The 112,584-nt window shown below is 56.7% G+C and carries 112 protein-coding genes, 4 tRNA genes and 1 other RNA gene (1 of these 117 only partly in view); 47 read left to right on the forward strand and 70 right to left on the reverse strand.

Features of this window, described 5'->3' with window-relative positions; all coding sequences use genetic code 11:
* Positions 1-88: 88 nt before the first annotated feature.
* From PEL8287_RS16405 to PEL8287_RS16460, 12 genes are all read right to left on the reverse strand, one after another.
* Positions 89-301 carry a MerR family transcriptional regulator gene (locus PEL8287_RS16405; protein WP_085893528.1) on the reverse strand — a complete coding sequence of 71 codons (213 nt, stop codon included), beginning with the start codon at positions 299-301 and terminating at the stop codon, positions 89-91.
* An 87-nt stretch (positions 302-388) separates the two neighbouring features.
* The gene (locus tag PEL8287_RS16410) at positions 389-1,147 is read right to left on the reverse strand and encodes a hypothetical protein (RefSeq protein ID WP_085893529.1); all 759 of its coding nucleotides are present in this window, start codon (positions 1,145-1,147) and stop codon (positions 389-391) included.
* Positions 1,148-1,182: 35 nt separating this feature from the next.
* On the reverse strand, positions 1,183-2,394 hold the full coding sequence (locus PEL8287_RS16415; RefSeq protein WP_085893530.1) for a tyrosine-type recombinase/integrase: 1,212 nt from the start codon (positions 2,392-2,394) through the stop codon (positions 1,183-1,185).
* Between the two features lie 149 nt (positions 2,395-2,543).
* Positions 2,544-2,633: transfer RNA gene (locus PEL8287_RS16420), tRNA-Ser, on the reverse strand.
* 68 nt (positions 2,634-2,701) lie between these two features.
* Positions 2,702-3,421, reverse strand: coding sequence for an alanyl-tRNA editing protein (locus tag PEL8287_RS16425; protein ID WP_085893531.1), 720 nt, complete (start codon positions 3,419-3,421; stop codon positions 2,702-2,704).
* Positions 3,418-5,859, reverse strand: a complete 2,442-nt coding sequence (locus PEL8287_RS16430; protein WP_235862324.1) for a DUF3772 domain-containing protein — start codon at positions 5,857-5,859, stop codon at positions 3,418-3,420. The genes PEL8287_RS16425 and PEL8287_RS16430 overlap by 4 nt, the downstream gene beginning before the upstream one ends.
* A complete protein-coding gene (locus PEL8287_RS16435) occupies positions 5,856-6,887 on the reverse strand; it encodes a cysteine synthase A (RefSeq protein WP_085893532.1) in 1,032 nt (343 codons plus the stop codon). Before PEL8287_RS16435 ends, PEL8287_RS16430 begins: the two co-directional genes overlap by 4 nt.
* Before the next feature lie 57 nt (positions 6,888-6,944).
* The gene (locus PEL8287_RS16440; RefSeq protein ID WP_085893533.1) at positions 6,945-8,072 is read right to left on the reverse strand and encodes an NUDIX domain-containing protein; all 1,128 of its coding nucleotides are present in this window, start codon (positions 8,070-8,072) and stop codon (positions 6,945-6,947) included.
* A gap of 4 nt (positions 8,073-8,076) precedes the next feature.
* Positions 8,077-8,535 (reverse strand): TrgA family protein, encoded by a 459-nt coding sequence (locus PEL8287_RS16445; RefSeq protein WP_085893534.1) that lies wholly within the window; start codon positions 8,533-8,535, stop codon positions 8,077-8,079.
* Positions 8,536-9,744: an SAM-dependent methyltransferase gene (locus PEL8287_RS16450; RefSeq protein WP_085893535.1), complete on the reverse strand. Its 1,209-nt coding sequence runs from the start codon at positions 9,742-9,744 to the stop codon at positions 8,536-8,538. It abuts the gene before it with no gap.
* Between the two features lie 74 nt (positions 9,745-9,818).
* Positions 9,819-11,240 (reverse strand): cryptochrome/photolyase family protein, encoded by a 1,422-nt coding sequence (locus PEL8287_RS16455; protein ID WP_085893536.1) that lies wholly within the window; start codon positions 11,238-11,240, stop codon positions 9,819-9,821.
* A gap of 48 nt (positions 11,241-11,288) precedes the next feature.
* Positions 11,289-12,515: an aminotransferase class V-fold PLP-dependent enzyme gene (locus PEL8287_RS16460; protein WP_085893537.1), complete on the reverse strand. Its 1,227-nt coding sequence runs from the start codon at positions 12,513-12,515 to the stop codon at positions 11,289-11,291.
* 337 nt (positions 12,516-12,852) lie between these two features.
* Between PEL8287_RS16460 and PEL8287_RS16465 the strand changes: the two genes are divergently transcribed.
* Positions 12,853-14,697, forward strand: coding sequence for a BCCT family transporter (locus PEL8287_RS16465; protein WP_085893538.1), 1,845 nt, complete (start codon positions 12,853-12,855; stop codon positions 14,695-14,697).
* Between the two features lie 90 nt (positions 14,698-14,787).
* On the opposite strand, the gene PEL8287_RS16470 is transcribed toward PEL8287_RS16465, so the two are convergent.
* Both PEL8287_RS16470 and PEL8287_RS16475 read right to left on the reverse strand, forming a co-directional pair.
* Positions 14,788-15,360, reverse strand: a complete 573-nt coding sequence (locus tag PEL8287_RS16470; RefSeq protein WP_085893539.1) for a histidine phosphatase family protein — start codon at positions 15,358-15,360, stop codon at positions 14,788-14,790.
* 81 nt (positions 15,361-15,441) lie between these two features.
* Positions 15,442-15,888, reverse strand: a complete 447-nt coding sequence (locus PEL8287_RS16475) for an HU family DNA-binding protein (protein ID WP_085893540.1) — start codon at positions 15,886-15,888, stop codon at positions 15,442-15,444.
* Between the two features lie 312 nt (positions 15,889-16,200).
* Between PEL8287_RS16475 and PEL8287_RS16480 the strand changes: the two genes are divergently transcribed.
* A complete protein-coding gene (locus PEL8287_RS16480) occupies positions 16,201-16,416 on the forward strand; it encodes a hypothetical protein (RefSeq protein WP_085893541.1) in 216 nt (71 codons plus the stop codon).
* 86 nt (positions 16,417-16,502) lie between these two features.
* On the opposite strand, the gene lon is transcribed toward PEL8287_RS16480, so the two are convergent.
* A complete protein-coding gene (gene lon / locus PEL8287_RS16485; protein ID WP_085893542.1) occupies positions 16,503-18,914 on the reverse strand; it encodes an endopeptidase La in 2,412 nt (803 codons plus the stop codon).
* Positions 18,915-19,726: 812 nt separating this feature from the next.
* Here lon and PEL8287_RS16490 point away from each other — a divergent pair.
* Positions 19,727-20,569: a Hint domain-containing protein gene (locus tag PEL8287_RS16490; protein WP_176228676.1), complete on the forward strand. Its 843-nt coding sequence runs from the start codon at positions 19,727-19,729 to the stop codon at positions 20,567-20,569.
* Here PEL8287_RS16490 and tgt read toward each other — a convergent pair whose 3' ends face one another.
* Positions 20,570-21,700, reverse strand: a complete 1,131-nt coding sequence (gene tgt, locus PEL8287_RS16495) for a tRNA guanosine(34) transglycosylase Tgt (protein ID WP_085893544.1) — start codon at positions 21,698-21,700, stop codon at positions 20,570-20,572. It lies immediately after the preceding gene.
* A gap of 109 nt (positions 21,701-21,809) precedes the next feature.
* Between tgt and PEL8287_RS16500 the strand changes: the two genes are divergently transcribed.
* The 6 genes from PEL8287_RS16500 (at position 21,810) to tpiA (ending at position 26,232) form a co-directional block, all read left to right on the forward strand.
* Positions 21,810-22,700, forward strand: coding sequence for an SPFH domain-containing protein (locus PEL8287_RS16500; protein WP_085893545.1), 891 nt, complete (start codon positions 21,810-21,812; stop codon positions 22,698-22,700).
* Positions 22,700-22,978: an NfeD family protein gene (locus tag PEL8287_RS16505; RefSeq protein WP_139837844.1), complete on the forward strand. Its 279-nt coding sequence runs from the start codon at positions 22,700-22,702 to the stop codon at positions 22,976-22,978. Before PEL8287_RS16500 ends, PEL8287_RS16505 begins: the two co-directional genes overlap by 1 nt.
* Positions 22,979-23,126: 148 nt before the next feature.
* A complete protein-coding gene (gene rimK / locus PEL8287_RS16510) occupies positions 23,127-24,524 on the forward strand; it encodes a 30S ribosomal protein S6--L-glutamate ligase (protein WP_085893546.1) in 1,398 nt (465 codons plus the stop codon).
* A 165-nt stretch (positions 24,525-24,689) separates the two neighbouring features.
* Positions 24,690-25,052 (forward strand): SUF system Fe-S cluster assembly protein, encoded by a 363-nt coding sequence (locus PEL8287_RS16515; protein ID WP_085893653.1) that lies wholly within the window; start codon positions 24,690-24,692, stop codon positions 25,050-25,052.
* Positions 25,053-25,080: 28 nt separating this feature from the next.
* Positions 25,081-25,431, forward strand: a complete 351-nt coding sequence (locus tag PEL8287_RS16520) for a HesB/IscA family protein (protein WP_085893547.1) — start codon at positions 25,081-25,083, stop codon at positions 25,429-25,431.
* A gap of 54 nt (positions 25,432-25,485) precedes the next feature.
* Positions 25,486-26,232 carry a triose-phosphate isomerase gene (gene tpiA / locus PEL8287_RS16525; RefSeq protein WP_085893548.1) on the forward strand — a complete coding sequence of 249 codons (747 nt, stop codon included), beginning with the start codon at positions 25,486-25,488 and terminating at the stop codon, positions 26,230-26,232.
* A gap of 10 nt (positions 26,233-26,242) precedes the next feature.
* Here the strand turns inward: tpiA and PEL8287_RS16530 are convergent, their stop codons facing one another.
* Positions 26,243-26,704: an Lrp/AsnC family transcriptional regulator gene (locus tag PEL8287_RS16530; RefSeq protein ID WP_085893549.1), complete on the reverse strand. Its 462-nt coding sequence runs from the start codon at positions 26,702-26,704 to the stop codon at positions 26,243-26,245.
* A gap of 146 nt (positions 26,705-26,850) precedes the next feature.
* On the opposite strand from PEL8287_RS16530, the gene cysG reads away from it, so the two are divergent.
* The 6 genes from cysG (at position 26,851) to PEL8287_RS16560 (ending at position 32,264) form a co-directional block, all read left to right on the forward strand.
* Entirely contained in the window at positions 26,851-28,248 is a 1,398-nt protein-coding gene (gene cysG / locus PEL8287_RS16535) for a siroheme synthase CysG (protein WP_085893654.1), read from the forward strand.
* Between the two features lies 1 nt (position 28,249).
* Positions 28,250-28,558: a DUF2849 domain-containing protein gene (locus PEL8287_RS16540; protein ID WP_085893550.1), complete on the forward strand. Its 309-nt coding sequence runs from the start codon at positions 28,250-28,252 to the stop codon at positions 28,556-28,558.
* On the forward strand, positions 28,551-30,218 hold the full coding sequence (locus PEL8287_RS16545; RefSeq protein ID WP_085893551.1) for a nitrite/sulfite reductase: 1,668 nt from the start codon (positions 28,551-28,553) through the stop codon (positions 30,216-30,218). Before PEL8287_RS16540 ends, PEL8287_RS16545 begins: the two co-directional genes overlap by 8 nt.
* On the forward strand, positions 30,205-30,939 hold the full coding sequence (locus PEL8287_RS16550) for a phosphoadenylyl-sulfate reductase (RefSeq protein ID WP_085893552.1): 735 nt from the start codon (positions 30,205-30,207) through the stop codon (positions 30,937-30,939). The genes PEL8287_RS16545 and PEL8287_RS16550 overlap by 14 nt, the downstream gene beginning before the upstream one ends.
* Positions 30,936-31,343 (forward strand): DUF934 domain-containing protein, encoded by a 408-nt coding sequence (locus PEL8287_RS16555; RefSeq protein ID WP_085893553.1) that lies wholly within the window; start codon positions 30,936-30,938, stop codon positions 31,341-31,343. Before PEL8287_RS16550 ends, PEL8287_RS16555 begins: the two co-directional genes overlap by 4 nt.
* A gap of 72 nt (positions 31,344-31,415) precedes the next feature.
* On the forward strand, positions 31,416-32,264 hold the full coding sequence (locus PEL8287_RS16560) for a ferredoxin--NADP reductase (protein ID WP_085893655.1): 849 nt from the start codon (positions 31,416-31,418) through the stop codon (positions 32,262-32,264).
* A gap of 117 nt (positions 32,265-32,381) precedes the next feature.
* Here PEL8287_RS16560 and PEL8287_RS16565 read toward each other — a convergent pair whose 3' ends face one another.
* Positions 32,382-33,224: a hypothetical protein gene (locus PEL8287_RS16565; RefSeq protein WP_085893554.1), complete on the reverse strand. Its 843-nt coding sequence runs from the start codon at positions 33,222-33,224 to the stop codon at positions 32,382-32,384.
* Between the two features lie 255 nt (positions 33,225-33,479).
* Here PEL8287_RS16565 and infC point away from each other — a divergent pair, with 255 nt between their 5' ends.
* A complete protein-coding gene (gene infC / locus PEL8287_RS16570) occupies positions 33,480-33,974 on the forward strand; it encodes a translation initiation factor IF-3 (protein ID WP_268877839.1) in 495 nt (164 codons plus the stop codon).
* A gap of 150 nt (positions 33,975-34,124) precedes the next feature.
* Here the strand turns inward: infC and PEL8287_RS16575 are convergent, their stop codons facing one another.
* Positions 34,125-36,599: a penicillin acylase family protein gene (locus PEL8287_RS16575; RefSeq protein WP_085893556.1), complete on the reverse strand. Its 2,475-nt coding sequence runs from the start codon at positions 36,597-36,599 to the stop codon at positions 34,125-34,127.
* An 82-nt stretch (positions 36,600-36,681) separates the two neighbouring features.
* Here PEL8287_RS16575 and PEL8287_RS16580 point away from each other — a divergent pair, with 82 nt between their 5' ends.
* On the forward strand, positions 36,682-37,554 hold the full coding sequence (locus PEL8287_RS16580) for an NAD(P)-dependent oxidoreductase (RefSeq protein ID WP_085893557.1): 873 nt from the start codon (positions 36,682-36,684) through the stop codon (positions 37,552-37,554).
* 16 nt (positions 37,555-37,570) lie between these two features.
* Here the strand turns inward: PEL8287_RS16580 and PEL8287_RS16585 are convergent, their stop codons facing one another.
* The 4 genes from PEL8287_RS16585 to PEL8287_RS16600 form a co-directional block, all read right to left on the reverse strand.
* Positions 37,571-37,960 (reverse strand): hypothetical protein, encoded by a 390-nt coding sequence (locus tag PEL8287_RS16585; protein WP_085893558.1) that lies wholly within the window; start codon positions 37,958-37,960, stop codon positions 37,571-37,573.
* A 72-nt stretch (positions 37,961-38,032) separates the two neighbouring features.
* Positions 38,033-40,387, reverse strand: coding sequence for a TRAP transporter large permease (locus PEL8287_RS16590; RefSeq protein WP_085893559.1), 2,355 nt, complete (start codon positions 40,385-40,387; stop codon positions 38,033-38,035).
* Between the two features lie 14 nt (positions 40,388-40,401).
* Positions 40,402-41,292 (reverse strand): TRAP transporter small permease subunit, encoded by an 891-nt coding sequence (locus tag PEL8287_RS16595; protein WP_085893560.1) that lies wholly within the window; start codon positions 41,290-41,292, stop codon positions 40,402-40,404.
* A 100-nt stretch (positions 41,293-41,392) separates the two neighbouring features.
* Positions 41,393-42,475, reverse strand: coding sequence for a TRAP transporter substrate-binding protein (locus PEL8287_RS16600; RefSeq protein ID WP_085893561.1), 1,083 nt, complete (start codon positions 42,473-42,475; stop codon positions 41,393-41,395).
* A 226-nt stretch (positions 42,476-42,701) separates the two neighbouring features.
* On the opposite strand from PEL8287_RS16600, the gene PEL8287_RS16605 reads away from it, so the two are divergent.
* The 3 genes from PEL8287_RS16605 to PEL8287_RS16615 all read left to right on the forward strand — a co-directional run bounded on the left by PEL8287_RS16605 (position 42,702) and on the right by PEL8287_RS16615 (position 46,099).
* Positions 42,702-43,964 (forward strand): SulP family inorganic anion transporter, encoded by a 1,263-nt coding sequence (locus PEL8287_RS16605; protein WP_085893562.1) that lies wholly within the window; start codon positions 42,702-42,704, stop codon positions 43,962-43,964.
* A gap of 63 nt (positions 43,965-44,027) precedes the next feature.
* Entirely contained in the window at positions 44,028-45,455 is a 1,428-nt protein-coding gene (locus tag PEL8287_RS16610) for a cache domain-containing protein (protein ID WP_085893656.1), read from the forward strand.
* Entirely contained in the window at positions 45,452-46,099 is a 648-nt protein-coding gene (locus PEL8287_RS16615) for a response regulator (RefSeq protein ID WP_085893563.1), read from the forward strand. The genes PEL8287_RS16610 and PEL8287_RS16615 overlap by 4 nt, the downstream gene beginning before the upstream one ends.
* Here PEL8287_RS16615 and PEL8287_RS16620 read toward each other — a convergent pair.
* Positions 46,096-46,305, reverse strand: a complete 210-nt coding sequence (locus tag PEL8287_RS16620) for a hypothetical protein (RefSeq protein ID WP_235862325.1) — start codon at positions 46,303-46,305, stop codon at positions 46,096-46,098. The two genes, PEL8287_RS16615 and PEL8287_RS16620, sit on opposite strands and share 4 nt — an antisense overlap.
* 466 nt (positions 46,306-46,771) lie before the next feature.
* Here PEL8287_RS16620 and PEL8287_RS16625 point away from each other — a divergent pair, with 466 nt between their 5' ends.
* Together PEL8287_RS16625 and ilvN are read left to right on the forward strand one after the other, a co-directional pair.
* On the forward strand, positions 46,772-48,526 hold the full coding sequence (locus PEL8287_RS16625; protein ID WP_085893564.1) for an acetolactate synthase 3 large subunit: 1,755 nt from the start codon (positions 46,772-46,774) through the stop codon (positions 48,524-48,526).
* 81 nt (positions 48,527-48,607) lie between these two features.
* Complete coding sequence (gene ilvN / locus PEL8287_RS16630) at positions 48,608-49,168, forward strand: acetolactate synthase small subunit (protein WP_085893565.1); 561 nt, start codon at positions 48,608-48,610, stop codon at positions 49,166-49,168.
* An 8-nt stretch (positions 49,169-49,176) separates the two neighbouring features.
* On the opposite strand, the gene PEL8287_RS16635 is transcribed toward ilvN, so the two are convergent.
* Complete coding sequence (locus PEL8287_RS16635) at positions 49,177-49,557, reverse strand: hypothetical protein (protein WP_085893566.1); 381 nt, start codon at positions 49,555-49,557, stop codon at positions 49,177-49,179.
* 209 nt (positions 49,558-49,766) lie between these two features.
* Here PEL8287_RS16635 and PEL8287_RS16640 point away from each other — a divergent pair, with 209 nt between their 5' ends.
* The 3 genes from PEL8287_RS16640 (at position 49,767) to PEL8287_RS16650 (ending at position 52,060) form a co-directional block, all read left to right on the forward strand.
* On the forward strand, positions 49,767-50,591 hold the full coding sequence (locus PEL8287_RS16640; protein WP_085893567.1) for a helix-turn-helix domain-containing protein: 825 nt from the start codon (positions 49,767-49,769) through the stop codon (positions 50,589-50,591).
* Positions 50,592-50,690: 99 nt separating this feature from the next.
* Positions 50,691-51,851 carry an aromatic ring-hydroxylating oxygenase subunit alpha gene (locus PEL8287_RS16645; RefSeq protein ID WP_085893568.1) on the forward strand — a complete coding sequence of 387 codons (1,161 nt, stop codon included), beginning with the start codon at positions 50,691-50,693 and terminating at the stop codon, positions 51,849-51,851.
* The gene (locus PEL8287_RS16650; RefSeq protein WP_085893569.1) at positions 51,848-52,060 is read left to right on the forward strand and encodes a hypothetical protein; all 213 of its coding nucleotides are present in this window, start codon (positions 51,848-51,850) and stop codon (positions 52,058-52,060) included. Before PEL8287_RS16645 ends, PEL8287_RS16650 begins: the two co-directional genes overlap by 4 nt.
* Positions 52,061-52,076: 16 nt before the next feature.
* On the opposite strand, the gene PEL8287_RS16655 is transcribed toward PEL8287_RS16650, so the two are convergent.
* The gene (locus tag PEL8287_RS16655; RefSeq protein WP_085893570.1) at positions 52,077-52,697 is read right to left on the reverse strand and encodes a class I SAM-dependent methyltransferase; all 621 of its coding nucleotides are present in this window, start codon (positions 52,695-52,697) and stop codon (positions 52,077-52,079) included.
* Positions 52,698-52,785: 88 nt separating this feature from the next.
* On the opposite strand from PEL8287_RS16655, the gene PEL8287_RS16660 reads away from it, so the two are divergent.
* The gene (locus PEL8287_RS16660) at positions 52,786-53,700 is read left to right on the forward strand and encodes a LysR family transcriptional regulator (RefSeq protein ID WP_176228677.1); all 915 of its coding nucleotides are present in this window, start codon (positions 52,786-52,788) and stop codon (positions 53,698-53,700) included.
* On the opposite strand, the gene PEL8287_RS16665 is transcribed toward PEL8287_RS16660, so the two are convergent.
* From PEL8287_RS16665 to PEL8287_RS16690, 6 genes are all read right to left on the reverse strand, one after another.
* A complete protein-coding gene (locus tag PEL8287_RS16665; protein WP_085893572.1) occupies positions 53,640-54,452 on the reverse strand; it encodes a DUF2189 domain-containing protein in 813 nt (270 codons plus the stop codon). The two genes, PEL8287_RS16660 and PEL8287_RS16665, sit on opposite strands and share 61 nt — an antisense overlap.
* A 76-nt stretch (positions 54,453-54,528) precedes the next feature.
* Positions 54,529-55,923: an amidase gene (locus tag PEL8287_RS16670; RefSeq protein ID WP_085893573.1), complete on the reverse strand. Its 1,395-nt coding sequence runs from the start codon at positions 55,921-55,923 to the stop codon at positions 54,529-54,531.
* Positions 55,924-56,038: 115 nt separating this feature from the next.
* Complete coding sequence (gene prfB, locus PEL8287_RS16675) at positions 56,039-57,166, reverse strand: peptide chain release factor 2 (protein WP_085893574.1); 1,128 nt, start codon at positions 57,164-57,166, stop codon at positions 56,039-56,041.
* A gap of 105 nt (positions 57,167-57,271) precedes the next feature.
* Positions 57,272-59,791, reverse strand: a complete 2,520-nt coding sequence (locus PEL8287_RS16680; protein ID WP_085893657.1) for a penicillin-binding protein 1A — start codon at positions 59,789-59,791, stop codon at positions 57,272-57,274.
* 98 nt (positions 59,792-59,889) lie between these two features.
* The gene (locus tag PEL8287_RS16685; RefSeq protein ID WP_176228680.1) at positions 59,890-61,107 is read right to left on the reverse strand and encodes an N-acetylmuramoyl-L-alanine amidase; all 1,218 of its coding nucleotides are present in this window, start codon (positions 61,105-61,107) and stop codon (positions 59,890-59,892) included.
* Between the two features lie 111 nt (positions 61,108-61,218).
* Positions 61,219-62,370 (reverse strand): pyridoxal phosphate-dependent aminotransferase, encoded by a 1,152-nt coding sequence (locus PEL8287_RS16690; protein WP_085893576.1) that lies wholly within the window; start codon positions 62,368-62,370, stop codon positions 61,219-61,221.
* Between the two features lie 177 nt (positions 62,371-62,547).
* Here PEL8287_RS16690 and PEL8287_RS16695 point away from each other — a divergent pair, with 177 nt between their 5' ends.
* Genes PEL8287_RS16695 through PEL8287_RS16705 form a run of 3 tightly spaced genes read left to right on the forward strand, consistent with a single transcriptional unit; the run spans position 62,548 to position 65,179 of the window.
* Entirely contained in the window at positions 62,548-63,873 is a 1,326-nt protein-coding gene (locus tag PEL8287_RS16695) for a M48 family metalloprotease (RefSeq protein WP_085893577.1), read from the forward strand.
* Positions 63,874-63,878: 5 nt separating this feature from the next.
* Positions 63,879-64,637, forward strand: coding sequence for a DsbA family protein (locus PEL8287_RS16700; protein WP_370737928.1), 759 nt, complete (start codon positions 63,879-63,881; stop codon positions 64,635-64,637).
* Between the two features lie 2 nt (positions 64,638-64,639).
* Entirely contained in the window at positions 64,640-65,179 is a 540-nt protein-coding gene (locus PEL8287_RS16705; RefSeq protein ID WP_085893578.1) for a thioredoxin domain-containing protein, read from the forward strand.
* 77 nt (positions 65,180-65,256) lie between these two features.
* Here the strand turns inward: PEL8287_RS16705 and ispG are convergent, their stop codons facing one another.
* The 3 genes from ispG to hemA all read right to left on the reverse strand — a co-directional run bounded on the left by ispG (position 65,257) and on the right by hemA (position 69,019).
* A complete protein-coding gene (gene ispG / locus PEL8287_RS16710; protein ID WP_085893579.1) occupies positions 65,257-66,387 on the reverse strand; it encodes a flavodoxin-dependent (E)-4-hydroxy-3-methylbut-2-enyl-diphosphate synthase in 1,131 nt (376 codons plus the stop codon).
* Between the two features lie 78 nt (positions 66,388-66,465).
* Positions 66,466-67,683: a helix-turn-helix domain-containing protein gene (locus tag PEL8287_RS16715; protein ID WP_085893580.1), complete on the reverse strand. Its 1,218-nt coding sequence runs from the start codon at positions 67,681-67,683 to the stop codon at positions 66,466-66,468.
* Positions 67,684-67,795: 112 nt separating this feature from the next.
* Positions 67,796-69,019, reverse strand: a complete 1,224-nt coding sequence (gene hemA / locus PEL8287_RS16720) for a 5-aminolevulinate synthase (protein ID WP_085893659.1) — start codon at positions 69,017-69,019, stop codon at positions 67,796-67,798.
* Positions 69,020-69,239: 220 nt separating this feature from the next.
* Between hemA and PEL8287_RS16725 the strand changes: the two genes are divergently transcribed.
* The gene (locus PEL8287_RS16725) at positions 69,240-70,619 is read left to right on the forward strand and encodes a M20/M25/M40 family metallo-hydrolase (protein WP_085893581.1); all 1,380 of its coding nucleotides are present in this window, start codon (positions 69,240-69,242) and stop codon (positions 70,617-70,619) included.
* Positions 70,620-70,685: 66 nt separating this feature from the next.
* Positions 70,686-71,567 carry an alpha/beta fold hydrolase gene (locus tag PEL8287_RS16730; protein ID WP_085893582.1) on the forward strand — a complete coding sequence of 294 codons (882 nt, stop codon included), beginning with the start codon at positions 70,686-70,688 and terminating at the stop codon, positions 71,565-71,567.
* Positions 71,568-71,575: 8 nt separating this feature from the next.
* Here the strand turns inward: PEL8287_RS16730 and PEL8287_RS16735 are convergent.
* The 3 genes from PEL8287_RS16735 to PEL8287_RS16745 form a co-directional block, all read right to left on the reverse strand.
* A tRNA-Asp gene (locus PEL8287_RS16735) sits at positions 71,576-71,652 on the reverse strand.
* A gap of 34 nt (positions 71,653-71,686) precedes the next feature.
* A tRNA-Asp gene (locus PEL8287_RS16740) sits at positions 71,687-71,763 on the reverse strand.
* 128 nt (positions 71,764-71,891) lie between these two features.
* On the reverse strand, positions 71,892-72,122 hold the full coding sequence (locus PEL8287_RS16745) for a hypothetical protein (protein ID WP_085893583.1): 231 nt from the start codon (positions 72,120-72,122) through the stop codon (positions 71,892-71,894).
* Between the two features lie 101 nt (positions 72,123-72,223).
* On the opposite strand from PEL8287_RS16745, the gene PEL8287_RS16750 reads away from it, so the two are divergent.
* Entirely contained in the window at positions 72,224-72,952 is a 729-nt protein-coding gene (locus tag PEL8287_RS16750) for a helix-turn-helix domain-containing protein (protein ID WP_176228678.1), read from the forward strand.
* On the opposite strand, the gene PEL8287_RS16755 is transcribed toward PEL8287_RS16750, so the two are convergent.
* Positions 72,935-73,501, reverse strand: coding sequence for a hypothetical protein (locus tag PEL8287_RS16755; RefSeq protein ID WP_085893585.1), 567 nt, complete (start codon positions 73,499-73,501; stop codon positions 72,935-72,937). The genes PEL8287_RS16750 and PEL8287_RS16755 overlap by 18 nt on opposite strands.
* A gap of 505 nt (positions 73,502-74,006) precedes the next feature.
* Here PEL8287_RS16755 and PEL8287_RS20480 point away from each other — a divergent pair.
* Entirely contained in the window at positions 74,007-74,138 is a 132-nt protein-coding gene (locus PEL8287_RS20480) for a hypothetical protein (protein ID WP_268877836.1), read from the forward strand.
* A 273-nt stretch (positions 74,139-74,411) separates the two neighbouring features.
* Positions 74,412-74,810: a hypothetical protein gene (locus tag PEL8287_RS16760; RefSeq protein WP_085893586.1), complete on the forward strand. Its 399-nt coding sequence runs from the start codon at positions 74,412-74,414 to the stop codon at positions 74,808-74,810.
* A gap of 170 nt (positions 74,811-74,980) precedes the next feature.
* Here the strand turns inward: PEL8287_RS16760 and PEL8287_RS16765 are convergent, their stop codons facing one another.
* The 18 genes from PEL8287_RS16765 to PEL8287_RS16850 form a co-directional block, all read right to left on the reverse strand.
* Complete coding sequence (locus PEL8287_RS16765; RefSeq protein WP_085893587.1) at positions 74,981-75,496, reverse strand: hypothetical protein; 516 nt, start codon at positions 75,494-75,496, stop codon at positions 74,981-74,983.
* Positions 75,497-75,631: 135 nt separating this feature from the next.
* Positions 75,632-76,030 (reverse strand): helix-turn-helix domain-containing protein, encoded by a 399-nt coding sequence (locus tag PEL8287_RS20565; protein WP_085893588.1) that lies wholly within the window; start codon positions 76,028-76,030, stop codon positions 75,632-75,634.
* Positions 76,031-76,317: 287 nt separating this feature from the next.
* Positions 76,318-76,503: a hypothetical protein gene (locus PEL8287_RS16775; protein WP_085893589.1), complete on the reverse strand. Its 186-nt coding sequence runs from the start codon at positions 76,501-76,503 to the stop codon at positions 76,318-76,320.
* Between the two features lie 227 nt (positions 76,504-76,730).
* Positions 76,731-77,432, reverse strand: a complete 702-nt coding sequence (locus PEL8287_RS16780; RefSeq protein ID WP_085893590.1) for a hypothetical protein — start codon at positions 77,430-77,432, stop codon at positions 76,731-76,733.
* A 62-nt stretch (positions 77,433-77,494) separates the two neighbouring features.
* The gene (locus PEL8287_RS16785) at positions 77,495-77,953 is read right to left on the reverse strand and encodes a hypothetical protein (RefSeq protein ID WP_085893591.1); all 459 of its coding nucleotides are present in this window, start codon (positions 77,951-77,953) and stop codon (positions 77,495-77,497) included.
* A 319-nt stretch (positions 77,954-78,272) separates the two neighbouring features.
* Positions 78,273-80,528, reverse strand: a complete 2,256-nt coding sequence (locus PEL8287_RS16790) for a phage tail tape measure protein (protein ID WP_139837838.1) — start codon at positions 80,526-80,528, stop codon at positions 78,273-78,275.
* Between the two features lie 117 nt (positions 80,529-80,645).
* The gene (locus tag PEL8287_RS16795; RefSeq protein ID WP_085893593.1) at positions 80,646-82,259 is read right to left on the reverse strand and encodes a terminase large subunit; all 1,614 of its coding nucleotides are present in this window, start codon (positions 82,257-82,259) and stop codon (positions 80,646-80,648) included.
* Complete coding sequence (locus PEL8287_RS16800; RefSeq protein WP_085893594.1) at positions 82,256-82,642, reverse strand: phage terminase small subunit P27 family; 387 nt, start codon at positions 82,640-82,642, stop codon at positions 82,256-82,258. The genes PEL8287_RS16795 and PEL8287_RS16800 overlap by 4 nt, the downstream gene beginning before the upstream one ends.
* The gene (locus tag PEL8287_RS16805; RefSeq protein ID WP_085893595.1) at positions 82,639-82,953 is read right to left on the reverse strand and encodes a phage head closure protein; all 315 of its coding nucleotides are present in this window, start codon (positions 82,951-82,953) and stop codon (positions 82,639-82,641) included. The genes PEL8287_RS16800 and PEL8287_RS16805 overlap by 4 nt, the downstream gene beginning before the upstream one ends.
* A gap of 2 nt (positions 82,954-82,955) precedes the next feature.
* Positions 82,956-83,375, reverse strand: a complete 420-nt coding sequence (gene gp17 / locus PEL8287_RS16810) for a tail completion protein gp17 (RefSeq protein WP_085893596.1) — start codon at positions 83,373-83,375, stop codon at positions 82,956-82,958.
* A complete protein-coding gene (locus PEL8287_RS16815; protein ID WP_085893597.1) occupies positions 83,368-83,790 on the reverse strand; it encodes an HK97-gp10 family putative phage morphogenesis protein in 423 nt (140 codons plus the stop codon). Before PEL8287_RS16815 ends, gp17 begins: the two co-directional genes overlap by 8 nt.
* Positions 83,777-84,076: a head-tail connector protein gene (locus tag PEL8287_RS16820; RefSeq protein WP_085893598.1), complete on the reverse strand. Its 300-nt coding sequence runs from the start codon at positions 84,074-84,076 to the stop codon at positions 83,777-83,779. Before PEL8287_RS16820 ends, PEL8287_RS16815 begins: the two co-directional genes overlap by 14 nt.
* A complete protein-coding gene (locus PEL8287_RS16825) occupies positions 84,076-84,513 on the reverse strand; it encodes a hypothetical protein (protein WP_085893599.1) in 438 nt (145 codons plus the stop codon). Before PEL8287_RS16825 ends, PEL8287_RS16820 begins: the two co-directional genes overlap by 1 nt.
* The gene (locus PEL8287_RS16830; RefSeq protein ID WP_085893600.1) at positions 84,510-84,854 is read right to left on the reverse strand and encodes an HNH endonuclease; all 345 of its coding nucleotides are present in this window, start codon (positions 84,852-84,854) and stop codon (positions 84,510-84,512) included. The genes PEL8287_RS16825 and PEL8287_RS16830 overlap by 4 nt, the downstream gene beginning before the upstream one ends.
* On the reverse strand, positions 84,854-85,369 hold the full coding sequence (locus tag PEL8287_RS16835) for a hypothetical protein (protein ID WP_139837839.1): 516 nt from the start codon (positions 85,367-85,369) through the stop codon (positions 84,854-84,856). The genes PEL8287_RS16830 and PEL8287_RS16835 overlap by 1 nt, the downstream gene beginning before the upstream one ends.
* Positions 85,370-85,467: 98 nt before the next feature.
* Positions 85,468-87,033, reverse strand: coding sequence for a phage major capsid protein (locus PEL8287_RS16840; RefSeq protein WP_085893602.1), 1,566 nt, complete (start codon positions 87,031-87,033; stop codon positions 85,468-85,470).
* Positions 87,030-87,347, reverse strand: a complete 318-nt coding sequence (locus tag PEL8287_RS16845) for a gene transfer agent family protein (RefSeq protein ID WP_085893603.1) — start codon at positions 87,345-87,347, stop codon at positions 87,030-87,032. Before PEL8287_RS16845 ends, PEL8287_RS16840 begins: the two co-directional genes overlap by 4 nt.
* Positions 87,344-88,522 carry a phage portal protein gene (locus PEL8287_RS16850; RefSeq protein ID WP_085893604.1) on the reverse strand — a complete coding sequence of 393 codons (1,179 nt, stop codon included), beginning with the start codon at positions 88,520-88,522 and terminating at the stop codon, positions 87,344-87,346. Before PEL8287_RS16850 ends, PEL8287_RS16845 begins: the two co-directional genes overlap by 4 nt.
* Before the next feature lie 484 nt (positions 88,523-89,006).
* Between PEL8287_RS16850 and PEL8287_RS16860 the strand changes: the two genes are divergently transcribed.
* Both PEL8287_RS16860 and PEL8287_RS19835 read left to right on the forward strand, forming a co-directional pair.
* Positions 89,007-89,555 carry a hypothetical protein gene (locus PEL8287_RS16860; protein WP_085893606.1) on the forward strand — a complete coding sequence of 183 codons (549 nt, stop codon included), beginning with the start codon at positions 89,007-89,009 and terminating at the stop codon, positions 89,553-89,555.
* 116 nt (positions 89,556-89,671) lie between these two features.
* Positions 89,672-90,151, forward strand: coding sequence for a hypothetical protein (locus tag PEL8287_RS19835; RefSeq protein ID WP_139837840.1), 480 nt, complete (start codon positions 89,672-89,674; stop codon positions 90,149-90,151).
* Positions 90,152-90,248: 97 nt separating this feature from the next.
* Here the strand turns inward: PEL8287_RS19835 and PEL8287_RS16865 are convergent, their stop codons facing one another.
* Together PEL8287_RS16865 and PEL8287_RS16870 are read right to left on the reverse strand one after the other, a co-directional pair.
* Positions 90,249-91,814, reverse strand: a complete 1,566-nt coding sequence (locus PEL8287_RS16865; protein WP_085893607.1) for a DUF6538 domain-containing protein — start codon at positions 91,812-91,814, stop codon at positions 90,249-90,251.
* Between the two features lie 89 nt (positions 91,815-91,903).
* Positions 91,904-91,979 (reverse strand) — tRNA-Val (locus tag PEL8287_RS16870).
* A gap of 150 nt (positions 91,980-92,129) precedes the next feature.
* Between PEL8287_RS16870 and ssrA the strand changes: the two genes are divergently transcribed.
* The 7 genes from ssrA to PEL8287_RS16905 all read left to right on the forward strand — a co-directional run bounded on the left by ssrA (position 92,130) and on the right by PEL8287_RS16905 (position 97,416).
* Positions 92,130-92,485, forward strand: a transfer-messenger RNA (tmRNA) gene (gene ssrA / locus PEL8287_RS16875).
* A 204-nt stretch (positions 92,486-92,689) separates the two neighbouring features.
* Entirely contained in the window at positions 92,690-93,514 is an 825-nt protein-coding gene (locus PEL8287_RS16880; protein ID WP_085893608.1) for a chromate resistance protein ChrB domain-containing protein, read from the forward strand.
* On the forward strand, positions 93,507-94,760 hold the full coding sequence (gene chrA, locus PEL8287_RS16885) for a chromate efflux transporter (protein ID WP_085893609.1): 1,254 nt from the start codon (positions 93,507-93,509) through the stop codon (positions 94,758-94,760). Before PEL8287_RS16880 ends, chrA begins: the two co-directional genes overlap by 8 nt.
* Before the next feature lie 73 nt (positions 94,761-94,833).
* Complete coding sequence (locus PEL8287_RS16890) at positions 94,834-95,295, forward strand: SspB family protein (RefSeq protein WP_085893610.1); 462 nt, start codon at positions 94,834-94,836, stop codon at positions 95,293-95,295.
* 305 nt (positions 95,296-95,600) lie between these two features.
* Positions 95,601-96,992, forward strand: a complete 1,392-nt coding sequence (fumC, locus tag PEL8287_RS16895; protein WP_085893611.1) for a class II fumarate hydratase — start codon at positions 95,601-95,603, stop codon at positions 96,990-96,992.
* On the forward strand, positions 96,992-97,171 hold the full coding sequence (locus PEL8287_RS16900) for a DUF4169 family protein (RefSeq protein WP_085893612.1): 180 nt from the start codon (positions 96,992-96,994) through the stop codon (positions 97,169-97,171). Before fumC ends, PEL8287_RS16900 begins: the two co-directional genes overlap by 1 nt.
* Entirely contained in the window at positions 97,168-97,416 is a 249-nt protein-coding gene (locus PEL8287_RS16905; protein WP_085893613.1) for a ribbon-helix-helix domain-containing protein, read from the forward strand. The genes PEL8287_RS16900 and PEL8287_RS16905 overlap by 4 nt, the downstream gene beginning before the upstream one ends.
* Here the strand turns inward: PEL8287_RS16905 and PEL8287_RS16910 are convergent.
* From PEL8287_RS16910 to PEL8287_RS16925, 4 genes are all read right to left on the reverse strand, one after another.
* The gene (locus tag PEL8287_RS16910; RefSeq protein WP_085893614.1) at positions 97,407-97,652 is read right to left on the reverse strand and encodes a hypothetical protein; all 246 of its coding nucleotides are present in this window, start codon (positions 97,650-97,652) and stop codon (positions 97,407-97,409) included. The genes PEL8287_RS16905 and PEL8287_RS16910 overlap by 10 nt on opposite strands.
* Before the next feature lie 210 nt (positions 97,653-97,862).
* Positions 97,863-99,233 (reverse strand): cytochrome P450, encoded by a 1,371-nt coding sequence (locus PEL8287_RS16915; protein ID WP_085893615.1) that lies wholly within the window; start codon positions 99,231-99,233, stop codon positions 97,863-97,865.
* Positions 99,230-100,492 (reverse strand): hypothetical protein, encoded by a 1,263-nt coding sequence (locus PEL8287_RS16920; protein ID WP_085893616.1) that lies wholly within the window; start codon positions 100,490-100,492, stop codon positions 99,230-99,232. Before PEL8287_RS16920 ends, PEL8287_RS16915 begins: the two co-directional genes overlap by 4 nt.
* Before the next feature lie 52 nt (positions 100,493-100,544).
* Complete coding sequence (locus PEL8287_RS16925) at positions 100,545-101,297, reverse strand: cytochrome c biogenesis CcdA family protein (RefSeq protein WP_085893617.1); 753 nt, start codon at positions 101,295-101,297, stop codon at positions 100,545-100,547.
* A gap of 92 nt (positions 101,298-101,389) precedes the next feature.
* Between PEL8287_RS16925 and PEL8287_RS16930 the strand changes: the two genes are divergently transcribed.
* Entirely contained in the window at positions 101,390-101,638 is a 249-nt protein-coding gene (locus PEL8287_RS16930) for a sulfurtransferase TusA family protein (RefSeq protein ID WP_085893618.1), read from the forward strand.
* Positions 101,639-101,689: 51 nt separating this feature from the next.
* Here the strand turns inward: PEL8287_RS16930 and PEL8287_RS16935 are convergent, their stop codons facing one another.
* The 7 genes from PEL8287_RS16935 to purC all read right to left on the reverse strand — a co-directional run bounded on the left by PEL8287_RS16935 (position 101,690) and on the right by purC (position 110,763).
* The gene (locus PEL8287_RS16935) at positions 101,690-104,431 is read right to left on the reverse strand and encodes an Rne/Rng family ribonuclease (RefSeq protein WP_085893619.1); all 2,742 of its coding nucleotides are present in this window, start codon (positions 104,429-104,431) and stop codon (positions 101,690-101,692) included.
* Between the two features lie 410 nt (positions 104,432-104,841).
* Positions 104,842-106,176 (reverse strand): sigma-54-dependent transcriptional regulator, encoded by a 1,335-nt coding sequence (locus PEL8287_RS16940; RefSeq protein WP_085893620.1) that lies wholly within the window; start codon positions 106,174-106,176, stop codon positions 104,842-104,844.
* Between the two features lie 6 nt (positions 106,177-106,182).
* On the reverse strand, positions 106,183-107,943 hold the full coding sequence (locus tag PEL8287_RS16945) for a sensor histidine kinase (RefSeq protein ID WP_085893621.1): 1,761 nt from the start codon (positions 107,941-107,943) through the stop codon (positions 106,183-106,185).
* Between the two features lie 39 nt (positions 107,944-107,982).
* On the reverse strand, positions 107,983-108,651 hold the full coding sequence (gene purQ, locus PEL8287_RS16950) for a phosphoribosylformylglycinamidine synthase subunit PurQ (RefSeq protein WP_085893622.1): 669 nt from the start codon (positions 108,649-108,651) through the stop codon (positions 107,983-107,985).
* A 10-nt stretch (positions 108,652-108,661) separates the two neighbouring features.
* The gene (locus tag PEL8287_RS16955; RefSeq protein ID WP_085893623.1) at positions 108,662-109,705 is read right to left on the reverse strand and encodes a zinc-dependent alcohol dehydrogenase family protein; all 1,044 of its coding nucleotides are present in this window, start codon (positions 109,703-109,705) and stop codon (positions 108,662-108,664) included.
* Positions 109,705-109,944 (reverse strand): phosphoribosylformylglycinamidine synthase subunit PurS, encoded by a 240-nt coding sequence (gene purS / locus PEL8287_RS16960; RefSeq protein WP_085893624.1) that lies wholly within the window; start codon positions 109,942-109,944, stop codon positions 109,705-109,707. Before purS ends, PEL8287_RS16955 begins: the two co-directional genes overlap by 1 nt.
* A gap of 57 nt (positions 109,945-110,001) precedes the next feature.
* The gene (gene purC / locus PEL8287_RS16965) at positions 110,002-110,763 is read right to left on the reverse strand and encodes a phosphoribosylaminoimidazolesuccinocarboxamide synthase (RefSeq protein ID WP_085893660.1); all 762 of its coding nucleotides are present in this window, start codon (positions 110,761-110,763) and stop codon (positions 110,002-110,004) included.
* A gap of 156 nt (positions 110,764-110,919) precedes the next feature.
* On the opposite strand from purC, the gene PEL8287_RS16970 reads away from it, so the two are divergent.
* From PEL8287_RS16970 to PEL8287_RS16980, 3 genes are all read left to right on the forward strand, one after another.
* Positions 110,920-111,234: a DUF1476 domain-containing protein gene (locus PEL8287_RS16970; RefSeq protein ID WP_085893625.1), complete on the forward strand. Its 315-nt coding sequence runs from the start codon at positions 110,920-110,922 to the stop codon at positions 111,232-111,234.
* 165 nt (positions 111,235-111,399) lie between these two features.
* Positions 111,400-112,410: a betaine--homocysteine S-methyltransferase gene (gene bmt / locus PEL8287_RS16975; RefSeq protein ID WP_085893626.1), complete on the forward strand. Its 1,011-nt coding sequence runs from the start codon at positions 111,400-111,402 to the stop codon at positions 112,408-112,410.
* Positions 112,367-112,584: the 5' portion of a methionine synthase gene (locus tag PEL8287_RS16980; RefSeq protein ID WP_139837841.1), read on the forward strand. 106 nt of this gene lie beyond the right edge of the window; the window shows 218 of its 324 coding nt (coding positions 1-218); its start codon is at positions 112,367-112,369; the stop codon falls past the right edge of the window. Before bmt ends, PEL8287_RS16980 begins: the two co-directional genes overlap by 44 nt.

The following is a 112,584-nucleotide window of genomic DNA, read 5'->3' on the forward strand; positions in this document are numbered from 1 at the left end:
AACGAAAGACCATCGACGCGCGACGCTTGCATCACAGACAACGTGCCGCATAATGCAATCAACCAGATGAGCCGAAAACTCTCTTAGTTTAAGCCGCCTTTGGTGCCAAAAACCCTGACGACGGACATTCGGCCCATGCGTTGAGGTCTTCACCGCGATAGATGATCTTGCGGCCCAGCTTGTAGAATGCCGGACCCATGTTCTTGTGACGCCATTGCGCCAGCTTGTCCCGGTCGCCGATCAGATCAAGTTCGCTGTCGCCAAGGACGTAGTTTCGGTTTTGCTCGAATAGGTTTGCCATGGTTGATTTCCATAAGGTTTCGTTGGACTTCAATCATGGCCGGATTGCGGACGTCGGGAAACGGACTTGGAAATGCAGAAAGTTGGCCTATTCTTGGGATTTATTGCGTTGCCAATTCAGCAAGTTTGGCATCAAGCCGGGTTTCGACAGACTGAAAGCAAAGGGTTTTTGAACATCACCATATTTGATCTGGGCCACTGCCCATTCGCCCGGAAGTCTGAAGCCGGTATCTATTTCCAGGATTTCAAACAGTTCTTGAAGGCCGCGTCCGTACTCTGTCGATGGATGATCCCCGTCGCTTGAAGTGCCCACGGTCGGGGCGCGCTTTAACTGCTTCGCAAATAGTTTCGCAAACCGAAGTGCCATGGTCCTTGCATAGTGGTCTGGAGGACGCCCTTGAGAGGACCAAAACAAGGTTTTTTGCTCTTCAAGTTCAATCAGGCGCGCAGAAAAGCTCAGATAAAGATCAAAGACAAACAGCATCGAAAATCGCCAGTAATCGACGCCGCGCGCGTTCTGCATGGCAAGATTTAGCGCGTCTTTCGGAGTTCCGGCTGCCTTATTTCTCTCCACCGCTTTAAGCATAAATTCCAGCGGCATGCGGCGCGCGTTCGCGACAGATACGTCGCCTTGAGCCAACATACTCTTATACAGGTTGAAAAGATCGTTGCCTGACTTCGCAACGAGCTTTAGCTCGTCTTGAAATTCGCCTTTGGAATCGTGCAGATTCAGCCGCCGAAGATCAAGATAGGCACGGCCTAAGATCATCTGGTTTGAATTCGGGAACATGCGTTCGAGAAAGGCCCGAACGGCTTCGTCTACTTTTTGTGCCGTGACGTCAGGCATAAAGTCGGGACCACCCTGCTACTTTCTACGTTTCTTTAGTAACTCACATTTTTGCCTCGAAGCGCAACAACATCACCCAACGCTCCTGAAACGTAATTCGACCATCGCTCCATCAAAGCCCGCCGCTTTTCCAGCAAATCCGACCGCGCATAGGCCCGTTCTACATTGGAGCCGACGGTATGGGCCAAACTCATTTCTGCCACCTCACGCGGCGCATTGGCGACCTCAGAGGCCCAATCACGGAACGTCGAGCGGAAGCCATGCACGGTGACACCTTCAACCTGCATACGGCGCAGCAGCATCAGCATAGACATATTCGAAAGCGGCTTGTGGCGCTTCTGACCTTCAAACACATAGTCCGATTGCATGGCACGCAGCGGCTCGATGATTGACAGCATTTCATCCGTCAGCGGCACCCGGTGATCCTCCCCGGTTTTCATGCGAACGGCGGGACAGGTCCACAATCTTGTCTCAACGTCGATCTCGTCCCATCGCGCGCCCAGAACCTCGCCCGTGCGTGATCCGGTCAGGCAGGTAAACATCAGCGCCTTGGCGGCCATTGCATTGCGGGATTTCAGATCGGCATAGAAGGCTGGCACATCCTGCCAGGCCATCGCCTTGTGGTGCTTTGGCTTGGCCTTCACCTTTGGCAAGACCTGAGCTTCCTTGATGGCCGTCACCGGATTTTCGCCAGAGCGAAACCCTTTCGACTTGGCCATGTCCAGCACGATCTTGATCCGTTGCGCCAACCGTCGCGCGGTTTCGTGCTTGTCTGTCCAGATCGGCGACAGGCACATCAGCACCTCAGGCTGACCAATGCTATCGACGGGCATCCGCCCGATTTTGGGAAACGCGTAGTCGCGCAAGGTGTTGATCCATTGCGCCCCGTGCTTGGCGTTTTTCCACGTCGGCAGGCGTTCAATATGAACCTGTTGCGCGACTTCTTCAAAAGTTGGAATTTCTTGGCGGGCATTAAAACGCGGGTTCAACCCCTGTTTGGCCATGCGCCGGTATTCCAGCGCCCGTTCGCGCGCCTGATTGAGCGTAACAATATCAGCCCCGCCCAAACCAAAATCCGTGCGGAGCGGCGCGCCCTTCTTGTTCTTCTGACCCTTGACCACCACCCGCACGATCCAGCGCCGCGCGCCCGACGGGTCCACAACAAGATAAAGCCCGTTGCCGTCGCCATGCCGACCGGGACCGAGATTCTCGACCAGTTTCTTTGTCAGCTTTCCAGTCAGGGCCATGTAAAATACCACATTCCATACCACTCAAGGTAAGGATACAGGCAATATCGAAAGAAAGCCAATGCAAAGATGAAAGGCCACTATGGCCAATAAAACAAAGAAAAAAAGCCGCCCAAAGCGACCCATTGATATCAGTAAAAAAAGTATCATGGCGGAGCGACAGGGATTCGAACCCTGGAGACGGTCTCCCGCCTACACACTTTCCAGGCGTGCGCCTTCGACCACTCGGCCACCGCTCCGTGCGGGCGCTTGTGCCGGATCAGACCAGTCAATGCAAGCCTGAATTCACCCAATCTGCGCGATGCGGTCACACATCCAGATGCAGATGCACGCGGCGGTTCTGGCGGCCCTTGTTCTCCACCTTACCCAGACGCACCCGGCCAATCTCTCCCGTGCGGGCGACATGGGTACCGCCACAGGGCTGCAGATCCACCTGGTCCGCCCCCTGCCCGATGCGCACCAGCCGGATCCGGCCCGACCCCATCGGCGGCATGACCGACATGGTTTTGACCAGGCCCGTATTGGCGCGCAAAGCTTCATCGGTGATCCACTCTTCAGTAACCTGCAGATCACGGTCGATCAACGCGTTCAGCTGAGTGTCCAGCGCATCCTTATTCTCGGGAGCTTCGGGCATGGCGAAATCCAGCCGCCCCTTGTCCACCCCGATTGCGCCACCGGTAACCGGCAACGGGATCACAACTGACAACAGATGCAGCGCCGTATGCACCCGCATATGACGATAGCGCCTGTCCCAGTCCAAACGCTGCAAGACAATCGCACCCAGAGGGGGCAATGGCAGCGGCTCGGCCGGGACGAGGGCAACCTGGTCATCCTGGGTTTTCACAGTTGTGGCCACTGCCAGGGTGCGCCCATCCCATGAAATGCTGCCGTTGTCGCCGGGTTGTCCGCCGCCTGTTGGATAAAAAACCGACCGGTCCAGCAGCACGCCGCCTTCGGGCGTATGCCCGATCACCCTGCCCTCGGCCTCGGCCTGATAGGCATCTTCGCGAAACAGCAGGTCGGTCATCGGTCAGGATCTGCGTCGCTGTCGCCATCGTCAGAATCCTGGAATGGTTTCTGCTCTGACGTAGATTGCGAAGCCGGCGCAGCCGCTGGCGCTGGCTGCGCCGGTTTGCTGCCGGTCAGGGCCTCGGGGTTACGGATCCAGATATCGCTTTGGGCAAACGGAATTTCGATACCTTCCTCGGCAAAGCGGCGGACAATTTCGTGGTTCATGTCCGAATGTACGTTCAATACCCAATTCACATCGCGCAGAATTGCGCGTATTTCAAAATCCAGTGAGCTGGCACCCAGGGCAACAAACACCACATTGGGGGCCGGATGGGCCAATACCATTGGATGCGCTTCGGCGACCTCTCGCAAAATACTTTCAACTTTGCGTGTGTCCGTGCCATAGGCGACGCCAACCGGCACAATTACCCGGCCGACCGTGTTGCCGCGGGTATAGTTGGTGACAGTGCCGCTGATAAGGTCCGCGTTAGGGACAATCACATCGGTACGATCAAAGGTTTCAATCCGGGTTGAACGTACCGAGATATCACGCACATAGCCGTGCTGCCCACCGACCTCAATCCAGTCGCCTTCAGATATCGGGCGCTCGATCAGAAGGATAATACCGCTGACAAAGTTCGACACGATATTCTGCAGGCCAAAGCCGATCCCGACCGACAATGCCCCTGCAACAATCGCCAGTGAGCTCAGATCAATCCCTGCGCTGGTGATAGCAATGAGTGCAGACAGGAAAATACCAAGGTAGCCTACACCGGATACAACCGCATTGCGCCCTCCGGCGTCCATTTTTGTCTTGGGCAGCACCGAGTTTTTCAACGCGCCTTGCACAAGCCGCGTGACCAGATAACCGATGATAAATACGATTGCGAGAGTGATGAATATGGCCGGGGATATCCGGGTGCCCCCAATGTAGACACCTTCGGTAAAACGGGTCCACAGCTCGGTCAGCTGCGCCACACGCGCGCCCCATAGCAGGGCAAAGACCGGCAGCGACAACAGCACCAGCATGAAACCGGCCAAAACCGGGATCAGCGACTCGGCGGCGGCCTCTTTGTTTCCGGTCAGCAGTACATAAACCTCGGTAACCAGACGGTGCAGAACCAACAGCGCGGCGATCAGCAAAAGCGACAGAAGCGAGGGCAACATCAGCGATTTTGCCGCCTCGAAATACCCAATTGCCGCCAGCGAGGGCGCCACTACGGCCAGCACCATCAGCGCACGTGACAAAAGCCGTGCAATGCGGTCCCGAAAGGTTTCCTCGGTTTGATCTTCGGTGATGCGGGCCCGGCTGTGCAAAAGCAGAAGATTGGCAAGCCGAAGCAGCAACAGTCCCGCAACCACCATGACAGGGAACAGTACCACATTGGTCGCGGCCTCGGACCAACCCGACACCTCTGAAACCCGCTTGAGCAGGAAAAACGTTGCTACGACCAACCCCAGAAGCGCGCCGTACACGCGGCCGGAATAGCGGTTCTCTGCATTCAGATTCAGCGGCGGTGTCCGCAATTCGTAAACCGGGAAGATCCGTTGCGCCAGCCAACGCGCCAGCAGGAAAATAAATGCCGCAGGCAGCAGCGCCGATAACAGAATATCGGTACGCAACCCCACCATCCCGGAGGCATAAACCGCCTCAATCATAGCGTAGGTTCCGGCGTACGGCAGAAACAACTGCCCCAGCGACACGATAAACGCGACAATCCAGCGGCCACAGCTGGTCTCGTCCTTCAGAATCCGCTTCACCAGGCGTGAACTCCAGCGGCGCCCGCGCGCCACCAGAACAAGCCCCACCAGCAGCCAGATCAACACCTTCGGAGCGTTGCCGGTTGCCTCTTTACGGAGGACAGGATTCTTCCAGGCACCAACAAACTCGTCCTGCAAAACCGTTAAAGTGTCGAAAAGGGCTTTGACTCCGGCTGGCCAGTGCACTGGATTCAGGGGCGAAGGTCCGAATTCCAGCAATTGTTGGGTTTGGCGATCCCGAATGATCTGATCGATTCCACGGATCAGCCCCTCAGCCCGGCTATGGGCCAGCTCAGCGGTTTTGACCGGTGCCAGCAACTGCGACAGCCGCCGGTTCAGCTCTTCCCGCTGGGCAGCGATGTCAGCGGCTTCATTACCGTCTTCCGGCACGGGCCCCAGTGACTTCAGCTGGTCCTGAACTGTTGCGATGGCATTGCTGTTTGCACTTTGCGCATCAAGAAACTGCTGTCGCCAGTTGCTTATCTCGTTGCGTAGTTCGTCCAGAGCCATGCTTGACGCACGCCCGGCGCTGATGGCTTCGTCGGCGCGGGCCGCTGTCTTTTCCCACGCCTTATAGTCGACAGCGACGGCATTGGGTTGCGCCAAAGCTGGTGCAGGGGCGTAGGTGATCCCGACGCCAGCAACAAAGGTCAGTGAAAAGACCAGACATACAAGACGCAGAAAATATATCACTCTGCGAACACCCCAGGGATCGAGCGTGGCGCCTGGTCCAGCCAACCGGGTGTCGGCAGACCTTTTTCACGCAGGAATTCAGGATTGAACAGCTTCGACTGATAGCGCGTACCATAGTCGCACAGAACCGTTACAATCGTGTGTCCGGGACCCATTTCGCGGGCCATGCGTATCGCCCCTGCGATATTCACACCGCTCGAGGCTCCCATGCACAGCCCTTCATGCTCGAGCAAATCAAAAACGATTGGCAATGCTTCTTCATCGGGCACCTGGCACGCGAAATCGGGTGTGAACCCCTCCAGGTTGGCGGTGATCCTGACCTGCCCGATACCTTCTGCAATCGACCCACCTTCAGAGTCGAGCTGACCGGTTGTGTAATAGGAATACAGTTTGGCGCCCATCGGGTCAGCAATGCCGATTTTCACGCCCCTTGGCTGCAGTGCCATGCCCACACCGGCCAACGTCCCGCCCGACCCGACCGCGCAAATGAAACCATCTACCTTGCCGCCGGTCTGCTCCCAGATTTCGGGGCCCGTGGTTTCAATATGTGCCTGGCGGTTGGCGACGTTGTCGAACTGATTGGCCCAGATTGCACCGTTTGGTTCGGATTTGGAAAGTTTTTCAGCCAATCTTTCGGAATAACGCACAAAATTATTCGGATTCGAATAAGGTGCTGCAGGCACCTGCACCAGATCAGCCCCTGCCAGCCGGAGCATATCCTTCTTTTCCTGACTCTGGGTTTCCGGGATAACGATCACTGTCTTGAATCCCAAGGAAGCTCCGACCAGGGCCAGGCCAATGCCTGTGTTGCCCGCTGTCCCTTCGACAATTGTGCCTCCCGGCTGCAACTCGCCGCGGGCGATCGCATCACGAATGATGTAAAGTGCCGCCCGGTCCTTGACCGATTGCCCGGGGTTCAGAAATTCGCATTTCCCAAGAATCTCGCAGCCGGTCTGCTCACTGGCCCGGCGCAGCCGGATCAGGGGGGTATTGCCAACGGCCTCGGCCAGATCCTTTGCAAACTGCATTTCGCGCGCTCCTGTGATCAGATTTCCAATCAGACTTAGTGCGAAGACAGGGGGAACTCAAGCAACTGCACGCAGCCTTTCGCGTTCAGCTTTCAACCAGATCAAACTAAGGATAAGCGGCCCGTTGTCAGCTTCACCGCTGGAACATAGCCGTAATGCGTCGTCAAAGTTTAGAACATGTGTTCTGATATCTTCGTCTTCGCTGTCCAGACCGCCTTTTCCGCGGCTCTTGTCGGGCAGATCGCACAGACCCAGATAGGTGTGGAAATACTCGGTTGAGCACCCCGGCGAGCAGTAATAGCTGGCGATATGCTCTAATCCGTGCAGGATCAGCCCCGCCTCTTCTACACATTCGCGCCGTGCGGTTTGCTCGGGTGTTTCACCCGGATCGACGCGCCCGGCCACCGGCTCCAGCATCCAGGGATACTGATCACCTCGCCCATAGGGGCCCATGCGAAACTGCTCGACCAGCAAAACCCGGTCGCGCCGGGCATCATAAGGCAGAACAATCGCGGCATCGGTGGCGACAAATACCTCACGCGTCACAGGCGTGCTCATCGTTCCATCAAACCGCGGATGGCGCAGCCGGTGCTCCCGCGTTAGAAAAAACCCAGCATGGCATGTGGTCTCAGAGATATCTTCCACCATGGCATGGGACATATCGCTGCGAACCGCCCTTGGCGCACCCATGGCCGCAGCCTGCCGCGCGGCGGCCCGCGACAGGATCATTGGCAATCGCTGAGGCAGCTCTGCTGCAGAAAACCGTCCTTGATGCCCCATCATTTCCCGAACCGCATCACGGGCCAGGGGCTCCCATCGTGCCTGCCAGGCCTGCGCATCCCACGCCGCGTCAAAACCGGTGTCCGTTCTGCCTGCCAAAAACACCTGTGCCTTTATGATGCGACCCTCAACAACGACGTCTGTCGCAGTTGGAAAGTGCTGCAAGCCGGCAGCAAAATAAGTCAGTCGTTCCATCACATCCGGGGGGACTTGCGACAGCAAAATGCCTGCCACCCTGCCCCCCTGTGCTGCCAAAAGCATCGGAAACCAGCAATCTTCCCGGGAACTCAACCGATAGCCCTGCACTTCTGCCGGCACGGGCGCAAGCGCCTGTGCCATGGGGCCGCAAATATCCCGTATCAAACCGGGCAAGCCCATCGGTCCGCACAGAAATACTGGTGTCATCAGATCATGACCAGCGGTGCGAGACCCATTCGGCAACAAGTCCGGTGACAATCCCGCCAGCCACCAAAAAACCAATAAAAGGGCCATTCAGCATATAGGCGCCATATTCAACGCCCAGTTCGAAAACCGACACAAGCGCTTCGACCGGCCCTTCGTAGCGACGATCCAGCGCACGGCCCAGCATTTCGTTGAAGCTATGTACGAACAACGCCCAGAAAATCAAAGCGGCCACCCCCGTCAGCCCGGCCCCAATTGCCTCGGAAATACCGTTCCCCACGCGCGAGCCAGTGACAACCCAACCGCACAGCAGGCCCAGCACCACGTTTACTTCGTTAAACCAGCCAAAAGCCGTATCAGGCGGCATCAGCGGGCGAAACATTTCTGACCCGACCCATGCGACGGCGGCCAGACAAGCGGCGGCGAACATCTTGGCCATGGTTGGCATGCGGTCTGTCTGGGGCATCTATCTTGGCCTTGCGATTGTGATCTGGGTTACATCGCAGTTACCCCCATGAAAGGCGCCCGCACAAGAGGTCAGGTAGAAATTCCACATCCGTCGAAACCGTTCGTCAAAGCCCAGTTGCGCAATGCTGTCCCATTTTGAATTGAAGTTATTATGCCAGCGGCGCAGTGTCTGACTGTAACTTTCACCAAATTCGATCGACCGGGCGACCTGCAGCCCCGCTTTTTCTATTTCGGCCCGCAACACCGTCGGGCTGGGCAGCATACCGCCGGGAAAAATGTATTTCTGGATGAAATCCACGCCTCGTTTGTAAACCTCCCAGCGGCGATCCTGCACTGTAATGATCTGTAACGTGGCCCGTGCCCCCGGCCGCAAACGTTCCCGGACGGTTTCAAAGTAGGATGGCCAGTATTTTTCACCCACTGCCTCGAACATCTCGATGCTGGCAATCCCGTCATAGACCCCGCGCTCGTCCCGGTAATCCTGCAGCTTCAGCTCAACCATGTCCGACAGCCCGGCCCGCGCAATCCTGTCGCGGGCATAGGCCAGTTGTTCACGGCTGATCGTCAACCCCGTCACCCGCAAACCGCGCTCTTTCGCGGCATATTCGGCAAACCCGCCCCAACCACAGCCAATCTCCAGCACATGTTCTCCGGGCTTTACCCCCATCTGATCCACCATGCTTGCATATTTGGCGGTCTGGGCCCCTTCCAGACTTTCCTGCCCGGTCTCGAACAGCGCACTGGAATAGGTCATCGTATCGTCCAACCAAAGACGATAGAATTCATTGCCCAGATCATAGTGATAGCTGATGTTCTTCTTCGCCTGTCGTTTCGAATTGCCGCGCAACCAATGACGCATCCGCTCATAGATCCGCACCAACCCCATGCCCGGAAAGCCGTCATAAACGGCTTCGTTGTCGGTGTGGACAAAATCCATCAGCGCCTGCAAATCAGGTGTGCTCCACCACCCCTCCAGATAGGCATCGCAAAACCCCAGATCGCCTTCGCGCATCAGCCGGGCAAAACTGTCGGGGTTGTGAACGACCAGTTCCGCCACCGGCCCCGGATTGCGGCCTTGAGCACGAAATACGCGGCCGTCCGGCATGACAAAATCAAGACGCCCGTTGTTGATCTTTTTGGTGGTCTCAAAAACTTGCGCAAAATAACGCGGCAGCCTGGTCTGGCCGGTCGTATCGGTCAGGATCATGTCTGCACCCCCCAAGCTATTTATCCAAAGCTAGGACTATCCCCCCCGTTTCGGCAAGATTTTTTTGTTTGTTTTCAGAATCCACGGGCCTGATAGGCCGCCAAGGCCCGCTTGCGGCCCTCGTCCAGCGCCACCACCGGGGCGGGGTAAGTATCCTCCGCGGTCATGCGCCAGCGGCGCGGGATCGCCTCAAAATAAGAAATTGCAGTGCGTGCCGGGCTGATCTGCCCCTCGGCAATCCAGCGACGGGAATAGACGCCATCGGGGTCGAACTTTTTCAACTGCGTTTCTGGATTGAACACCCTGAAATACGGCGCGGCATCCGGACCCGATCCGGCGGCCCATTGCCAGCCCATGGCGTTGCTGGCCGGGTCCCAGTCGGTCAGGCAATCCTCGAACCAGCGCTGTCCGATTTTCCAATGCGTCATCAGGTGCTTGGTCAGGTAACTGGCCACGATCATCCGCGCCCGGTTGTGCATACGCCCGGTTACATACATTTCGCGCATGGCCGCATCTACAAACGGCACCCCCGTGCGCCCCTGTTGCCAGGCAACCACATGCGGGTGCGATGCATCCTCGTTCCAGGCGAAGCTATCCCATTCCCGGCGCCAGTTGTCGGTCAGGATATGCGGTGTGTGATACATGAGATGATAGGCAAACTCGCGCCACACCAGTTCTTTCAGCCAGGTTTCGGCCCCCTTTGCCCCCTCGTGCCGCGCACGTTGCCCGGCATGCCAGCATTGGCGCGGTGAAATTTCGCCAAGCGTCAGATTCTCCGACAGGCCCGAGGTGCCCTCGACACCGGGTAGATTACGCGCCTCGCTGTAGCCGCCAATGGCGTCGTCAACGAAGTCTGCCAGCCGCGCCTGCGCACGTACTTCACCGATCTGCTGGTGGGGCAGACACACTTCGGCCCCGCGTTGCATTGCAGCCCCCATTTGCCAATCTGAAAGTTCTTCACTCTCGGGCCAGTTTTCCGGTACGGGAATGTGTTTTGGCGCGGCTTCAGGCGTGGCCACATCGCGCCCCCTCACGGCATTCCACATCGGAGTATAGACCTTGTAATAGCCGCCGGTCTTGGTCTCGACGGTCCAGGGCTCAAACAGCAGATGGCCTGCGAAACTACGCGCGTCGACACCTGTTGCGGTCAAATCAGCCTTGATCGCCTTGTCGCGCTCAATCGACGCCGGGTCGTATAACCTTGACCAGTACACCGCCCCCGCCCCGGTCTTGGCCACAAGCGATTTCAGAACCTCATGCGCGTCGCCCCGCCGCAGGACCAAGCGACTGCCCGCGCGGGCCAACGCCTTGCCAAGGGTCTCCAGCGACAGCCCCAACCGCCATTTTGGTGCAGCCCCCAAGGCCTCGACCCCGTCATCAAGAATGAAAACCGGTATCACCGGCCCGCCGCGCGCGCAGGCCGCGCGCAGGGCTGGATGATCGCCAAGCCGCAGATCGCGGCGTAACCACAGAATCGTGGGGGTCTGTTCGTTCATGATCTGCCTCTCTTTTCCAATCAATTACGACCGGAGGCGTGAATCAGATCAAAGAATGTCATCCAGAGCGTTCAATAACTGATCAACTTCGCCCTGATTGGTATAATGAACAAAACTCAGGCGCAGCACGCCTTTTTCAAGGTCCACCCCCAGGGCCTTCAGCGGGCGCACCGCATAGAAATCACCGCCTCCTGCCATGATACCGTGCTGTGCCAGATCAGCCGCCGCCTCATCGCCCGGTCGGTCCAGCGCTACTGCCACTGTCGGCGCACGTGCCCCGGCCTCGCTCGGCCCGATCAGACGCACCGAATTGCGGACGCTCAGATAATCCAGCACGGGTTGCAAAAGTGCCTCTTCATGCGCGCGCATCAGGTCATGCACACCCTGAGCACATGCAGTCGCCGTACCGCTGATCCCGTGATGGTTGGCCAGCGTGTCAATGTAATCGGCCATTCCCGCGCTGGCGGCTACCTGTGCGTGATCCGGCCCTGCCGGGGCGAAGCGTTTATATAGGGTGCCTTCGTTGAAATAATGTGCCTGATTGGGAAGCAGATCGCCCAGCTCGCGCCGGATAACCATGATACCCTGATGGGGCCCATAGGTTTTATAGGCTGAAAACAGGTAAATATCCGGCCCCATGTTACCCACATCAGGCAGACCATGCGGGGCATAGCTTACGCCGTCAACGCATACAAACGCACCCGCCGCGTGGGCGGCTGCGGTGATCTCGACCACCGGGTTGACCGCCCCCACCACGTTTGAACAATGCGGGAAACACACCAGCCGCACGCTTTCGTCCAGCAGAGCTTCAAGATCGTCCAGATCCAGCAATCCGGTCTCGGGGTTGATTTGCCATTCGCGAATTTCAATCCCTTCGGCCGCCAGTCGCCGCCACGGGCCGGAATTGGCCTCGTGGTCCTGATCCGTCACGATGATGGCATCGCCCTGATTCAGCCACTGCCGGAAGGCCTGCGCCAGAACATAGGTATTCTGTGTTGTAGATGGCCCAAAGCTCAGTTCGTCAGTGGCCACCCCAAGCAGCGCCGCCAACCGGCTGCGGGCCTCGTCCATTTCTTCACCCGCCAGACGCGATGCCTCATAAGGCCCGTAAGGCTGAACCTTGCGCTGGCGGTAGTACCGCTCCAGCCGGGCGATCACCGGCGCACAGGTATAAGAGCCACCCGCATTCTCAAAAAAAGCCTGCCCCTGCAGTGACGGTTCCTGAAAGGCCGGGAACTGCGCCCGAACAAAATTGATATCCAGCGCTTCAGCCATGTGCCCCTCATACGCTCAAAAATGCTGGGCTCACCAAACAGCAAAGCGCAAAAGCTTGCAACTACCGCCTTCATCCAATTTCCGGAGCACACCAAACTTCAGCCCAGCTAAATCACTATGAATTTTTGCTAAAATTTCTTAAGGAGCAGCACAAAACTATCAATCAATCGGTCGCAAACACGTCTTTGAGTGCCGCAATTAATCAGGTGACGAATTGTGCTGTTGTGACACACTCTCGCGGATGGGGGCTGCGAGGTGAAAAATCAACCGTGCAGCGCTAAAATTTGCTGGAAACGCGCCCGTTTCCGCATTTCCGCAACGAAAACAGGGAAAAAACATGTCAATCAAACCTCCGTTTACGGACCTTCAGATCAAGACGCAGGTGGGTGGCTTTTATCACGATAACAGCCTTCCTATCGCTCTTATCAGCAAAGGTATCATGGTCGCCCTTGTGCTTTGGGCGCTGGTCTTTCCGGCGAATGCCAACGGCACTCTGGGCAGTCTCAACAGCCAGATCCTTGCCGTCTTCAACCAATTTTATATCCTCATCGTTGGCTTCTTCGCCTTCTTCCTCGTTGTTGTCGCGGTGATCCCGTCAACGGGCCGTCGTGTCATGGGCACGCCGGGCGAATCGCCGGAATTTTCCAACTTTTCCTGGTTCTCGATGATGTTCGGCGCCGGTCTTGGTGTGGGCCTGATGGTCTTTGCCACCGCCGAGCCGCTTAGTCTCTGGGGTTCAAACCCTGTTGTTGTCGCCGGTGACGTTGTTGGCAACACCACCGAGGCAGTGCAATCGGCCTATCGCTATACCTTTGCGCATTACGGCTTTCATGCCTGGTCGATCTATGTGGTGACCGGTCTCAGCCTGGCCTATTACGCCTACACACGCGATATGCCGCTGACCATCCGTTCGGCGCTGACCCCGCTTTTCGGCCCCTTGATGAATGGTTTTCTGGGCCATGTCGTTGACGTTCTGGGCGTGGTTGCCACGATCCTGGGTGTCTCGGTGACCATCGGTTTCGGTGTCAGTCAGTTCATTGACGGCCTTTATGCCATCACCGGCATGGAATGGATCATGAACATGGGCGGCGAGGTTCCGACCCCCAGCAAGGTTGGCCTGGTGTCCGGTCTGGTCGTGATCATGGGCATGTCGATTCTCTCGGCGGTTTCAGGTGTGGGCCGCGGGGTTAAATACCTGTCGAACCTCAACCTGGTTTTGTCCTTCATCCTGCTTGCGACCTTTGTGATCTTCGGCTCTTTCGCCTTCGCCATGAGCACCTATGGCTCGGCGTTCGTTGACTACATCATCCACTTCGTGGCGATCAGCTTTGGATCCTACGGACCGCAATCGGCAGAAACCTTTGCCGCCGCCCTGCCCGAAGCCGCCAAACCACTGGCCGGTGACCTGATGGCAGGAGCCACCAACGCATGGGGCGCCTGGGGTGGCTCGGATGGCTTTGAGACCTTCAAATCAGGTCTTGAAGGCGCCGCCGCCGAGTTGGACGAGGCCACACTTGCCGCTGTCTACGCCGCTGGTAACGACGGTCGTCAGTTCGGCTGGCAGTCTGGCTGGACAACCTTCTACTGGGCCTGGTGGATCGCGTTCTCTCCCTTTGTCGGTCTCTTCCTGGCCCGCATCTCCAAGGGTCGTACCGTGCGTGAATTCATCATCGGCTGCGTCTTTGCCCCGGCGATGGTTTGTTTTGCCTGGATGACCATTCTGGGTGGCACGGCGATTGATCTTGAACTCACCGGCTCGGCTGCTGGCGCTATCACAGGTGCAAGCCAGACCAACCAGCTGTTTGCAACTCTCGCTCAGATGATTGATGGCGGACTGCTGTCGGCACTGACCGTAATGTGTGTGGTCCTGATCATGACCTTCCTGGTCACCTCGGCTGACTCGGGCATTCTGGTAATGAACACCATCATGTCAGGCGGCAGCCAGGAAACCGGTATCAAGCACCGCATCGTCTGGGGTCTGATCCTGACCGCCGTGATCGGCACGCTGATCCTTGCGGCAGGTGAGAACAATCCGATGAATGCGCTGAAAAACGCGATGATCATCGGCGCCCTGCCCTTTACCATGGTGATGGGGCTGATGTGCGTGTCGCTGGCCAAAGCGCTTTATCGCGATGGTATTCGCGACAAGCACAGCGCAAGCGAAACCCAGCCAGCCGAATAGGCAATTACAGGTTTTTGCAAAAATTAACGGCGCCGCAATCGTGGCGCCGTTTTCTTTTGTGTTAATTGATTCAGCCGAAGCGTTCCCTTGTCATTGCATAATAATCTCGGTCCCATCCTCCAGCACATAGACACAGCCCTGCCGATTGGCCAACTGGCCCATCTCTTGCCGGTCCAGCCCAAGAATGATCCCGCGCATCACCTGCCCCAGCAACCCATGTGCCACAATCACGCTTGGCCCGGTGAGTTCCCCCAGAAAATCAAGAATACGTGCCTCAAACGCGGCATATCCCTCGCCGCCAGGCGCGGCCAGAAACAGCTCAAGCGCTCTCATTCCAGGGCGCGTCAGATCCGGAAAGTCGCGTATCACGTCGGCGCGCAGCAGGCCCTGCCAGTCGCCGGCATGCGCTTCGGCCAGTCGGTTGTCGGTCAGATAGGGCGTATCACCCAGGGCAATCTTTGCTGTCTGCTGCGCGCGACCCAAGGGCGATACGAAACAATCAGGACGGGACGCCAGAACAGGTGCCAGCAGGCGCGCCTGCGCGCGCGCATGTGACAGGCCAGTCTCGGTCAGATCGGATTCCAATTGCCCCTGTATCCGACGCGCCTTGTTCCAATGGGTTTCCCCATGGCGCAAGAACCATATTTTCGGTAGATTTTGCACGCGGCCTCTCACCGGGCGTATAGCCCTTTGGTAATTCAATAAATATCATCAGGGGGTAATAACGCCAGACTTAGGAATACTTTAGTCATCCGGCCTGCCAGAAACTGCCGATTTAACCCCGGCCACGCTTGGCCCAAAAGTTTTTACCTGGCGGATCTTTGCCACGATTATCCGGGCATTTTCGGTTTCTTTGGTACGGTTGTATTTCAGCTTGCCCATGGGTTGCAGGTTCAACTCGCGCCCCTCGGCCAAGGCCTCACCTAAAACGGCAAGTGCTGCTTCGATCACCGGTTTGGCAAATTTCGTTTTAATGTCTGAGCGCTCGACAACCCTATCTATCAATTCCCGTTTTTTCAGTTCAGGACTACTGACTACGGCTGTGATTTCACTGACCACCGCCGGTTTTATCGCACCAGACGATGCAGCAGGTATCGCGGCCTTGTTTCTGACCGGTTTTGCTGCCGAAAATTCATGGCCCTTGGCTCGGGCTGTCTTGGCTTTGCCCGATGCTGCTGCCCGCGTTTTCATTTCACACCTCAATTATTTCTTTTTCATGCACAGCTTAACGCCAATATGGTATCACTGCCAGCGATCAACTCCACGCCAAACGCGACCAACAGAGTGACGCGACCCTTCATCAAATTGTCAATATCGCCTGAACGATCAAATGCAAACACTCTCAGCAAAAGCCATATTTCGCGCAGTTCTTACCCCATATCCTGAACCCGATATAGGGCCCGGCATCACACATAGGTGATACATCCTTTCCCGGCGCCAATTAGACCCAGTGACTTTTCCATGCTATTATTCGGCTCATACAGGCACATTTTGGGGAGAGATATGATGAAGATCCTAAGTGTATTTGCATTAACAATTATTTTGAACACTTCTCCTTTGTTCGCGCAAAGTTACAGCGGTGATCGCGGCAGCGGCGACGGTGATCCGCGCATTCAGATGTCCACAGTTGCAGGCGAAACGGCCGGTTCATCTGCCGGTGGCGTTATAATTCCGCTGATTTTACTGGCAATTATCGCAGCCGCAGCCGCAGCCAACTAATCGAAAAAGCTATAATATATAAGATCAGTAAAAGGGGCGCTTAAGATAAAGCGCCCCTTGGAACTTTTCGAAAAAGACCCGCCGGATTAATGGGCCGTGGCGCCTGACTTTTCAGCAGTGCCTTTTAACGCAGCCTCAGCGGCGGCAGCCTCTTCGGCGGCCTCGTCCCATTCCACCGGCTCGGGCGTGCGCACCAGCGCCAGCTTCAGTACGTCGCGCACGTGATCGACCGGAATGATCTCAAGCCCCTCTTTGACATTATCGGGGATCTCAACCAGATCTTTCTCGTTGTCGCGCGGGATAAGCACGCATTTGATACCGCCCCTCAACGCTGCCAGCAACTTCTCCTTAAGCCCGCCGATGGGCAGGGCATTGCCGCGCAGCGTGACCTCGCCGGTCATGGCGATGTCCTTGCGGATCGGGATACCGGTCAGCACCGAGACAATCGATGTCACCATTGCCAGACCGGCACTGGGCCCGTCCTTCGGGGTGGCCCCTTCGGGGACGTGAACGTGGATATCCCACTTCTCAAACTGTGGCGGCTTCACCCCGATCTCGGGCGCGATCGACCGCACATAACTTGATGCCGCGTCGATCGATTCCTTCATCACGTCACCGAGCGTGCCAGTGGTCTTCATCCGGCCTTTGCCTGGCAGGCGCAACGCCTCGATGTTCAAAAGCTCTCCGCCAACACTGGTATAGGCCAGACCGGTAACAACACCCACCTGATCCCTTTCTTCAGCAAGGCCGTACTTGAACTTCTTCACGCCCAGGAACTCACCCAGATTATCCTCGGTCACGCGGATCATACCGGTTTCACCCTTGATGATCTTGGTCACCGCCTTGCGCGCCACCTTCGAGATTTCACGCTCAAGGTTCCGCACGCCCGCTTCGCGGGTGTAGTGGCGAATGATATCGGTCAGCGCGCCATCAGTCAGCTCGAACTCACCCTTTTTAAGGCCGTTGTTCTTGATCTGCTTCTCGATCAGATGTTGCTTGGCAATCTCGCGCTTTTCATCTTCGGTGTAGCCTGCCAGCGGAATGATCTCCATCCGGTCCAGCAGCGGGCCTGGCATGTTGTACGAGTTCGCCGTTGTCAGGAACATCACGTTCGACAGGTCATATTCCACTTCCATGTAGTGGTCGATGAACGTGCTGTTTTGCTCCGGATCCAGAACCTCAAGCATGGCACTTGCCGGATCTCCACGGAAATCCTGACCCATCTTGTCGATCTCATCCAACAGGATCAGCGGGTTGGTTGTCTTGGCCTTTTTCAATGCCTGAATGATCTTGCCGGGCATGGACCCGATATAGGTCCGGCGGTGGCCGCGAATTTCGCTTTCATCGCGCACGCCACCAAGGCTGATGCGGATAAATTCGCGCCCCGTGGCGCGGGCCACAGATTTACCCAACGATGTCTTGCCCACGCCCGGAGGGCCGACAAGGCACATGATCGGGCCTTTCAGCTTTTTCGAACGCTGTTGCACCGCCAGATATTCGACAATCCGCTCCTTGACCTTTTCAAGGCCATAGTGATCGGCATCCAGCACTTCCTGCGCCTTGTTCAGATCTTTCTTGACGCGGCTTTTGGTGCCCCAAGGTATCGACAACATCCAGTCCAGATAGTTGCGTACCACGGTAGCCTCGGCGCTCATCGGCGACATGTTTTTTAGCTTTTTCAGCTCGGCATCGGCCTTTTCACGCGCCTCTTTGCTCAGCTTGGTCTCGGCAATTTTCGCCTCCAGCTCGGCCAATTCGCCTTCGCCCTCTTCGCCATCGCCCAGTTCTTTCTGAATGGCCTTCATCTGCTCATTCAGATAATATTCACGCTGTGTGCGCTCCATCTGGCTTTTGACACGCGTCTTGATCTTTTTCTCGACCTGCAGAACGCTCATCTCGCCCTGCATCAGGCCGTAAATCTTCTCCAGCCGCTCGCTAACGCTCAGCGTTTCCAGCAGGTCCTGCTTCTGACCGACTTCAATACCCAGATGACCCGCCACCAGATCGGCCAGCTTAGCCGGTTCCTGAGATTCCGAGACCGCCGATAGCGCCTCCTCGGGGATATTTTTCTTTACCTTGGCGTATCTCTCGAACTCGTTCGAAACGGTACGCAGCAAGGCCTCGATGGTTGCGGAATCGCCAGGCATCTCGGTCAGATACTCAGCCTTGGCCTCAAAGAAGCTGTCGTTTTCCAGATATTCCGTGATCCGCACGCGCGCAACGCCTTCGACCAGCACTTTGACAGTGCCGTCGGGCAGCTTCAGCAGCTGCAGCACATTGGCCAGCACGCCGGCCTTGTATATGCCGTCCGCCGCCGGATCATCGACTGACGGGTCGATCTGACTGCTCAGCAGGATCTGCTTGTCATCCTGCATGACCTCTTCCAATGCCCGGACCGATTTTTCACGGCCGACAAACAGCGGCACGATCATGTGGGGGAATACCACGATATCGCGCAGCGGAAGCACTGGGTACGAGGTGTTAAGGGGTTCTTGCATGCTCAATTCCTGTTCTTGGCAAAAGGATACCGGCCCCGAATTTCAGCAGCCACGATCCTCTCCGTTTCTAGGTTGGTTATCTGGGGTCGCGGCCCACGGGTTTCAACCACAATTGGCCCACAATGCCTTGCCCCCGCCAGAGGGGCAAGCAACAATTCCATATGTTTTGGCGTAAATCCGGTACCGTTCGGCTCACGAAAAGGTTGCTGCGGCAAATGTCGCCACACAAATCCAACCGGCGGTAAAAACTACAAATTTCATCATACTAAAAATCCATCTCATACTGGTTACAAACTACACACTAAACCTGCGCGGCCCTATGCGGGTTTTCCTGACTTTCTGAAAACCACTGTAAAAACGGGCCACGCCCCCTGATCACACACCATTTTGACATAAATAGGAAACTTTAAGGCCAAAACAGACTGTTGCCATTTTCAAAACTTACGCTTGCTGGACGCAGGCACAGCTTTCAAACCAACTGGATCTGGCAAGGATTTCTACCTATAGGTAAAAGTTAGACGCAAGAAACACCTTAACGGTATATCCTTAACCAGTCCCGTCAGGAGTGCAAATTGGCAAATTTTCTGTTCGATGATTTTCCTTCAACTATGCCCGTCTCTTTATTTGCCCCGGCGACCTTTACCGGACAATTGACTGACGGCACCGACAGCGTTGCTTTCACCTACACCATTCAAAGCGGTGCATTCGCTGCAAGTCTTTCCGGCAGTCACTTAGGCTTGGTATTCCGTGGATCCGAACTCCAAGTATCGATCAATATGCTTCAAATTTCTTCAACCCCATCGGGCGCCCCGGTGTTCACGACCCTTACCACCACCCGGCCAGTCGCAGCCCCCGCCATTGGAACATTAGTTCTGGCCAGCGGCCAATTCCTATCAAATCTGTCCAACATGGGCTGGGTGGTAACAGATCGTTTTGTCACTGCAGATCTCACTGTGTCTGTACGCACCCAGAGTGGCGCTTTTACCCAACTGTCAACCCCTTCCGTGCCCTATAACGGGCTGGTTAGCGGCTTACGGTTCTCGTGGACGAACAATCCTCTGGGCGGCGGGTTCTCGGTCTTAGGGGTTATCTCAAACGGCCTTGTCTGTTTTCACGAAGGCACGCAGATTGAAACCGAAAACGGCCCCGTCGCGATCGAAACACTCACACCCGGCACACGCCTGCGCACGTCAGATGGTGCACTGACCACGCTGAAATGGCTGGGCTGTCAGCAGGTGGATGCCATACTCACCCATCCGACCAAAACTTACCCCGTGCGCATTTCAGCCGGGGCTTTGGGCAACGGTCTGCCACAGCAAGACCTGCTGGTCTCGGCCGAGCACGCGTTGGAAATCGACGGCTACCTGATCAACGCCGGTGCGCTGATCAACTGCACCACCATTACCCAAGACCTGCGCAAACGCGCCGACAGCTATACCTACTATCACATCGACACCGGTACGCATGAATTGATTCTGGCCGAAGGCATCGCCAGCGAAACCTACATTGACTACGCCGCGCGCGAGGCATTTGATAATGCTGACAAAGCCAAAGCAACGACGATAGCCGAAATGCCCCTGCCCCGGATCAGCAGCGCGCGTCTGGTACCCGCCCATATCCGTAACCGTCTGGCACCACGTATCGCGGCCGAATAGTCAAAGCGGTTCGATATCGCCTTCGCTGCGCTGTGCATGGAAATCGCTCTGGAACGCCCCAAACGTGCCCGCTGCAATTGCTTCACGCATGCTCTGCATCAATTCCTGATAGTAATGCAGGTTGTGCCATGTCAGCAGCATCCCACTGATCATCTCTTGCGCCCGAAACACATGATGCAGATAAGCACGGCTGTAGTTCCGGCACGCCGGGCATGTGCAGGCCTCGTCCAAGGGCCGCGGATCATCCGCATGGCGGGCGTTTTTGATGTTCACCTGGCCGCGCCGGGTCCAGGCCTGCCCCGTGCGCCCCGAACGCGAAGGCAGCACGCAATCCATCATGTCGATACCCCGCGCCACCGCGCCCACGATATCATCGGGCTTGCCCACGCCCATCAGGTACCGCGGCTTGTCCTGCGGCAGAAATCCGGGTGCATAATCCAGCACACCAAACATCGCCTCCTGCCCCTCGCCCACGGCCAGACCACCCACCGCATAGCCGTCAAAGCCGATATCAACCAGCGCCTCGGCACTTTCCTCGCGCAAATCAGGCGTCACGCCCCCCTGCATGATCCCAAACAGCGCATGCCCTGGCCGATCGCCAAAGGCATCCTTTGACCGTTCCGCCCACCGCATCGACAACCGCATGCTTTCCGCCACCGCCTGATCCGTTGCGGGCAAGGCGGGGCATTCATCAAAACACATCACGATATCGCTGCCCAGCAGGCGCTGAATCTCCATCGAGCGTTCCGGTGTCAATTCATGCCTGGATCCGTCAATATGGGATTTAAAGGTCACGCCCTTTTCGGTCAGCTTGCGCAGATCGGCCAAGCTCATCACCTGAAACCCGCCACTATCGGTCAGAATTGGCCGCTCCCAGTTCATGAACCGGTGCAGCCCGCCCAGCTGGGCAATCCTTTCGGCCCCCGGCCGCAGCATCAGATGATAGGTATTGCCCAGCAGAATATCCGCCCCGGTCTCGGCCACGCTTTCCGGCATCATCGCCTTGACAGTCGCCGCCGTGCCCACCGGCATGAAGGCTGGCGTGCGAATATCGCCCCTTGTCGTGCGGATCACACCTGTTCTGGCTTTGCCATCTGTTCCCAGTTTTTCAAAAGTGATCCGCCTGGTCATTTTGCACCTTTTTGCTTTTGCCCCTCCTTAAAGCGGTTTACCCTGCCTTGTAAAATAGCAAGGCAACACCAGCACGCATACCATTGCATACATTCACAAGGGGACATAAATGCCCGAAGAACTGATCCTCGAGTTTTTCTCGTCAAATCTGATCTATCTGTTGCTCGCACTACTTCTGGTCGTGGTCGTCTTCAAGGCGGTCAAGATTGTCCCCCAGTCCGAACAGCATGTCGTCGAACGCTTTGGCCGTCTGCATTCCGTGCTCAAACCGGGCATCAACATGATCGTTCCATTTCTTGACAAGGTCGCGCACCGCATCTCCATTCTCGAACGTCAGTTGCCCACCGCAAGTCAGGACGCCATCACAAAGGACAACGTGCTGGTTCAGGTCGACACTTCAGTGTTTTACCGTATTACTGAACCGGAAAAGACCGTCTACCGCATCCGCGACGTGGACGGGGCCATCGCCACGACGGTGGCCGGGATCGTACGCGCCGAGATTGGCAAGATGGATCTGGACGAAGTGCAATCCAACCGAAACGAACTGATTACCACCATCAAGGTACTTGTTGAAGACGCTGTCGATGATTGGGGCATCGAAGTGACCCGCGCCGAAATTCTGGACGTGAATCTCGATCAGGCCACCCGCGACGCGATGCTACAACAACTCAACGCCGAGCGTGCACGTCGCGCACAGGTGACCGAGGCCGAGGGCCATAAGCGCGCGGTCGAACTTAATGCCGACGCCGAATTATACGCCGCCGAACAAACCGCCAAGGCCCGTCGCGTGCAGGCCGATGCCGAGGCTTACGCCACCGGTGTTGTTGCCGCCGCCATCGCCGATCACGGGCTTGAGGCCGCGCAATATCAGGTCGCGCTGAAACAGGTCGAGGCGCTGACTGCCCTTGGCAACAGCCCTTCGCAGCAAACCGTTATCGTGCCCGCGCACGCGCTGGAGGCCTTTGGCAATGCCTTCAACATGCTAAAGGGGAAAGCATGATGGAGACCATGGCTTTGTGGTCGCTCTGGTGGGTCTGGCTTTGTGCCGCTCTGGCTCTTGGTATTCTTGAATTGCTGGCGCCCGGCTTCATCTTTCTGGGTTTTGCCATCGGTGCCGGAATCGTTGGCTTGCTGCTGCTAATCCCGATTGTTGTCGGCCTGCCCGCCCTGCTGACGATCTTTGCCATTCTGTCCCTGATCGCCTGGCTTGGCCTGCGCCGCCTGTACCGCGCCCCGGGCGGAGAAGCCCGCGTCGTTCACGACGACATCAACGATTAAGCGATTAACCCCGCATTGCAGGAACCGACAATTAACCCCTTCCCTATGTCGCTCGCACCCGATAACCCGGCGCCCTTGAAGCTGCCGCGTCTATCGTCATGATGAACAACACGTGATACCGCACTGAAGTGACCTGAAGGAAACGCACATGACCGATGACAGCACCCCACCCACCCTGCAGTTTGGCTGGGAGGAATGGATTGCGCTGCCGGATCTGGGCGTGCCTGCATTACGCGCCAAGGTCGATACCGGCGCACGCACCTCTGCCTTGCATGCCTTTGACATCGAAACCTTCGGACCGGCAGCCAAACCCAAGGTCCGCTTCACCGTGCACCCGATCCCGGGGCGCGACGATCTGGTTATTCCCTGCTCGGCGCCCATCATCGACCGGCGCGAGGTGACATCCTCGAACGGCGACAAGGAACTGCGCTATGTCATCTCCTCTACTCTGGACGTGAACGGCCAGAGCTGGCCAATCGACATTACCCTGACCAACCGGCATGGCATGGCCAGCCGCATGCTTCTGGGCCGCACCGCGCTCAAGGACCATATCTCGATCGTGGCCACCGACCGGTTCCTGCAACCCGAACTCAACTATGACGTCTACCACACCGCAAGGATGCGGCAGGCCCAGCCCAATCGGGCCCTGCGTATCGCGGTCCTCAGCCGAGAGGATAACTATTCCACCCGGCGCCTGGTCGAAGAAGGTGAAAAGCGCGGTCATACGGTGGAAGTGATCAACACCACCCGGTGTTACATGGCGATCAACGCCCTGGCCCCCGAGGTGCATTATGACGGCAAGCGCCTGCCTCGCTTTGATGCGGTGATTCCGCGCATTGGTGCCTCGATCACGCCTTACGGCGCTGCCATCATCCGGCAATTTGAAACCATCGGCACCTATTGTGTGAATGGTAGCGCAGGCATTACCGCCAGTCGTGACAAGCTGTATGCTCATCAGCTCATGGCACGGGCCAAGATCGGCATGCCCAACACTGCCTTTGCCGCCTCGCCCCGCGATACCGGCAACATAATCGGCCTTGTGGGGACCGCACCCCTGATCGTGAAACTCCTGGAATCGACACAGGGCAAGGGCGTCGTGCTGGCCGAAACCCGAAAAGCGGCCGAGTCGGTGATAGATGCCTTTCGCGGCCTGAAAGCCAACTTTCTGGTGCAGGATTTCGTCAAAGAGGCGGCAGGCGAAGATATTCGTTGTCTGGTGATTGGCGGCAAGGTTGTGGCCTCGATGAAACGCACCGGGGCCGAGGGGGATTTCCGCTCGAACCTCCACCGTGGTGGCTCTGCCAAATCCGTACGCATTTCCAAGGTCGAGCGAGACACCGCCGTGCTTGCGGCCAAGGTGTTTGATCTCAACATGGCCGGCGTCGACCTGCTGCGCTCCGAGGCCGGGCCGAAAGTGCTCGAAGTCAATTCCTCGCCGGGATTTGAGGGGATTGAGACGTCAACCGGCAAGAACATCGTCGGCGCACTCTACGAACAGATAGAATCCCGCGTCCGCCCCGCCCCGATCCGACGCCGCAAAACTTGAGGTCCTTGCCTGGCATTCCGCCCCGGGTGCAAAGAGATGCAACGCCTGACGGCAGTAAATTTATCCTCGGCACCGAAACGTACAGATCCTACATCTTCTGCGCTACTGGACGCGGGGCCACTTAAATCCTATATGTTTGGTCAGGATAATCTGCAGGACCCGATAATGAACAACAGTCCCGAACCTCTTGAAGGCGCCCCGCTGATCGCACCATCCACCACTGATCACCCGCTTTATGATCAGGTGGTTGAGGCCTGTCGCTCGGTCTATGACCCCGAGATTCCGGTCAATATCTATGATCTTGGGTTGATTTACACCATTGATATAGATGATGAAAACTCTGTGAAGGTGTCAATGAGCCTAACCGCTCCAGGCTGCCCTGTCGCCGGCGAAATGCCTGGTTGGGTGGCCGAAGCGATCGAGCCATTGGCAGGCGTCAAGCAGGTGGAAGTGCAGCTGGTGTGGGAACCGCCATGGGGCATGGACATGATGAGCGACGAAGCACGTCTTGAACTGGGTTTCATGTAACTAATCAAAGGATTGAAGGGCAAAGCTTATGTTTGGCATTCCCGGAAAACAGGCTGTGACCATAACCCCGGCCGCGGCGGCGCAGATTGCAAAACTGATGACGAAAGACGGCCATCAGGGTCTGCGTATTGGCGTCAAGAAAGGCGGCTGTGCGGGTATGGAGTACACAATGGAATATGTGACCGAAGTGGATCCACTTGACGAGGTTGTCGAACAGGACGGCGCCCGTGTGATGATTGCGCCCATGGCCCAGATGTTCCTGTTTGGCACCGAGATAGACTATCAGGTGTCTCTGCTCGAATCTGGATTTTGCTTTAACAACCCAAACGTGACTGAAGCCTGCGGATGCGGGGAATCAATCAAGTTTGAGGGTATGTGAAGTTTTCCCTTTAAGCTACTGATAAAAATAATAATTTAAATTGGAACCTGTTGAATGAGACGCAAGCTCGCCGCCGGCAACTGGAAAATGAACGGGTTGCGCGCCGCCCTGTCAGAACTTCAGGCACTGGCCAGGGCCCACCCCGATCCGTCCGTCGACATCCTTGTCTGCCCCCCGGCAACACTGATTGTGCAAGCTGCGGCATTGGTTGCCGACAGTCCCATACAGATCGGCGGTCAGGATTGCCACCCGCAGGACTTCGGCGCTCACACCGGTGACATTTCAGCGCCGATGATCCAGGATTCCGGCGCCACATCTGTGATCCTTGGGCACTCGGAACGGCGGGAAAACCACAATGAATCCAGCGCTTTAATTCGTGAAAAAGCGCGCACTGCACACGCCACCGGGCTGATCTCGGTGATTTGCCTGGGCGAATCTCTGGCTCAGCGTGAGGCTGCCAATACACTGGACATTATCGCTGGTCAGCTATCCACCTCGGTCCCGGACACCGCCACCGGCCTGAACACTGTGGTCGCATACGAACCGATCTGGGCCATCGGCACGGGGCTGACCCCCAGCACGGATCAGATAGGTGAAGTGCACGATTTCATCCGCACCCGCCTGGAAAAAAGGTTCGGCTCGGGCGTAGGCCTGTCGATCCGGTTGCTCTATGGCGGTTCGGTCAAGCCCGACAATGCCGCCGATATTTTTGCCGTTTCCAATGTCGATGGTGCTCTGGTCGGCGGAGCCAGCCTGAAAGAGTCAGACTTTTCACCTATTATCAAGGCGCTGGAGGGTTAAGTTCACCTTCTTATAGCGGTAGCATCGTTGTCGATTTGATCTCTTCCATCGACAGCAGCGCTGTTACGTTGTGCACCTTCACCTCTGATATCAGGGCCTGATAGAACACGTCATAGGCACGGGCATTCGCCACCCGCACCTTGAGGATATAATCGATATCCCCCGCCAGCCGGTGCGCTTCCTGAACCTCGGGCCGATCCTGAAGCGCTTTCAAAAAGGCTTTTTGCCAGGTTGCGTCATGCTCGGACGTCCGGATCAGGACAAAAAAGCACGCTTCAAAACCAAGCGCCTCGGCGTCCAGCAAATAGGTTTGCTGCTTGATAACCCCGGCATCGCGCATTTTGCGAATCCGGTTCCAGACCGGCGTCTTTGAACTGCCCACGGCCTTGGCAATATCATCCAGCGACAGCCCTCCGTCCTGCTGTAGCTGCACAAGGATTTTTCGATCCAGTTCATCGAGACGAACAGACATTCCGGTTTTTCCTTTTTGCTGGAACGATCCATCTTTCGGCTATGTCAAATGGAACAAATGTTCTTATTCGCGCCGCCATATGGCGCTTTACTGGGAATATTTCCTATATTCAAGGCGAAGTCAAACCAATCGCAAAGCCGCCACCAATGAAGCATTTCCCGATCTTCCTTGCCCTTGAGGGCCGCCGCATCGTCCTGTCGGGCGGGGGAGACGCGGCCTTGGCCAAACTGCGCCTGCTGTTGAAAACCCGGGGCCACATCACGGTTTTTGCCCGCAGCCCGGCGCCGGAGATCGAAACATGGGCGACTGAAGGGCGACTGACCCTAGCCCGCCGCGCCTTTGGGCCGGGTGATGCGCTTTGTGCTGCGCTGTTTTATGCCGCCGACGAAAACCCGGTAGAAGACGCTCGCACCTCGGCACTGGCCCGCGCGGATGGCGCATTGGTAAATATCGTTGATAACCTGGCAGACAGCCAGTTTATCACCCCCGCCATCGTGGATCGTGATCCCGTGACCATAGCCATCGGTACCGAAGGCGCCGCCCCGGTTCTGGCCCGCGCCATTAAAGCTGACCTTGAGGCGCGACTGCCCGCCACCCTCGGCACTCTGGCCCGTATCGGCAAGGCCTTTCGCAAGGTGGCCGATATCCTGCCCATGGGTCGCCGGCGCCGCGATTTCTGGGCGGATTTCTATTTCAGTGCAGGCCCCCGCGCGATGGATCAGGGTGGCGAGGACGGCGTTCGGCAAACCCTTGATACCCTGCTTGCACACCATCTCGCCACGCCCGAGCGCGAAGGTCATGTCGCGTTCGTTGGTGCGGGCCCCGGCGACCCCGAACTTCTGACGTTGAAGGCCCGAAAAGCACTGGACGCCGCTGACGTGGTGATCCACGACCGTCTGGTCACGCCCGAAATCCTGGAACTGGCCCGCCGCGAGGCCACGCTGATTGACGCCGGAAAAGAAGGCTTTGGCCCCTCGATGTCACAGGATGAGATCAACCAACTGATCATCCGCCACGCCGCCAAAGGTGCGCAGGTTGTACGTTTGAAGGGCGGAGATCCCACGGTTTTTGGCCGTTTGGATGAAGAGATCGAGGCTGTGCAGGGCGCCGGGATAAGCTGGCACGTGGTGCCTGGCATCACTGCCGCCTCGGCCAGCGTTGCCAGCATCGGTCAAAGCCTGACAAAACGTGGGCGCAACGCCTCGGTACGTCTGCTGACCGGCCATGACATGAAGGGTTTTGCCGATCACGACTGGCGGACGCTTGCCCGGCCCGGAGAAGTGGCGGCGATCTACATGGGCAAGAAATCGGCCCGCTTCATTCAGGGGCGCCTGATCATGCACGGCGCCGAACGCACCACACCAATCACGTTGGTCGAAAACGCCAGCCGGCCTGATCAGCGTGTCCTGTCCACGACGCTGGAACAGTTGCCCCTTGATTTAGCCAACGCCGGCGCCACTGGCCCTGCCCTTATGCTTTTTGGTCTGGCGCCCCGTGCGGCCCAGGCCGCCCTTTTTGACAACGCTGAACAGGAGCTTGCCTGACATGCCCAAAGAATTCTCTCCAAAGGTAATCACCGCCAACGCGCTAATCGAGGGCGATGTTGTCTATCTGACCGCAGATGATCAGTGGACCCGCTGCCTGTCCGAGGCAGATGTACTCACCGACGAGGCTGACGCAGACCTGCGTCTTCTTCAGGCCGAGGCTCAGTCCGAACTAGTGGTCGGGGTCTACCTCACTGACGTAATCCCCGGCATAGATGGCCCCCAGCCTGCCCACTTCCGCGAGGATTTCCGCCGCACAGGCCCCTCGAACTACAACCACGGCAAACAAGCGGAGCTGAACAATGTATAACTACACCGAATTTGACGCGGGTTTTGTCGCCGAACGCAACATACAGTTCCGCCATCAGGTTGAACGCCGTATTGCCGGTCACCTGACCGAAGATGAATTCAAGCCGCTTCGCCTGATGAATGGCCTTTATCTGCAATTGCACGCCTATATGCTGCGCGTTGCCATTCCCTATGGCACACTTGATGCTGCCAAGATGCGCCAGCTGGCTTTTATCGCTGACCGTTGGGACAAGGGCTATGGCCACTTCACCACCCGGCAGAACATTCAGTACAACTGGCCGAAACTGTCGGATGTTCCCGATATGCTGGATGCGCTGGCCAAGGTGGACATGCACGCCATACAGACCTCGGGCAACACCATTCGCAATGTGACCGCCGACCATTTCGCAGGTGCTGCCGCCGATGAAGTGGCCGATCCGCGCCCCGTGGCCGAATTGCTGCGGCAATGGTCGACCGATCATCCTGAATTCCAGTTCCTGCCGCGCAAATTCAAGATTGCCGTCACAGGCTCGGAAAATGACCGCGCCGTGATCAAGGCCCATGATATCGGCTTGCAGATCGTTGAACGGAACGGTGAAATCGGTTACCGCGTCATCGTCGGCGGTGGCCTCGGCCGTACCCCGATGATCGGCAAGGTAATCAATGACTTCGTGGCGCAAGAAGACCTGCTGCCGTATGTTGAGGCTGTGGTCAGCGTTTGGAACCTGCTGGGTCGTCGCGACAATAAATACAAGGCTCGTATCAAGATCACCGTGCACGAGCACGGCATTGATGACATCCGCGCCCGCGTCGAGGAACGTTTCAACATCATCCGCCCCAGCTTTGGCGGGATCGACCAGAAACTGTTCGCTGAAATCAAAGCTGCCTTTGCAGCACCTGAGTTCCGCGACACCCCCACGGCGCTCTATGAAACGGCCTATAAAACCGATCCGATTTTCCGCTCCTGGGCCGATACCAATCTGGCTGAACACCGCGCCCCCGGGTATGCGATTGTTCAGATCAGCCTCAAGGCGCATGGCGAAACACCGGGAGATGCCTCGGCTGAACAGATGCGTGTAATGGCCGATCTGGCCGAGCGCTATGGTCATGACGAACTGCGCATCAGCCACGAGCAGAATGTAATCCTGCCGCATGTGCACAAATCCGACCTGCCCGCGATCCACGGCATCCTGAAAAAGCACGGGCTGGCCACCGCCAATATCGGGCTGATCAGCGATATCATCGCCTGCCCCGGCATGGATTACTGCGCGCTTGCCACTGCCCGCTCGATCCCCATCGCGCAAGAGATTGCCACGCGATTTGACGAACTGAAGCTGGAACACGAAATCGGCGACATGAAGATCAAGATCTCGGGCTGCATTAACGCCTGTGGTCACCACCATGTGGGACATATCGGTATCCTTGGCCTGGATCGCGCGGGCGTGGAAAACTATCAGATCACGCTGGGTGGCGATCACACCGAAAACGCCCGCGTGGGTGACCGTACCGGCCCGGGTTTTTCGGCTGATGATATCGTCCCGGCGATTGAACGGATTGTTTATGCCTATCTCGATCTTCGCAGCAGCGCAGACGAAACCTTTGCCCAGACCTATCAACGTCTGGGTCTGGCACCGTTCAAATCCGCCCTTTACGACGAGGCACAGGCCTATGCCGCACAATGACCTGACCAACCGGGTCAGAGCGCTGAACGAGCGGTATCGTCACCATTCGGCGACATCGGTACTGCAGCACGCCCTGAGTGACCCCGAAGCCGGAAAACTGGCACTTGTGTCCAGTTTCGGGGCGGAATCCGTGGTGCTTTTGCATATGGTTTCGGTCCTTCAACGTGACACGCCGGTGATCTTTATCGACACCGAGATGCTGTTCACCGAAACGCTTGTGTACCAGCAGGAACTCAGCGAACGGCTGGGCCTGAGCGACCTGCGCATCCTGCATGCATCGCAATACAGCCTCAAGGCTGCGGACCCGGGGAATGACTTGCACCTAAAAGATCCCGACGCGTGCTGCACCCTGCGCAAAACCCTGCCTCTGCAGGCTGCTTTACACAGTTTCGATGGCTGGATCACCGGGCGCAAACGCTATCAGGGCAGCACACGCGCCGAGCTTGAATTCTTTGAGCTTGAGGCAGGCACGCACCGGATCAAGGTCAACCCTTTGGCCCACTGGGCGCCCGAGGATATGCGCACCTATATGGAAGAAAACCGCCTGCCGCGGCATCCGCTGGTATCCAGGGGCTACCCGTCGATCGGCTGCATGCCCTGTACCACTGCTGTAAAACCCGGCGAAGACCCGCGCGCCGGACGTTGGCGCGATTCTGAGAAAACCGAATGCGGCATTCATTTTGCAAACGGCAAAATGGTGCGAAAAGGAGTGAACGCATGACTGTGATTGTCACCGATAGCGGCTTTGGCACCGATGACTGGACCGGCACGATTGTGCCCCAGGCCGAGGCCACCGGCATGGATACCGCGATTGACCTGACCTCGGACGCCGAACCGTCGGATATCTCGGACCGGCTGGCCAGGCTGGAATTCATCCGTGTTGATTTCCCCAGTTTTGCCGACGGCCGTGGATTTACCATCGCCCGGCAATTGCGGCTGATGGGCTACAAAGGACGCCTGCGGGCACGCGGCCATGTGATCGCGGATCAATATGCCATGGCCCGCCGGTCAGGCTTTGACGAGGTCGAGATCGGCGATGATCTGGCCACACGTCAGCCCGAGGAGCAGTGGCTTTTCCGGGCCGATTGGAAGGCCCATGACTATCAGTCGCGGATGCGCGGCTGATTTCGCCCTTCACCTGACTTGAATCAAAGATTAGTAAAGGATGTCGGTTTAACCAGACCGGCAATTGGAATGATGAACGAGATCAATACCGTGACCCAAGCGACCGCCGTCAAAGTCCCCACCCTGCCCGATGCGCAGGCCGTAACCGAAGTCAAACACTGGACTGACCGGCTGTTTTCCTTCAGGGTCACGCGTCCGGGGTCTTTGCGGTTTCGCTCGGGTGAATTTGTGATGATCGGCCTGATGGGCGATCCGGACCCCAAGACTGGAAAGCAAAAACCGCTGTTGCGGGCCTATTCCATCGCGTCACCCAGCTGGGACGAGGAACTGGAGTTCTATTCGATCAAGGTTCAGGACGGCCCATTGACCAGCCGTTTGCAGCATATCCAACCCGGAGATGAGATTATTCTGCGGCCCAAACCCGTAGGCACGCTGGTGCACGATGCACTGCTGCCCGGCAAGCGCATCTGGTTCTTTGCCACAGGCACCGGGTTTGCGCCGTTTGCCAGCCTTCTGCGCGATCCGCAAACCTATGAGGATTACGACGAGGTAATCATCACCCACACCTGCCGCGAAGTGGGTGAATTGCAATACGGCGCCGAGTTGATTGAAAGCATCCGCAACGACGAGTTGCTGGCCGAACTGATTGGCGAGGGCTTTGCCGACAAGTTGCGCTATTACCCCACAACCACCCGCGAAGAGAGCCCCAAAATGGGACGAATTACCGATCTTATGCGCAGTGGCGAGGTGTTTGAGGATCTGGGGGTTGAACCGCTAAAGCCTGAAACCGACAGGGCCATGGTGTGTGGCAACCTGGCTTTCAACCTTGAGATCAAAGAGATGCTTGAAGAATACGGCCTGCGCGAAGGCGCCAACTCGGCACCGCGTGAATATGTGGTGGAAAAAGCGTTTCTCGACTAAAAGCTATTCACCATCTCTCAAAGCAAAGCCCGCGCCGAAACAACAGCGCGGGCTTTTTTTTAAAGCGCTTGGAAAACTTGCGCCTCAGTTTATTTCGAAACGCTTCAGGTAAGCAGTTTACATGCCCAGGGCCTGTTTCACGGCATCCAGGGCCGATTTCAGCAATTCAGGGTTCTCCTGCGCTTTTTTCAGTGATTCCGTCAGCAGGCCTTTTTGCAGATCACCAATATCCGCGTCCCGGATCATTTCCTTGACCTTATCCATGTCGAACCCATCAACTGTCAGCGCCTCGCTTGATGAATCAACCGGTGCGTCGGCAGCTTCTGTCGCAGTGTCGGCCGCTTCGGTGGCAGCTTCGGTTGTCGTATCAACCGCATCTGTGGCGGTCTCTGCAGCAGTATCTGCGGCCTCGGTCGCTGTTTCTGTGGCAGCGTCAGCCGCTTCGGTGGCCATATCTGTCGCGGCATCTGCCGCGTCACTGGCGGTATCCACAGCCGCATCTGCAGCCTCGGTCGCTGTGTCGGCTGCCGCCTCGACAGCGTCAGCGGTTGCATCTGTGGCCCCCTCAACGGTGTCGGTTACGGCGTCCGCGGCATCAGTGGCGGCATCTTCAGCCAGGTTCATAGCGTCGCTGGCGGTCTCTGCGGCAACATCAGCTGCCCCTTCAACCACGTCAGACGCGGCATCTGCAGCCTCTTGCGCGGTTTCCGTAACTGTGTCCACAGCGTCAGCCGCCGCATCCGTGGCGGCTTCGACGGCCTCTTCACCAGCCTCGGTAACTGTGTCGGTGGCATTTTCAACCGCTTCACCCGCAGCCTCGGCTGCTTCGCTCAGCGCTTCGGGCGCTTCGACTGAGCCGCTGACAGACTCGGTGATCTCTTCAACTGATTTTCCGGTAAACAGCATATAGCCGCCTGCCAAGACGACGATTGCTAGAATTATCCAAAGCAGGTTTCTCATATTGCTATCCTCTTGAGAATCTGGCCTAAAGCAGAATTGCCGACCGTATGATTTGTAGCAATCAGATGATTGGACATTTGAAAAGGCACAAGGGGGAAATAGCCGGATTTCGGCTCAGTTCAGCCTATTTTCGCGCTTGAAAGACCCTCTCGCCCCGTTTACCTTGCCAGTTCAAATTCGGCCAACAATTGAAGGATCAAAGCCATAGCCCGCAGACCCCACAACGCACCCCCTACGCGCGACACCGGACCCCGTATTAACGAACGTATCACCTCGGATGAAATTCGCCTCATCGGTGCCGACGGAGAAAACGCAGGAGTCGTAACCCCCGCGCGAGCAATGGAGATGGCCGACGAGGCTGGTCTTGATCTGGTTGAAATTTCCCCCAATGCCGATCCACCGGTCTGCAAGATCATGGATTTCGGCAAGTACAAGTACGAAACCCAGAAACGGGAATCCGAGGCGCGCAAGAAACAGAAAGTGATCGAGGTGAAGGAGGTGAAGTTCCGCCCCAACACCGACACCCACGATTATGACGTGAAAATGCGCAGCGTCGTGAAGTTTCTGAATAATGGCGACAAGGTCAAGGTAACGCTGCGTTTTCGCGGTCGCGAAATGGCGCACCTGGATCTGGGCCGGCAATTGCTGGAACGGGTTGCCAGTGACATTGAGAGCGTTGGCAAAGTCGAAAATATGCCCAAGATGGAAGGCCGTCAGATGATCATGATCATCGGTCCGGCCGCCAAGTAAAACCAGCCACCCGGGTTTTGTAAGCTCCGTAAGGTTTTTAAGCGGATTTATGCAAAATCTTTGAAACCCCGGACCAGGCCGCGACACCCAAAAAATCTCCGCCCCCGTGCAATTGCCCGGGGGCATTTTTTTGGGCCTCCTGCCGGGTCATTACTGCGTTGCGGGCTGCAATACTGTCACACCGACCGCCGCCGCCCGGGCCAGTTCTGGATCAAGTGACATCGGTATATATTCGCCCCGGCGCCAAAGCTGTGCCAGATCATCATAGTGACGGCTGAGAAAGTGCCCCGACTGTCCGGTCGCAGCGATAAAGACGCTGCTGTCGGGGTCGGCAAAGTCATAGACACCGCGATACCCCGCCCCGTGCACGTTCTGAAATGGCTCGGGGCCTGAGCCGCGGGTGCGCCCGCGCAGAAGTGTGTTATCGCCACCGCTGGTGGACTGGCGGATATTCACGAAATAGCGCAACACAGGCACCTCGCCCAGAACCGGGTGGTCATGGGTGGCCTGATGCGTATCCCCCCATCGCAGGCTTTCCAATGCAGTGCCGTAGTTGTCGCTGATCCAGACCAATGCATCATCCAGCGCCAGCCGGGCGATATCGGTGCAGGTTTCCACCGGCGAGGATTGTTTGACGTCACACCAGACCGCCGCACCGTCGATATCACGGTAAACGCGCTCGATGAATACCGGATCAGGGTGAGTGAACTCGTGTGCAAGCGGCCCCAGATCATCCAGGATCAACCGATCCTGCAAGGCCCGCAACCAGGCGGCATAGATCAGCGGCTCGGGCAGGTGTTCGTTCATCTCGCCATTCCACTCGGCCAACAGCTTGAGCGCGTCCTGACGTAGGCGCTCGGGTGTGCCATCGGGGGCGGATTCCCCGGTGAACCACAAATCTGCGCCGATCAGCGGCAATAGAGACCGGGCGGTGAAACTGACCGTATCCAGCTGCGCCTCGATAAAACTGTCGCGGGTGTGCACTTCGCGGTCCTGCATCAGCTTGCGCCAGCGATGCACCCGTTGGGTATCACCCCAGGCAAAGCTGACATGCAGCGGAAACGGCCGGTCCACCATCTTGTTGTTTGTATTACCCAAAAGCCCCCCCGCAGGCGCCACGAATTCAGGATTGGCCGAATAGGGGCTGATCCCCTGCCAGCGGTTTTCTGGCAACCAGCCCCGGCTGGGCATACGCCCCTGGCTTTCGTGGCGGGCAGCGCGGCGGGGCATGGCACCGACGGTTTTCATGGCAATCACATCCCGGTCAACCAATGTCAGGTTCTGCGACGGTCCAATGAAAAACCGGCCTGCATCCAGGGCCTCGGGCACTGATTTGGCGTGCATCAGGGCAATGGCTGCACTCAGGGTGGTGTCGCGGGGCGTCAGGATTGTCCACGACAGCGAGGCGACGTGGCCCGGCGGCGTCACCTCGGCCAGATTATAGTGCGAGCCCGGCAGAACCGGGCCATTTTCCGTCCAGCGTCGGGTCAGGGTCACCGGATCGGCACCCTTTATCTTGATGATAGAACGGGCTGTGCCGAAGGGTTTGAACCCGTCTGGCGTGCGATATTCTTCGGGATTTTCGGGGTTCAGCTCTTCGATATGGAGGTCCTGATCATCCATATAAGAGGATGTGATCGCCCACCCCAATTCGGCGCTACGACCAGTGAGAACCGCCGGCACACCGGGGATTGTGCCGCCAATCACCCCGCCCGACTGCAGTTCAAGCCGGGCCAGATACCAGATACCCGGCGCCTCGAACCCGAGATGAGGGTCATTCGCCAGAAGTGTGCCGCCCGAGGCCGAGCGTGCGGGCGCCGCCGCAAAGGCGTTCGACGCCCCCGCGAAGGCACGGTGCTGGAAAGGCGACAACGGGTTTGCGACCCCGGTCCCGGCATGGGCCAATTGAGTCAGATCGGAGTGCGGAAAAAGCGCCGCATATTCCGGCAGGGCCGCGATGCCGCTGCCGGGCGCCAGCGGCATGAGATCGGCCAGCCGCGTCTCATCCTGCAGCGCCAGGGAACTGCGGGCATAAAGCACTTCTTCTTCCAGATGCGGCGAAAGCTTGGCCCCCAGAAGTTTGACAATCGCAATGGAATCAGCTGGTTGCCATGGCGAAAACGGTGCGTTGAACAAAAACATCTCGGGCGCGCCCCGGCCCAAAGCCTGGTCGTTGATCTCTTGCAGCCGGGCATTGATACCTGCGGAATAGGCGTTGAGCGCGGCCATGGTTTGCGCATCCTGCACCTCGACCGACTGGCGGGCCAAACCGTAAAGGTCGTACCGGCGCAGCACCTTGTCGATGTTGAGTGTGCGGGTGCCAAACACTTCGGACAAGCGGCCCTGAACGGTGCGCCGCAGCATCGTCATCTGCCAAAGCCGGTCCTGCGCATGGGCATATCCCAATCCGAAAAATGTATCGGTGTCGTCCTGTCCGAAAATATGCGGCACATTGGCGTTGTCGCGCACAATCTCGACCGGTGCTTTCAGGCCTTCTACGGTTACCGTCCTGTCATAGTCGGGCAGAGACCGGGACAGCAGTAAATAAAGGCCGACAACAACGATCAGGGCCAGCACGATCATGCCGCCCGCTGCCCGTAGCAACCATTTGAACACCACTGCCATGCTGCTGCGCCCCGTTTTCGCTTGCATCCCGCCAAGGGGATAGTCAGAAATCTGGGGCGAGACAATGGCAAGGGGAAAGACGATGGCAAAACTGGCGTTTCTTGGGCTTGGTGTGATGGGTTATCCGATGGCGGGGCACCTTCAAGCAGCAGGCCACGATGTCTGTGTCTATAACCGCACGGCAGCCAAAGCCGAGAAATGGGTGAGCCAGCACGGCGGTCGCATGGCCCCTACCCCGCGCGAGGCAGCGAACGGTGCGGAATTCGTGATGGCCTGTGTCGGCAATGACGACGATCTGCGCGGTGTCTGTATGGGCGATGACGGCGCCTTTGCCGGAATGGCCAAAGGCGCCACGTTTGTCGATCACACCACCGTTTCAGCCAAGGTCACAGCCGAGCTGTACGAGGCGGCCCGGGCCGCTGGGCTGAATTTCGTCGACGCGCCAATTTCGGGCGGTCAGGCGGGGGCAGAAAACGGGCAGCTTTCTATCATGTGCGGCGGTGATCAGGCGGCTTATGACGCGGCTGAGCCGGTGATGAATACATACGCCAAGCTGTGTCGCCGGATTGGCGACAGCGGCGCGGGCCAGATGACCAAGATGTGCAACCAGATCGCCATTGCCGGACTGGTGCAGGGCCTGTCCGAGGCGCTTCATTTCGCCGAAAAGGCCGGGCTGGACGGGCGCGCTGTGGTCGAGGTGATCAGCCAGGGTGCCGCCGGTAGCTGGCAAATGTCGAACCGATTTGAGACCATGATTGACGACCAGTTCGAGCATGGTTTTGCCGTGGACTGGATGCGTAAGGATTTAGGCATATGCCTGTCGACCGCAGATGAAAACGGCGCCTCGTTGCCGGTGACGGCGCTTGTGGATCAGTTCTACAAGGACGTCCAGAAAATGGGCGGTGGGCGTTGGGATACCTCAAGCCTGTTCAAACGCCTGCGCAAAATGGGCTGAGCAGCCGCGCGACAGGTCAGGCGATTTCGCGGTCGCCCTTCCACCATTTCCAGCTGTCAGGGACATCGAACGCCAGCGAGATCACATCAACCAGCAGCAGGGCCAGAAGGTAGCTGCGGAAGCTCTCGGGCAATTCACCCGAGGCCAGCAGCAGGGCGATCAGCACCACAAGCGGCGTCCATATCAGCACATGGGGCACGGCCATCAATTTGGAAAAGCCCCGCTCAATCAGCATGATCACGCCATTGAGGGCCATCGCCCCGATGGCCAGCACGGCCACCACTCCCCCTGAAGGCGCCGACCAGAAGCATAAGGCAGCCAGATTCACCGGGACAAGGATCAGCGCCACCCAGATCTGCACCCAAAGCGGCATGCGGCGAAAGCTTTGCCAGATTTCAACGATCATTGGGTGCCCCTTGAGCCTGGAACAACCTGCCCCCGGGGATACCGGGGACAGAAGTGTGCAAAAAGCTGCCGATCAGTTCGGGATCAAGGCCGGAACAATGGTAACGATCGACGGGAAGAACCACAGGATCGCCAGTCCCAGAACCTGGATCAGCACAAAGGGATAGACGCCTCGATAGATATGACCGGTGGTCACCTCTTTTGGCGCCACGCCGCGCAGATAAAATAGCGCAAAGCCAAAGGGCGGCGTCAGGAACGAGGTTTGCAGGTTCACCGCAATCATGATCGTCACCCATTTGGGATCAAACGTACCGCCATAGATCACCGGGCCGACGATCGGAATGACGATGTAGATGATCTCAAGGAAATCCAGAACAAAACCCAGCACAAACAGCACCAGCATCACGATCAGGAAGACCTGGAATTCGCTATCAAAGCTTTTCAGGAATTGCTGGATGTAATGTTCGCCGCCAAAACTGATCACCACCAGGTTCAGAAGCTGCGACCCGATCAGGATGGTAAATACCATCGAGGTCACCTTGGCCGTCTCACGCACGATCGGAGTCAGTACCCCGCCAGTGAAAAGCACCCAGCACGAGAATAACAGGCCAAAGGCGGCATAAAGATACGCCGCATAGGCGATAAAGAAAGCCACCCAGGATTCGAAAGTGACCCCTTCAAGATTGATTCGCAGGTCGAAATTGATGCCCATCAGGATCGACAGGACAATCGCCAGGGTCGACCAGATTATGATGATACCCGACTTGTCCTGATCACGCAGGCGGCGATAAGCAGCCAGCATGATCGCCCCCCCTGCCCCAAGGGCTGCAGCCGGTGTCGGGTTGGTGATCCCGCCAAGGATCGACCCCAGCACAGCCACAATCAGCACAAGCGGTGGGAAAACCACTCGGATCAGCTCATTCTGCGCCAGGCGTCCGGCGCCGACGGCACAGCCATAAAGCGCCATGGCAAGCGGGATGAGCAGCATCACGATCGATACGCCCGGGCTGGTTGATGGGGCGATCAGCAGAATGTCTACCAGCAGGCCCAGCACCACACCAAGCGCCCCTATCAGCAGTGGTTTGGGCGAGGCCGAAGGTTTGATCCCCCGGGCGACTGCCAGAACAAGCGACAGCGCCACAAAGATCAGCGCCACACCGGTTCCGATCGGGGCCGCGTTGGCCTCTTTCTCGATCACGGCGGCGGCGATTTGTTCTTCGGTCAGTTTGACACTTTCCGCAAACCCGCCAGCCGCGTCAATGGCGGCAGCTTCGGCAACAGCAGCATCCCATGCCTCTTGCCCATGCAATTCGATCATTGACGCCTTGCAGCCCGGGCTGACATTGGTGCGCAACGAGGCAACGTCGCCCTGTTCGGTATAGGTATTCACAACAAGGCTTTGCGATCCGATGATGTTTACCGAAGACAGCAGCATCATGCCCGCAAACAGCGCCACAGGAACGCCCAGGAACCATGTAAAACTTTCGCTGCGGGTAATCACTTCGCCGCCACGATCGGCAAATTGTACGGCTGGTGCCTTGGACGGATTCAACAGCGCATAACCAAAGGCGTAAAGGGCATAAAGCAGCGCCAGCAAGATGCCCGGCAGTACCGCCGCCTGAAAAAGCGTGCCAACCGAAACCACCGCGGGTTCACCCAGATAGGTCAGCGCATCGGTGCAGCCCGCCTCAAGCGCGCGGTTTTCCTGCGCGACAGAATACAGATCACCCGCAAGTGTACCCAAAAGAACAATCACGATCGAAGGCGGAATGATCTGGCCAAGGGTACCCGAGGCCGCAATCACACCGGTCGCAATCTGCGGGCTATAGCCGTTGCGCAGCATGGTCGGCAGGCTCAGCAGGCCCATGGTAACCACAGTAGCCCCGACGATACCGGTTGAGGCAGCCAGAAACGCGCCCACAACCACAACTGAAACCGCCAGACCACCCGGCAGCGGGCCAAAGACGCGCGCCATGGTTGTCAGCAGGTCATTGGCGATTTTTGAGCGCTCCAGCGTGATTCCCATCAACACGAACATCAACACCGCAAGCAGCGTTTCAATTGATGCCCCCGCCAGAACGCGCTCGTTCATGCGGTTCACGATAAACGACACGTTGCGGTCCATCGCGATTTCCCAGCCGCGTTCAAACACAGGCTGGGCGATACGCGGCAGATCCGGGTATCGGAAGACCGATATGGTTTCCGGTTTGACCCCGGTGGCGACAATCGCATTGAACGCCTCGCTTGAGGTGTCAATCGCCTGATGGATCAGCAGACCGGCACTATCCAGCGCGGCAATGATCCCGAAAGAAATTATGCCCGCACCGCCGATAGCAAAGGCCACCGGAAAGCCCGAAAGAATGCCCCCGAAAAGGCACAGGAAGACGATGATCAGGCCGATCTCGACGCCATCAAGTCCCAATAGCATGTCCCAAAGTCCCCTTAATGTGTGCCTTCATAGGCTTCTTCACCTTCGCCAAGGCTGTCCCTGTCGAGGTATTTGTTTTCACTTTCCGGGCCCTCTTTCCACTCAAGGTACGAGCGGTAGAAAAACGCCACGGCGTGCAGAAAGACCATTGCGGTGAAGGAAATCAGCAAGATCTTGAACAGGAAATAGCCGTTAAATCCATTCGGGCTGAACCCGATGGTTTCGACATTCCAGCGCACCGCGCGGGCCTTGAGGATCAGCCGCTCCAGCGTATCACTGGCCGACGGGTTCGGCGTGATCAGGTGACGCCACATGAAATACCAGCCGTACATCCAAGTCAGCACCGCCACCGGCATCATGAAGATCAGACTGCCGAACATGTCGATGACCCGCTTGGTGCGGAAACTGACGGCGGAATAGACCAGATCAACGCGGACATGACCGCCCTGCACAAAGGTGTAGGTTGCGCAAAGACAGACCACCAAGGCATTGTAAAGTTTAAGTTCTTCTGCATACCAGCTGATGTCGAACTGCAGCGGGATACCAAAGCCGAACACAATGTCCGGCCGTGCAAAAATGCGCTGGATAAAGACGATGATGATCTGTTGCAGAACCATCAAAAGGCCAACCCAGGCCACGGTGCGTCCGACCGTATTGGCAAAACCTTCAAGGACGCGCACGCAGCCCCACATGAATTCGTTTTTCCACAAGCCGATGGCGGTGAACACCAGAAAGGTAGTGAACACCACAAAGAAAAATTCAACCGAACCGCCATAATAGACAAAGCGCATGATCGAGGTCTTGTCGGACCAGTCCAGCCACAGCTGCGGATGGGTCAGCGCATATCCAAGATTATAGAAAGCCAGGCCGATATTCTGGAAAACCCAGACAATTGCGTCCAGCATCGTTCCCCCACGCCCATGTTAGCGGGCCTTTTAGCCCATCGCTTCGTTGAACTGGCCCCGGTCTGAACCGGGACCAGTTGTTGATCAGTGCAGGCCGGGGTTACCCCAGAACACGGTCACGCTGGGCGCGGTAGGCACCAACAGACGCGGTAAGCCAGCCGGACGAGGCTTTCATCGACGCCATGTAATCGTCGTAGATTTCCTTGAACAGGTCGTCGCCCATGAACTCGTCATAGACTTTCTGGCTGGCGGAGCCCATGGCATCCCAGACGGTGTCGGGGAATTCCAGCACGTTCACACCACCGGCTTTCAGACGCTCAAGCGCCGCACCGTTGTTCATCAGGTACTGGCTGAGGTTCCAGACGTTGGCGTGACCGGCCGAGATCTCGACAGCGGCCTGTTGTGCCGGCGTCAGGCTTTCAAAGACCTCACGGTTCGTTGCCAGGGTCAGACCCGCCGCAGGTTCGTGGAAACCGGCGGTGTAGTAGAACTTGGTGATTTCCTGGAAACCAGCCTTTTCATCCGCCCAGGGGCCGATCCACTCGGTGCCGTCAATCGCACCCGAGGCCAGCGCCTGATACACTTCGGCGCCAGGAATGTTCTGAACGCTTGCGCCCATATGCCCCAAGGCTTTGCCGCCCAGTCCGGGCATGCGGAATTTGAGACCGTTGAAATCTTCGGGGCCCTTGATCTCTTTGGCGAACCAGCCACCGGCCTGCGTACCGGTGTTGCCACCCAGGAACGACTTGAGGCCAAAGATTTCGCCCAGCTTGTCATGCATAGCCATGCCATTGCCATGGTAATACCAGTTGTTCAGCTCGGTCGCGGTCATACCGAAAGGCACGCCGGTAAAGAACGCGAAACCGGGGTGCTGGTTGACAAAGTAATAGTCAGCCCCGTGATACATGTCAGCCTGACCGGCGGTCACAGCGTCAAACACTTCGAACGCGCCCACAAGCTCGCCTGCGGCTTTGACTTCGACGGTCAGTTGGCCGTCAGAAATGGCATTGATGTTGTCTGCACATTTTTGCGCTGCGTCAAACACACCCGCCAGACCGCGGCCCCACGTGGTGACCATGGTCAGCGTACGTTTGCCCTGTGCATAAACCGGTGCCGCCAGCGTAGATGCCGCAGCGGCGGTGCCACCCAGAGCTGTATTTTTTAGAAAAGAACGACGATCCATATGGATTTTCCTCCCAGAATTAGTGAAGCGCACAGCACGTCAAAGCCACACGCGGATCGTTGCAAGTGATCATAGCCTAACGTGAGATTATGATGTTGGGAATACCGACTACTGCGTAGATCAACGCGAAAATACGCACAATCCGGGTCTAACCTCTCGATCAAATGTTCTTTTACCTTCTATATACGCTTGCAATTGGCGCATTCCCGTCGCTTTCTGCACAATCATGAAGCCCAAGTTACTTTCAACGCTGCCAACCTATACCTCTGCCCTTTTCAGGGCAGACCTGATTGCGGGTGTTACCGTTGCGATGGTGGCACTGCCACTCAGCCTTGCGATTGCAATCGCGTCTGGTGCCGACCCGGCGACCGGGCTGACCACGGCAGTGGTTGCAGGTTTCATCATCTCTTTGCTGGGCGGCAGCCGGGTGCAGATCGGCGGACCAACAGGCGCGTTCATTGTCGTTGTGTTCGGTGTCATTGCCGAATACGGCTATGATGGTCTGGTACTGGCCACGCTTATGGCAGGGGTGATTTTGCTGATTGCGGGTTATTTCAAATTCGGCAGTCTGGTGCGCCACATTCCCGAGGCGGTGATTGACGGTTTTACCATTGGTATAGCAATCATTATCGCCACCAGCCAGTTAAAGGACCTGTTTGGTCTTACAGCCGAGACCCTGCCTGCGGACTTTTTTGAAAAAATCACAGCTCTATGGGCTGCACGGGCCACGGTGAACCCTGCGGCACTTAGTGTGGGGCTGATAGCGATGATCCTGATCATCGCCCTGCGCCGGGCCGCGCCGCGCTATCCGGGACTGATCCTGGCACTAGCCATCTGCTCGGCTGCGGTGGCGTTCCTGTCATTGCCCGTGGACACACTCTATTCCCGGTTTGGCGCCCTGCCTGATTGCCTGCCCCTGCCCCGGATACCAACCATCAGCCCTGACCGCATAACCGAGCTTTTGCCCTCGGCCCTCGTGATCGCCTTTCTGGCCGGCGTCGAATCCCTGCTGTCAGCCACCGTAGCCGACCGGATGTCCGGAGGAAGGTACCGGCCCAATGCAGAGGTGCTGGCACAGGGCTTTGCCAATATAGGCTCGGCCCTGTTTGGCGGTTTGCCAGCGACCGGAGCGATTGCGCGCACGGCGACCAATGTGCAGGCCGGGGGCAAAACACCTGTGGCCGGGCTGGTGCATGCGATGACACTTTTGCTGGTGATGATGGTGGCAGCCCCGCTGGCGGGATATTTCGCCCTGCCCGCGCTCTCGGCACTGCTGATCCTGACCGCATGGAACATGAGCGAGCCGCATAAATGGCGCCAACATCTGGCAGCGCGCCGATCTGACAAGCTGCTTTTGCTGCTGACCATGGTGCTGACTGTCGTGGCCGACCTGACAGTGGCCATCGGCGTCGGTGTGGCCCTTGGGCTTGCGATCCGGCTACGGCGACGCAACGTCCCCGATGCCGACTGGACACCGCCCGAGCGCTGAGCCGCAAACATCGCAAATCACGAGATGCTGGGAATCGCCAGCGATTCGCCGTATCGCTTTGCCATGCAGAACTTGCGCGACCGTTTTCGTCTGAACTATGGCCAGAAACTGTTTCTGACGGCGACCCTGCCACTGATCCTGGCAGCGGTGGCAATTTCCGTGCTTGTCGCACTGCAATCCCGGCAACTGGCCGAACAGGAAATACGCACCCTGGAAACCCAATTGATTGATGCCAAACGTGCCGAACTGAAAAACTATCTGTCGATTGCGCGCACGGCCTTTATCAACATTTACGGCCGGGCTGCCCCCGATGACGAAGCTGCCATGCTGGAAGTTACGCAGATTCTATCGGGCATGCTCTATGGTCAGGATGGCTATTTCTTTGTCTACGACTATGACGGCAACAATCTTGTCAGCCCGCGCCGTACCGACCTGATCGGCCGCAACTGGACCGGCATGACCGATGCCCATGGCGAACCCATAACCAACGAACTTGTCCGGTTGGCACGTTCGGGTGGTGGCTATCACACCTATGAGTGGACCAAGCCCAGCACAGGCGAGTCGGCACAAATGGTCACCTATGTCATCGGCCTTCAGGACTGGCGGTGGGTCGTGGGAACGGGCGTCTTCATCGACGATGTGGTTGCCACTGTCGCTGCCGCGCGCGAAAAGGTCGAAACCCGGATTCAACGCACCTTTCTTTATATTGGCGCAATTACGCTTGCAGCGTTGTTGCTGGTCTTCACATCAGGCCTTTTCATCAACATACGCGAACGTCGGCTGGCCGATGCCAAGCTGAAAAAGCTGACCCAGCGGGTGTTTGACGCCCAGGAAGAAGAGCGCGGGCGCGTGGCGCGCGAATTGCACGACGGGATCAGCCAGATCCTTGTCGGCGTGCGCTATGCGCTGGACACCGCCAGACGGCGACTGGACGTGGGCGATAAACGCGCCAGCGAAACCTTGGATCGTGGCATTACCCATTTGTCAGGCGCCATTCAGGAGGTTCGCCGCATCAGCCGCGATCTGCGCCCCGGCGCGCTGGATGATCTGGGGCTTGGCCCAGCGCTGAAAGCCCTGGCCGAGGATTTCGGTAACCGCACCGGCATCAAAACCGATTTCAGCACCGTTGTGTTTCGCAACCGTCTGGATGATGAGGCCAAGATTGCACTGTACCGTGTGGCACAGGAAGCGCTGACAAATGTCGAACGCCACGCCGGTGCGAGCCAGGTTTCGATCGACGTGCGCGGCCACGCCAGGGGGGCGACGCTGCGGATCGCCGACAATGGTATCGGGCTGGATCACGAACAGGCCGACAAGGCCCCCGGCAGCGGGCTGGGCCTTCGCAACATGCAGGAACGCGTCGAGCAACTGGATGGCACGCTTAGGGTACTATCCAGCAAGACCGGCACGGTGATCACCGCCGAAGTGCCCCTGACCCACCTGCTGCCGCCTCAAGACAAGAATGACAACGACGCAAAGGCCAGCGCATGACAAAAACACCTGTTCGCATTGTGATCGTGGATGATCACCCGATGGTGGCCGAAGGCATCCAGTCGATCCTGGAAAGCTATGACGACGTCAAGGTGATCGCCAACCTCTCTGATGGGCAAAGCATCATTGATCAGGTCGCCGCACTGGACCCGGATGTGATCCTGCTGGATCTGAACATGCCGGGTATCGGCGGGCTGTCGACCACTGAAATCATTCTCGAACGCCGCCCCGATACGCGAATCCTGATCCTGTCAATGCATGACAGCCCGGAATATATCAGCTCGGCCCTCAGCCACGGGGCGGTGGGTTATGTGCTTAAAGATGTGCCCACGGATGAAATCAAGCGCGCCATTGACGCGGTTATGGCCGGGCAACGCTATCTGTGCACCGGCGCCAAAGGTTCGCTTGCCCCCTATGACCGGTCGGACCGGGAACAGCTGACCAACCGCGAACAGACCATCCTGCTGCAACTGGCGCAGGGCAAATCGAACAAAGAGGTCGGCCTGGCCCTGGATATCTCGGTGCGTACCGTGGAAACCCACCGCAAGAACATTAAACGCAAGCTGGGAATTTCCAGCACCGCGGGACTGACACGCTATGCCCTAGAGCATGGTGTGCTGCAGGGTACAGGCGTGCAGATTTAGGCGCGCCACTCGCGTCCGGTTGATCCTGCCGCAGTGGCCAGCGTGTTGCAATGCGCATCCGCACCCTCCAGCCCGCCCAGGTTTCCGCCATCGCCCACTCCGACGCTGGTCACGAAAAACCCCATCAGATGCTCCTGCGCCTGCGCTGCCGAAAGGCTTGTCACCAAAATCGCACTGGCCAATAATGTAATTTCGCATTTCAACATTCTGATCTCCTGTCCAATTCTTTGACCGCGACCGACCTGCACAAATCAGACCCAACCGTGGATATGTCCCTTTCTATTTTGACGGGCCGGGCTGACGTGCTTCCGGCGCTGAGCATACGAACCGGCAACAGTGACTCCAAAATCAATAATTCGCGACCCGCAACTGGCCCGAGGCCCGCGTTTCACCAGAAGATTCGCGAAATTCGGGTGATCTGCGCAACAAATGCAAAGATTTCACCCCATTTTGCGACATTTTATCGGCAGTACCGGGTTGACGCCCCTTTCCACCGCCCATAATGTCTCGCGCACGCAGCAAAGGAGTCGCGTTGGTGAAAACGCTAGTCGTACTTGTAGGCAAATGGCGCATGGGCCGGTAACGGACACCCTACAGGTACCCCATGCGCCCCCGAAAAATCGGGGGCTTTTTTATGTGTGTGAGAATTGATGTCATGAACGGAGCAAGCAGATGACACGTCAGATGACCGGAGCGAAAATGGTAGTCCAGGCCCTCAAGGATCAGGGCGTGGAAGTCGTATTCGGATACCCCGGCGGCGCTGTGCTGCCGATTTATGACGAGGTGTTCCAGCAAAACGACATCCGCCACATCCTTGTACGCCACGAACAGGGCGCGGTGCATGCCGCCGAAGGCTATGCGCGCTCGACCGGGAAACCCGGTGTTGTGCTTGTCACCTCGGGCCCCGGCGCCACCAATGCGGTAACCGGGCTGACCGATGCGCTGATGGACAGTATCCCGATTGTGGTCCTGACCGGTCAGGTGCCTACCTTCATGATCGGCAATGATGCCTTTCAGGAGGCCGACACCGTGGGCATCACCCGCCCCTGCACCAAACACAACTGGCTGGTCAGCGACACCAGCAAACTGTCCGAAACCCTGCACCAGGCGTTTCATGTTGCGACGACAGGCCGACCCGGGCCGGTTCTGGTCGATATCCCTAAGGACGTTCAGTTTGCCAGCGCAGACTACACCGCGCCGACAAAGGCCCGCACCAGCCACTACGCACCGCAGGTCAAAGGCGACATGGAGGCGATCACCGAACTGGTTGCAGCACTGGAAACCGCCAAACGACCGGTGTTCTACACAGGTGGCGGCGTGATCAATTCAGGCCCGGCCGCCAGCCAACTGCTGCGCGAACTGGTCGAGGCCACGGGCATCCCGATTACCAGCACGCTGATGGGGCTGGGCGCCTATCCCGCCAATGGTGAACGCTGGATCGGGATGCTGGGCATGCATGGCCTCTACGAGGCGAACATGGTGATGCACGATTGCGATCTGATGATCAACATCGGCGCACGGTTTGACGACCGGATCACCGGCCGCGTGGATGCGTTCAGCCCCAACTCGATCAAAGCGCACATTGATATCGACCCCAGTTCGATCAACAAGGTCATCAAGACCGATATCCCGATCATTGGTGACATTGCCCATGTGCTTGAGGATATTCTCAAGGTCTGGAAATCCCGCGGCCGCAAGGTAAACCGCGAGGCGATTGCCAAATGGTGGGCCAAGATTGAAGACTGGAAAAAGGTCGACTGTCTGGCCTTCAAGCAAAACGGCAAGGTCATCAAACCGCAATATGCCCTCAGCCGTCTTGAGGCGCTGACAAAGGATCATGATCGCTATATCTGCACTGAAGTGGGCCAGCATCAGATGTGGGCAGCTCAGTACCTTGGCTTTAACGATCCGCATCGCTGGATGACATCAGGCGGTCTGGGTACGATGGGCTACGGCTTTCCGGCGTCGATTGGTGTGCAGATGGCGCACCCCGACAGCCTGGTGATCAATGTCGCGGGCGAGGCCAGTTGGCTGATGAACATGCAGGAAATGGGCACGGCGATGCAATACCACCTGCCGGTCAAGCAGTTCATCCTGAACAACGAACGTCTGGGCATGGTTCGCCAATGGCAGGAGCTGTTGCACGGCGAGCGCTATTCCAGCAGTTGGTCCGAGGCGCTGCCGGATTTCGTGAAACTGGCCGAGGCGTTTGGCGCCAAGGGCATTATCTGCAAGGATCCCGATGATCTGGACGATGCGATCATGGAGATGCTGAATTACGACGGGCCGGTGATTTTCGATTGTCTGGTGGAAAAGCACGAAAACTGTTTCCCGATGATCCCGTCAGGCGAGCCGCATAACAAGATGTTGCTGGGCGAGGCCTCGACCAAGGATGCAATTGGATCAAAAGGGGCTGTGATGGTGTGACGCGCCGTTTTCTTTGAAAGAAAACGGACCGGAATTTTTTGAAAATTCCGGTGCCATACCGCCAGAAAAGGGAAAAATGATATGTCTGCTCTAAAAATCAAAAAAGGCTCGACCAAGCATTCGGCTTATAACCTGCGCCCCACATTCTCGGATGTGGTCGAGGCGCATACGCTGGCCGTGGTGGTGGAAAACGAGCCCGGCGTACTGGCGCGGGTCATCGGCCTGTTTTCCGGACGCGGTTACAACATCGACAGTCTGACCGTGGCCGAGATCGACCATGAAGGTCATCGCAGCCGGATCACCATTGTCACCACCGGCACGCCGCAGGTGATCGAACAGATCAAGGCCCAACTGGGCCGCATTGTGCCGGTGCATGAGGTGCACGACCTGACGGTTGAAGGTCCATCGGTCGAGCGCGAACTGGCGCTGCTGAAGGTTTGCGGCGAGGGCGACAAACGGGTCGAGGCGCTGCGGCTGGCGGATATTTTCCGCGCCAATGCGGTGGACAGCACCCTGGACAGTTTCGTATTCGAGCTGACCGGCGCGCCGGAAAAGATCGACGCCTTTGCCGAACTGATGCGCCCGCTGGGCCTGATTGAGATCGCCCGTACCGGTGTGGCCGCCCTTCTCCGTGGCCACTGATCCCCTGCTCAGAGGGCTTTATACTGTTTCGGACAGACCTTGGTCATGGCATTTTCGGTGACGGCGGCGAAAGGGACGATTTTATCCTCTTCGGGATAGTGGGCAGCATCTGCGGATGGGGCCACGGCTGAAACGGGGGCGGCACTGGCCTGTTTCAGGTGGCGGGCGAGTGTCGGGTATTCATCAGCAGCCACCAAACTCAGATTGCTGGCCAGTCGCATTTCCCCGTCTTCTTCGATATCAAATCGCACCAGATCGCCTGGATCACACCAGTTATCGAGAAATTCATCCTTCTGTTTGCTTTTATAAAAGGCCAGGTCACCGTGATCTTCGCACCAGATCACTGCGCGCTTGTTATTCTGGTCGCTCCATAGAATGACGCCGTACATTTGATCCCCAAGGTTTATTTTTTTGACAGAACGCGTTTCGTTGGTCCCGTCACATAACTACATGTTTATTATGGACTCTGGTTCATGAAATTTGTGTCAGACCGGCGCCAATGTGACGCCAACTAGCGTCATTTCCACTGTTCATTCCACGCAAACACCGATAGAACCCCTGCTATTCTGGGCTGTATTCTGCAATAAATGAGCGAATCTTGGGTAAGAAAACATTTGAACCGGGCGCAAGCCGCCATCGTGACCCGGTAGAATTGCGAAGTATCTTCGGCGAAAACCTACGCACGCTTAGCGCCGGGTACCCTTCGGTTGCAGCGCTGTGTCGCGAACTGGGAATAAACCGCACCCAGTTCAACCGATACCTTTCAGGCGAAAGCTTTCCCAGGCCGGATATCCTGCATCAGATATGCGCATTCTTCGGCGTCGACGCGCGCATCTTGCTTGAACCGGTTGATACTTTAGGCCCCACCTCTTTTGATCTGCTGACCCACCCCGTACTTGAAGGATATTTTGGCACAGAGCCCTCGGATGTGCCGGCGTCGATTTTCCCGAACGGTTTTTACCGCTTTGTCCGGCGCAGCTTTATCGACGACAGCCGTTTTGCCATCGGCCTTGTCTATGTATTGCGCGATGGCGGATATACTTTCCTGCGCGGGTATGAACCGCAGCAGGCGCTGCGCAAACAGGGCCTGTCGACGTCAAACCGGAACCGCGAGTTTCGCGGGCCTGTCATGCGGCAGGAAGAGGGCATCATTGCCATCGTCGCGCATCGGAATTCGATGTCGTGTTCGTTTAATTTTCTCACGCCCGAGACTTCCTTCCAGTCAAATATCTGGGAAGGCTATGCCACCCGTACGGTGCGCGAAAAGGTCACCGGACGACGCGCCACACGGATGGTTTATGAACACCTGGGCAACGACCGCGAAACCATCATGAAAACCGCACGCATGGCCGGGTTGGTCGACCTGGAGGATGTTCCGGAGTTCCATGCCCGCCTGCTCCGCCTGGACCAGGAATTCCGGTAATCGGTTCTTGTCGCCAAAAGACAACTCGCGTCGCCTATTGGCGGTTTCATTTCGTTGATTCCTGCTTTGGGTATCCGCACTGTCACCCAGGAGACGCAAATGACACAAACCGTCACAGACCTGTCCAATGTCCGCACCAGCGTTGAAAAGGCCAATGGCCTTCCGAACGCCCATTACATCGACCCCGGCGTGTTTCAGGAAGAAAAGCACGCGCTGCTTTATTCGCAGTGGGCCGGTCTGGCCGTCGCCGCCGATGTGCCCGAACCGGGAGATGCCAAACCGATCGAATTTCTGGGCATGCCGCTGCTGCTGCTGCGCGACAAGGATGGCGATGTGCGGGTATTCCAGAACATCTGCCGTCACCGCGGCATGATTCTGGTGGAAGAGCCGCGCAAGATCGAAGGTGCCATTCGCTGCCCCTATCATTCGTGGTGTTACTCGACCAAAGGCAAGCTGGTCAGCACGCCGCATGTGGGTGGCCCCGGCCACAACACCCACGAGGCGATCAAACGTGACGATCTGGGTCTCAATGAGGTACGCAGCCATATCTGGCGCGATGTTGTCTGGATCAACGTCTCGGGGGATGCCCCGGCGTTCGAGGATGTCCATGCCGACCTGATCAAACGCTGGGCCGATTTCGAGCAGCCGGTCTATCACGGCGGAGCGGACAGCAAGTTCACGCTTGAGGTCAACACCAACTGGAAACTCGCGGTCGAAAACTATTGCGAAAGCTATCACCTGCCCTGGGTCCATCCGGGCCTGAACAGCTATTCGCGTCTGGAAGATCATTACCATATCGAAAAGCCCGGCCAGTTTTCGGGTCAGGGCACCATGGTATATCGGCAGCTGACCAATGAAAACGGCGAGAAATTCCCCGATTTTTCCGAGGTAGGCAGCAAATGGAACGAGCAGGCCGAATATGTTGCGGTCTACCCCAACGTCCTGCTGGGGGTGCATCGTGATCATGCCTTTGCGATCATCCTCGAGGCCAAAAGCACCGAAAAAACGGTCGAGCATGTCCACCTTTATTATTCCATCCCTGACAGCGACGGCGGGTTGCGCCAGCGCAACAGCCAGCTGTGGAAAACCGTTTTCGAGGAAGACATCTTTGTTGTCGAAGGCATGCAAAAGGGCCGCCACGCCGATCAGTTTGACGGTGGCCGGTTCTCGCCGGTGATGGACAGCCCCACGCATTGCTTTCACGATTGGGTGGCAGGCAAGGTTGAAACCTACAGGGCACTGGCAAAGGCGGCCGAATGAAAGATCTTGATGCGCAAATGATTGCAGCGCATGAAGCACATGATCAGGAGGCGCTGATCCGGCTCTATACGCAGGCTGCGGATACAGCCAACGATCTGGACGCGTCCTGCTTTTTCCTGACACATGCCTACATTTTCGCGCTTGAGGCCGGTGTGCCTCAGGCGCGCGATTTGCATGCGCGCCTGAAAACGCACGGGCGCGAAGCTTAGATCGTATCAAGCCCCGTCAGATTTTACGCGCTACGATAAAGCGGCTGATCGGTTTGGCCGGATAATTCCCGGTTTCAACGATTTCGAACCCTTTTGAGCCAAGCGCGGCCTCCAGCTCCGGCACATCCATGAAGCGCACAAACGGTGCGCGTCCAAATTTCTGCATAACCCAGACCATCGCCTTGAAATGCAGCGCATTGCCCAGACAAACGGTTTTCGAAATGAACAGGCCGCCGGGCCGCAACAGGGTATGCACCCGGCTCAGCGACTGATCCAGATCCTCAATCAAATGCAACAGATTGAAGGCCAGAACAGTGTCATAGCTTTCCGGCAACAGGCGGGGGTCGTGAGTGGTGGCTTGCATAAATTCGATGTTCGAGGCACCCTGTGCCGCAGCTTTTTCCTTGCCGATTGCGATCATTCCGCCAGAAATATCCGTGGCCGTGATCTTACCTAGATCCGGCGCCAGAAGCAGCGCGGTCGAGCCCGACCCACAGCCCAGTTCCAGAACGTTATCTTGCGCCCCCAACCAGGCACGGGTGCGCGCCATGGTCTTTTCATAGGCAGTCATGTCCTTGATCGGGCGGGCGGCATATTTGACAGCAATCCTGTCCCAGAATGTAGCGTCGGCGGTCATGGTATATCTCCTTCGGATGGGCCTGCTCTAAACTGGTTGGAGCTACATTAAAATTGCATATTTTTATATTTCATTTATGCAATTATGCATGAATTGGAACGCCATCAGCTTTGACTGGAATCAGGTTCGCGCCTTTCTGGCGACGGTCGAGGAAGGTTCACTGTCCGCCGCCGCCCAGGCTTTGGGCCAGTCGCAACCCACGCTTGGCCGCCAGATCAGCGCGCTTGAAACTTCGCTGGGGGTTGTCCTGTTCGAACGGGTCGGCCGCGGGCTTGAAATCACGCCCTCGGGGTTGGAGCTGCTGGATCATGTCCGCGCCATGGGCGAGGCGGCAGGCCGGATATCTCTGGCCGCGTCCGGGCGCAGTCAGGTGATCGAGGGTCAGGTGCGCATCAGCGCCAGCGATGTCTGGGGGGCCCATATTCTTCCTCCGATTCTGCACCAACTGCGCGACACCGCCCCGGGGATTGAGGTTGAGGTCGTGGCCACCAGTGCCCTTAGTGATCTGCGCCGGCGCGAGGCCGATATCGCCATACGCCATGTCCGGCCTACCGAAGCCGAGCTGATCACGCGGCACGTGCGTGACAGCACTGCCGGTATTTACGCCAGCCCCCGCTGGATCGCGCGCCATGGCCGCCCAACCTGTGCCGATGATCTCAATGATGCCTGTTTTATAGGCTTTGGCACCGACGAGCGGCTGATCACCGGCTTGAACAGTATTGGGCTTTCACTGACCCGGCAGAACTTCAAACTGATCTCGGAAAGCGGCGTCGTCGCATGGGAAATGGTGCGTCATGGCCTTGGTATCGGCGTGATGATGGACGAAGTCGCACAGACCACCCCCGATGTCGAACGCATCCTGCCCGACCTGCCCCCTTTTGAGGTGCCCATCTGGCTGACCACCCACCGCGAACTGCACACCAGCCGCCGCATCCGGCTGGTCTATGATCTGCTGGCCTCGGCGCTGTCGGGGTCTTTGCCAGCCTCGCAGATCAGCCGGTAAAGGTGCCATGTGGCGTGGCCAAACAGGGGCAGCGTGATGAACAGGCCCAGAAACCCCGGCACCATCGCAACAAAGGTCATCGCGGCAATAAACGCCCCCCAGGCCAGCATCGGCACCGGGTTATGGGCCACCACCTGAAAACTTGTGATCATTGCTGTCACGAAATCGACCTCGCGGTCCAGCAATAGCGGCAGGGCGATGACGGTAATCATGTAAAGCAGCAGCGCAAACAGCCCCCCCACAACGGTGCCGACGGCCAGCATGCTCAACCCTTCTGCAGTGAAATAAACATCAAATGAGGTCGATATATTGGTCATCGTTGACAGGCCAAGAAACAGTGCAAAGATCATATGCGCCAGAAAGAACCAGAACAGAAAAACCATGATGATAATCACGCAGATCGACGGTAGCTGCCGCCGCCGTTGATGTGCGATGACGCCAAAAATATCCGGATTGTCCAGCGGCAGACCCTGATCCAGTCGGTGGCTGACCTCATATAGCCCCACCGCTGCAAACGGGCCGAACAGCGGAAAGCCGACTGCCGCAAAGATCAGCCAGTAACTTTGCCCCGTCGCCCATGTAATTGCGGCCATGGCCAGCCCCAGCAGCACATAGACCCCGGCAAAAATCACTGCATAGCGGGGGGCCCGGCGCATGTCAGACCATCCCCGGCGCAGCGCCTCGGACAGCATGGCAAAGCTGACCGTCCCCATGGGGGGCACACCCTGTTCCTTGATCTGGCTCGCTGGCATACGTGGCTTCTCCATTATTGAAAGGTCAGGTTAGCCAACCCGCGTCCGCTCTCAAACATGTAACTTCGGTTCAACTTTACCCTGGCGGTCTGTTCTGCGGCCACTCGGTGGCCAGATGATAAGCCTGGGCCAGCTCCAGCAGCCCAATGTCATCGCCGCGCCGCCCGATCAACTGCATTCCCATCGGCAGACCCTGCGCGCCAAAACCCGCGGGCACCGCCACCGCAGGCAGGCCAATCAGGCTGGCGGGGATGACCACCTCCATCCAGCGGTGATAGGTATCCATCTTCTGGCCTGCGATCTCGGTCGGATAACTCCGGTCCACAGGAAAGGGCCAGACCTGCGCCGTCGGCAACACCAATGCATCATAGCGATCAAAAAGCTGCGCCGCACAGCCGAACCAGTCGGACCGCAACACACTGGCGCGGTGCACGTCCATTGCCGACAGGGCCTGGCCCCGTTCAGCCTCCCATACCGCTTCGGGCTTCAGCCGTCCGCTGTCCAGTAACGGCGCCAGGGATGCACCAACACTCCAGCTACGCAACGTGATCCAGCTGTCCCACAACGCTTCGCTCGAAAAGGGGGGCGCAATTGCATCCACAACGCAGCCCAGCCCCTCAAATACCTGAAACGCGTCTTCCACCAACGGCAGGATACCTGCCTCATACGAGCAGGCCTTGCCCCAATCTCCCAGCCAGCCAATGCGTTTGCCTTTCACCTCGTCGCTGAGCGGACTAAAGCTTTCAGGTGGCATGCCATGCGGCTGGCGTGGGTCGGGGCCGGACATGACATCCAACAACAAAGCAAGATCGCTGGGGCAACGCGCCATCGGTCCATTTGTCGACAGCTGATGCAGAAACGTATCGCCCTCGGGTTCTGCCGGAACGCGGCCCCAGCTGGGGCGCAAACCGTAAACATTGTTCCAGCCCGCCGGGTTGCGCAGGCTGCCCATCATGTCGGATCCGTCTGCGATCGAAAGCATGCCGGTCGCCAGCGCCACGGCCGCGCCGCCGGACGATCCGCCACAAGACAGCTTTGGATCGTACGGGTTGCCGGTTACTCCATGCACCGGGTTGTAGGTATGACTGCCCAGGCCAAATTCGGGGGTATTGGTTTTACCAATGATAATAGCCCCGGCTTTGCGCAGCCGCGCCACATGCAGGTCATCTCTGGCGGCGATCTGACCAGCAAACAGGGGCGAGCCTTGCGAGGTTGGCAAACCGGCCGCGTCGGCCAGATCCTTGATCGCAATGGGCAAGCCATGCAACGGGCCCGAAGCCTGCGCATCATCTGCCGCCCGCGCCTCGGCCAGCAACGCGTCGCCGTCCCGCAGGGACACAATTGCATTGAGCGGTCCGTTCACCGCCGCAACCCGTTCAAGCGTCGCACGCATCAGGTCTTGTGCGCTCAGACGCCCTGCCGCAATCAATGCGGCTTGCGCCCCCGCCGCCATGTTCAGAATATCATCCATGACCTCAGGCTAAAGCGACAGCCAACAGAAACAAAGCCCTGTTTCTTCTTGCCAAAAATATCCTGGGACGCGTTGAAATTTACCTGCATTTCAACCTGGGGGGCAACACCCCCTGCTATTCCTCGCCCTGCGCCTCGGCACGGCTCTTACCGCTCACGTTCATCGCCAGCGTCGCCGCCATGAACGGATCCAGATCGCCGTCCAGTACCCCCTTGGTATCGCTGGTTTCATGATTTGTCCGCAGGTCCTTGACCATCTGGTAAGGCTGCAGCACGTAGGACCGGATTTGGTTACCCCAGCCTGCGTCCCCCTTGCTTTCATGCGCCTCGTTGATCGCCTCGTTCCGGCGGTCCAACTCCATCTGGTAAAGCCGCGATTTCAGCGCCTTCATGGCGATATCCCGGTTCTGGTGCTGTGATTTTTCCGAGGAAGTCACCACAATTCCCGTCGGGTGGTGGGTGATCCGCACCGCTGAATCGGTTGTGTTCACATGCTGCCCGCCTGCGCCGGAACTGCGATAGGTGTCGATACGGATATCAGCGGGGTTCACCTCGATTTCGATATCGTCATCGACCACCGGATAGACCCAGACCGAACAAAACGAGGTGTGCCGTTTCGCAGCTGAATCAAACGGCGAAATCCGCACCAGACGGTGCACTCCGCTCTCGGATTTCAGCCAGCCATAGGCATTGTGACCACTGATCTTGTAGGCCGCTGATTTGATCCCGGCCTCGTCGCCTGGCTGTTCGGACTGCAACTCAACCGTATAGCCATGCTTTTCCGCCCATCGTACATACATCCGTGCCAGCATGTTGGCCCAGTCACAGCTTTCGGTGCCGCCCGCACCCGCATTGATCTCAAGGAAGGTGTCATTGGCATCCGCCTCGCCATTCAGCAGCGCTTCCAGCTCTTTGGCGGCGGCGCGTTTGGCCAGCTTTTTCAAATTGGCTTCGGCCTCGGCGACAATCTCGGCATCGTCCTCGATCTCGCCCATTTCAATCAGTTCCACACTGTCGCTCAGTTCTTGCTGAATGCCATTATGGGTGTCCATTGAATCCACAAGGCTCTGACGATCGCGCATCAGTTTCTGAGCCTTGGCCGGGTCGTCCCACAGATTGGGGTCTTCGACCCGGGCGTTGAATTCTTCCAGCCTGTGCGCGGCCGTGTCCCAACCCATGCGCTGGCGCAACAGCTCCAGCGATTTCTCGATTTCGGATACCAGATTCTGGGTCTCTGCGCGCATTTTCGGTTTCCTTGGCTGCTCAGATGGGGGTGATAGCGCAGCGCGCCGGGGCGGGCAAGATCACTTGCACCCTGCAGGTTGGCTGCCCGCCTTCACCGCCGTGGCTTAATACAACCCGCCCGAACTCAAGGAGCCAAAGCTGGCCTTGCCGCCAACCTTTGCCTTTTCCCCGGTCGAGGTTGTCACTTCGCGAACGGAATCGCTGCCGCCCACGCTGAAAAGCTCAAGGTCATTACCCATGGCAAAGCCGCCGTCGAACATGATGCCAAAGATCGGCTCTTCGCCGTCGCGGAAATATTCAGCGACCACGTAATCACCCTGCGCCTCGTCGGACAGTCTGGCGCCGGTGAAACGGTCAATTTTGATAAAATGCCCGCCGGGTGGTATTTTGAACGGTCCACCGCCGTACTTCCCAATCGCCTTTTCCATAAACTGCTGGAACACCGGCCCGCACAGGGAAGCGCCGTAAGCCCCCCGACCCAACCCGCGCGGCTGGTCATAGCCGATATAACAGCCTGCCACGATATTGCTGGTAAAGCCGATGAACCACACATCACGGGCATCATTGGTTGTCCCTGTCTTGCCCGCCACCGGCACCGGCAGCTTTACATAGCCCGAGGCGGTGCCGCGATCGACAACCCCCTTCATCATCGAGGTGAGCTGATACGCGGTAACCGCATCCATCACCTGTTCGCGGTTCGACACGATCCTCGGGCCTTGTGATTGCGGAATGGCGGGATCATTGCAATTTGTGCATTTTCGCTGATCGTGGCGGTAAACTGTCTTGCCATAGCGATCCTGCACCCTGTCCACCAGCGTCGGCTCAACCCTTTCGCCGCCATTGGCAAACATCGCATAGGCCGCCACCATCTTGTAAAGCGTGGTTTCTTCCGAACCCAGAGAATTGGCCAGAAACGGCCCCATACTGTCGTATACGCCAAAACGTTCGGCATAGTCGGCGACCACTTCCATGCCCACCTCTTGTGCCAGCCGGATCGTCATCAGGTTCCGCGACTGTTCAATCCCGGTGCGCAGGGGCGTCGGTCCATAGAACTTGTTCGACGAATTGCGCGGCCGCCACAGCCCCTGTGGTGTGTCGATCTCGATCGGAGCGTCAATCACGATCGTGGCCGGTGAATAGCCACTATCCAGAGCAGCGGCATACACGAAGGGCTTGAAGCTGGATCCCGGCTGCCGCATGGCCTGCGTCGACCGGTTGAACACCGAATTTTGATAGGAAAACCCACCCTGCATCGACAAAACCCGGCCGGTGTTGACATCCATCGCGACAAATCCGCCCTGCACCTCGGGCACTTGGCGAAGCGTCCAGCGGATAAACCCGCCGTCATCGTCAGTCATCCGGCGCACGTGCACGACATCGCCCAGCTTGAAGGTTTTGGCGAAATCGCCAGGCAGCCAGGCAATATCCTTGCGCGGCACCACATGCGGCTCGGCCTCGGTTTCCTCGACCCCGTCAATGCCGATGCGCATCTGCTGGTCACCCAGTTCCAGCACCACCGCCGGATACCACTTACCATTCAGGTCAATGTCGCGGGCCACATCCAGCGCGGCCAGCACTTCTTGCCAGTCCTGCCGGTTGCCCAGCACCTCGGCAGGCAGGGTCTTGCCCGTCCCGCGCCAACGCCCCTGATTGCGGTCATATTGCTCAAGCTGGCGTTGCAGCGCATTGGCCGCCTCGATCTGCAGTTCCGGGTCAATCGTCGCGCGTACGCTCAGCCCGCCGGTAAAAAATTCACCCTCGCCGAAATCCTGGCTCAGCTGGCGGCGAATTTCGTCTGTAAAATAATCTCTTGGTGGCAGCGATTTTCCAAAGGGCTCGAAATCACCGTTCTGAACGCTGCGCAACGGCTGGGCTACTTCTGTCTCATAGTCGGCAGGGGTGATGTAGCCATTTTCCTTCATTTCCTTCAGCACAAAGTTCCTGCGGGTCAGCAAGCGCTTTTTTTCGCGCACCGGATGATAATCACTGGGCGCCTTCGGCATCGAAGCCAACATTGCTGCCTCATGAGCGGCCAGATCGCGCAGGGGTTTGTTGAAATAGGTCTGCGCGGCGGCGGCCACACCATAGCTGTTCTGGCCCAGGAAAATTTCGTTCATATAAAGCTCAAGGATTTTTTCCTTGCTCAACGTCTCCTCGATCCGGGTGGCCAGGATGATTTCCTTGATCTTGCGGGCGATCTTGCGGTCACCGGACAGCAGGAAGTTCTTCATAACCTGCTGGGTGATGGTCGAAGCCCCGCGCACATCGCGCCCTCGGGTGCGAACAGCCTCAACCACCGCAGCTGCGATGCCCCGCGCATCATAGCCGTGATGGGTGTAGAAATTTTTGTCTTCGGCCGAAATAAACGCCTGCTTTACCAAATCGGGAATATCCTCGGCCGGGGTGAACAACCGCCGCTCGCGCGAAAATTCATCGATGATCCGCCCCTCGCCGGAATAGATCCGGCTGATCGTCGGCGGCGTATAGTTGGCCAGCGATTCGTGGCTGGGTAAATCTTTGCCATAAATGTGAAAGATCGCGCCAATACTCAGCGCAATCAACATGATGGCCAAGGTCACCAAGCTGAAAATCGTACCAAAGAAGGTTAGTATAGCTCTGAGCACACCTGCCCCCACATCATCACAGGTCTTTCATATAGGCATCCCGCGTCCGCAGGTCAAAACCCAAAAGCCCAGATTCTGCGCCACATTCCGCGCAAAGTTCAGTGCCGCACCAGATCCGCCGACGCTGCATCCGAGAGGCGCCAGGCACTCAGACCGTCGCGAATAGCCGACGCCATCCGCGCGCGCCAAGCCGGATCGCGCAGCTGCTGCAGATCCCGTTCGCTCGACAAAAAACCCAGCTCCAGCAGCACAGAAGGGATATCGGGGGATTTCAGCACCGAAAATCCGGCATGGCGCAGCGGGTGGGAATGCAGTTTCAGCTTTTGGGCCTGCAATGCCGCCAGCAGTTCCCCGGCCACCTTTTCCGCGCGGGGCTGGGTTTCCATCCGGGCCAGATCCATCAGCACGTCGGCCACCACGTCATCTTTACCACTCAGGTCGACTCCGGCCAGCATATCGGCGCGGTTGTGACGTTCGGCCAACGCGGCACTGGCCGCGTCCGACGCGCTTTCAGAAAGCGTATAAACCGCGGCCCCCTGCGCGAGCCCCTCGCTCAAAGCGTCTGCATGCAATGACACGAACACGTCTGCCCCCGCCCTGTGCGCCAGCGCCACGCGCCGCTCCAGCGAGACAAAGCTGTCGTCGCTGCGCGTCAGCACGACCTCAAAGCCACCCGCACGGACCAGCACCTCTTTCAGTTCCAGCGCAAACATCAGCATCAGATCTTTTTCGGTGGCCCCGCCCTGTTCAGCACCGGGGTCGATGCCGCCATGGCCCGGATCCAGAACCACCACCAGCGGGTCTTCACCACGCTGGCGCGGGCGTTTCAACTGCGATGAACTCCCCTCCGGCAGGTCCCAGCCGGGCAGGTTCGGCGCCCCGGCACGCGCTGTAAATTCGGCGTCCGAGCCTTTGTGCAAAATCACTTCAAGATCGGCTGCCCCCGTTGCGCCCTCCAGATCCAGCGCGGTGGTCTTCAGCAGATAGGCCCCGTCCAGATCAACCACCATGCGCGACCATCCGGCGCGGAAGGTTCCCATGCGCAGGCCAGTTACCGCCATGCTCTGATCCAGAGCCTCCGGGTCGGCGCCCTGCCAGTTCACTTCGCGAAAATCCAGCACCAGACGTCTTGGCGCGTCCAGCGTATATACCCGGTAAGGCACGCCCTGACTTAGCCGCAGCCTGATCTGCACGCCGCCCCGTGTGTCAGTGATGGCACTTTGGGCCGCATCCAGCCGTGCCAGGCCGCTGAAATCCTGCGCCGGGGCCATCAAAGCCCACCCGCACAGCATCAGCGCCAGAAATATCCTGATCATACTGCTCATCCGCCGTTCATCCGGTCTTATTCACGCCAGTTTACACCAGAGCCGGCAACAATGCACCAGCACCAGCTTTCATTTTTCCCGAAATACTCAACTTCTGCGGCCTCACCGCGCGCGCCGCTCTGCCATGAACCGCTCCAGTCGCCTCAGGCCTTCTTCGATATCGGCGGTCGCCCGGGCATAAGAAAACCGGATTGTACCATGACCCCGGACCGGATCAAAATCCAGCCCCGGGGTCACCGCGACGCCGGCCTTCTCCAGTATTTCCGCGGCGAAGGCGCGGCTGTCATCGGTCAGGTGACGAACATCGGCATAAACATAAAATGCGCCGTCCGGAGGGGCGATGCGGTCAAAGCCCGCGCGCGGCAAGCCGTCCAGCATCAGCGCGCGGTTGGTGCGGTAAACGGCCATGTTGGCCTGCAGTTCGGCGTCGCAGTCCATCGCTGCCAGTGCGGCGACCTGGGACACATGAGGCGGGCAGATAAACAGGTTCTGTGCCAGCCGCTCGATCACCCGCACATGATCTTCGGGCACCACCATCCAACCGATGCGCCAGCCCGTCATGCTGAAATATTTTGAAAAGGAATTGATCACATAACAGTCGTCGGTGATCTCAAGTGCACTGATCGCTTTGGCCTCATATTCGATACCGTGGTAGATTTCGTCGCTTATAAAACTGGCCCCCTGCCCGGCTGAGGCCTCGATCAATGCGCCCATGGCGTTGCGGTCCAGCATCGTACCGGTGGGATTCGCCGGGCTGGCCACCATCAAACCGGCCAGATCCAGCCCCTCCAGATCGGCCGCCACCGGTTGCAGGCGGTTTTCCGCTGCTGTTTCAATGTCCACCGGCACCAGATCCAGCGCGCGCAAAATCTGCCGGTAGCTGGGATAGCCAGGCGCGCCAATCCCGACCCTGTCGCCGGTGTCAAACAGCGCCGTAAAGGCCAGTATGAACGCCCCCGACGAACCCGGTGTGACCACCACCCGTTCCGGCGACAGATCAATATCGTACCATTCCCCGTACAAACGCGCGATCCGCGCGCGCAGGGCGGGCAGGCCCAGGGCCACAGTATACCCCATGGCGTCTGCGTCCATTGCCGACGCCAGTGCATCTCGGGCCCCCTGCGGGGCTGGCGTGCCCGGCTGCCCCACTTCCATATGGATGATGTGGCGGCCTTCAGCTTCGGCCTGACGCGCAGCCTCCATCACATCCATCACGATAAAGGGATCAACCTGGCTTCGGCTTGAGTTCCGCATATGTTTATTCCTAGACTAGGATCCAGACAGCCCGCGTTTCACCAAGGCGTTTCGGGTCTAAGTTGAGAAACGACTTAAAATCGAAACGCCCGAAACATTCAAATGGTATGCGTGTTTCGCTATATTGTGCAATCATGGCAATCTGCCGAAACGCCTCAGGAAAGTCGACTGCCGTCAATGCATCTTCTCCGACTCTTCGCTTTTGTTGCCCTTCTGGCTGCGACCCTCACCACCCCGGCGCGGGCACTTTCGCTGCTGCGGGATCCGGATATCGAATATGCGCTCAATCAACTGGCCGCCCCGGTGTTGAAAGCGGCCGGGCTTAGCCCCAGCCGGGTAGATATCCTTGTGATCGACGATCGCAGACTGAACGCCTTTGTTGTCGATCAAAACAGCATCTTCATCCACTCCGGCCTGCTGCTGAAGATGAAAACAGCCGCGATGCTTCAGGCCGTATTTGCCCATGAAGCCGCTCACATCGCCAACGGCCATCTGGTGCGCCGCCCAATTGCCGCCCGCAACGCCCGTACCGCCGCAGGCCTTGGGGCTGCCCTCGGAGCGGCGGCTGCCATCGCTGCAGGCGGCGGCAAAGCCGCACCTGCAATCGCCCTGGGCGCCCAATCTACGGCGCAACGCCTGTTCTTCGTCCATACCCGCGCCGAAGAAAGTGCAGCAGACCAAAGCGGTCTGCGCTTCATGGCCCGCGCCGGGATTGATCCGCAAGGGGCCGTCGAGGTGATGGATATTTTTCGCGGTCAGGAGGCGCTTTCCGCATCGCGGCAAGACCCCTATGCGCGCACCCACCCTCTGTCTGCCGACCGCTACAGGGTCGTGAACCGGCTGGCTGCGGGCTATGCCGGGAACGCCCGCAAAGACCCGCAGGCCGACTATTGGTTTGCGCGCGCCAAAAGCAAACTTTCCGCCTTTCAGCGCTCGCCGAAATGGACCCTTACCCGTGCCGGTGAATATGGCTATGCGGATGTGAAACTCATGCGTCAGGCCGTTGCCTATCACCGTCAGTCAAATCTCAAACGCGCGTTGGGTGCCATCGACAAGGCCATCGCAACCCGCCCGAAAGACCCCTATCTTCATGAATTGCGCGGCCAGATCCTGATCGAAAGCCGACAATTCAAGGCCGCTGTCGCCGCCTATGGCCGCGCCGCCAGTCTGGCACCGAAAAACGCGCTGATTCTGGGCGCTTATGGTCGTGCGCTTCTGGCTGACGGACAGGTTTCCAAGGCCCAGCAGTTTCTGGAAAAATCCCGGTCCCGCGATGGCCGCGACGACCGGGTCGTGCGCGATCTGGCTGCCGCGTATGCCCGGCAGGGCAACAAGGGGATGGCCGCCGTACTGACAGCGGAACGCTATGCCATTCGCGGTCAGCTGGCGGATGCCGGTATCCATGCCCAACGCGCCACCGACCTGCTGCCGCGCGGTTCCGCCGCTTGGCAGCGGGCTCAGGATGTGCTTTCTGCTGCACAAGCTGCCAAAAAGAAAAAATAACGGAGATGTTCCAGATGATACGCCCCTTTCTGCCCGCGCTGGCCATGGCTTTTTCCTTTGCCCTGCCCGCCCAGGCGCTTGATCTAAGCCAGATGTCCGACGCCGAGCGTGACAGCTTTCGCGCCGAAATCCGCGCCTATCTGCTGGAAAACCCCCAGGTGATCATGGAGGCCGTGGCCGTTTTGGAAAAGCGCCAGGAAGAGGAACAGGCACAATCCGATCTGGATCTGATCAAGGTGAACGCCGACAGCCTGTTCTATGACGGACACAGCTGGGTCGGCGGCAACCCCGAGGGCGACATCACCCTGGTGGAATTCATGGACTACCGCTGTGGCTATTGCCGCCGGGCCTTTGACGAGGTGAATGAACTGCTGAAAACTGATGGCAATATCCGCTTCATCGTCAAGGAATTTCCCATCCTGGGCAAAGAATCCGTCGTCGCGTCGCGCTTTGCCATCGCCACTCAACAGGTCGCCGGGGCCGAGGCCTATAAATCGGTACATGACGCGCTGATGACTTTCAATGGCACGATCAACGACACCTCACTGGGTCGTCTGGCCGATACGCTGGGCCTGGATGCCAACAAGATCACAGCCCATATGGACAGTGACGAAGTCAGCGCCGTGATCGCCGCCAACCACGCCCTTGGTCAGCGCCTGTCGATCAGTGGCACACCCTCCTTCGTGATGCAGGACCGGATGTTGCGCGGCTACCTGCCGCTTGATGCGATGCAGCAGATCGCCGAGGAAATCCGCACGCAATAAACATGCACCTTCTCAAACTGTTCGCGGTCGCGGCATTTTCTACCGGTTTTGCGGCGCAGACCATGGGCCAGACCAGTTTCAGTGCGCTGACGAAGGACGAACGCGCGATTCTCCACGAGCAGATTCGCGCGGTTCTTCTTGCCAATCCAGAACTGGCGGCACCTGCCCTCGGTCTTGACTTGCAATCCAATCCCACACCGGTCGATATTTTTGCCGATGCTGTGGAAAATGACCTGACGCGCATACGCTCTCATGCACAGGCCCTGTTTGATCCGGCCCTGCCCGGCTTTGGCCCAGTCAACGCGCCTCTGACAATTGCGCTGTTCATCCGCGCCAATTGCCCCGACTGCGCCCGCGCCGAAGCCGACTTGCGCCAGCTTGTCCAAACCCATGATCTGCGTGTCACTCTGATCGACTTTGACGCACATTCCGCCCTGGCCCATGCCCTCGAACTGGGCATGGCCCCATCATATGTGCTGCCAGAAATGTTGCTGCGCGGGCATATCCCGCCCATCGTACTGGAACGTTATTTCAAAAACTGAGTGCCCGGTTTTTTCTTGGTCCAAATACCTCTGCCGGAGGCATTTAACCCAAAAAACCGCCAAAGCGCTTGCGATTGTTACTCTGCCGCCTGCGTCTCAGCCAGACCCGCCTCAATCTCGGCGGCGCGTTTCTCGACCTGCTCAACGATGTGCTCAACCATCTGATCGTTGTTCAGCTTATGCGCCTGCTTGCCCGCCAGATACACCATGCCACTGCCCGCGCCGCCGCCGGTAAAACCCACATCGGTCATCAGCGCTTCGCCGGGGCCATTGACCACGCAGCCGATGATACTCAGGCTCATCGGGGTCTTGATATGCTCCAGCCGTTTTTCCAGCGCCTCGACCGTGCGGATCACGTCAAATCCCTGCCGCGCGCAACTGGGGCAGCTTATGATGTTCACCCCGCGGTGACGCAGGCCCAGTGATTTGAGCATCTCATAGCCCACTTTCACCTCTTCCACCGGATCGGCACTAAGCGACACGCGGATCGTGTCGCCGATGCCCATCCACAGCAGGTTGCCCATGCCGATCGCCGACTTGATCGTACCCGACATCAGCCCGCCCGCCTCGGTAATGCCCAGGTGTATCGGCGCATCGGTGGCTTCGGCCAGTTTCTGATAGGCCGCCGCTGCCATAAACACATCCGAGGCCTTCACGCTGATCTTGAACTCGTGAAAATCATTGTCCTGCAGGATGCGCATATGCTCCAGCCCGCTTTCGACCATCGCATCGGGGCACGGCTCGCCGTATTTATCCAGCAGATGCTTTTCCAAAGACCCGGCATTCACCCCGATCCGCATTGAACAGCCATGGTCGCGCGCAGCCGAAATCACCTCGCGCACGCGTTTGGCATCGCCAATGTTGCCCGGGTTGATCCGAAGACAGGCCGCGCCTGCCGCGGCTGCCTCGATCCCGCGTTTATAGTGAAAATGGATATCCGCGACGATCGGAACCGGGCTTTCCCGGACAATCTCTTTCAGGGCCCTGGCGCTGCCCTCATCCGGCACCGAGACGCGCACAATATCGGCGCCAGCCTCGGCCGCAGCGACCACCTGAGCTACGGTTGCGGCCACATCGCGGGTGTCAGTATTGGTCATGGTCTGCACGGTGATCGGCGCACCGCCACCCACCGGCACATTGCCCACCATGATCTGGCGGCTTTCCCGGCGATAGATGTTACGCCACGGGCGGATATGGTTCAGCGACATCGCAGAGGCCCCATTGGTTCAGCAAAGTTCTGATGGTTTAGATAAGGCGCCTGCGCCCTGCCCGCAATCGGCAAGTCGTCACTCCTGCGGGGTTACCTGACCGGCCTGAAGCTCGGCCACATAACGCGACAGATCCTGATCCTGTGTCAGGTCGGCGACACTGTAAGTTTCGGTCAGGCTTTCAGCTGCCAGCGCAAGTCCTGACGTGACCGATCCTTTGGCCCCAGCCGGGCCGTAGTGCTGACCATTGACCGTAAAATAGATCGCACCGGATTCGCCCACACGCAAAGTTGCGGGTTCCTCGGTCACCGGCACATCATAGCTGTCACCGGCATTCAGAATGCCTTCATAGATCACGCTGCCATCAGCGGCGCGTACCCGCACCCAGGCCGGGCGCACAGCAACCAGCTGCACACCGGGTTTTGCAGCGGCAACAACCTGAGGACTGGGAAAGGCATCTTCAACTTCCGCCACAGCGAAAAATCCACTGTCGCGATCTGCCGCAGGCAGACCGGGCTGCATCGTGCCAACCTGCGCGGGGTCCAGCGTCGAAATCGGCCCGTCGCGCGCCACAAGCACTGGTACATCCAGTGCCTCGGGGCGGTACAGCCGCTCTAGCCGGTCATCTTCAGGGGCTCCAAATCCGCCGGTCCCGGCTTCAGCCAACGCAACGCCGCCGACCGCCGCAACGGAACCGCTCAGCGGATCCAGATCAGACAGGACATCGGGGGTGTTTTCAACCGGCGCAAACTGGACACGCTGAACCTCGTTCAGCACACTCCAGCCGCCATAGCCAATCGCGCCAATCAGGGCGACCAGAACCATGGCTGATCCGATAGCGCCCGGCTCGATCTGCGCAAAAAGGCTTTCAGACGCGGGTACAAACGGGGTGTTCGGGGACATCAACGGGTCGCCGCCCTTCGGCTTGCGTTTGATCGGAGCATCAGGCTTGCGGATCGAAGAGGCTTCGGCCGACATACCATGCGCAATCGAAAAACCACTTTCCGCGCAAAACCCCTTGAACGCGCTGTCGGGGTCCATGCTCAGATAACGCGCATAAGACCGCACATAACCCGGAATAAAGCCAGGGGTGTCAAACGCATCCGGATCGCAGTTTTCAATCGCCGCCACATATGCCGCTTTAATTCGCAGCTCGCGCTCTACATCCAGCAGAGATTTTCCAAGGGTCGCACGCTCGCCACGCATAACATCGCCAAGTCGCAACTCAAACGCGTCGAACCCTTTGGGTTCAACCTCTTTGACCCCGATATCGCGCGAAAGTTTGCGCCTTATCATGCGACCTGCCTCTCAGAACGTGCTGCTCAAGCCCGAATGTCCCGATTCGAGCAATATCCCTTTGTTTAGGTCATTCTAGCATATCGCAAGCATTTTTGCACGTGCCACAGGGCTATGCGGACAATTCAGCACGATTCAGCGCACAATGGCTCCAAAGCTCATCCATCGCGTGAACAAGCGCATCCATCTCATCCGGTCCGTGGACTGGAGACGGCGTAAACCGCAGGCGCTCGGTGCCGCGCGGTACGGTGGGAAAGTTGATCGGCTGCACGTAAATGCCAAAGCCTTCAAGCAACATATCGCTCAACTTCTTGGTGTGTACCGGATCCCCTACGATCACTGGCACGATGTGGCTTCCGTGGTCGATCAGCGGCAGCCCCAAACCCTTCAGGCGGGTCTTGAGGATCTTCGCCTGAGTCTGGTGTTTCTCGCGTAATTCGCGGTCTCGTTTCAGATGCACCACGCTGGCGGCTGCCCCCGCCGCGACAGCAGGCGGCAGCGATGTTGTAAAGATGAACCCCGGCGCGTAAGATCTTACGGCATCACACATTTTTGCCGATGCGGCGATATATCCACCCATCACACCATAGGCCTTGGCCAAGGTGCCGTTGATGATGTCCAGACGGTGCATCAGCCGATCACGCTCGGCCACACCAGCCCCGCGCGGGCCGTACATGCCCACTGCGTGAACTTCATCAATATATGTCAGCGCGCCGAACTCGTCCGCCAGATCGCAGATCGCTTCGATCGGGCCAAAATCACCGTCCATCGAATAGACCGATTCAAACACGATCACCTTGGGTGCGTCCGGATCGTCGGCCGCCAGCAACTCGCGCAGATGTTCCACGTCATTGTGACGGAAAATCCGCTTTGCGCCACCGTTGCGGCGCACCCCTTCGATCATCGACGCATGATTCAGCGCATCCGAATACATGATCAGACCTGGGAATAGTTTGGGCAAAGTGCTTAAAGTTGCATCGTTCGCGATATAGGCACTGGTGAACAGCAGCGCTGACTCCTTGCCGTGCAGATCCGCCAGTTCGGCCTCAAGCCGTTTGTGGTAAACTGTCGTGCCGCTGATATTGCGGGTGCCGCCTGATCCGGCGCCGGTGGCATCAATCGCCTCGTGCATCGCCTGCAGAACGGCAGGGTGCTGGCCCATGCCCAGATAGTCGTTGCCACACCAGACGGTGATTGGCTTTTCGGTCCCGTCGGGACGGCGCCAAATGGCGTGAGGGAAATTGCCCTTGCGACGCTCGATATCAATAAAGGTCCGGTAGCGGCCTTCCTGATGCAGACGTTCAATCGCTTCGTCCAGTTTCGCCGTGTAGTCCACTGGCATCCCCTCCTTGGTATTTCTACCCCGCGCGATCAGGGCAGAGGGCGCATTTCACGCCACATATTCAGCTTTGTTAATGGATATAGATCGCGCATCCATTCCGCAACAGGCTACAAAATGCCGCCCCCCGACACTTTGACTTAGGTCAAGCGTCTGGACAGCGCCGCGCGGCCTGCTACCTTCGCTGCGATCTATTCACCCAAAGCGAGGCCCGCACATGTCCCTGGACGCCATTCTGTCACGCATAGACGACCAATTGCCAAACGCCACCGAGCGTTTGCTGGAATTGCTCCGCATTCCGTCCATCTCGACCGATCCCGCCTATTCCGAGCCCTGCCAGCATGCTGCCGACTGGCTGGTGGCCGATCTGCAAAGCATTGGGATCAATGCAGAAAAGCGCATGACACCAGGCCACCCCATGGTTGTCGGTCATGTTGATGGTCCCGGCCCTCACCTGCTGTTCTACGGCCACTACGACGTGCAGCCGGTCGATCCCCTCAGCCTGTGGAAATCCGACCCGTTTGACCCAAAGGTCGAGGACACCGCAGCAGGCAAGGTCATCCGCGGCCGCGGCGCGTCGGACGACAAAGGCCAGCTGATGACCTTTGTCGAGGCCTGCCGCGCTTACAAAGATGTGACCGGCGCCTTGCCCTGCCGCATCACGTTTTTCTTTGAAGGCGAAGAAGAATCAGGCTCGCCCTCGCTCATTCCCTTCATGACGGAAAACGCGGCCGAGCTTTCCGCCGACATCGCCCTGATCTGCGATACCTCTATGGTCTCACCCGGCGTTCCCTCGATTGCGTCGCAGCTGCGCGGCATGCTCAAGGATGAATTCACCCTTCATGGCCCCCGGATTGATCTGCATTCAGGCCATTACGGCGGCCCCGGTTTGAACCCGCTGCGCGAGCTTGCCCGCATCGTCGCCAGTTTCCATGACGATCAGGGCCGCGTTGCTGTCGAAGGCTTTTACGAGGGCGTGCATGAGGTGCCTGACGATCTGCTACGCCAATGGGAAAATAGCGGCTTTGACGAAAAAACCTATCTCAACTCTGTCGGCTACACACAGCCCCACGGTGAACAGGGTTATTCCACACTGGTCCAGCAATGGGCCCGCCCGACGCTTGAGATCAACGGTCTCTGGGGCGGATATCAGGGCGCCGGGTCAAAAACCGTGATTCCGGCCGAGGCACATTGCAAACTGACCTGCCGTCTTGTCGGCGACATGGACCCCGACGCGCTGCGCCACAAGGTACGGGCCCATGTCGAGGCCCGGCTATCCCCCGATGCTCGGGTTGAATGGGACAACAACCTCGAAGGCTCCAAAGCCGCCGTCATGAACACCGCCCGACCGGAATTTGAATTGGCCCGTCAGGCCCTGTCGGACGAATGGAACCGCGACGCGGTGCTGGTGGGCATGGGCGGCTCGATCCCGATCGCAGGGTTTTTCAAGGATATCCTCGGACTGGATTCGATGCTGATCGGATTTGCCAACGAAGACGATGCGATTCACTCCCCCAACGAGAAGTACAATATCGAAAGTTTCCACAAGGGAATGCGAAGCTGGGCTCGAATCCTCGATCGGCTGGCCAGCAGCTGATCGAAAACGGCCTCGAAAATTCGCAGAATTTTCGCCTGACCCGAACACGCCGCGGAAAGGACACGAATGATTATCCCCGGCTTCACTGATCACAGCGCCGCGCTCAATCGCAGCACCGTCGCCTGGTCCGCAGGCGGCGAAGGTCCGCCGCTGCTGATGCTGCACGGCTTCCCCCAGACCCGCGCCCTGTGGGCCCGCATCGCACCCGTTCTGGCGCAGACCCATACGGTGATCTGTCCCGATCTGCGCGGGTATGGGGCCAGCGGCAAACCCCGCGACCTGGCCGGTTACAGCTTTCGTGAAATGGCCCGCGATCAGCTTGCACTAATGGCCCATCTGGGCCACGAAACATTCGATCTTGTCGGCCATGACCGCGGTGCACGGGTGGCGCATCGCCTGACCCTGGACGCCCCCGACCGGGTGAAAACCCTGACCGTGATGGATATCGTCCCAACCCATACCCTGCTGGCAGATCTCAGCAAAGACGTGGCGCAGGCTTATTACCACTGGTTTTTCCTGGCCCAGCCCGAACCCTTCCCCGAAACCCTGATCGGCTACGACCCCGACGCGTTTTACCAGTCCTGCCTTTTGGGCTGGGGCGGTGCGCAACTGGCTGGGTTCGACGCAGACCAGCTGGCCGCCTATCGGGCGGCCTGGCGCGATCCGGATACCATTCGTGGCATGTGCAATGACTACCGTGCTACACTCGGGCACGACTTCAACGATGACGCCGCCGATCTTAACAGGCAGGTCACCTGTCCCACGCTGGTGCTCTATGGAGCTTCTGGGGCCATGGCCAAACATTTCGACGTGCCTGCCACCTGGACGGCGAAATGCTCTGATATGCGGCACCGGACAATTCCCGGGGGACATTTCTTTCCCGATACGAACACCGCAGACACCCTTGCTGCGCTTCGCTCTTTCCTGTCGCAATCCGACAATTTCTAAAGGAAAAGTGGCGCGGTTGACGGGGCTCGAACCCGCGACCCCCGGCGTGACAGGCCGGTACTCTAACCAACTGAGCTACAACCGCGCAAACCCCTGAGGGGGATCATGAAAAGCAGCGGTGGCGCGGTTGACGGGGCTCGAACCCGCGACCCCCGGCGTGACAGGCCGGTACTCTAACCAACTGAGCTACAACCGCTCACTGCTTGCCCGATCCCTCAGGCGTGATGCGCTTCATATGCGTCAGTCAACGCCCCGTCAAGCGCCCGGTCAATGAAATTTCCGCTTTCTTTCTGCTGTCGCAGAGATTGCCACCCCCGCTGACTTTCAGTGCACGCGCCCAACGGCGCCTTGCACCAGTTTCACGCCGCCTACCTGTTCGAATATATCCAGCAGTGCGCAGCGGTCCGCTTCGTTTTCGCAGGCCATGGCCCATTCCAGCATCAGCACGGCTTCGGCCGGGCGCAATGCCTCGGCGCACCTGATGTCCAGCTTGGCGCGGGCCGCAGACAAAACAGCCGCCCGCCTTACCTCAACCGATGTTTTGTTATTCGTCATGCCAAATACACTTTTCCCGCAATGCGTGTCGACATTAATTGACGTTCGCCCCGACTCGTCAATATAAATGACCGAAAATCCTTAATTTAGGACCAGTATTTTTGTCAGATTTCCACGACCGGCTGAGACAATTGATCAAGGCGTCAGACTATGACTACAAGGGCCTGTCCCTGGCCATCGGACAGGGCGAGCGCTATATTTCAAATCTTTTGGCCAACAAAAGTGATCCGGGCTATTCCAGCGTGATCCGGATATGTTCAGCCCTTGGCGTGACCCCGAACCAGCTGTCCGGCCTGAACGATCAGATCAGCCTGGTGGGGCAAGACATCGACACCAATATCGTCTCGGCCCATGCCGAGCGCATCCTGACATCGGTCACGCGTGAGGCACATCGCAAACTGTCGCAACGCGGCACCAAACCGCTGCTGGATGACGTACTGACATGGTGGCACCAGCACAACGGGCTGCTGTCGAATTTCGAAACCCTTTCCGAACATGTCGACCTGTATCGCGCCCCCGAACCCGATGCCCGCCTGCCCGACCCCTACCTGATCGGCACGCAAAGCCTGGCAGCCGTGTCTTTCGGCATAAAAACCGCGGATCACCTGCGCCACCTTTTCACAACCTTCGACAAGGACCTCAGTCAAAGCGTGACGATGGCACATGTGCAAACCAACAAGGGCCAGCCGCTGCTGTCCATCGAAGAGATAGACGTCAACCTGCCCGGTCACAGTTTCCCGCTGCGTTTTGTCTACAAGCGCCTGCTGCTGCCCGTCCGGGACTCGGGGGGAAACCGATACGTTCTGAACTATTCACAGGCTCTCGAGTGATCCTGCATAGTAATGCATCATATGCTCCAGATGCTGCGAAGACAGCGCCACCAGCCATTCGGAATCCCCGCGCCCGGCGGGCATCGGCTTGGCCCATTTCGCCACACCGGGCAACTGCATCGAAAACCCATAGTTGGTTGCAAATCCGCGCTTGACGTCGCGGTCACGCATCATCGCATAAACCCAGTCCACCTGCCATTTGCTGGCAATACAGCTGTGCAGCAACATCATGAAATACCGCAGCTTTTGCAGGGATCCGCGCCTGCCGGGATGAACGAACAGTTCCCCGATATAGGCCATGCGCCCATGAAATCCGGGCGGCAGGGCTCTCGTAAACTCCAGCAGGGTTTCACCGCTGCCATGCGGATAGTGCCGCCGCATCGTGCGGATCATGTAATCGGGCATTGAATCGCGGCCGATCGTGTCAAACCGCGTGGCCACCGCAGCGACATAATTGCCGTCTTCTTTCATAAACAGCCAGAAACCGCTTTCTTCGGTGAAATCGTTGAAGTGCCCCGATAGTTTCGCGGTCAGCCCCCCTTTTCCCATCTCCTCGGTCAGGTGTTCTGCGCGCAGAAAATCGGTAACAACTTCAATATCGCAGCCTTTTTACGCCAGGGCGTTGAGACATTCTCCGCCCACCTTAATCAAATCCAGTGAATTCCCCATAGACCCGTTCCGCTCCCCAGCCGGACATTTTTTTACAACCAGTAGTAATTGACCCTTGATGGATACAGGCTTACCCGAGAACTGTTCCACAGGGAAGAGCGCGACCTAAAACAGCCCATTTTCCCAATGGAAATATACTGTTGCGCAAAATGATATAAACACTTTCAGCACGGATTTTGGCCTAAAGTCATCGACACATTTTCTCCCAATAGATGCATTTCGGATGTGGCCTGTCAAAATCAGCCACCCGGCATTCGGGGTATCGCAGGCAAGATCCATCCGTTTTGACGTGACGCGGTATTTTGGCGCACCTAGCGCCCTTCGCAATTGCCGCAACCCTGTTGCGCTCTAGTTGCCCGATCATGTCAGAAGCAGGAGGAAAGACATGTTCAAAGGTTTCATTACATCAATGGTCATCATCACCAGCTTTCTTTTGGTGCTGCCTGCAGTGATGGTCTGGTCAGTAAGTGGGAAAGACTGGTTCGAAAAGCTGCAACAGCTGACGCCGTTGTTGTAGCATGACGATGCCACTCCCGGACCGTTACTCCGGTTCCGGGAGTGGTCGGTAAGCATCCCAAAGCAGGCATTCAAAACCGTTGTGCAAAAGGCCGCACGGCCCAATGCTGCGGGTGTCGGCCTTGAACCAGAGTAAAATGCTGCCAATAGCCCCATCTGCGACAAAGTTTTGTCGGGCTTTTATGAGATTGGCCTCTGTAAAAAGCCTCAAATTGAAACAGCACATCAAGACAAACCAAGGATTCTTCTGAGATGGGGATTTTGGGCTGTTATAATGGGCGCTCTCGCGCTGTGTCTTGTCTTCATTCAGATGGTTGGCCCATCTTTTGAAGCCAAGCCGTCTGCGGGCTCTCAAATCGGCGAGATTGCCGGAGAAATAAAACGTGCTGCATGGCGATCGTTTCTTGGCTTGCCCAAACCAGAACCAGAATCCGCACCCGTTAATTTGTGGAACTATATTGCAATGGCCGCGCCGATTATGGGCGTGATTGCCGTTGTGCTTTCACTGATATCCGGTGTTCTGCGCGAGAACTGGCGCTATCCGGTATACGGCACAAGCTTCGGCGTGGCTGCGATTGTCTTCCACTACTTTTGGTGGGTTGCGTTACTGATCGCCGGGGTCGTGATACTGGTCACGATAATTGAAAACCTCGGTGATATTTTCAGTTTCTAAAAAACCAGAACAGCCATCAGACAGAAAATCCGGCACGACAGTTCACAAGAGGATGGTGGTGGGTGATGAGAGACTCGAACCCCTACCTAATCCAATTATTTCAATAGGTTAATGTGTACTTTGTAACCGTGTAACCGACCTTAAAATGAACCATAGCCGTCAGGCCAGTTTTAGATGTTTAGACTCGAAACCGCCTGTGTCACAGATGCGATACCAAAAAAGAAAGAACCCAAAGCTGAAATGGCTAGCAATATGGCAATAACATGAAGAGCACATCGCACGCGGATAAGTCTTGCCTGCTCTTTATCCGGCTCAATGTAAGGGTGCTCCCAAGTGAAATTAACTGAATTGGTGATATCGCTATCTAACATGTTCACCAGATAGGCTAACAGGGCGGTTAAAGCCGCAAAGCCTACCCCTAGCGCGAACCAACGTATGGGTGCGACAAGTGCATCAGATTTCACCGCATTACCTACGTCTCCAGCCTCAAGCGCACCAAGGAAGGCCAAGAGCGCAATGACAGCGCCACCGTTTATGAGGATCAGGGACCGTATAGCCAAATTCGCCGATTCAATTGCCGCCCTTGAGAAATCAGCGCTGGTTTGCCGGTTTAGATCGTGAGCACGCTTGGCGTGCTCCATATTCAATTCGTGTTGGTGTTTTTCTTGGCTATTTTGATCTTGCATGCCTACCTCTTCATCCAGTCGCCACTGCGCTAAATTGATTACTCTCGCTTAAAGCGTGCATGTAAGCTGGTGGCGCCCCTCGTTTATATCCCGTCACAGATTTTTGGAGCATAACTCAGCGGTTCTCATGCGATCCTAACGTTTAACCTTCGATGATTGCGAGGTTCTCAGTGCTTTCGCAAAGTTGATAACACGTTCTCTCTCGGTATCCGGCAAGTCACCCATAACTCCGAGCAACTCTGCCATCTGAAAGAAAACCTTCTGGCCTTTCGTAGTCGAACTCTGCTCATCCGTTCGTGGCAGTAGTTCGATTGGAGACACATCTAAGGCATCAGAAATTTTCTCTAAGTGATCGCAGTTCCAACGTCTTTTACCTGTCTCCAGATCGGATAGGTACCCTTGGCCAAGACGAGCTTTGTCGGCCAGCGCCTTTATCGTTAAGCCTTGCGACTCTCGGATTTCTCTTATTCGAATGGGGAGCAAAACTTTACCACCTGAACTGTAAGTTAGACTTAACCTTAACAATTCGACCAAAAAGGGCCAGCGTTTCCACCGGCCCTCTCAAGGTCAACCTAATACGCAATCTCACACAGCCTCTCGTTAGCCGGGTGATCCACTCTGACTTACACGCAAACGGTGATCCTGCGCGGAGTCTGGCCAAGAGAGCAATCCCAGATATGTTACATAATTACCGCACATATGGCGTGACGTTCAACATCAAAACGCGCCGCTTTCTTTAAGGGCTATAGCGGCGCGCTCTTCGTCCTGAACAAGATCTGGAAATTCGCTATCGTTGTGGTGAAGGTGCAACACCAGCAGGGCTATGCCGCCTCAGCATCATCCCGAACAAACTCAGGCCAGATATTCCCGATCTCACCCAAGGCGATAACAACTTCGGTTTCGGGGTCGGTGCCGTGTTTCTCAAACCGTTCTGCGACCATCTTGGACAGTTTAGATTTCAGGGCGCGATAAACGTGATCCGGCAAATAGATTGAAGTGTCTGACATCCGTGCAAGTGTCCTAAATTGAGTTTCGATATTGTGAGACTCGCACAGATGGAATCCAGATATCAAGCGGAAAGTAAACGTAAGGTATTGTTTTGTAAGTAAATAAGTCCTGACTTAACTCACCACCCCAGAAGTTGACTTACTTTTTTGATCTCAAAAGTTTCCGGAGTGGTGATTAGGAGTTACCCTAGTAGGTAATGTTATAGTATAACAAAATTGTTAAATGTTCAAGCTTGTTTCAAAACTAGCCTCTCACGCAATCCGTTCTCTATCTGATCATCAGACCAGCCAGCTTTCTTTTTTGATCTCTTCCATTCGCGATTTCTGCCTAACGCCCTCTTATGCTCTTTGCGCTCCTCCTCAGACATACCTTGAAGAATTGTGTTAGGTTCGCTGCGTTTGGTACGCCGCGCGGTGTTATAGCCGTCGCGGCCCTCGCCAGAGCGCCAACCATCTATGAGGTGGAATTTCCGAAAGCGATCATTTAGGCCGCGCTCTTTTTCGATATCCCAAGCGGCATTCGCCGCCTTTAAATCAGCCGCAACCCGGGGGGCGTCATTTGGGTTTGCCTTTTCAAGCTGTGCCTCTAACGCTCTTACCCGAGCAAAGCACTTGTCATAGCGGCTTACCATGGTTGGGGCTTCATAAATTCTATCTACAGGTTCTTCGTCGGGATCATAAGCGCATGTGTAGAATTTCGCCGTGATCATATCGGCGGGGCTTTCACAATCGAGATCATCCAGCGCCGACATAGCGATTTCAAACTGCTCGATATCGCGCAGCCTAAACTCTTCAATACGGCTACCAACGTCAAAATCGACTGCATCTTTCGGGGGTATCGGATCACCATTGAAAAAACATTCAAGGCGGCTATCAAATTCTGGGTTTTCATGTGGCAGTTCGTCGTCAGATTTGCTATACTTGATCATGTTTAGATCAACCTCCTTATGGTGGTTTCGGACCAGCGTTGGCGCGCTGGTCTTTTTCTATTTCAGGCTTCCACCTTGGCTACCCCAGCCTCCAATATCTCCGCAAAATCTTCGGCCAAATCGGTTGTGAAATTTTTCTCAGGTGCATTCGCCGGAATAGCGACCTTGATTGCGTTACCCTTGCGCCAGATTGCGAAACTACCCGTGTGTGAGTTGGGATCGGTCAGGTGTACTAACTTTTCACCTGCGTGTTTACCGGTCAGATATTCGCGGATTGTCTGTGCGATCTTGGCGGCGCTATCAAAACTAAAACCCGTGATTGGAGAATTGGGGAAGCGGATTGCTAGGCCATCCGAAAGAGCGCTCACCTGAACACTGGGAATATTATGTGTCACATCGGTGTGTGCGTACAGCGCGCGAAAGAGCTTGCCTACAGCAGCATTCATTGAAACGCCCTCTTGTTTCGCAAAGCCGCGTAACTGTGCCACGCGATCTTCCGCCAGCTTGATTTGAACGTTCATAGTTTCTCCTAATTTTAACTGTTGTATTAATGTAACATGCACCATATTAAACCGCAAGACCTTAGCGGCAATAAAATTTCAAAACCTTTGTGGGTGAAGGCTTTAAGCGTTCTTGGGGTGCCGGGGAGAGTTTCATCGCCGGAAGGTATATTGGGTAAGTAATAGTGACCTAAACCTGACGTTTTTGCACGTCTTTAAACTCTTTTTAAGAGTTTTATAATTTCTTAAGAATATACTTAAGACGTGCAAAAACGTCAGGTTTAGGTAAGTGTTATTGACTCAATATCCTTCCGGATGTGAGACATACTCGGCTCCGACACTAACCACGCCCGTTATTCAACATATTACCCGGACGTGTCTGTTTTCTGATCTCATCCACCACAACACCCCGCATAGTGCCTTCCATACTTTTCGAGATACGCTTAGCGAGATCGTTATTCTGTTCTGGAGTCCCGGCATTTCCACTAATAGTTATCGGCGCGTTAATCGTAATCGGCTGGTCACTTCCCCGCACAGACTCAGAGCGCCCCGCTGAGGCCGCCTTAAGGGTCGGTGGGCCACCTACTAACCCGCCGTCCGAAAAGCCCCTCAGCGCGCCTTTATGCAGTGCTTCGAGATTGCCGACACCAATACGCTGTGTTGCCTCTTTCGACACAACAAATTCGCCTTTGTGAACAACCCCGGCAGGTTCGAATTTGCCACCCTGCCCAGTAAATCCACCAGCAGCGAAACCGCCGCCGATCACACTGAAAATCTTTCCAAGAAACCCACCCGAATTCTGGGCTGTTTCCAGCAAGCGTTTCTTTAGTGACAACTTCACAATTTCGATAATCAATTTTGCGACGGCTTCTTTTGCCGAAAACGCGCCGGTTGCCATTCCTTCGAAAGCCGATGCAACGGATTCTGCACCACGCCGGGACGCGGCCTGCACTTCTGCGATTTTGTCTGCGGCAATTTCGGCGGCTTGACCGGCTTTAGAATATTCTGTCGCAAGCTGATCAATCTGGGCGCGCAATTCTGGCGTATCTGCTACACCTGAGCGCTGCGCGGCGGCAAGCAACTCAGCTTTGGTCCGGGCAAAATCGATTGCATCACCATGTTGGATTTGTGCGTTTGTAACCCCAGCCAGTGCCTGTGCTTCGAGACGCAGGGCAGCGGTTTCCGCTGCGATACTTTCAAGTTCACGTTCAAAGTCACTCTGAGTTCTACTACCCCCACCATCTCCGGTTGGCACGTCTGGGTTTCCAAAGGATGCGTCTACGCCCGGTAGTCTGGGGCGCAGGCTGGTTTTGACCGCCTGCGGGGTTGTGATTGTGCCACCGCTGGCATTTGCCGGGTTGGCCCCACTACCGCGAAGGTCCCTAGGCCCATCGGTGCTGCCGTCTGGGCTCGCACCCGGCAAGGCACCGCGTAGTTCACGGGCTTTGTTAGCGGCATTACCCAGAGCGGTAACAAGCCGCCCAATTCCGGTAATCACCACGCCGAAGTCGGCTTTATCAATCGCGTTAATCTGGCCCAAGGCGGTTTGTGCAGTATCGGCGGCTTCGCTCATACGCTTTTCAAATGTGTCGGCGCTAATTGTGCCGTCCTGCATCTGGCCCGATAAATCGCTCATTTCTTCCGATACCTGGGCTAGTGTATTTGCTAGGTCGTTATAGCCATGACCGCGCAATAAGTTGCTGGCATTTAATAGGCTGCCACTCTGGATACGAGCCTGATCGGCAAGGCGTTCATACTGCGTTACAAGCTGTTCGATTTCAGCCTTGTGCGCTTTCACAGCTTCGCTATCTTTTTCCAGCGCATTGGCCACGTCATCGCCCAGCAATCCGCGCGCCTGATTAGAAGACTGGAATAAATCGTCAATATCGGTGCGTAGCGTGACAATCTTGTGGCCTGCGTCCGCGAGTTCAACAGCCAGCTTCTTTCCGAAACCAGAAACGCGCGTTTGGAGGGCTGCGAAACGCCGGTCCAGCTCATCGGCTTTTGCGATAAGTTCACTATCCAGCACCGCCCCAGTGTCATGTGCTGCTTGGATTGTCGTGCGTAAAGCGGCCTCGCCACGTCCGACAAGTTCAACAAAACGTTCGCCAGCACTGCCCCCGAAAATCTCATCCGAGATACGAATGCGCGAGGAAGTGTCGAAATCTTCCAAACGCCCCATAATCTCAAGTAGCAATTCCGATGGGTTTTTCAGCTTTTCTTTCAATTCGTCTGCACCAAAGCCCAAACGAGCGAATGCCTCAGCACCCGGTCCTTTGCCAGTGACAAAAAATTCATCGGCGCGAATGTTCAGTTCCTTCAGGCCGTCGATCATCTGGTCAATGCCGATACGGTTTTGCTCTGCAACGAATTTCCATTCTTGAAATTCCTTTAGGGGAACACCGGCGCGCTTAGCCTCGTCGCCGATCTGCGCAACCCCTTTGGCGACGAGGCTAAGCGCCTTAAGACCACCCACCGTTGCCAGACCACCTAGCGCCGGTAAGGTCAGTTTCTTGAAACTGGATGCGATGCCATTTGTGGCTTTACCATAGCTGTTACGCATCCGCTCAGCACTCTGACGGGCGCGGCGTTCCATGGTAGTGCTGGACCGCTTTTGGACTGCGTTCGCGCGCTTCAGGCCTTTTTCAAGCTTGTCGATCCGGGCTTCTACATCGACCACAAGGCCGGGAAGTGTGACGTTCATTTTGTTACCTCAAAAAGTGAAAATCTCGGCGAAGACGCCGGAATATTGTGATTTGTTTGTTTCGCCTGCACAGGCACGGGAAACGGCCATCGCGGATGCAATTGCGCCGTCTATGCGGTCTGTCTTTTTGCTTTTGTGCATTCTGGTCAGACCGGTTGTTTGGTTCCGTGACGCAACCACGCTGTCAAAGTGTTGGCGCAGGGCTGCATGACCAGAATGCCTGATCAGTTCGCCATTGACGGTGCGCTCAAGATCACCGGCGGCTACACCCATGTTTAGTGGGGTCTGCCGGAATTCTACAGTGGGCAATCCGTCATCATAAAGGCGTTGCATGGTGGCGCGCGCCAAATGCGGATCGAAGGCGATCTCTTCCACATCATAGGTCGCGCAAAGTTCGCGGATCGTGTCTTCAACCATTGTCGGATCAATGATGGGGCCGGGAATGACATTGATCAGCCCTTCGTCGCGCCATACCTCATATGGCAGTCCGTCACGATCTGAGCGGCCTTTCAGGTCTTCACCGGGTACGAAAAACCAAGGGTAAATTGTGATCTGGCCATCATCATGCCGCCAAGCCGCGACAATAGCGGTAAGGTCGCCACTGATCGACATATCAACGCCAAGGTAACATGGCAGGCCTTCCATTTCGGCAAGATTAAGATCAAAGGTGCGATGGTCATAGGTTGCCATGTCAAATAGCGGATCACGGCTGTTCGCCTGCCATACATTCAGATTGAATTGAAGGAACGCATGCCGATCAGCAGGCCGGTGTTCGGCCTCTTTCGCTAGGGCGCGCATACCTTGAAGGCTGGGAAATCCATGCGGCAAACCGGGATTGACGCGGTGCCACACGTCTTCGTCCTGCCAGTCTTCGTCCGAGTCAGCTGCGAACAAGATAGGCAGATAAGCCGGGTTCGAGATCTCGCCCAAGGCCACCCGCCGCGCATATTCATATTGTTCGGCGGCCAAGGTCTCTGCACCACGTCCGGCAGTGGTGGCAATCACGGTCAGGCTGTCATCCACCTTTGCAGCGCCGGAACGCAGCGCCTCCCAAAGGTCGCGGCCTTTCCAGATGTGGATTTCATCAATCAGCGTAAATGTTGGTGTCAGGCCATGCGCTGCACCGCCGTCGCTGGAAATGGCGCGCAACGTCACCTTGGCGGGATTGAAAACGATCTGCTTGGCGGAATTGAAGGCGTCGTAGATACGGGTCGCGGCAATCAGGCGTTTGTCTTCTCGAATGACATTTGCCGCCTCACGAAAGCCAATACCGGCTTGCTCACGATCTGCGGCCGCAAAGATCACCTGTCCAGCCGGCACATGTTCTGGGCCGATGGTGTGTAACAAGGCCAGCGCAGCCGCCAAACTGGTTTTACGGTTTCCACGCGGCACCAATAAAAAGACGTTTTGAACAATCCTGCGTCCGTTTGTATGGCGTGGCCCATAGATGCGCCGAACGATACGTTCCTGAAAAGGCGCAAGCTGGAATGCCCTACGCGGTGCATCACTGTTGGGGTGGCGCAGGCGGCGCAGAAATTGAACAGCACGTTCGCCATAGCCCATCGGGTCAGGGATGGGGCTATCGTCATAAATCCAGTCGGGGTAGGCACTGGCATTTGTCATACGGATAGTGGGTTGTCGCCGTCATCATCATCCGGGGTAGCACTGCCAATCCGGGCGCGGCTGGTTGGGGTCAGACCATATTCGGCGGCAAGCTGGCGCGCTGTCTGTGCGGCCCGGTTCAACACACCGAACATAGGCACATTAATCGCACCACCGGCACGTTCCTCTTCGATCTGGCGAACAAGACCAATACAAGTGCAATAGTTTTCCACCCCTGCCAGATCGGCCTTGGTGATGATCCGCCGCGCGATAAGCTGGGGCATGATCCGTTTCCATTCGGCCTTGGCTTGGAGTGCCAAGTGTTTTGGCACAGGCGGTGCTTTGGTCAGGGCTTCAATGTCAGAGGTAAGGGGCGGCTTCACACCGCGCGAATGAATACTCATGTGCTTTTCACCACGCGCAACTCAAGTGTGCGCCGCCTTCCAATTTCTGCGATCTCTTTCAGGTCATAGGCCGCGCCTTCAAAGGTCACGCGATCAGCCGTGGTGATCCCTTCCAGATAGCGGATGCGAAAGACCACCGTGCCGTTCTCAGCTTCGCCAAGCCCGGTCAGGAATTCGTTTGCGGTCTGTTGCACCATTTCGGCCCGGACAGTGTTAACGGTTGCCCATGTGTTCGATACAGCGCCGCTTGCGGTTACTGTTTCAGTCTGGCGTTCAATGGTGATCTGCCGATCAAGTTTGCCTGCCTGCATGGTTACACACTCCACCGAATGGCGGCTTCAACGGTGGCAACACCATGGGTGTAGGCAAGCTCTGGCTGTGGGTCGCGCATCCACTGAAAGCTGGGGCGCTGGTAGTCGTCAACGCTACAATCAACCGGTGCCGGTGCATCCCAAAGCGCTACGGATACAGCGTGGCCAATGGCCTGCGCTGCTTCTGCGCCATCTTCGATTGCCCATATATGCAGATCGAGAAATACACGGGTTAGATATTGCCCACCGGATGCACGGCCTAAGTGCTGAGTTTGGGCATGTGCCATGATTACAGAGGGCAGTTTGTCCGGACGCGTGGAACCGGCGCGAATGTTGTCTATATCCACTAGGGCGATCACGTCTGGTGCCACAATTAGGGCGGCGCGCACGGCTGTCTTAAGGGCGATGCTTGGCTCAACCATTGGCCACACCTGCTTTCTTAATTGCCTGTCCTACGGCACGGGCGATGCGCCGCATAACGCGCGGTTTGGCGATGCGAAAACCGGGGCGCATAAACGGCTGTGCTTCTGATTTGACGGTGCCAAATTCGACCATATGGCCGGTGCGCACCTCCGGGTTGCCGACTGTAACCAACGCTTGATTGGGTGCAGCGATCGTACTGCCACCACCAACGGCATAAGCCGGGGTTGTCTCACCCGGTCCTGTCACCGCAATGGACGCTTGCAAGTCGCCTTCATCCACGGGCACCAGCGCGCGCATGTTATCTGCGATCTCACCGGCACCCTTAAGCAAGGCCGGTTTCAAGTGTTTCAGCACCTCAGCCGGAATGGCTTCTAGGCGCAGTTCCAATGCCTTTGATCCCTTAAGGCGCGACATAGCCGGTCACACTTTCTCTGTAAGAATTAAGCAGATCACGAACGCCAAATGGCACTGGCCTGCCACTGCCTTCAAAGGATGCAGCCTCGCGCTGTTCGTACCAGTATGCGGCAAGCTGCAATGCAGCCTCAGTCAGCGCTGCGTCACCAGCGGCAAAGGCCACGCCGGTATGATTGCCGATCCAGATTTCAGCGGCGTCCAGCTTGTGTGCTAGCAGTGCGTCGTCAAGATCGTGGTCTAGGTTGAGTTGGCTCTTGAGCAGAGCAACGGGTGTCAGTGCGGCCATTAGCTCGCCTTCCTTTTTGAAAAACTTATTTTAGGCGTCTCTTGTGCGTCTCTTCCCGCGCCGGTCCCTAAAAACACGCCCAAATTGGAGACTACCCCCGCCTGCTCAGGCCTGCGCCTGTTCTGCTTGTAGCCACGGTTGCGAACTTTCATTTTAATGGGTGTTACTATTATGCGCCGATTGACCAGATCATCCGGCGAAGGTGCCATGGCGATAAGCCCAGTCATACGTTCGCGCAGAAACTCAGCATCTATTCCTGCCAGATCACACACCGTATCGAAGTTACTATTTTTAATGGTCAGGTAGTTGCGCGCCTGTTTGATTGCATCGATTTTAACGACTGTATTACCCTGAATGCCGCTTACACCTTCAAGGGCGTCAGCAATCACCAACATTAAAACCGCAACCCAAAGTGCTTGTGATCCGTCATGCGTCATTGCTGGCGTTCCAACCGTTGTTTGTGCCGGTTGTGACAGGGTGCGCAAAGTGGCTGCCAGTTTGTGCGATCCCAGAACAGGGCTTCATCACCTTTGTGCGGGATGATGTGATCAACAACGGTTGCTTTGGCGCTGCATCCTTTGAGGGCACAGCGATCATTGATCTTTAGAAACGCTGCACGTGCTTTGCGCCAGCCATGGCCATAGCCACGTGCCGATGCAGACGGGCGGTTACGGTCGTGGCGTTTGTTACGGGCACGGGTGGAAGCGATCTGACAGGTGCAACGCATACCATGCGGCACTGTGCGGCCACATGTGCAGAGATGGGGTGGCCGTGGCATTAGAGTTTCCCCAAGCCTTTGAGTGCGTGCATCCCAGCACGGTCGAAATCAGGATCAAGACCCTGTTCGGTGTTTTGTTTGCGCTGTTCATCTGAAGGGCCAGTGGCATCATCATCTTCAGCTTCGCCGTGGATGGCCTTTAACTTGGTAATGTGGCCGGTGAATGCTTCGGTGATTTCCTGCGGCGTGGCATACCATGCTGTTTCTGGGGGCCAGCCCAACCAGCCTGTAGCAATGCGAAAAAGCTCTTTATAGACCTCACCTAGTGGCATTGGTTTGCCTGTCGGCTTGGCTTCTTTCTGATCTTCCGGGGGTGTTGGTAGTAGTGCCACGCAAAGCCCGAAGAGTGTGGCCTGTGTGGCGTTGATGAAAGCCGATAGTGGTTTGCTTGCGGCGCTAGTCAGAAGGCGCTCAGCGGCATGCCTATCAGTGGCGCTGGATAGCACAATCTCGCGTACAGTTCCGGTATGGAATTGCTCAAGTTTCTTCAACAGCGCCGGGAAATCGTCATGCAAGTGTTCAAGATAAGTAGCGGCCCGCAATGACGGGCGCAGGTAAACGGTGTTTCCACCGAATGCCAACTCAAACCGATCATTTGCGAGCCGCTTATTCATTACGCAGCGACACGCAGTTTAATGAAGCGATCCGGGTGCGTCAGGTCTGCACCAACGCGTTTCCGGGCATGGAAACGAACCTGACCATTTGTCGCCAGTGCGTATGGATCACGCATGGTGGACAGGCCGATACGATCAACAATCCGATAACCAGTCATATCACCAAACAAGATTGGGGCACTGCCTGCGGCAATGTCATCCATGTCGGTCATTTCAACAATTGGACGGCCCAGAAGGGTAGCAGGTGCGCCTTCGCTGATCGGATCGATTAGCAAATACCTCCCACTTGTGTCTGCCGACTGGCGAAGTATCGCTAAGGTGTTCCTATTCATCACCCAAACAGCGTTTTGCGCATGGGTGGTGGCAATCTGGTGGAACATCGAAATTATCAAATCTGTGGGGTTACCGAGGAAACCGTCAGCCGCACCCGTTTTGATCTCGGGAATTCCGGTTGCGGTCATAATGCCGGTTGGCTGCTCCGTTCCTGATCCATTTACGAAGGCCAAACCTTCGGTTTTGGCGAAGGATTCTGCGAAGTCGGCAAGCAGCTCACCTTCGAGATTATAGGCATTATCTTCCAAAAGCTGATTTGAAACGTCAGTGAAAGTTGCCAGCTCATGTGGTGTCAACTTGACCTGTTCAAATGTCATGCCACTTTCAGTGCGATTAGCAGTCTCAGTAACCCATGTGGCGGCTGTGCCAGAAACCCGGCGCGGATAGATGATGTCAGGTGCGGAGATATTCACGACGCGCGCATATTTGCGAATGGGCGAAAATTCATTCAGCAGTTTGATCAATTCGCCGCCGAATTCTTCAGGGGCCAAATAGCCACCGGACGTGGCAGTGCTAATAGTCAGCGCTTTAACTTCGTCTGGGCTGATCCGTTCAACGCCACGACGCAGGAATGCATCAAAGGCTTTGCGTTCTGGTTTGTCAGCGGGGGCGATGATGTGAACGCCTTGCGGGCGGTTCGATTTGGCTTCCATGCGATCAAGGCGGGCTTTGATCTCATTGAAGGCTTTTAGATCGACCTGGGGGGCGTCGTTAGCCGGGGTTTGCGCTTCCAGTTCGTTTTCGTTTTCTTCATTTTCCACGTGTGGATTCTCCTTTGAGGAATTGGGGGTGTCATCGGATTTGAGGGATGTAATCTGCGCACCCGGATGACACGGGATGGCTACGATTGAGATTTCATGAAGCTGGGCGGCGCTAATTGTGCGGCCCTTGGCATGGCGTTTGGCGCTCTTTGTGACAAAGCCAATAGACAGACCCGATACGGCCTTACTGCGGATCATGGCGCGAACTTCGCGCGCCCGTTCTACATCTTCGACCAGCAAGCGACCTTTGACGGTCAGGCCTTCACTGGATTCACTAATCTGGTCCCAGACGCCAACAACCTGATTTTGATCGTGGGCAAAGAGCATCGGCAAGGTATCGGGTGCGGTAAACGCGCCTTTTTCGATCACGTCACCAACACGATCCGGGGTGCCAAAAGGCCATGCGATACCGGTGATCTCGCCTGTCTCAGTGACAGACAACTGCGCCTTAATTTCTATACGTTCGCTCATGTGGCAGGCTCATCTTCGTCGGAGCCACCCCAACGATTATCCAGTACGTCCAGCGCCAGCGGGTACAACTCGTCAATCGGACGGTTCCGGGCGTAGCTATCAGTCAGGTGCATAGCCTGTTCCGGGGTGTTGCCACCGCCGATCAGGCCAAGCCGAATGATCTCGACCAGATCGGCCAACTTGAATTGCATGTTCACCGCGCGCAGGTAGATCGCACCGATCCCAAGATCGGTGATCCGTTCTAGTTCGGTGATCATGTCGTCTGTCAGGGCAAAGATGTGTTCACCATCCCCGAAGAATGCCGTGTGGTTCATGCGCTTTCCTTTGCTGCACTGGTCGTGAAGGGATTTTGCAGCTCGTTGCCGTCATCATGGGGTGGCAGATTCAATCCTGCGCGCACCTCGTTGCCGGTTAGTGCCCCCATTGCGCGATACTGCCCGTAGGCAGTTGCACGAGCTGCGGTATCGGTAGTCAGCAAGTCGTCAGTGATAAATTCGATGTAGAAGGCTTCGCGCTCTTCTGGGGTTAGCAGGACGCGTGAATAGGCCCAGACCCATTGCTTCAACCATGGTTTCAGGGTGACCTTGTGGAACTGCCGGAACATCTCTTCGGTGTTGGACCAAGTGCCGCGTGAAAGCTCAAAGAGCATGGTCGGCGGAACCCGAAATACGCGGGCGATTTCTCTGGTCTGTTCAAGGCGATTTTCGGCAAACTGTGTGTCCGCGAGGGTCATGGACAACTGTTTGTAATCCATTTCCTCATCCAGAATTGCGGTGCCACCTGCGCTCTGGCCAGCATGGGAAGTAAACCAGCTCGCGGCCAATTTCTTTTTGGCCTCAACATCCAGAGACTTGGGTGATTTGATTATCCCGGACGGACGGCCCCCATTGGCAAACACACCGCCGATATGGCCCTCAAAGGCCAGTGCCAAGGCAATGGCTTCGCGGCCAAGGGTGATAGGTGAAATGCCGCCAAATGGTTGAAGGTGCAGCACGTCCTGAAAGCTGTGCTGCACATCGCCACTCGAAGTGCGAACGATATAGAAGGGCTCACCATCTGGCGCGTGCTCGGTGCGCACATTTGCCGGGTCGATCCGGTGCAATTCAAACGGGGTGCCATCGCGCAGGCGGGTGACAAGAGCATAGCCATTGCCGATCAGTAGGGCGTCTGTAGTTAGTTCGGTGCGCAACTGTTCGGCGCTGGTCCACTCATTCGCTGCTTCGTGCACCAGTTTGTAAGCGGGGTGATCTTTTGCTGCCTGCTTATCGTCCCGCTGGTACACCTTGGCTGGTAAGCATCCAATCGTATCTGCGATCAAGCCAACGGCACATGATACAGCAGGAACGCGCATGGCGCTGTTCGGGCTAACCAGAATACCGGCTGCGGTTGGTGTCGCTGCGAACAGCCCAAAGGCCTCTGCGTCAGTAAGCGAGATAGCCTTTTCCTCGGTTGAGAAACCAAGGACCTTTTTGATTTTCGTAAATGCCATTCGATCCACGTGCAATTATGTGTGTGACATAATTACCACACATTGAATCGCAGTGGAAGATAAATGTTATATTATAACGATAGCATTCAAATTAGGCCATAACCAAAGTAAAATCGTCAGTTGTCCGCTTTGAGCCCATTGTGTTGAAAAAGTCGGTCTCCGGTCAGGGACAGGCAGACCGGCGGAATATAGTCCCGCAAGGGCGCGGCTTCGCAAACAAGGTTTGCCAGAAGGCCATGAGGCGGAACAATGTTCTGAGTTTTTGATACGATTTTCGGGATGCGGAGTTTTTCAACACAATCAGCCCATAGCATTCATTCACTCACCAGGATCTTGAGCTCTATTTACCCACAGGCTTACGCTAACGTCAGGCTGCGACCGGGCACCCAACCGAACCAACCTGCGGAAGTTGGTCAGGTATTCCATACTTTGTTTGCGTGATCGGCCGGTGTAGGTTGAAATCGCGAACAACAAGTAGGCTCTTATGAAATTTCCTTTCCTTGCCATTCTCGCGGTGATCGTAATTTCTGCGGGTTGCGTACCGATCCCATCGAAGACCACCCACCGTTTCTTTCAGCCGCAATGTGCAGAGTTGAATGCGCAGGAAATTAAAGGATGCGGCCGCGCCGTTTGGGGGGTTGAGTTTCCTATCGGCCCCGGTCGCAGACATGACGTTAGCGTAAGCCTGAGTGTAAATAGAGATGGCCGGGTCATGGCATTGGTCGGAGCCTACGCCGCGACAACTACCGAAATCACGATCGTCCCTGACCGTCTGCGGCTTGTCTCAGGTGGACGCCGTTACGCCCCAACTTCGACTTTAGGACCGGACGTGAGGCGCGCTGGCGACCGAAACAGAATACATGTCGGCAAGGCAATCTTTAACATCAATCCCGTTCAAAACCAGACATACGAGATTTTGGTGCTGCCCGGCGCGGTTCGCGTTGATGGAAAAGAGATGTCGCTGCCTTCGATGCGCTTCGTCTACGTAGTTAAAACCAATGTCCAACTGATCCAGCCGCTCCTCAATACTTGATTAGCCAGATTTACGCCGCAAACAAGTGTACTAGCGCCTGCAAGGCTCGGCTGAGCCGCGTTTGGCGAACCAGTCCTGCTACACGGCGAATACCATGCTGACAAAGGATATTTCCAATGAAAATTGTAACATGTGGGTTGAGACCTGCAGTCGTTTTGTCGATTTGCCTGGTGTTCTTGGTTGCGTGCAATACAACCACCTCGAGAAACTTTGAAGCGCGCGGGGCTCCGGCAAGTCAAGCCGAGATAGTCCAACATTTTTCAGGGAAATTCGTTAAGACCGGTGAGGGTGGAACCTATTTAGGTATAGATGGAAGCCTGAAAGGCATAGACCCAGCGGGTGGTTCGCCAATATCCATTGGAAGTTGGAGCGCGGGAAATGCTCTTTGTTTCACACTAGTCTATTACGGAAAACAGAATGGCCAAACAGCCTCCAGTGGCGAAGAAGAAACCTGTTATCTTATTTGGATCAATCCCGATGGCACCAGCATTGCTGATCCGGTAGGTTCAGGCGCTAATCTCGATATCGCAAAGCCCGTACCAGGTTTTCCAATTGAGAACCGCTTTAATGCCTTGCGTGCGGAACTTGGTGTCTAAACGGCTCCAACTTGTCGTCAGCTATCAGACCAAAGACGCTTAGACGAACGGCAGCTTTGTCCGCACTGCTGACCTTCGTCCAATATGGAGCAACAGGTCATGATCCTAGATCGTATGCCGGTAGCTTGTTGATTGCGTCAATCTTGGTCTTAAGGGTCACGTCACCATAAGCATCACCAGCGGTCCTTCCCGCGTGGCCTTGAATGGCATCCACGACACGATCAGAAATACCCAATTCCCGACATTGCGTTTTCAGCCGGTGCCGCCAAGCGTGGTTAGGCTGCATACCCTCTGGACATAGTTCATTCTTTCGAAGCCAGTCAGCAAGCTGGTTAGATGCTTGTTTAGATTTTTGCTCATACTTCGCCGAATCGGCACCATTGTGAAACAGAGGCCCCTGCCCTGCATCCCGCGCAAAATCAGCAAAACCAAGATCGATAATCTGCTGGTGCAAAGGCACGTCACGATAGCCACCAGATTTCACCGTGCCTGCGTCTGGCGTAATCCGAGCCGTCCATTGCCCGTTCTGACATTGAATATCTTCGGCACGAAGCTGGGTAATCTCAGAAACACGAGCACCTGTGAAAGCGCATATGATCGGTACCCATTGCTTAGCCGCTACTAGCTGAGATTTCTCTCGAATGTAGCCATTTCCATCTTTGTTAGGCTGGTATGCCCTAGACGCGTTCAAAACCTTCACGGCCTCATCCAAGGTATATCCACGCTCGCGGGAATATACTTTGCGCGGTTTTGGCTGTTTCACTGTGGCTGCAACGTTCTCCGGCAGACGGTCATTCTCTGCGGCCCAATTCAACAATGTACGGACGGTTGAAAGATCAACATCGCTCACGGTCTTAGCCGCCTTGGTGCGCAACAGGAAATCGCGCCACGCCAGCATATCCTTTTTTGTGATTCGGTCTGCATCGTCGTGTTTTAAGAACTTACGCAGATTCTCAATCACCGAACGTTGCCGTTTCCCGCCATCACGCATGAACCCCGCCTGCATCCGCACTGCAACGTATTCCGCCCAGAGTTTCGATAGACTAACCCGCTGTTGCGGTTCCTCTGGCGGCTGTGCATCTTTGATGATCGGTGCTGTGGGTTGCCCCGAAAAATCTCCCTCGTCGCGTTCTACAACACGTGCCAGCGCTTCAAGTTCGGCACTGCAAAGGGCACGGGCGATAATGCGCCATTCATCACTGCCCGGCTCGGCGGTAACGTTGCCAGAGGCCCGGAAACGATCAATTTGAACACCTACTAATGCTTTTAACTCCGTGTCATTGGCGCGGCCAGCTATTGCGTCACGCAAGCGGTCAACCAAAACGTCATCAATCCCAACGCTGGGATATCGTGGATCGTTTCGCAAAACTTCATCAAAGGCAATTCGCTGCATGTAGTGGCTGTGCGCAATCTGGTCTGGTGCAAGAGGATAACGTGCAGCTGTCGTTTGCCGCCCCGGTGTTGCCTCACGTTCTGCTATGGCGATCTTATGTTGAAGCTGCGCCACTGCGCCGGGCAGCAACTTTAGGGCTTCCCTGTAGTCGCCACCTAAAGGCAACCTTATTTCAGTCTTCCCAATTGCCGCGCGCAAGTCCTTGGGAACCACGAGCCGCGCGTGATATCTTCCAGAGCGATTGATTAAGTTTCTGACTTTACCCGCCATGATAACCCCGTTTGTAACCAAAGTTGTAACCTTGAAACGGGCAAAGCGCCTGTAATGCAAGGGTTTTCTTTATTATCAATGGGATAGAGTGGTGGGTGATGAGAGACTCGAACTCCCGACATCTTCGGTGTAAACGAAGCGCTCTACCAACTGAGCTAATCACCCGCTGCGGGCCTCTTAGCCAAGCCTGCGCCGGGGCGCAAGAGGGTTTGAAGCGTTCTGGGTCATTTGGCGGGAATTACGCCGGCGTTCTGGCACCAGAAGGTCACACCCTGCCTGCCGATACCCGAAACGTGTGCAAAACGTTCAAAACGCCCCCTTTGCAAAGCGCGCCGCCCGCCCTATATATGGCAGGCTTCCTTCGGGGAGCTATGGACATAAACGCGCTCGTAATAAGCGGATCGGACCCGGGGGCGGTACCCGGCGGCTCCACCATAAATTCCCTTTATTGGGGGGACTTAGGGGCCGAAACAGGATCGACGAACGTCTAAAGGTGTTAGCTTTGTCCCGGTGAGTTACCACCGTTATCGGTACGCTAAGCATAATTGCCAATAACAATCATGCTCCGGTAGCTCTCGCAGCGTAAGCTGTTAGAAACACCGAAACTTAAGCCCTTGCCTCTAGCCAGGTAAGGCGGGGTTCGCAGGCACCTGGCAACAGAAGCCTGCACTTCACTTCCCTGAATCGCAGCCCTGTAATAGTTCATAAAGTGTTGATTCTGCGTGTTTTAAGCTATCAGTTTTGCGCCCTAACCGAACGGATTTGACAGCTTTGTCATTTCCATGCACAGTTCTCGACATGGGGTATCCAGCGACATCCCCGTGAGGCGCCAGCCCAAAGTCGCATCCACTGCCTGTTTTACCAGAGGATGTGCCATGCCAGCCCCCAATGAAATAACCCCTCAAAAACTTCTTCGCCTGATTGGAACACCGGATCGCCCCGTCATCGTCGATATCTCGATCGACCCGGATTTTGACGCAGATCCATATTTGATTCCCGGGTCGATTCGGCATCGATATGACGATATATTTAGTCTTATCAATATACTAGATGGTGAACCCTGTGTGGTTGCCTGTCAGAAAGGTCGCAAGCTCAGCCAAGGTTTGGCGGCATTGCTACGCAGCCATGGCATTTCGGCCGACTACCTTTCGGGCGGCATCTACGGCTGGCGTGACACACCGGAAGCCCCCCGCATTCCCGCTGCCGCCATCCCCAATCCGGTCGGTGACAGTACCCTTTGGGTGACCCGACATCGCCCTAAGATCGATCGCATTGCATGCCCCTGGCTGATCAGGCGCTTTGTCGATCCGAATGCGCGCTTCCTATTTGTTTCCCCCTCCGAAGTTGAAGATGTTGCTTGCCGGTTTGGTGCGGTTCCTTTTGATATTGAAGGAGTTTTCTGGTCTCACCGCGACAGGAAATGTACTTTTGATACCATGCTGGAAGAGTTCGGGCTGCAGACAGATGCCTTATTGCGCCTTGCCAAAGTCATTCGCGGCGCCGATACCGACCGTCATGATCTGACGCCGCAATCAGCGGGTCTGCTGGCCTTGTCTGTAGGTTTGTCGCGTCAATTCAGGGATGACAACCAACAACTTGAAACCGGTCTCGGACTTTATGACGCGCTCTATCGTTGGGCCCGGGATGGGTATGAAGAAGGGCATCAGTGGCCGACAAAACAGGCACAAGGCAATGGATAAACCTGAATTCGCACAAATGTTTCGTGTCTTTGGGCGCATCGGCATCCTGTCTTTTGGCGGCCCTGCTGCGCAGATATCGCTGATGCATACCGAACTGGTGGATCGACATGAATGGTTGAACGAAAAACAGTTTCTGGGCGCACTTTCGTTCTGCATGCTGCTTCCTGGCCCGGAAGCGATGCAACTGGCCACCTATTCGGGCTGGCGCCTGCGTGGCGTGTCCGGGGGCCTGCTTGCCGGGTTGCTGTTTGTGCTTCCGGGTGCTGTGATCATCCTTGGTCTGGCTGCAGGATATGCCTACTACGGGCAGCTTCCTGTCGTTCAATCCATTTTCACCGGCATAAAAGCGGCCGTTGTTGTGATCGTTTTACAGGCCTTGCTGAAGTTGTCACACCGCGCCCTTAAAACAGCCAGCAGTTGGGGGTTGGCCGGTCTTGGCTTTGTCGCGATGTTTTTTCTATCGCTGCCTTTTCCGCTGATAATTGCCTCGGCTGCCCTATGGGGGTATGTCAGAACCCGGCAGGAACCGACGCCTTCTTTACATCAAAAATATGAATCAACTCATTACAAAAGAACAATAAAAACTATTTTTATATGGTCATTCATTTGGATTACTCCAATTCTTGTGGCCTGGGTTTCGGGCGCGACATTCCTGACCAGCATTGCGCTTTTTTTCAGCAAATTGGCTGTAGTCACCTTTGGCGGGGCCTATGCCGTTCTGGCCTACATGACCCAATCCGTTGTCGAAACTCATGGCTGGCTGAGCACCGCCCAGATGATCGACGCACTTGGCCTAGCAGAAACCACGCCCGGCCCTTTGATTTTGGTAACGGAATTCGTGGCGCTGCTGGCCGGGTTCTACCAAGGGGGACCCATACTTGCCATTACAGCTGGCACACTCGCCCTTTGGGTCACGTTTACCCCTTGTTTTTTATGGATTTTCGCAGGCGCGCCTTATGTCGAAGCGCTGTTGGCTCGCCCTCGTCTCAGGGGCGCGTTGGATGCGATCTCGGCCGCGGTGGTCGGGGTTATCCTTAATCTGTCAGTCTGGTTTGCCCTGCATGTGCTGTTCGATCAAGTCACCCGTACCCGGCTTGGTCCCCTGCCCGATCTGGCCACGTTTGCACCAGCCAGTGCAGCGCTGACCGGGTTTGCAGCTGTCGTGATGCTTGTTCTGCGCCTGCCGATGATCCCCACGCTGGGTATTTTGGCTATTGCCGGAGCTGCACTCGGGAGTTTCAGCTGACCGGCCCTACACCAGGTCTTTTGTTTTATTTCGAATCCCCTATGCTGAATTTCAGGAATCCCCGGGGTATGAGATGTCTCGTTCAATTGATTACGGAAACCTGATGCACCGCGCCATGCGTGGCCTGATTCAGGAAGTGCTGGCAGATGTTCGTGACAACGGCCTGCCGGGTGCACATCATTTCTTTATTACCTTCGACACCACCCACCCCGATGCCCGGCTGGCCGACTGGCTGAAGGAGCGCTATCCATCCGAAATGACGGTTGTCATGCAGCATTGGTTCGACAATCTTGAGGTAACTGACGATGGTTTTTCGGTCACCTTGAATTTTGGCGACTCACCGGAAACGCTTTATGTTCCATATGATTCCATTCAGACTTTTGTTGATCCGTCGGTTGAATTCGGTCTTCGCTTTGAGACTCAGGAAGATGACGATGCCGAAGAAAACGACCCCTCGTCGGAAACTGAAGACAGTACCGAAGAAAACAACAAACCTGATGCAGATGTCGTAAGCCTGGACAGCTTCCGTAAGTAGTCTGGTCTTAGCTGGATAGACTTCCCGATTTTTTTGCTTCCGGGGCTTTCCACTTTTTCTGAAAACCATTTTTCAGAGGGCCTTCGAGCTGCTTTAACTAAAGCGTTTTGCATTTAACCTGAGTTACAGATTTGATGTAAAACGCCCACAACATTGAAATGGCGTGGGCCTTTTCCACTTTCCCTGATTCAGGAAAAACGCAAAAGGATTTAGAAATTCATAAATCTGTATCCCGTGGTATACATCATTGATATTTCCGACACGTCAGGTATGTACGTGCCAAACCCCTAAGGAGAGCCTGGCAGATGACCGCAACCCGTACCGAAACAGACAGTTTTGGCCCGCTTGAAGTTCCCGCAGACAAATACTGGGGCGCGCAGACACAGCGCTCGATCATGAATTTTCCGATCGGCTGGGAAAAGCAACCCATTGCCATCGTCCGGGCCCTTGGCGTGATCAAGAAGGCCTGCGCGCAGGCCAACAAGGCCTCAGGCGCATTGGACGCCAAACTGGCCGATGCGATCATTCAGGCCGCTGGCGAGGTGATCGAGGGGAAGTTTGACGACAATTTCCCTCTTGTCGTCTGGCAAACCGGTTCAGGCACCCAATCGAACATGAATTCGAACGAGGTGATCGCCAACCGCGCCATCGAGATCATGGGCGGAGTGATCGGGTCGAAAGATCCTGTTCACCCCAATGATCATTGCAACATGGGGCAAAGTTCGAATGATACTTTTCCGACCGCGATGCATATAGCTACGGCGATGTCGGTACGCGATGTACTATTGCCTGGTCTTGAAAAATTCGCGACCGGACTTGAAACCAAAGCCGCGGAATTCAAGGATATCATCAAGATTGGCCGCACCCACACGCAGGATGCAACGCCGCTTACTTTGGGTCAGGAATTCTCGGGATACGCCCATCAGATACGTATGGGCATTTCGCGGGTAAACTCGGCACTGCATGGCATATATGAATTGGCCCAAGGCGGCACTGCCGTTGGCACCGGTCTCAATACCAAAAAGGGTTGGGGCGAAACCGTCGCGGCCAACATGGCCGAGATCACAGATTTGCCTTTCGTGACGGCCCCCAACAAATTCGAGTCGCTTGCAGCCCATGATGCCATGGTGTTCATGTCTGGCGCACTGGCTACCGTCGCTGGCTCTTGCTACAAGATCGCCAACGATATTCGGTTCCTAGGGTCTGGCCCCCGCTCGGGTCTGGGCGAGCTGATCCTGCCCGAGAACGAACCTGGCAGTTCGATCATGCCGGGCAAGGTAAATCCGACGCAGGCCGAAGCCATGACACAGGTTGCCGCTCATGTCATGGGCAACGATGCCGCGATCAAGTTTGCGGGCAGCCAGGGGCATTTCGAACTGAACGTCTATAACCCGATGATGTCTTACAATCTGCTGCAATCCATTCAGTTGCTGGGGGATGTCGCCGACAGCTTTACTGAACGTATGCTCAACGGCATTCAGGCAAATGAACCGCGGATCGAAAAACTGATGACAGAATCTCTAATGCTGGTAACGGCTCTGGCGCCTGAGATCGGATATGACAACGCTACCAAGGTTGCGAAAACAGCGCACAAGAACGGCACCACACTGAAAGAAGAAGCCATTTCGCTAGGATTTGTAGATGCCGAAACCTTCGAGCGTGTTGTGCGCCCAGAAAAGATGATCGGCCCCAAGTGATGGGCAAGCCGGTCAACCTGAACCGGTTTCGAAAAAACAAGGCGCGGGCCGATGCCAAGGTCCGCGCCGATCAGAATGCAGCCAAGCACGGCCTTACCAAGGCGGTAAAAGAACTGGAAAAGGCGCGCGCCGAAAAGGCCGCCAGATCTCTGGACCAGCTAAAGCGTGACGGCGAATGAGTGGTCGCCCGGTGAAACGCTCTTTGACGCTTAGGGGGCACCGTACCAGCGTGTCACTGGAAGACGAGTTTTGGCAGGCGTTCCGGAAAATTGCCGCCGCGCAAAACCGCCCTATCAACGCTCTTGCTGCAGAGTTGGACGAGGCGCGCGGCAACGACATGGGTCTTGCATCGGCGATACGGTTATTTGTGCTGAGACACCTGCAGTCCCGATTGCGAGACAGCGTTGACAAGGGTCAGCCGTAAAGCACGTCACGCAGCACTTTATTCAACTGAATCTCAGCACGCTCGCCAGGCGTAAACCGTCGCTGTCCTTCGCGGAGTTTGTCACTGAAAAGTTCAATAAGCTCATCCCGGTCGATCTGGTTAGACTCCTGTGGAACCTGCCAGGGCTTTTTGCGTTTCCCGCGCCACGCCGGAATCGGCAGACGGAAACGAAATTGCGATGGCTGCGCAGATTCGACTTTCGACTTTGCAAACATATTGTCCCCCCCCGGGATTTTATGAGGATGCTTCGATAGCAGAAAAATACAGCCCCAGGTAGTGTTTTTACAGGTGAAATCCCAAGGGTTTTTTCCCAACCCTTTCGGAGTTGTTAAATTTTCTTTAATTTACAGGTTCTTGCTGCGGTTTTGCGTGAAAAGTGCCGTAACGTCACAAATTATGACAATATTTCAAAAACTTGAAATACATCAGGTTTTTCGCGTTTCCACCCTGAGCCAAACCCCATTTTCACCACGTACTGTAAGATGCGCCACAGGTATTGCGGGCATTTCCGGAACCGGAATGAAACGATAGGCATGTACCAACATTGCCAATAACAGGGTTCCTTCGATCATGGCAAACCCTGCGCCGGGACAAACTCTCTGCCCTGCTGAAAAGGGAATATATGCGCGTCGCATACAATCCCGACCGTTTTCAGAGCTGTATCGTGACGGGTCGAACTCGTCCGGATTTTCCCACAACCGTTCGTGCCGATGAAGGTGCCACGGGCTTAGAACAATCTGGGCGCCCTTCGGCACAACTCGGTCCCGGAAGTTTTCATCACGCGCTGCCTCGCGCACCATCATTGGCACGGGTGGATATAATCGCAGCGCCTCGCGAAAAACGTCACGGACGACGCGTAGTTTTGACATATCTGCAAAGGCAGGCATTCCGCCGCGGAACACCTGATCTGCCTCGATTGCCACCCTGTCCTGCCATTCGGGGTAAAGCGCCAGAAGATACAGCGACCACGCAAGGGCCGACGCGCTGGTTTCATGGCCGGCCAGGAAAAAGATTGCAACCTGATCTACCATCTCATCGGTATCAAACCGGTCACCTGTTTCTGGGTCTGGCGTGCTCATTATTTTGGTGGCCAGATCATCTGGTGCGGTTCCGGCCTTGATCGCCGTCATACGATCGGTTGTCAGCTGCATGATCAGCTGTCGGATCGCCCGTGCCGTTTGCCGTGTGCGGCGGCTGCGAAAGCGCGGAAACCAGTTCGGCAGGGGCAACAAGGCGCCCAGGTTGACAACCGGCTGTGTTCGCTGATGGTCACGAAATTCCCGAAAGACATTGCTGGCCACCTCATGTTCGATCGGAATGGAAAACATCGTGCGAAAAATCACATCGGCGGCTGCGTGGCTGGTCTGCTCTTCGATCTCGACCGGAGCGCCATCAGCAAGGCTTTCAAGCCGCTGCACGGCACCCTGCCCTGCGGTATATACCGCCGGAAAGACATCGCGAAGCCGGCCACCTTCAAACGCCGGGTCAATAATCCGTCTTTGGCGTTTCCATACCTCACCGTTGGTTACGAAAACCGAATTGCCCAACAAAGGCGCCAGCCCTTCGCGGATGCGATCTGATTTGGGAAAGTCGTTCGGGCGCTGTTTCAGCACCAGATCAACCAGCTCTGGCTGGTTGCACATGTAAGACCGAAAGAACGGCGTACGAAATTCAGCCATCCAGGCGCGATAAAGCCGCGATGGTTGCGCTGACAATATGTCTTGGCGGAAAAGTTTCAGATATCGCCAGAGGGATACGCGCCCCTCGCGCGCTGGCGGTTTTGGCGGTGCTGTCATGGCGATACACTCGTATACCCCGACGTGGGCGTTTCAATCCGGCTTTTTGAAGCGGACCTGCCCGCATAACGCGCACCAAGAGTTGCCGGGCCTGCAGTGATCTGAAAATAATCGTAATCACCGGGGCGGTCGAACGCACAAAGATATTGAAAATGAAGACGGAAGAACCGCCAGCGCAATTCTTTCCAACGTTCAGGGCTGAGTGTTTGGGTGAAGGCCGCAGAAAGTACCAGTGGCCAGCGTTTGTTATCGGGGGCGACGCCCGAAACGCTGACGGGATCGCATAAGGCAAAAGAACAGCCATCACCCGGCGCGGTTACATCGACCCAACTGAGTTTGTCTGTGGATGCAAGAAAGGCAAGATCAGCCCGCAATCGATATGCTTGTGGCAGGAAGGACACCATTGGCACGACCTGTCCCAACGACAGAAACGACAGGGCCGGGCCATTTCCAGCGACTTGCCCCGCGCGGATCAGATCAGCCAGACAAGACACAGCCAGATGCGCCCCGGATGAATGACCAACCACCAGCACCTCGTCAGCGTTGCCTTTCAGTGCCTGCGCTATCTGTTCAGAAAACTTGGCCATTCTTTCTTCGATCTGTGGGGGGGTGGCACCGCGATGACGCGCCGAATAGGCGTAATCATGCATCAGGTAGTAAGCAAAAAACCTGCTGTCGCGGGACTTAAACCATCGTAGTGCCAGACATGACGCCGCCGCCCCTATTGCCAAGCCCAGGTAAATCGAAACGTCGGATACCGGGGTAGGCAATTCCCGATCAGGGCGAAAAAGCATGTCCCAGCCCTGAATGAATGCGATCCAGATCACTAAGCCCAACCCAAGTGACAACAGCAATTGCAACGTCAGAAATCCAACCGGGTAAAGTGCGGCAATAACCGGCCCCTTTCGGAGCCGTGTCATACGCGCCAATGCGCCACTGGCGGTATAAATCCACGCCGTCTGAACAAGTTGCAGATAGGTTTGAAATATACCCTGTGCCATGCTGTCGCGTACGATGTCAGACCAGACCAAAACCTGGAAATCTGACGTTGTCGGGGTGCCATCGATTACCGCATCCACCTGCCAGCCGTAGCCGCTCTTGCTTTGCTTTGGGGACAGTGCAATCTCATAACCCGAGATTTTCGCCTGAACACCGCTTTCCTTGCGATAGAGTTCACGATAGCGACGTGGATGAATGGGGTCATAACCCGGAAAATAAAAAACTTGCCTGCGCCGCACCTGGGTCCTGCTGCTACTCATGCGTCACCTCTTGTCGAAAAAGGTTAGCGCAGCTTTCGAGCAAGGGTAAGCCTTATCCAAGGACTGCCAGCGCCGGAAAGTTTTCAAGCAGCCAGAACGAAAACGCCGAAAAACCACCCGTTAGCATCAGCAGGCCGATGGTCCAAAGCAGCAGGCCCATGACCCTTTCGATTTGTTCCATATGCCGTTTCATCCAGTTCATCACACCCGTCAGGCGCGGCAGGAACGCGGCCACCAACAAAAACGGTACGCCAAGGCCAACAGCATAGACCGCAAGTAATAGCGTCCCCCGCGTGACCGAGCCCTCGGACGCGGCCAAAGACAAGATTGCCCCCAGTTGCGGACCGATACAAGGTGTCCAGCCAAACGCAAAGGCCAGACCCAGCACATAGGCGCCAAAGGATGATCCCCCCCTGTCGCCAACATCCAGCCGGGCCTCGCGATTCAGAAACGGAATGCGGAAAACGCCAATAAAATGCGCGCCGAAAACCATCACCAAAAGGCCCGCGAAGGTGTTGAAATAGCCCTGGTATTGCAAGAACACCGAGCCGATGGCCGACGCAGTGAACCCCAGAAACAGAAACACAGTGGACAGACCCAGCACAAAAAACAGGGCCGGTACGATGGCGCGCGCACGGCTGCGGCTGCTATCCGAAAGATCGCTTAGGGTAATGCCGCTGATATAAGCCAGATACGGTGGGACAATAGGCAAAACACAAGGGCTGAGAAACGAGATCACTCCCGCCACCAGCGCCACGATCATGGCAGGTATCAGCCCTGCATCGATAATTTCGATTCCAAACATAGAACCGACATAGTCAATTCAAAGCCCGCCGTCACGACTGTTGCAGTCACAACCTTGTGGACAGTTTGAAATAACACAATTATCCCGCAGTTATGGATAGTGTAGAGACAATAGATGCAACCGGATTGCTGTGCCCCCTTCCGGTATTGAAGCTGCGCAAGCGGCTAAAATCGCTGGCACCCGGAGACTGTATCGAAATGCTGGCTGATGATCCGGCAGCGATTGTCGATGTTCCGCATTTCTGCACCGAAGCCGGGCACGAGCTGCTTGCTGCAACCGAAAAAAGTGGCGTTCAGGTTTATATCGTCCGCAAAGCAGTCGCCGACATACCCACCCCATAAAAACGCCACGCAGGTCAGGGCGTGGCGTTTTCGCAGAAAATTGAAACTGGCTTAGCGGGCCAGTGACCACCAGCCCCGGCGCTTGGGCTTGGATGGGTCTTCGGGCAACTCTGCGGCTTTGGGTTCAGCGGCCACTTCGTTTGCGCTTTCCGTTTGCTCGGTAACCTCAGCTGCCTCAACTTCGATATTTTGCTGCACGGGTTCTTCTTGTGTCTCTGCGGCGCCGTCAGCTTTTACCGGCGTTGCGTCAGGGGCATCAGATGCTTCTACCGTTGCCGTCTCGGTCGTCAGCTCAGGTTCTTTCTTTTTGGCACGTGAACGACGGGGGCGTTTCTTGGGCGCCTCCTCTGGTGCTTCCTCAGTCGCAGCAAGTGCCCTTGCCGAGGAGTCCTCTGCCTCAGCGTCTTGCGTGCCGGCGCTTGTTGCATCCGCGCCGGCAACCACTTCGGGTTGTTCGGCCTTCTTGCGTGGTCTGCGCGTCCGCTTAGGCTTGGACTTTGGCTCTTCTGTTTCGGCCTCGGCCGCAGTCTCGGGCTCGGCGACGGTCGTTTCTTCTGGCGCCGCCTCAGTGCTTTCTGAAGCGGATGAATCGCCATCCTGCGCTTCAGTATCGTCTGCGCTGTCAGCCTCGGCTCCGTTCTCGGCGCCTGACGATTTTGACCGGCGGCGGCGGCGGCGACGGCGTTTTTTCGGTTTTGTCTCGTCCTCAGCGTTGTCAGAAACGGCACTGACATCTGCTTCGACTTCTTCTTCCAAATCAGCCTCTGCATCGACGTCATCCATCAAAGAGCTATTGACGGAAACAACAGGCATCGTGGCCTCAGGAACAGCACGGGTGGCGGTTTTGAACTTCTCCAGCGTGAAATCGGGGCTGACCAGCATGGTGTCCCCCTCGATTCGAACCGACAGGCCATAACGCGCTTCAATCTGTGCTACATGCTCGCGTTTCTGGTTCATCAGGAAGTTGGCAATACTGACAGGGCATTTGACCAGAACTTCGCGGGACCGGCGGCGCACACCTTCTTCTTCGATCTGACGCAGAATGCTCAGCGCCATGTTGTCATCCGAACGTATCAATCCGGTGCCATGGCATGCCGGACAGGGCTGCGTTGTGGCCTCGATCATGCCGGGCCGCAGGCGTTGACGCGACATTTCCATAAGGCCAAAGCCCGAAATCCGTCCCACCTGAATGCGGGCACGGTCAGTTTTCAGCTTGTCCTTCATCCGCTTTTCGACGGCAGCATTGTTACGGCGTTCGTCCATGTCGATGAAGTCGATCACGATAAGGCCCGCAAGGTCGCGCAGACGCAACTGGCGGGCCACTTCTTCAGCGGCCTCCAGGTTGGTCTTGGTCGCGGTTTCCTCGATCGAGCCTTCCTTGGTGGCCCGGCCCGAGTTCACGTCGATCGCGACAAGCGCTTCAGTCACACCAATGACGATATAGCCGCCCGATTTCAGCTGAACCGTCGGGTTGAACATCCCCGAAAGATAGCTCTCAACCTGATGACGCGCAAAAAGCGGCATCGACTCGCTATAATGTTTCACGTTCTTGGCATGGGACGGCATGATCATTTTCATGAAGTCCTTGGCGATGCGATAGCCGCGCTCGCCCTCGACCAGAACCTCGTCGATCTCGCGGTTATAAAGGTCGCGGATCGAGCGTTTTATCAGATCGCCCTCTTCATAGATCTTGGCTGGCGCAATGGATTTCAGCGTCAGTTCGCGGATCTGCTCCCACATGCGTTGAAGGTATTCGTAATCGCGTTTGATCTCGGATTTCGTCCGCTTTGCACCAGCGGTGCGTACAATCAGCCCCGCGCCCTGGGGCACATCAATCTCGTTGGCAATCTCTTTCAGCTTCTTGCGGTCTACAGCATTGGTGATCTTGCGGCTGATACCGCCGCCGCGCGCTGTGTTGGGCATCAGAACACAGTAACGGCCGGCAAGGCTTAGATAGGTGGTCAGCGCTGCGCCTTTGTTGCCGCGTTCTTCTTTGACGACCTGCACCAACAGTATCTGGCGTACCTTGATGACTTCCTGAATCTTATACCGGCGCGGGCGCGGCTTGCGTACCGGACGAATATCTTCGCTGTCGTCTTCTTCGGCTACCGATTCAATTGAATCGTCCTTGATGGACGCATCAGCCGTTCCCGGTTCATCCTCGTCGTCGAGGTCATTGCCGGCATCATTTCCTGAAGGCGCAACTTCGTCCTCAACCTGATTTTCAACGGCAGTCTCGTCTTGGGAATCTTCTGTTTCGGGTTCAACTACAGGCGTTTCTGCAACCGTTTCCATGGGAGACAAACCTTCAGTTGCCCCGGCTTCGTCCGGATCATCGTCCAGATCGATTGTCTCCATACCCGAAATTTCGGAATCAACGACATCTGTCGCGACGACTGCGTCACCGGCCTGAGTTTTTTCTGCCTTGGACTTTGAGCGCGAGCGCGAACGTGGGCGTCTTTTGGGTTTCTCGTCTTCTTCGTCCTTTGCCTTCATTGCTTCGGCATAGGCGCGCTCTTCTTCCATAAGCGCTTCACGATCAGCTACTGGAATCTGATAGTAGTCCGGATGTACCTCCGAGAAGGCCAGAAAGCCATGTCGATTACCACCGTAGTCAACGAACGCCGCCTGCAGCGACGGTTCAACCCGGGTAACTTTTGCTAGATAGATATTACCGGCAAGCTGCCGTTTATTTTCGGATTCAAAATCAAATTCCTCGACCTTGTTTCCGTCGACCACCACAACGCGGGTTTCTTCCGCGTGGGTGGCATCGATGAGCATTTTCTTAGGCATTTTTTCCGTTTGCACCGCGGCACGCGCGCCTGCCCCGGAGGGGCGGCACGTGGCAAGAGGTGTCTGATAAGGGCGATAGCGGGCGCGCAAGCAAAGGTGCCGTTACCGGCCCCTGCTCTGACGTTTAAATGTTTCGCGCGCTTCATCGCGGTTCTTCTTCTCCGGCACCTTATTGGGCGCCAATTCAAGGCCTGCTCAGTCTTTGTCAGAACCGGCAGGCATATATTTGGTCTCTTTTGAAGACCCAATCAGCCTGTTCAGATGTGCGGAAAAGCTTCCTAGCATAATCAAAACAGCGAATCTCTCATGGCGAACACGCTCATTGACGCGCCTCGCCCTACAAATCACACTAAAGGGTGTGCAGGTAGAATTACAATGCCGAAAATGTGTATTGTGCTCGAATGCTGAGATCAGAGGTAGTCTGAACGTTGCAATCCATACTTGGCCATTTTCTCGTTTAGCGTGCGCCGAGGCAGGCACAATTCATCCATGACAGAGGCAATACTGCCCTTGTGACGACGCATCGTGTTGTCAATCAACATCCGCTCAAACGCTTCAACATATTCCTTTAGCGGTTTGCCCTCGGTGGTCATGACCGGCTGCATTTCCTGATGGTCAGACATCAGAAGTGAAGCAATAGTGCCGCTGCCTCGTCTCGACTGTAGTACCGCTCGCTCAGAAATGTTAAATAACTGCCGCACATTGCCCGGCCAGGGCGCCTGCAACAATTGTGCCGCTTCCTGTGCGGAAACCTGCGGCGGCTCACACCCATAGTCATCGGCAAACTGTTCCCCAAAACGGGTAAAGAGGGTCAGAATATCTTCACCCCTCTGACGTAGCGGCGGCACCGTAATCCTGAGCGATGCCAGTCGATAGAACAGATCCGCACGAAGAGCGTCTTCGCAGGTGCGGTCTTGCTCTTGCATGTTGCAGATTGCGACAATGCGGGTTTCAGGCGGTGTGCCCTCATCGTTGATAAAGGTAAGCAGCCGCGCTTGGGCCGCATCACTCAGGGCTTCGATATCTTCCAGCACCAAAGTGCCGCCGCGCGCCTCTTCAACAGCGGGCAACTGGCTATCTTCAGGGTTCATCGGGCCAAACAGGCGTTTGACCAACGCATCCGGCTCGAAGGCGGCACAAGACACCAACACGAATTTCTTTCCGGCCCGGGCCCCTACTGCGTGCAGCGCATGCGCTACCAGAGTCTTACCGGTTCCGGTTTCGCCCTCGATCAGCACATGGCCATCCGCCTGCCCCAGATCCAGAACATCCTCTTTCAGCCGCTCCATCACCGGGCTTGCACCGATCAGCTTTTTCATCAGCTGACCGCCATCAGACAATTCTCTGCGCAGCGCCCGGCTATCGAGGGTCATCCGCCGCGAATTGGTGGCTTTCTTCGCCAACTCGTTCATCCGGTCAGGGTTGAACGGTTTTTCCAGGAAATCGTAGGCGCCGATACGCATCGCCTCGACGGCCATTGGCACATCCCCGTGGCCCGTGATCATAATGACAGGCAGGCTTGAATCCGTCCCCATGAGCTTTTTGAGAAACTGCATCCCGTCCATGCCGGGCATTTTGATATCTGTAACAACGATCCCCGGATAATCAGGGGTAAGAATTTTGAGTGCCTCTTCGGCGCTCGGAAACGCCTCGGTGTCATAGCCGGACAAGGCCAGCCATTGGCTGATCGACTGGCGCATGTCTTTTTCGTCGTCAATGATCGCAATTTTCATCGCACTTGGCATTTTTCGTTACTCCGCTGCACGGGTCTCTTCTGGCAAGATAGGTAACTGTACCTCAAATACAGCCCCCCCGCCTGCTGCATTGCGCGCGGTAAGGCGCCCCCCAAGGTCGTTCACGATCCCGGAGGAAATGGCAAGGCCCAGTCCGACACCATCGCCGGGCTGTTTGGTTGTGTAGAAAGGCTCGAACAACTTGTCGAAATCGTTGATACCGTACCCATTGTCGCGCACTGTCAGCATCGCTGTCTCTCCTGCTGCAAGCAGAATATCAACTGTAGCATCCTCAACGTTCTCCGTCGCATCCATCGCGTTACGCAAAAGATTGATCATCACCTGCTCGACGCGCACCCGATCCGCCATGACCATCACCGGCTCACTGGGCAACGCGCGGGTGATCTTGACCCTGCCCTGACGCAGTTGAGGCTCCATCATAGATAAGGCCGAGGCAAGCGCATCGCCCATATTTACAGGCTCAAACGTGTCTCCACTGTGTCGGGCGTAAGATTTCAACTGCTTGGTGATCGCCCCCATCCGTTCGATCAGATCGTCGATGCGTTGAAACGACGACAAGGCTTCGTCCGGGCGATGGCGATTCAGCAAAAGACGCGCCCCTGCGAGATATGTCTTCATTGCCGCAAGCGGCTGATTCAGTTCATGACTTACAGCGGCTGACATTTCGCCCAAGGCGGCCAGTTTCGAGCTTTGCGCAAGCGTCTGTTCAGCCACTGCCAGGTTCTCTTGAACGCGCTCACGCTCGGCAATTTCCCGCTGCAACCTTGCGTTCAATGCGCGAAGCTCTGCCGATTCCCGCTGGAACAAAGCCATGCGCACGGCGGTCTTTCGGTTCAGAAAATAGAAGGCAAGTGCAAGAAGAATCGCAAATGCCATGATTTCCAGTGCCAGAACCCCGTTCACCTTTTCGCGCACACTGGCGTAGGTTGTGAAGCTGGCGATCCGCCAGCCGCGAAAGGCAACACGGCCTTCGACCCGCATCACGGCCTCGCCCTGCAAATAGGCGTCAGCTGGCAAGGTCGTCCAGTCCGCGGTTGCCTGAATAGCGCGTTGGATAGCACTGTTTACCGGTTCGCGCGCCAGGGCATCGGCCTCACTCAGACCGCGCCAACGCGGTTCAGTCGCCAGAATGATCCGGCCTTCGGTATCCGTAACCAATACCGCATCAGAGATACCGGCCCAGGCACGTTCATATTTGCGCAGGTCCACTTCGACGACGATCACACCGACAAGTTCGTTCTGGCTTTCGATACGTCGTGAATAATAGAAATTGTATTGTCCGGTTTCCTGCTTCAACACTTTGAAAACAGTGTCCGATGATCGCAACGCGTCTACATAATATGGCGCTTGTTTGAGAGATTGGCCCAGGGAATTTCTGACCGTTGAAGCAACTGTGCGGCCTTCATTGTCGAGCAACGTCAAAGACGCGGCCCCGATCTCATCCAGGAACGAGATCAGCCGCTGTGTGGATTGCGCATAATCCCCGGTGTTGAGCGCCGAAATCAATGTCGGGTCGCGTGCCAGCAATTGTGGAACAATCGCGTTCTGCCGAAGTTCACTCAGCAGATTTCCACTGTAAAGCACCAGCCGCAATTCGGCGCGATTGCGGGTATTTTCAGTGAAACGGTCTGTCAGCAGCTTATTGGTGAAAAGCACTATGGAAACAGCCAGCGCTATCAGCAGGATAAGCACGATTCTTACGCGCCACCTTCTGGGGCGCATCCGGTTTAGGGAAATGGTCGCGGGCGTGTTTGCCATAGTGCCAACCTACGCGGCGCAGGCCGAAGCCTCAAGCGCTCAGGCGTGGGCAAGCTGATCAATCAGACCCCTGAACAGTGCGGCACCGTCAGTGCCGCCATGCAACGGATCAGCCATGCGCTCAGGATGCGGCATCATCCCGAGAACCCGGCGATTCTCTGAAAGGATTCCAGCAATGTCGCGCGCCGACCCGTTGGGGTTATCCACATAGGTAAACGCGATCCGGTCATCGCCCTGCAAACGGTCCAGCGTCGCCTCGTCGGCGAAATAGTTTCCATCGTGATGCGCGATCGGGACCGTAATTATCGCGCCCTTCTCATAGCCCGACGTATAGGCACTGTTCGTGGTTGCCACACGCAATTCAACTGGCTTGCAGATATATTTCAGGTTCGCGTTGCGCAGCAGGACACCCGGCAATAGTCCCGTTTCTGTCAAAACCTGAAAACCATTACACACCCCAAAGACGTATCCGCCCTTGTTGGCGTGTTTGATGACGGACTGACAGATAGGAGAATTGGCCGCAATAGCGCCGCAGCGCAGGTAGTCACCAAAGGAAAATCCACCCGGAACCCCGATCAGATCGATCCCTTCAGGCAGAGCGGTGTCCTTGTGCCAGATCATGGTCACATCGGCACCGGCATTTTCCAACGCCACAGCCAGATCACGGTCACAGTTGGATCCGGGGAAGACGATGACAGCCGCTTTCATGGCGCTCTCCTTAGCTTGAAAAATCTGTGATGACTGCTACGCCGGGCGGGGCGGCTTTGTCAAACGCCGCCAGCTCGGAATTTACACCGCTCAGGGCAATCCGGCGCGTCACCAGCGGGCTGAGGTCAACATGTCCGCCTTCGATCAGGCTCAGCAGGCTGGGATAGCGCCAGCTTGGCATGCCGCGCGTGCCGTAGATCGCCAGTTGGCCGGAATAAACCACATCCATCGGAATTGGCATGATGGCATGATCGCCCGCCGGCATGCCAACCTGCACCATCCGCCCCAGTTTTCGCAGGGATTTCAGCGCACCTATCGTTGTCGCTGCGACGCCCAGGGCCTCAATTGCCAGATCCGCACCACCACCGGTGATATCGCGCACCGCCTGCGCCGCATCCGTCTGGGCCGCATTTATCACCGCATCCGCCCCAAGGCTTGTGGCATAGGCCAGTTTTTCGGGCACGATATCGACCACAACAACACGCGCGCCCAGGGCACGCCCCAGCAAAAGCGCCGAAATTCCCACGCCCCCGCCGCCAAACACCGCCAGCCACTCGCCGGGGCGCAGGGCGGCGCGTCCGGTCAGCGCATGCCAGGCGGTTGTGACCCGGCAGCCAAGGCCTGCGGCCAGTTCCGGGCTGATACTTGCGGGCAAGGCGGTCAGGTTGGCATCGGCAAAAGGCACAGCAATCTGTTCTGCAAAGGCCCCCGGTATGGTGAACCCCGGCACTGCCTGATCAAGGCAGATCGTCTGGTTTCCGGCGGCGCAATCGGGGCAAGCGCCACAGGCCAGAATAAAGGGCGCAATCACCCGGTCGCCCAACCGCCAGCGGGTTACGCCCTGCCCAACGGCGATCACCTCGCCGCAAAATTCATGACCCGGCGTATGTGGCAGCGAAACATCAGGGTCCGCTCCAACCCACGCATGCCAGTCAGAGCGGCAAACCCCGCAAGCCAGCACCCTGACGACTACACCGCCCTTTGGTGGCTCAGGATCAGGCAGATCGACAATTTCCAGAGGTGCGCGCCAGGCGGTCAGCCGGGCAGCCCGCATCAGGCCAGCTCCACCGAGTAGCTTTCGATCACGGTATTCGCCAGCAGCTTTTCACACATGTCGGTCACGGTCTTGCGGGCCTTCGCCTCATCGGTCTCGGCCAGATCAAGTTCGATCACCTTACCCTGACGTACGCCCTCGACCCCGTCAAAGCCAAGGCTGCCAAGTGCGTGTCGCACCGCCTCGCCCTGCGGATCCAGAACCCCGTTTTTCAACATGACATGCACGCGTGCTTTCATGGCTCATTTCCTGTTTTTCGTCGGTGTCGGGCACCGGGTGGCAATTCTCGGTCCGGATCAGTTGATCAGCGTGGGCCGTGTCATCGGTGTTGCGTTCTTCGGCATCACCCCCAAACGCGTGGCCACTTCGGTATAGGCATCCGTCAGACTGCCCAGGTCGCGGCGGAACACGTCCTTGTCCAGTTTCTGACCGGTTTCGATATCCCACAGGCGGCAACTGTCGGGGCTGATTTCATCGGCCACGATCAGCCGCTGGAAATCCCCATCATACACCCGGCCGATCTCGATCTTGAAATCAATCAGCCTGATGCCGACGCCGTACATCACACCCGCCAGAAAATCATTTACCCGAAGCGCAAGGCTTAGGATATCGTCCATGTCCTGCTGACTGGCCCAGCCAAAGGCGGCAATATGTTCTTCGGTGACCAGCGGATCGCCAAGCGAGTCGTCTTTCAGGCAATATTCCACGATCGGCCGGGGCAGTTGGGTACCTTCGTCCATACCAAGCCGCTTGGCCATCGTCCCGGCGGCGTAGTTGCGCACGATCACCTCAAGCGGGATAATTTCGCAGGCACGAACCAGTTGTTCGCGCATATTCAGCCGTTTCATGAAATGCGTGGGCACACCAATATTGTTGAGCCCCGTCATGAAATATTCAGACAGCAGGTTGTTCAACACACCCTTGCCCTCAATTACAGCTTTCTTTTCAGCATTAAAGGCCGTGGCGTCATCCTTGAAATACTGCACAATGGTGCCCGGTTCGGGCCCCTCGTACATGGTTTTCGCCTTGCCTTCGTAAATTTTCTTACGCCGTGCCATGGACACTCCGTCGCTTAGCCGGGGCCGAGTCCCCAATGCCGTTGCGTCCTCATAGTGCATGGGCAGCATTGTCGCAAGATGGCGTTGGGGCTTGCCCTTGCTGCGCCGGAGTTGCATATCTGTTTCAACATCAACACCTGATCAGGGGAATTGCCCATGACCACCTTCGACGACCGCGAATCCGCATTTGAAAACAAATTTGCCCATGACGAAGAAATGAACTTCCGCGCTGAGGCCCGCCGCAACAAGCTTCTGGGCCTTTGGGCAGCCGAGTTGATGGGCAAAACCGGCGAAGACGCTGACGCTTACGCAAAAGAGGTTGTTAAGTCGGATTTCGAAGAAGCCGGTATTGAAGATGTCGTGCGCAAGGTCGCCGGCGATCTGGGCGATATCGCTGATGCCGACACGATCCGGAAAAAAATGGCTGAACTTCTGATCGTTGCCAAAGGCCAGATCCTTAACGAAGTCTGACCAGGCTCAATTTCAACGCAAAGGCGCGCCCTGTCGGCGCGCCTTTGCCATTCATGATGCTGTGGCCAAATACAAACTGGCCTCACTATTGTGTTGAAAAAAATGAATTTGCGCTGACCAGGTAATCATGACAGTGCAGGCATGACTCTTAATTGGAAAACACAGATGACCAACGCTTTGTCCCAAATGCTGGAAAGCCGCGACTGGATTCTGGCCGACGGTGCCACAGGCACAAATCTTTTCAACATGGGGCTCGAATCGGGTGATGCGCCCGAAATGTGGAACGATAAGCACCCGGATCGCATTCAAAAGCTTTATTCAATGGCAGTGAACGCAGGCAGTGATCTGTTCCTGACCAATTCATTCGGGGGCAATGCTGCACGCCTCAAGCTGCATGGCGCCGAGAAACGTGCAAATGAGCTTTCGCGCATCTCGGCCGAGATCGGTCGTGACGTTGCCGACAAAGCAGGCCGAAAAGTGATCGTCGCGGGCTCGGTCGGGCCGACCGGAGAAATAATGGCGCCCTTGGGTGCGCTGACCCATGCGCTGGCCGTCGAAATTTTTCATGAGCAAGCTGAAGGTCTGAAAGACGGCGGCGCCGATGTGCTGTGGCTGGAAACCATTTCAGCGCCTGAAGAATACAAAGCGGCTGCCGAGGCCTTTAAACTGGCGGACATGCCCTGGTGTGGCACGATGAGTTTTGACACTGCCGGTCGCACGATGATGGGACTGACATCGGCCGAGATGGTTTCGATGGTAGAGAAACTCGATCATCCACCACTGGCGTTTGGGGCCAATTGCGGCGTCGGCGCGTCCGATCTTTTGCGGACCGTTCTGAGTTTCGCGGCCCAGGGCACTGAACGCCCGATCATCGCAAAGGGTAACGCAGGCATTCCAAAATACGTAGATGGTCATATCCACTACGATGGGAATCCCGATCTGATGGCCGATTACGCCTGTCTGGCGCGTGATGCAGGGGCAACTATCATTGGCGGCTGCTGCGGCACCATGCCAGAACATCTTGAAAAAATGCACGAGGCACTGCACACCCGCCCGCGCGGTGAACGCCCGGCGCTCGACGAGATTGCCAGCAAGCTTGGTGCTTTTTCCTCGGCGGCTGATGGCACCGGTGATGACGAGGCCGCGCCACGCCGCACCCGTCGTCGGCGCGGCTGAACCGGTCAGCCTAAAGCAGGTCACACTCAACATGTTTCGTCTTATCCTCGCCATTCTTGGGTTTGTGGCTCTGGGGGCGTGGGTCTTCGGTTACATCTGGATATCGGCCATGGCCTGCGCCTTTTCCGGCCCCAACAACACGTCCTGCACCGTTCCGCGTCCATGGCAGTTAGG

It is taken from the genome of Roseovarius litorisediminis, from assembly GCF_900172295.1.
Classification (GTDB): Bacteria; Pseudomonadota; Alphaproteobacteria; order Rhodobacterales; family Rhodobacteraceae; genus Roseovarius; species Roseovarius litorisediminis.

Excerpts from the sequence above, each read along its gene's own strand:
- PEL8287_RS16650 (WP_085893569.1), top strand. The coding sequence starts at position 51,848 with ATGAAAGATCTTGATGCGCAAATGATTGCAGCGCATGAAGCACATGAT.
- PEL8287_RS16580 (WP_085893557.1), top strand. The coding sequence starts at position 36,682 with ATGGCAAAACTGGCGTTTCTTGGGCTTGGTGTGATGGGTTATCCGATG.
- PEL8287_RS16935 (WP_085893619.1), bottom strand. The coding sequence starts at position 104,431 with ATGCCTAAGAAAATGCTCATCGATGCCACCCACGCGGAAGAAACCCGC.
- PEL8287_RS16805 (WP_085893595.1), bottom strand. The coding sequence starts at position 82,953 with ATGCAGGCAGGCAAACTTGATCGGCAGATCACCATTGAACGCCAGACT.
- purS (WP_085893624.1), bottom strand. The coding sequence starts at position 109,944 with ATGAAAGCACGCGTGCATGTCATGTTGAAAAACGGGGTTCTGGATCCG.
- PEL8287_RS16850 (WP_085893604.1), bottom strand. The coding sequence starts at position 88,522 with ATGGCATTTACGAAAATCAAAAAGGTCCTTGGTTTCTCAACCGAGGAA.
- PEL8287_RS16955 (WP_085893623.1), bottom strand. The coding sequence starts at position 109,705 with ATGCGGGCTGCCCGGCTGACCGCCTGGCGCGCACCTCTGGAAATTGTC.
- PEL8287_RS16600 (WP_085893561.1), bottom strand. The coding sequence starts at position 42,475 with ATGGATCGTCGTTCTTTTCTAAAAAATACAGCTCTGGGTGGCACCGCC.
- PEL8287_RS16890 (WP_085893610.1), top strand. The coding sequence starts at position 94,834 with ATGTCTCGTTCAATTGATTACGGAAACCTGATGCACCGCGCCATGCGT.
- bmt (WP_085893626.1), top strand. The coding sequence starts at position 111,400 with ATGACCAACGCTTTGTCCCAAATGCTGGAAAGCCGCGACTGGATTCTG.
- PEL8287_RS16610 (WP_085893656.1), top strand. The coding sequence starts at position 44,028 with ATGCAGAACTTGCGCGACCGTTTTCGTCTGAACTATGGCCAGAAACTG.
- PEL8287_RS16540 (WP_085893550.1), top strand. The coding sequence starts at position 28,250 with ATGCCCAAAGAATTCTCTCCAAAGGTAATCACCGCCAACGCGCTAATC.
- PEL8287_RS16545 (WP_085893551.1), top strand. The coding sequence starts at position 28,551 with ATGTATAACTACACCGAATTTGACGCGGGTTTTGTCGCCGAACGCAAC.
- PEL8287_RS16725 (WP_085893581.1), top strand. The coding sequence starts at position 69,240 with ATGTCCCTGGACGCCATTCTGTCACGCATAGACGACCAATTGCCAAAC.
- PEL8287_RS16645 (WP_085893568.1), top strand. The coding sequence starts at position 50,691 with ATGACACAAACCGTCACAGACCTGTCCAATGTCCGCACCAGCGTTGAA.
- PEL8287_RS16845 (WP_085893603.1), bottom strand. The coding sequence starts at position 87,347 with ATGAACCACACGGCATTCTTCGGGGATGGTGAACACATCTTTGCCCTG.
- PEL8287_RS20480 (WP_268877836.1), top strand. The coding sequence starts at position 74,007 with ATGTTCAAAGGTTTCATTACATCAATGGTCATCATCACCAGCTTTCTT.
- PEL8287_RS16530 (WP_085893549.1), bottom strand. The coding sequence starts at position 26,704 with ATGTCTGTTCGTCTCGATGAACTGGATCGAAAAATCCTTGTGCAGCTA.
- tpiA (WP_085893548.1), top strand. The coding sequence starts at position 25,486 with ATGAGACGCAAGCTCGCCGCCGGCAACTGGAAAATGAACGGGTTGCGC.
- PEL8287_RS16620 (WP_235862325.1), bottom strand. The coding sequence starts at position 46,305 with ATGTTGAAATGCGAAATTACATTATTGGCCAGTGCGATTTTGGTGACA.
- PEL8287_RS16440 (WP_085893533.1), bottom strand. The coding sequence starts at position 8,072 with ATGACACCAGTATTTCTGTGCGGACCGATGGGCTTGCCCGGTTTGATA.
- ilvN (WP_085893565.1), top strand. The coding sequence starts at position 48,608 with ATGTCTGCTCTAAAAATCAAAAAAGGCTCGACCAAGCATTCGGCTTAT.
- PEL8287_RS16715 (WP_085893580.1), bottom strand. The coding sequence starts at position 67,683 with ATGATAAGGCGCAAACTTTCGCGCGATATCGGGGTCAAAGAGGTTGAA.
- PEL8287_RS16575 (WP_085893556.1), bottom strand. The coding sequence starts at position 36,599 with ATGGCAGTGGTGTTCAAATGGTTGCTACGGGCAGCGGGCGGCATGATC.
- PEL8287_RS16480 (WP_085893541.1), top strand. The coding sequence starts at position 16,201 with ATGATGAAGATCCTAAGTGTATTTGCATTAACAATTATTTTGAACACT.
- PEL8287_RS16625 (WP_085893564.1), top strand. The coding sequence starts at position 46,772 with ATGACACGTCAGATGACCGGAGCGAAAATGGTAGTCCAGGCCCTCAAG.
- PEL8287_RS16730 (WP_085893582.1), top strand. The coding sequence starts at position 70,686 with ATGATTATCCCCGGCTTCACTGATCACAGCGCCGCGCTCAATCGCAGC.
- PEL8287_RS16900 (WP_085893612.1), top strand. The coding sequence starts at position 96,992 with ATGGGCAAGCCGGTCAACCTGAACCGGTTTCGAAAAAACAAGGCGCGG.
- PEL8287_RS16555 (WP_085893553.1), top strand. The coding sequence starts at position 30,936 with ATGACTGTGATTGTCACCGATAGCGGCTTTGGCACCGATGACTGGACC.
- PEL8287_RS16590 (WP_085893559.1), bottom strand. The coding sequence starts at position 40,387 with ATGCTATTGGGACTTGATGGCGTCGAGATCGGCCTGATCATCGTCTTC.
- purQ (WP_085893622.1), bottom strand. The coding sequence starts at position 108,651 with ATGAAAGCGGCTGTCATCGTCTTCCCCGGATCCAACTGTGACCGTGAT.
- cysG (WP_085893654.1), top strand. The coding sequence starts at position 26,851 with ATGAAGCATTTCCCGATCTTCCTTGCCCTTGAGGGCCGCCGCATCGTC.
- gp17 (WP_085893596.1), bottom strand. The coding sequence starts at position 83,375 with ATGGTTGAGCCAAGCATCGCCCTTAAGACAGCCGTGCGCGCCGCCCTA.
- PEL8287_RS16550 (WP_085893552.1), top strand. The coding sequence starts at position 30,205 with ATGCCGCACAATGACCTGACCAACCGGGTCAGAGCGCTGAACGAGCGG.
- PEL8287_RS16915 (WP_085893615.1), bottom strand. The coding sequence starts at position 99,233 with ATGACAGCACCGCCAAAACCGCCAGCGCGCGAGGGGCGCGTATCCCTC.
- PEL8287_RS16460 (WP_085893537.1), bottom strand. The coding sequence starts at position 12,515 with ATGGCTGAAGCGCTGGATATCAATTTTGTTCGGGCGCAGTTCCCGGCC.
- PEL8287_RS16775 (WP_085893589.1), bottom strand. The coding sequence starts at position 76,503 with ATGTCAGACACTTCAATCTATTTGCCGGATCACGTTTATCGCGCCCTG.
- PEL8287_RS16825 (WP_085893599.1), bottom strand. The coding sequence starts at position 84,513 with ATGACGCATGACGGATCACAAGCACTTTGGGTTGCGGTTTTAATGTTG.
- tgt (WP_085893544.1), bottom strand. The coding sequence starts at position 21,700 with ATGACCAGGCGGATCACTTTTGAAAAACTGGGAACAGATGGCAAAGCC.
- PEL8287_RS16920 (WP_085893616.1), bottom strand. The coding sequence starts at position 100,492 with ATGAGTAGCAGCAGGACCCAGGTGCGGCGCAGGCAAGTTTTTTATTTT.
- PEL8287_RS16565 (WP_085893554.1), bottom strand. The coding sequence starts at position 33,224 with ATGAGAAACCTGCTTTGGATAATTCTAGCAATCGTCGTCTTGGCAGGC.
- PEL8287_RS16940 (WP_085893620.1), bottom strand. The coding sequence starts at position 106,176 with ATGCCAAGTGCGATGAAAATTGCGATCATTGACGACGAAAAAGACATG.
- PEL8287_RS16450 (WP_085893535.1), bottom strand. The coding sequence starts at position 9,744 with ATGATCCTGACCGATACGACCGGCCAGACCAGGCTGCCGCGTTATTTT.
- PEL8287_RS16405 (WP_085893528.1), bottom strand. The coding sequence starts at position 301 with ATGGCAAACCTATTCGAGCAAAACCGAAACTACGTCCTTGGCGACAGC.
- PEL8287_RS16515 (WP_085893653.1), top strand. The coding sequence starts at position 24,690 with ATGAACAACAGTCCCGAACCTCTTGAAGGCGCCCCGCTGATCGCACCA.
- PEL8287_RS16880 (WP_085893608.1), top strand. The coding sequence starts at position 92,690 with ATGCCAGCCCCCAATGAAATAACCCCTCAAAAACTTCTTCGCCTGATT.
- chrA (WP_085893609.1), top strand. The coding sequence starts at position 93,507 with ATGGATAAACCTGAATTCGCACAAATGTTTCGTGTCTTTGGGCGCATC.
- PEL8287_RS16425 (WP_085893531.1), bottom strand. The coding sequence starts at position 3,421 with ATGACCGACCTGCTGTTTCGCGAAGATGCCTATCAGGCCGAGGCCGAG.
- PEL8287_RS16585 (WP_085893558.1), bottom strand. The coding sequence starts at position 37,960 with ATGATCGTTGAAATCTGGCAAAGCTTTCGCCGCATGCCGCTTTGGGTG.
- PEL8287_RS16670 (WP_085893573.1), bottom strand. The coding sequence starts at position 55,923 with ATGGATGATATTCTGAACATGGCGGCGGGGGCGCAAGCCGCATTGATT.
- PEL8287_RS16665 (WP_085893572.1), bottom strand. The coding sequence starts at position 54,452 with ATGCCAGCGAGCCAGATCAAGGAACAGGGTGTGCCCCCCATGGGGACG.
- PEL8287_RS16520 (WP_085893547.1), top strand. The coding sequence starts at position 25,081 with ATGTTTGGCATTCCCGGAAAACAGGCTGTGACCATAACCCCGGCCGCG.
- PEL8287_RS16905 (WP_085893613.1), top strand. The coding sequence starts at position 97,168 with ATGAGTGGTCGCCCGGTGAAACGCTCTTTGACGCTTAGGGGGCACCGT.
- PEL8287_RS16745 (WP_085893583.1), bottom strand. The coding sequence starts at position 72,122 with ATGACGAATAACAAAACATCGGTTGAGGTAAGGCGGGCGGCTGTTTTG.
- PEL8287_RS16865 (WP_085893607.1), bottom strand. The coding sequence starts at position 91,814 with ATGGCGGGTAAAGTCAGAAACTTAATCAATCGCTCTGGAAGATATCAC.
- PEL8287_RS16685 (WP_176228680.1), bottom strand. The coding sequence starts at position 61,107 with ATGATCAGGATATTTCTGGCGCTGATGCTGTGCGGGTGGGCTTTGATG.
- PEL8287_RS16780 (WP_085893590.1), bottom strand. The coding sequence starts at position 77,432 with ATGATCAAGTATAGCAAATCTGACGACGAACTGCCACATGAAAACCCA.
- PEL8287_RS16765 (WP_085893587.1), bottom strand. The coding sequence starts at position 75,496 with ATGCAAGATCAAAATAGCCAAGAAAAACACCAACACGAATTGAATATG.
- PEL8287_RS16595 (WP_085893560.1), bottom strand. The coding sequence starts at position 41,292 with ATGCTGGACGCAATTGTCTGGGTTTTCCAGAATATCGGCCTGGCTTTC.
- PEL8287_RS16435 (WP_085893532.1), bottom strand. The coding sequence starts at position 6,887 with ATGCAGTTTGCAAAGGATCTGGCCGAGGCCGTTGGCAATACCCCCCTG.
- PEL8287_RS16705 (WP_085893578.1), top strand. The coding sequence starts at position 64,640 with ATGCACCTTCTCAAACTGTTCGCGGTCGCGGCATTTTCTACCGGTTTT.
- PEL8287_RS16815 (WP_085893597.1), bottom strand. The coding sequence starts at position 83,790 with ATGTCGCGCCTTAAGGGATCAAAGGCATTGGAACTGCGCCTAGAAGCC.
- PEL8287_RS16455 (WP_085893536.1), bottom strand. The coding sequence starts at position 11,240 with ATGAACGAACAGACCCCCACGATTCTGTGGTTACGCCGCGATCTGCGG.
- PEL8287_RS16690 (WP_085893576.1), bottom strand. The coding sequence starts at position 62,370 with ATGCGGAACTCAAGCCGAAGCCAGGTTGATCCCTTTATCGTGATGGAT.
- PEL8287_RS16820 (WP_085893598.1), bottom strand. The coding sequence starts at position 84,076 with ATGGCCGCACTGACACCCGTTGCTCTGCTCAAGAGCCAACTCAACCTA.
- PEL8287_RS16605 (WP_085893562.1), top strand. The coding sequence starts at position 42,702 with ATGAAGCCCAAGTTACTTTCAACGCTGCCAACCTATACCTCTGCCCTT.
- PEL8287_RS16475 (WP_085893540.1), bottom strand. The coding sequence starts at position 15,888 with ATGAAAACGCGGGCAGCAGCATCGGGCAAAGCCAAGACAGCCCGAGCC.
- PEL8287_RS16840 (WP_085893602.1), bottom strand. The coding sequence starts at position 87,033 with ATGAGCGAACGTATAGAAATTAAGGCGCAGTTGTCTGTCACTGAGACA.
- PEL8287_RS16415 (WP_085893530.1), bottom strand. The coding sequence starts at position 2,394 with ATGGCCCTGACTGGAAAGCTGACAAAGAAACTGGTCGAGAATCTCGGT.
- PEL8287_RS16785 (WP_085893591.1), bottom strand. The coding sequence starts at position 77,953 with ATGAACGTTCAAATCAAGCTGGCGGAAGATCGCGTGGCACAGTTACGC.
- lon (WP_085893542.1), bottom strand. The coding sequence starts at position 18,914 with ATGCAAGAACCCCTTAACACCTCGTACCCAGTGCTTCCGCTGCGCGAT.
- PEL8287_RS16465 (WP_085893538.1), top strand. The coding sequence starts at position 12,853 with ATGTCAATCAAACCTCCGTTTACGGACCTTCAGATCAAGACGCAGGTG.
- ispG (WP_085893579.1), bottom strand. The coding sequence starts at position 66,387 with ATGTCGCTGAACCATATCCGCCCGTGGCGTAACATCTATCGCCGGGAA.
- PEL8287_RS16695 (WP_085893577.1), top strand. The coding sequence starts at position 62,548 with ATGCATCTTCTCCGACTCTTCGCTTTTGTTGCCCTTCTGGCTGCGACC.
- PEL8287_RS16505 (WP_139837844.1), top strand. The coding sequence starts at position 22,700 with ATGGAGACCATGGCTTTGTGGTCGCTCTGGTGGGTCTGGCTTTGTGCC.
- PEL8287_RS16930 (WP_085893618.1), top strand. The coding sequence starts at position 101,390 with ATGGATAGTGTAGAGACAATAGATGCAACCGGATTGCTGTGCCCCCTT.
- PEL8287_RS16760 (WP_085893586.1), top strand. The coding sequence starts at position 74,412 with ATGGGCGCTCTCGCGCTGTGTCTTGTCTTCATTCAGATGGTTGGCCCA.
- PEL8287_RS16500 (WP_085893545.1), top strand. The coding sequence starts at position 21,810 with ATGCCCGAAGAACTGATCCTCGAGTTTTTCTCGTCAAATCTGATCTAT.
- prfB (WP_085893574.1), bottom strand. The coding sequence starts at position 57,166 with ATGCGCGCAGAGACCCAGAATCTGGTATCCGAAATCGAGAAATCGCTG.
- PEL8287_RS16655 (WP_085893570.1), bottom strand. The coding sequence starts at position 52,697 with ATGACCGCCGACGCTACATTCTGGGACAGGATTGCTGTCAAATATGCC.
- PEL8287_RS16700 (WP_370737928.1), top strand. The coding sequence starts at position 63,879 with ATGTTCCAGATGATACGCCCCTTTCTGCCCGCGCTGGCCATGGCTTTT.
- PEL8287_RS16755 (WP_085893585.1), bottom strand. The coding sequence starts at position 73,501 with ATGGGAAAAGGGGGGCTGACCGCGAAACTATCGGGGCACTTCAACGAT.
- PEL8287_RS16795 (WP_085893593.1), bottom strand. The coding sequence starts at position 82,259 with ATGACAAATGCCAGTGCCTACCCCGACTGGATTTATGACGATAGCCCC.
- fumC (WP_085893611.1), top strand. The coding sequence starts at position 95,601 with ATGACCGCAACCCGTACCGAAACAGACAGTTTTGGCCCGCTTGAAGTT.
- PEL8287_RS16445 (WP_085893534.1), bottom strand. The coding sequence starts at position 8,535 with ATGCCCCAGACAGACCGCATGCCAACCATGGCCAAGATGTTCGCCGCC.
- PEL8287_RS16660 (WP_176228677.1), top strand. The coding sequence starts at position 52,786 with ATGAATTGGAACGCCATCAGCTTTGACTGGAATCAGGTTCGCGCCTTT.
- PEL8287_RS16635 (WP_085893566.1), bottom strand. The coding sequence starts at position 49,557 with ATGTACGGCGTCATTCTATGGAGCGACCAGAATAACAAGCGCGCAGTG.
- PEL8287_RS16970 (WP_085893625.1), top strand. The coding sequence starts at position 110,920 with ATGACCACCTTCGACGACCGCGAATCCGCATTTGAAAACAAATTTGCC.
- PEL8287_RS16615 (WP_085893563.1), top strand. The coding sequence starts at position 45,452 with ATGACAAAAACACCTGTTCGCATTGTGATCGTGGATGATCACCCGATG.
- PEL8287_RS16910 (WP_085893614.1), bottom strand. The coding sequence starts at position 97,652 with ATGTTTGCAAAGTCGAAAGTCGAATCTGCGCAGCCATCGCAATTTCGT.
- PEL8287_RS16560 (WP_085893655.1), top strand. The coding sequence starts at position 31,416 with ATGAACGAGATCAATACCGTGACCCAAGCGACCGCCGTCAAAGTCCCC.
- rimK (WP_085893546.1), top strand. The coding sequence starts at position 23,127 with ATGACCGATGACAGCACCCCACCCACCCTGCAGTTTGGCTGGGAGGAA.
- PEL8287_RS16790 (WP_139837838.1), bottom strand. The coding sequence starts at position 80,528 with ATGGAACGCCGCGCCCGTCAGAGTGCTGAGCGGATGCGTAACAGCTAT.
- purC (WP_085893660.1), bottom strand. The coding sequence starts at position 110,763 with ATGGCACGGCGTAAGAAAATTTACGAAGGCAAGGCGAAAACCATGTAC.
- PEL8287_RS16860 (WP_085893606.1), top strand. The coding sequence starts at position 89,007 with ATGAAATTTCCTTTCCTTGCCATTCTCGCGGTGATCGTAATTTCTGCG.
- PEL8287_RS16830 (WP_085893600.1), bottom strand. The coding sequence starts at position 84,854 with ATGCCACGGCCACCCCATCTCTGCACATGTGGCCGCACAGTGCCGCAT.
- PEL8287_RS19835 (WP_139837840.1), top strand. The coding sequence starts at position 89,672 with ATGAAAATTGTAACATGTGGGTTGAGACCTGCAGTCGTTTTGTCGATT.
- PEL8287_RS16945 (WP_085893621.1), bottom strand. The coding sequence starts at position 107,943 with ATGGCAAACACGCCCGCGACCATTTCCCTAAACCGGATGCGCCCCAGA.
- PEL8287_RS16410 (WP_085893529.1), bottom strand. The coding sequence starts at position 1,147 with ATGCCTGACGTCACGGCACAAAAAGTAGACGAAGCCGTTCGGGCCTTT.
- PEL8287_RS16800 (WP_085893594.1), bottom strand. The coding sequence starts at position 82,642 with ATGAGTATTCATTCGCGCGGTGTGAAGCCGCCCCTTACCTCTGACATT.
- PEL8287_RS16925 (WP_085893617.1), bottom strand. The coding sequence starts at position 101,297 with ATGTTTGGAATCGAAATTATCGATGCAGGGCTGATACCTGCCATGATC.